This is a genomic window from Chryseobacterium sp. (assembly GCF_008014695.1).
Lineage (GTDB): Bacteria > Bacteroidota > Bacteroidia > Flavobacteriales > Weeksellaceae > Kaistella.
This window is the reverse complement of sequence record NZ_VOXE01000002.1, coordinates 1-115,343: the sequence shown is the minus strand read 5'-3', so window position 1 is coordinate 115,343 and position 115,343 is coordinate 1. Positions and strand designations below refer to the sequence as shown.

General features: G+C 40.6%; 112 protein-coding genes, 1 tRNA gene, 1 rRNA gene and 1 pseudogene (1 of these 115 running past the window's edge). 57 read left to right on the top strand and 58 right to left on the bottom strand.

Annotation, left to right across the window (positions count from 1 at the left end; genetic code table 11):
* Positions 1-899 carry the 5' portion of a formimidoylglutamase gene (gene hutG / locus FUA25_RS04930; RefSeq protein WP_147755813.1) on the bottom strand. It extends 31 nt beyond the left edge of the window, so the window shows 899 of its 930 coding nt (coding positions 1-899); it begins with the start codon at positions 897-899; the stop codon falls past the left edge of the window.
* Entirely contained in the window at positions 896-2,131 is a 1,236-nt protein-coding gene (gene hutI / locus FUA25_RS04925; RefSeq protein WP_147755812.1) for an imidazolonepropionase, read from the bottom strand. The genes hutG and hutI overlap by 4 nt, the downstream gene beginning before the upstream one ends.
* Positions 2,132-2,329: 198 nt before the next feature.
* Between hutI and ruvB the strand changes: the two genes are divergently transcribed.
* The 5 genes from ruvB to coaE are packed head-to-tail and all read left to right on the top strand — an operon-like array spanning position 2,330 to position 6,567.
* Positions 2,330-3,352: a Holliday junction branch migration DNA helicase RuvB gene (gene ruvB, locus FUA25_RS04920; protein ID WP_147755811.1), complete on the top strand. Its 1,023-nt coding sequence runs from the start codon at positions 2,330-2,332 to the stop codon at positions 3,350-3,352.
* Entirely contained in the window at positions 3,352-4,431 is a 1,080-nt protein-coding gene (locus tag FUA25_RS04915; protein WP_147755810.1) for a WG repeat-containing protein, read from the top strand. The genes ruvB and FUA25_RS04915 overlap by 1 nt, the downstream gene beginning before the upstream one ends.
* Positions 4,432-4,433: 2 nt before the next feature.
* Positions 4,434-5,039, top strand: a complete 606-nt coding sequence (locus FUA25_RS04910; protein WP_147755809.1) for an FMN-binding negative transcriptional regulator — start codon at positions 4,434-4,436, stop codon at positions 5,037-5,039.
* Between the two features lie 15 nt (positions 5,040-5,054).
* Positions 5,055-5,921, top strand: coding sequence for an MBL fold metallo-hydrolase (locus FUA25_RS04905; RefSeq protein WP_147755808.1), 867 nt, complete (start codon positions 5,055-5,057; stop codon positions 5,919-5,921).
* Positions 5,905-6,567 (top strand): dephospho-CoA kinase, encoded by a 663-nt coding sequence (coaE, locus tag FUA25_RS04900; protein ID WP_147755807.1) that lies wholly within the window; start codon positions 5,905-5,907, stop codon positions 6,565-6,567. Before FUA25_RS04905 ends, coaE begins: the two co-directional genes overlap by 17 nt.
* A gap of 69 nt (positions 6,568-6,636) precedes the next feature.
* On the opposite strand, the gene FUA25_RS04895 is transcribed toward coaE, so the two are convergent.
* Positions 6,637-8,607, bottom strand: a complete 1,971-nt coding sequence (locus FUA25_RS04895) for a M43 family zinc metalloprotease (protein ID WP_185146659.1) — start codon at positions 8,605-8,607, stop codon at positions 6,637-6,639.
* Between the two features lie 168 nt (positions 8,608-8,775).
* Between FUA25_RS04895 and FUA25_RS04890 the strand changes: the two genes are divergently transcribed.
* Positions 8,776-9,237: a hypothetical protein gene (locus tag FUA25_RS04890; protein ID WP_147755805.1), complete on the top strand. Its 462-nt coding sequence runs from the start codon at positions 8,776-8,778 to the stop codon at positions 9,235-9,237.
* A gap of 7 nt (positions 9,238-9,244) precedes the next feature.
* On the opposite strand, the gene FUA25_RS04885 is transcribed toward FUA25_RS04890, so the two are convergent.
* The 11 genes from FUA25_RS04885 to lpxB form a co-directional block, all read right to left on the bottom strand.
* Positions 9,245-9,901, bottom strand: coding sequence for a DUF6048 family protein (locus tag FUA25_RS04885; protein WP_147755804.1), 657 nt, complete (start codon positions 9,899-9,901; stop codon positions 9,245-9,247).
* Positions 9,867-10,346, bottom strand: a complete 480-nt coding sequence (locus tag FUA25_RS04880; RefSeq protein ID WP_147755803.1) for a hypothetical protein — start codon at positions 10,344-10,346, stop codon at positions 9,867-9,869. Before FUA25_RS04880 ends, FUA25_RS04885 begins: the two co-directional genes overlap by 35 nt.
* Before the next feature lie 29 nt (positions 10,347-10,375).
* On the bottom strand, positions 10,376-11,788 hold the full coding sequence (gene rlmD / locus FUA25_RS04875; RefSeq protein ID WP_147755802.1) for a 23S rRNA (uracil(1939)-C(5))-methyltransferase RlmD: 1,413 nt from the start codon (positions 11,786-11,788) through the stop codon (positions 10,376-10,378).
* A gap of 468 nt (positions 11,789-12,256) precedes the next feature.
* Positions 12,257-12,562 (bottom strand): GldL-related protein, encoded by a 306-nt coding sequence (locus FUA25_RS04870; protein ID WP_147755801.1) that lies wholly within the window; start codon positions 12,560-12,562, stop codon positions 12,257-12,259.
* Entirely contained in the window at positions 12,559-12,885 is a 327-nt protein-coding gene (locus FUA25_RS04865) for a hypothetical protein (RefSeq protein WP_147755800.1), read from the bottom strand. Before FUA25_RS04865 ends, FUA25_RS04870 begins: the two co-directional genes overlap by 4 nt.
* A 70-nt stretch (positions 12,886-12,955) precedes the next feature.
* Positions 12,956-14,479, bottom strand: a complete 1,524-nt coding sequence (locus FUA25_RS04860) for a TlpA family protein disulfide reductase (RefSeq protein ID WP_147755799.1) — start codon at positions 14,477-14,479, stop codon at positions 12,956-12,958.
* 178 nt (positions 14,480-14,657) lie between these two features.
* Positions 14,658-15,425, bottom strand: a complete 768-nt coding sequence (locus FUA25_RS04855; RefSeq protein ID WP_147755798.1) for a succinate dehydrogenase/fumarate reductase iron-sulfur subunit — start codon at positions 15,423-15,425, stop codon at positions 14,658-14,660.
* Between the two features lie 21 nt (positions 15,426-15,446).
* On the bottom strand, positions 15,447-17,459 hold the full coding sequence (locus FUA25_RS04850) for a fumarate reductase/succinate dehydrogenase flavoprotein subunit (RefSeq protein ID WP_147755797.1): 2,013 nt from the start codon (positions 17,457-17,459) through the stop codon (positions 15,447-15,449).
* A 98-nt stretch (positions 17,460-17,557) separates the two neighbouring features.
* Positions 17,558-18,220, bottom strand: a complete 663-nt coding sequence (locus FUA25_RS04845) for a succinate dehydrogenase cytochrome b subunit (RefSeq protein ID WP_147755796.1) — start codon at positions 18,218-18,220, stop codon at positions 17,558-17,560.
* A 130-nt stretch (positions 18,221-18,350) separates the two neighbouring features.
* Complete coding sequence (locus FUA25_RS04840; protein WP_185146658.1) at positions 18,351-20,078, bottom strand: ComEC/Rec2 family competence protein; 1,728 nt, start codon at positions 20,076-20,078, stop codon at positions 18,351-18,353.
* 131 nt (positions 20,079-20,209) lie between these two features.
* Positions 20,210-21,313 (bottom strand): lipid-A-disaccharide synthase, encoded by a 1,104-nt coding sequence (lpxB, locus tag FUA25_RS04835; protein WP_147756323.1) that lies wholly within the window; start codon positions 21,311-21,313, stop codon positions 20,210-20,212.
* A gap of 42 nt (positions 21,314-21,355) precedes the next feature.
* On the opposite strand from lpxB, the gene FUA25_RS04830 reads away from it, so the two are divergent.
* Together FUA25_RS04830 and FUA25_RS04825 are read left to right on the top strand one after the other, a co-directional pair.
* On the top strand, positions 21,356-21,865 hold the full coding sequence (locus FUA25_RS04830; protein ID WP_147755794.1) for a DUF2480 family protein: 510 nt from the start codon (positions 21,356-21,358) through the stop codon (positions 21,863-21,865).
* Positions 21,866-21,940: 75 nt separating this feature from the next.
* Positions 21,941-22,603: a DUF937 domain-containing protein gene (locus FUA25_RS04825; protein ID WP_147755793.1), complete on the top strand. Its 663-nt coding sequence runs from the start codon at positions 21,941-21,943 to the stop codon at positions 22,601-22,603.
* A 198-nt stretch (positions 22,604-22,801) separates the two neighbouring features.
* Here the strand turns inward: FUA25_RS04825 and FUA25_RS13325 are convergent.
* Positions 22,802-22,880 (bottom strand): annotated as a pseudogene (locus tag FUA25_RS13325) (30S ribosomal protein THX); the annotation flags it as partial.
* Between the two features lie 447 nt (positions 22,881-23,327).
* Here FUA25_RS13325 and FUA25_RS13225 point away from each other — a divergent pair.
* The 4 genes from FUA25_RS13225 (at position 23,328) to FUA25_RS04800 (ending at position 27,586) form a co-directional block, all read left to right on the top strand.
* Positions 23,328-23,666 (top strand): DUF2975 domain-containing protein, encoded by a 339-nt coding sequence (locus FUA25_RS13225; protein ID WP_185146657.1) that lies wholly within the window; start codon positions 23,328-23,330, stop codon positions 23,664-23,666.
* Between the two features lies 1 nt (position 23,667).
* Positions 23,668-23,874 (top strand): helix-turn-helix domain-containing protein, encoded by a 207-nt coding sequence (locus FUA25_RS04810; RefSeq protein ID WP_147755790.1) that lies wholly within the window; start codon positions 23,668-23,670, stop codon positions 23,872-23,874.
* A 112-nt stretch (positions 23,875-23,986) separates the two neighbouring features.
* Complete coding sequence (gene aspS, locus FUA25_RS04805) at positions 23,987-25,741, top strand: aspartate--tRNA ligase (RefSeq protein WP_147755789.1); 1,755 nt, start codon at positions 23,987-23,989, stop codon at positions 25,739-25,741.
* 156 nt (positions 25,742-25,897) lie between these two features.
* Positions 25,898-27,586 (top strand): putative transporter, encoded by a 1,689-nt coding sequence (locus FUA25_RS04800; RefSeq protein WP_147755788.1) that lies wholly within the window; start codon positions 25,898-25,900, stop codon positions 27,584-27,586.
* Positions 27,587-27,660: 74 nt separating this feature from the next.
* Here FUA25_RS04800 and yajC read toward each other — a convergent pair whose 3' ends face one another.
* The 3 genes from yajC to nusB are packed head-to-tail and all read right to left on the bottom strand — an operon-like array spanning position 27,661 to position 29,419.
* Positions 27,661-27,990, bottom strand: coding sequence for a preprotein translocase subunit YajC (gene yajC, locus FUA25_RS04795; protein ID WP_147755787.1), 330 nt, complete (start codon positions 27,988-27,990; stop codon positions 27,661-27,663).
* A gap of 17 nt (positions 27,991-28,007) precedes the next feature.
* Positions 28,008-28,502 carry a DUF1573 domain-containing protein gene (locus tag FUA25_RS04790; RefSeq protein ID WP_147755786.1) on the bottom strand — a complete coding sequence of 165 codons (495 nt, stop codon included), beginning with the start codon at positions 28,500-28,502 and terminating at the stop codon, positions 28,008-28,010.
* Positions 28,503-28,516: 14 nt separating this feature from the next.
* Complete coding sequence (gene nusB / locus FUA25_RS04785) at positions 28,517-29,419, bottom strand: transcription antitermination factor NusB (protein WP_147755785.1); 903 nt, start codon at positions 29,417-29,419, stop codon at positions 28,517-28,519.
* A gap of 177 nt (positions 29,420-29,596) precedes the next feature.
* Here nusB and FUA25_RS04780 point away from each other — a divergent pair, with 177 nt between their 5' ends.
* Both FUA25_RS04780 and FUA25_RS04775 read left to right on the top strand, forming a co-directional pair.
* Positions 29,597-31,258 (top strand): ABC transporter ATP-binding protein, encoded by a 1,662-nt coding sequence (locus FUA25_RS04780; protein WP_147755784.1) that lies wholly within the window; start codon positions 29,597-29,599, stop codon positions 31,256-31,258.
* Positions 31,259-31,372: 114 nt separating this feature from the next.
* Positions 31,373-31,708 (top strand): DUF3276 family protein, encoded by a 336-nt coding sequence (locus FUA25_RS04775; RefSeq protein ID WP_147755783.1) that lies wholly within the window; start codon positions 31,373-31,375, stop codon positions 31,706-31,708.
* A gap of 123 nt (positions 31,709-31,831) precedes the next feature.
* On the opposite strand, the gene FUA25_RS04770 is transcribed toward FUA25_RS04775, so the two are convergent.
* From FUA25_RS04770 to FUA25_RS04700, 14 genes are all read right to left on the bottom strand, one after another.
* Positions 31,832-31,907 (bottom strand) — tRNA-His (locus FUA25_RS04770).
* 34 nt (positions 31,908-31,941) lie between these two features.
* Complete coding sequence (gene bshB1, locus FUA25_RS04765; RefSeq protein ID WP_147755782.1) at positions 31,942-32,661, bottom strand: bacillithiol biosynthesis deacetylase BshB1; 720 nt, start codon at positions 32,659-32,661, stop codon at positions 31,942-31,944.
* Positions 32,662-32,726: 65 nt separating this feature from the next.
* A complete protein-coding gene (locus FUA25_RS04760) occupies positions 32,727-34,376 on the bottom strand; it encodes a tetratricopeptide repeat protein (protein WP_147756322.1) in 1,650 nt (549 codons plus the stop codon).
* A gap of 76 nt (positions 34,377-34,452) precedes the next feature.
* The gene (locus FUA25_RS04755; protein ID WP_147755781.1) at positions 34,453-35,322 is read right to left on the bottom strand and encodes a PstS family phosphate ABC transporter substrate-binding protein; all 870 of its coding nucleotides are present in this window, start codon (positions 35,320-35,322) and stop codon (positions 34,453-34,455) included.
* A 258-nt stretch (positions 35,323-35,580) separates the two neighbouring features.
* Positions 35,581-36,414 carry an energy transducer TonB gene (locus FUA25_RS04745; protein WP_147755780.1) on the bottom strand — a complete coding sequence of 278 codons (834 nt, stop codon included), beginning with the start codon at positions 36,412-36,414 and terminating at the stop codon, positions 35,581-35,583.
* A gap of 23 nt (positions 36,415-36,437) precedes the next feature.
* Positions 36,438-37,004 (bottom strand): ExbD/TolR family protein, encoded by a 567-nt coding sequence (locus tag FUA25_RS04740; protein ID WP_147755779.1) that lies wholly within the window; start codon positions 37,002-37,004, stop codon positions 36,438-36,440.
* 7 nt (positions 37,005-37,011) lie between these two features.
* Positions 37,012-37,617, bottom strand: a complete 606-nt coding sequence (locus FUA25_RS04735) for an ExbD/TolR family protein (protein ID WP_147755778.1) — start codon at positions 37,615-37,617, stop codon at positions 37,012-37,014.
* 90 nt (positions 37,618-37,707) lie between these two features.
* Positions 37,708-38,577 (bottom strand): MotA/TolQ/ExbB proton channel family protein, encoded by an 870-nt coding sequence (locus FUA25_RS04730; RefSeq protein WP_147755777.1) that lies wholly within the window; start codon positions 38,575-38,577, stop codon positions 37,708-37,710.
* A gap of 257 nt (positions 38,578-38,834) precedes the next feature.
* Positions 38,835-41,648 carry a leucine--tRNA ligase gene (gene leuS, locus FUA25_RS04725; RefSeq protein WP_147755776.1) on the bottom strand — a complete coding sequence of 938 codons (2,814 nt, stop codon included), beginning with the start codon at positions 41,646-41,648 and terminating at the stop codon, positions 38,835-38,837.
* A 122-nt stretch (positions 41,649-41,770) separates the two neighbouring features.
* Positions 41,771-42,217, bottom strand: a complete 447-nt coding sequence (locus FUA25_RS04720; RefSeq protein WP_185146656.1) for a lipocalin family protein — start codon at positions 42,215-42,217, stop codon at positions 41,771-41,773.
* Between the two features lie 135 nt (positions 42,218-42,352).
* Positions 42,353-43,600, bottom strand: a complete 1,248-nt coding sequence (locus FUA25_RS04715; protein ID WP_147755774.1) for a 3-deoxy-D-manno-octulosonic acid transferase — start codon at positions 43,598-43,600, stop codon at positions 42,353-42,355.
* A gap of 9 nt (positions 43,601-43,609) precedes the next feature.
* Positions 43,610-44,071, bottom strand: coding sequence for a DUF1648 domain-containing protein (locus FUA25_RS04710; protein ID WP_147755773.1), 462 nt, complete (start codon positions 44,069-44,071; stop codon positions 43,610-43,612).
* The gene (locus FUA25_RS04705) at positions 44,068-44,784 is read right to left on the bottom strand and encodes a C40 family peptidase (RefSeq protein ID WP_147755772.1); all 717 of its coding nucleotides are present in this window, start codon (positions 44,782-44,784) and stop codon (positions 44,068-44,070) included. The genes FUA25_RS04710 and FUA25_RS04705 overlap by 4 nt, the downstream gene beginning before the upstream one ends.
* Positions 44,785-44,796: 12 nt before the next feature.
* Positions 44,797-45,444 (bottom strand): O-methyltransferase, encoded by a 648-nt coding sequence (locus tag FUA25_RS04700; RefSeq protein WP_147755771.1) that lies wholly within the window; start codon positions 45,442-45,444, stop codon positions 44,797-44,799.
* Positions 45,445-45,499: 55 nt separating this feature from the next.
* Here FUA25_RS04700 and tilS point away from each other — a divergent pair, with 55 nt between their 5' ends.
* From tilS to FUA25_RS04680, 4 genes are all read left to right on the top strand, one after another.
* On the top strand, positions 45,500-46,846 hold the full coding sequence (tilS, locus tag FUA25_RS04695; RefSeq protein WP_147755770.1) for a tRNA lysidine(34) synthetase TilS: 1,347 nt from the start codon (positions 45,500-45,502) through the stop codon (positions 46,844-46,846).
* A 9-nt stretch (positions 46,847-46,855) separates the two neighbouring features.
* Positions 46,856-48,928 (top strand): protein-disulfide reductase DsbD family protein, encoded by a 2,073-nt coding sequence (locus FUA25_RS04690; RefSeq protein WP_147755769.1) that lies wholly within the window; start codon positions 46,856-46,858, stop codon positions 48,926-48,928.
* Between the two features lie 194 nt (positions 48,929-49,122).
* The gene (locus FUA25_RS04685; protein WP_147755768.1) at positions 49,123-49,638 is read left to right on the top strand and encodes an ExbD/TolR family protein; all 516 of its coding nucleotides are present in this window, start codon (positions 49,123-49,125) and stop codon (positions 49,636-49,638) included.
* A gap of 87 nt (positions 49,639-49,725) precedes the next feature.
* Complete coding sequence (locus FUA25_RS04680; RefSeq protein ID WP_147755767.1) at positions 49,726-50,508, top strand: alpha/beta fold hydrolase; 783 nt, start codon at positions 49,726-49,728, stop codon at positions 50,506-50,508.
* Between the two features lie 95 nt (positions 50,509-50,603).
* On the opposite strand, the gene FUA25_RS04675 is transcribed toward FUA25_RS04680, so the two are convergent.
* Positions 50,604-51,611: a DHH family phosphoesterase gene (locus FUA25_RS04675; RefSeq protein WP_147755766.1), complete on the bottom strand. Its 1,008-nt coding sequence runs from the start codon at positions 51,609-51,611 to the stop codon at positions 50,604-50,606.
* Positions 51,612-51,896: 285 nt separating this feature from the next.
* Between FUA25_RS04675 and rpmH the strand changes: the two genes are divergently transcribed.
* Both rpmH and FUA25_RS04665 read left to right on the top strand, forming a co-directional pair.
* Positions 51,897-52,055, top strand: a complete 159-nt coding sequence (gene rpmH / locus FUA25_RS04670; protein ID WP_147755765.1) for a 50S ribosomal protein L34 — start codon at positions 51,897-51,899, stop codon at positions 52,053-52,055.
* A 168-nt stretch (positions 52,056-52,223) separates the two neighbouring features.
* A complete protein-coding gene (locus tag FUA25_RS04665; RefSeq protein WP_147755764.1) occupies positions 52,224-52,934 on the top strand; it encodes a cell division ATP-binding protein FtsE in 711 nt (236 codons plus the stop codon).
* A gap of 3 nt (positions 52,935-52,937) precedes the next feature.
* Here FUA25_RS04665 and FUA25_RS04660 read toward each other — a convergent pair whose 3' ends face one another.
* The 3 genes from FUA25_RS04660 to FUA25_RS04650 are packed head-to-tail and all read right to left on the bottom strand — an operon-like array spanning position 52,938 to position 55,673.
* Positions 52,938-53,633, bottom strand: coding sequence for a tRNA1(Val) (adenine(37)-N6)-methyltransferase (locus tag FUA25_RS04660; protein ID WP_147755763.1), 696 nt, complete (start codon positions 53,631-53,633; stop codon positions 52,938-52,940).
* Positions 53,633-55,087, bottom strand: a complete 1,455-nt coding sequence (locus FUA25_RS04655; RefSeq protein WP_147755762.1) for a HAMP domain-containing sensor histidine kinase — start codon at positions 55,085-55,087, stop codon at positions 53,633-53,635. The genes FUA25_RS04660 and FUA25_RS04655 overlap by 1 nt, the downstream gene beginning before the upstream one ends.
* Positions 55,068-55,673: a riboflavin synthase gene (locus FUA25_RS04650; RefSeq protein ID WP_147755761.1), complete on the bottom strand. Its 606-nt coding sequence runs from the start codon at positions 55,671-55,673 to the stop codon at positions 55,068-55,070. Before FUA25_RS04650 ends, FUA25_RS04655 begins: the two co-directional genes overlap by 20 nt.
* Before the next feature lie 52 nt (positions 55,674-55,725).
* Between FUA25_RS04650 and pdxA the strand changes: the two genes are divergently transcribed.
* The 11 genes from pdxA (at position 55,726) to FUA25_RS04595 (ending at position 64,280) form a co-directional block, all read left to right on the top strand.
* Positions 55,726-56,817: a 4-hydroxythreonine-4-phosphate dehydrogenase PdxA gene (gene pdxA / locus FUA25_RS04645; RefSeq protein WP_147755760.1), complete on the top strand. Its 1,092-nt coding sequence runs from the start codon at positions 55,726-55,728 to the stop codon at positions 56,815-56,817.
* 71 nt (positions 56,818-56,888) lie between these two features.
* Entirely contained in the window at positions 56,889-57,410 is a 522-nt protein-coding gene (locus tag FUA25_RS04640; RefSeq protein WP_147755759.1) for a YceD family protein, read from the top strand.
* 65 nt (positions 57,411-57,475) lie between these two features.
* Positions 57,476-57,679 (top strand): 50S ribosomal protein L32, encoded by a 204-nt coding sequence (gene rpmF / locus FUA25_RS04635; RefSeq protein WP_147755758.1) that lies wholly within the window; start codon positions 57,476-57,478, stop codon positions 57,677-57,679.
* A gap of 125 nt (positions 57,680-57,804) precedes the next feature.
* The gene (gene accB, locus FUA25_RS04630; protein ID WP_147755757.1) at positions 57,805-58,287 is read left to right on the top strand and encodes an acetyl-CoA carboxylase biotin carboxyl carrier protein; all 483 of its coding nucleotides are present in this window, start codon (positions 57,805-57,807) and stop codon (positions 58,285-58,287) included.
* A gap of 90 nt (positions 58,288-58,377) precedes the next feature.
* Positions 58,378-59,730, top strand: a complete 1,353-nt coding sequence (gene accC, locus FUA25_RS04625) for an acetyl-CoA carboxylase biotin carboxylase subunit (RefSeq protein WP_147755756.1) — start codon at positions 58,378-58,380, stop codon at positions 59,728-59,730.
* Positions 59,731-59,923: 193 nt separating this feature from the next.
* A complete protein-coding gene (locus FUA25_RS04620; RefSeq protein ID WP_147755755.1) occupies positions 59,924-60,403 on the top strand; it encodes a hypothetical protein in 480 nt (159 codons plus the stop codon).
* 21 nt (positions 60,404-60,424) lie between these two features.
* Positions 60,425-60,925 (top strand): hypothetical protein, encoded by a 501-nt coding sequence (locus FUA25_RS04615; RefSeq protein ID WP_147755754.1) that lies wholly within the window; start codon positions 60,425-60,427, stop codon positions 60,923-60,925.
* 22 nt (positions 60,926-60,947) lie between these two features.
* Entirely contained in the window at positions 60,948-61,466 is a 519-nt protein-coding gene (locus FUA25_RS04610) for a hypothetical protein (protein WP_147755753.1), read from the top strand.
* Between the two features lie 64 nt (positions 61,467-61,530).
* Positions 61,531-62,772, top strand: coding sequence for an ornithine--oxo-acid transaminase (rocD, locus tag FUA25_RS04605; protein WP_147755752.1), 1,242 nt, complete (start codon positions 61,531-61,533; stop codon positions 62,770-62,772).
* Positions 62,773-63,525: a glycosyltransferase family 2 protein gene (locus FUA25_RS04600; RefSeq protein ID WP_147755751.1), complete on the top strand. Its 753-nt coding sequence runs from the start codon at positions 62,773-62,775 to the stop codon at positions 63,523-63,525.
* Positions 63,522-64,280 carry a polysaccharide deacetylase family protein gene (locus FUA25_RS04595; protein ID WP_147755750.1) on the top strand — a complete coding sequence of 253 codons (759 nt, stop codon included), beginning with the start codon at positions 63,522-63,524 and terminating at the stop codon, positions 64,278-64,280. Before FUA25_RS04600 ends, FUA25_RS04595 begins: the two co-directional genes overlap by 4 nt.
* On the opposite strand, the gene FUA25_RS04590 is transcribed toward FUA25_RS04595, so the two are convergent.
* The gene (locus tag FUA25_RS04590) at positions 64,272-65,351 is read right to left on the bottom strand and encodes a glycosyltransferase family 4 protein (protein ID WP_147755749.1); all 1,080 of its coding nucleotides are present in this window, start codon (positions 65,349-65,351) and stop codon (positions 64,272-64,274) included. The genes FUA25_RS04595 and FUA25_RS04590 overlap by 9 nt on opposite strands.
* Before the next feature lie 59 nt (positions 65,352-65,410).
* Between FUA25_RS04590 and FUA25_RS04585 the strand changes: the two genes are divergently transcribed.
* Genes FUA25_RS04585 through FUA25_RS04565 form a run of 5 tightly spaced genes read left to right on the top strand, consistent with a single transcriptional unit; the run spans position 65,411 to position 70,002 of the window.
* A complete protein-coding gene (locus FUA25_RS04585) occupies positions 65,411-66,376 on the top strand; it encodes a hypothetical protein (protein ID WP_147755748.1) in 966 nt (321 codons plus the stop codon).
* The gene (locus FUA25_RS04580; RefSeq protein ID WP_147755747.1) at positions 66,373-67,287 is read left to right on the top strand and encodes a glycosyltransferase family 2 protein; all 915 of its coding nucleotides are present in this window, start codon (positions 66,373-66,375) and stop codon (positions 67,285-67,287) included. The genes FUA25_RS04585 and FUA25_RS04580 overlap by 4 nt, the downstream gene beginning before the upstream one ends.
* Complete coding sequence (locus FUA25_RS04575; protein ID WP_147755746.1) at positions 67,284-68,285, top strand: hypothetical protein; 1,002 nt, start codon at positions 67,284-67,286, stop codon at positions 68,283-68,285. Before FUA25_RS04580 ends, FUA25_RS04575 begins: the two co-directional genes overlap by 4 nt.
* Positions 68,282-69,127 carry a glycosyltransferase family 2 protein gene (locus tag FUA25_RS04570; RefSeq protein ID WP_147755745.1) on the top strand — a complete coding sequence of 282 codons (846 nt, stop codon included), beginning with the start codon at positions 68,282-68,284 and terminating at the stop codon, positions 69,125-69,127. Before FUA25_RS04575 ends, FUA25_RS04570 begins: the two co-directional genes overlap by 4 nt.
* Positions 69,124-70,002, top strand: coding sequence for a glycosyltransferase family 2 protein (locus FUA25_RS04565; protein WP_147755744.1), 879 nt, complete (start codon positions 69,124-69,126; stop codon positions 70,000-70,002). Before FUA25_RS04570 ends, FUA25_RS04565 begins: the two co-directional genes overlap by 4 nt.
* Before the next feature lie 22 nt (positions 70,003-70,024).
* On the opposite strand, the gene FUA25_RS04560 is transcribed toward FUA25_RS04565, so the two are convergent.
* Positions 70,025-70,372 carry a phosphomannose isomerase type II C-terminal cupin domain gene (locus FUA25_RS04560; protein ID WP_147755743.1) on the bottom strand — a complete coding sequence of 116 codons (348 nt, stop codon included), beginning with the start codon at positions 70,370-70,372 and terminating at the stop codon, positions 70,025-70,027.
* Between the two features lie 96 nt (positions 70,373-70,468).
* On the opposite strand from FUA25_RS04560, the gene gltX reads away from it, so the two are divergent.
* Both gltX and FUA25_RS04550 read left to right on the top strand, forming a co-directional pair.
* Entirely contained in the window at positions 70,469-71,983 is a 1,515-nt protein-coding gene (gene gltX / locus FUA25_RS04555; protein WP_147755742.1) for a glutamate--tRNA ligase, read from the top strand.
* Between the two features lie 48 nt (positions 71,984-72,031).
* On the top strand, positions 72,032-72,988 hold the full coding sequence (locus FUA25_RS04550; protein WP_147755741.1) for an acetyl-CoA carboxylase carboxyltransferase subunit alpha: 957 nt from the start codon (positions 72,032-72,034) through the stop codon (positions 72,986-72,988).
* 33 nt (positions 72,989-73,021) lie between these two features.
* On the opposite strand, the gene FUA25_RS04545 is transcribed toward FUA25_RS04550, so the two are convergent.
* On the bottom strand, positions 73,022-73,618 hold the full coding sequence (locus tag FUA25_RS04545; RefSeq protein ID WP_147755740.1) for a DUF6759 domain-containing protein: 597 nt from the start codon (positions 73,616-73,618) through the stop codon (positions 73,022-73,024).
* Between the two features lie 137 nt (positions 73,619-73,755).
* Here FUA25_RS04545 and tsf point away from each other — a divergent pair, with 137 nt between their 5' ends.
* From tsf to FUA25_RS04505, 8 genes are all read left to right on the top strand, one after another.
* On the top strand, positions 73,756-74,577 hold the full coding sequence (gene tsf, locus FUA25_RS04540; protein WP_147755739.1) for a translation elongation factor Ts: 822 nt from the start codon (positions 73,756-73,758) through the stop codon (positions 74,575-74,577).
* 106 nt (positions 74,578-74,683) lie between these two features.
* Positions 74,684-78,793: a T9SS type B sorting domain-containing protein gene (locus FUA25_RS04535; RefSeq protein WP_147755738.1), complete on the top strand. Its 4,110-nt coding sequence runs from the start codon at positions 74,684-74,686 to the stop codon at positions 78,791-78,793.
* A gap of 214 nt (positions 78,794-79,007) precedes the next feature.
* Entirely contained in the window at positions 79,008-81,872 is a 2,865-nt protein-coding gene (locus FUA25_RS04530; protein WP_147755737.1) for a T9SS type B sorting domain-containing protein, read from the top strand.
* Between the two features lie 120 nt (positions 81,873-81,992).
* Entirely contained in the window at positions 81,993-85,394 is a 3,402-nt protein-coding gene (locus tag FUA25_RS04525) for a T9SS type B sorting domain-containing protein (protein ID WP_147755736.1), read from the top strand.
* Positions 85,395-85,556: 162 nt separating this feature from the next.
* Entirely contained in the window at positions 85,557-86,348 is a 792-nt protein-coding gene (locus tag FUA25_RS04520) for a hypothetical protein (protein ID WP_147755735.1), read from the top strand.
* 95 nt (positions 86,349-86,443) lie between these two features.
* Entirely contained in the window at positions 86,444-87,256 is an 813-nt protein-coding gene (locus FUA25_RS04515) for a DUF6759 domain-containing protein (RefSeq protein WP_147755734.1), read from the top strand.
* Positions 87,257-87,328: 72 nt separating this feature from the next.
* Positions 87,329-88,009, top strand: coding sequence for a tRNA (guanosine(46)-N7)-methyltransferase TrmB (trmB, locus tag FUA25_RS04510; RefSeq protein ID WP_147755733.1), 681 nt, complete (start codon positions 87,329-87,331; stop codon positions 88,007-88,009).
* Complete coding sequence (locus FUA25_RS04505; RefSeq protein WP_147755732.1) at positions 88,006-88,611, top strand: DUF6759 domain-containing protein; 606 nt, start codon at positions 88,006-88,008, stop codon at positions 88,609-88,611. The genes trmB and FUA25_RS04505 overlap by 4 nt, the downstream gene beginning before the upstream one ends.
* Before the next feature lie 70 nt (positions 88,612-88,681).
* Here the strand turns inward: FUA25_RS04505 and rpsB are convergent, their stop codons facing one another.
* The 4 genes from rpsB to FUA25_RS04485 form a co-directional block, all read right to left on the bottom strand.
* Entirely contained in the window at positions 88,682-89,449 is a 768-nt protein-coding gene (gene rpsB / locus FUA25_RS04500; protein ID WP_147755731.1) for a 30S ribosomal protein S2, read from the bottom strand.
* 198 nt (positions 89,450-89,647) lie between these two features.
* On the bottom strand, positions 89,648-90,034 hold the full coding sequence (gene rpsI / locus FUA25_RS04495) for a 30S ribosomal protein S9 (protein ID WP_147755730.1): 387 nt from the start codon (positions 90,032-90,034) through the stop codon (positions 89,648-89,650).
* Positions 90,035-90,039: 5 nt separating this feature from the next.
* Positions 90,040-90,495 (bottom strand): 50S ribosomal protein L13, encoded by a 456-nt coding sequence (gene rplM / locus FUA25_RS04490; protein WP_147755729.1) that lies wholly within the window; start codon positions 90,493-90,495, stop codon positions 90,040-90,042.
* 172 nt (positions 90,496-90,667) lie between these two features.
* Positions 90,668-91,000, bottom strand: coding sequence for a hypothetical protein (locus FUA25_RS04485; protein ID WP_147755728.1), 333 nt, complete (start codon positions 90,998-91,000; stop codon positions 90,668-90,670).
* 72 nt (positions 91,001-91,072) lie between these two features.
* Here FUA25_RS04485 and FUA25_RS04480 point away from each other — a divergent pair, with 72 nt between their 5' ends.
* The 3 genes from FUA25_RS04480 to FUA25_RS04470 all read left to right on the top strand — a co-directional run bounded on the left by FUA25_RS04480 (position 91,073) and on the right by FUA25_RS04470 (position 96,039).
* Positions 91,073-91,462 (top strand): hypothetical protein, encoded by a 390-nt coding sequence (locus tag FUA25_RS04480; RefSeq protein WP_147755727.1) that lies wholly within the window; start codon positions 91,073-91,075, stop codon positions 91,460-91,462.
* A gap of 88 nt (positions 91,463-91,550) precedes the next feature.
* Positions 91,551-94,913: a methylmalonyl-CoA mutase family protein gene (locus FUA25_RS04475; RefSeq protein WP_147755726.1), complete on the top strand. Its 3,363-nt coding sequence runs from the start codon at positions 91,551-91,553 to the stop codon at positions 94,911-94,913.
* Between the two features lie 100 nt (positions 94,914-95,013).
* The gene (locus FUA25_RS04470; RefSeq protein ID WP_147755725.1) at positions 95,014-96,039 is read left to right on the top strand and encodes a hypothetical protein; all 1,026 of its coding nucleotides are present in this window, start codon (positions 95,014-95,016) and stop codon (positions 96,037-96,039) included.
* A 12-nt stretch (positions 96,040-96,051) separates the two neighbouring features.
* On the opposite strand, the gene FUA25_RS04465 is transcribed toward FUA25_RS04470, so the two are convergent.
* From FUA25_RS04465 to FUA25_RS04440, 6 genes are read right to left on the bottom strand one after another with little or no spacing between them, the layout of a single operon-like run.
* Positions 96,052-96,978 carry an MBL fold metallo-hydrolase gene (locus FUA25_RS04465; RefSeq protein ID WP_147755724.1) on the bottom strand — a complete coding sequence of 309 codons (927 nt, stop codon included), beginning with the start codon at positions 96,976-96,978 and terminating at the stop codon, positions 96,052-96,054.
* A gap of 33 nt (positions 96,979-97,011) precedes the next feature.
* Positions 97,012-97,737 (bottom strand): hypothetical protein, encoded by a 726-nt coding sequence (locus FUA25_RS04460; RefSeq protein ID WP_147755723.1) that lies wholly within the window; start codon positions 97,735-97,737, stop codon positions 97,012-97,014.
* The gene (locus tag FUA25_RS04455) at positions 97,734-98,447 is read right to left on the bottom strand and encodes a hypothetical protein (RefSeq protein WP_147755722.1); all 714 of its coding nucleotides are present in this window, start codon (positions 98,445-98,447) and stop codon (positions 97,734-97,736) included. Before FUA25_RS04455 ends, FUA25_RS04460 begins: the two co-directional genes overlap by 4 nt.
* Positions 98,447-99,157, bottom strand: coding sequence for a hypothetical protein (locus FUA25_RS04450; RefSeq protein ID WP_147755721.1), 711 nt, complete (start codon positions 99,155-99,157; stop codon positions 98,447-98,449). The genes FUA25_RS04455 and FUA25_RS04450 overlap by 1 nt, the downstream gene beginning before the upstream one ends.
* Positions 99,154-99,786, bottom strand: coding sequence for a hypothetical protein (locus FUA25_RS04445; protein ID WP_147755720.1), 633 nt, complete (start codon positions 99,784-99,786; stop codon positions 99,154-99,156). The genes FUA25_RS04450 and FUA25_RS04445 overlap by 4 nt, the downstream gene beginning before the upstream one ends.
* Positions 99,783-100,112, bottom strand: a complete 330-nt coding sequence (locus tag FUA25_RS04440; RefSeq protein ID WP_410493466.1) for a PadR family transcriptional regulator — start codon at positions 100,110-100,112, stop codon at positions 99,783-99,785. The genes FUA25_RS04445 and FUA25_RS04440 overlap by 4 nt, the downstream gene beginning before the upstream one ends.
* 87 nt (positions 100,113-100,199) lie before the next feature.
* Here FUA25_RS04440 and ruvC point away from each other — a divergent pair, with 87 nt between their 5' ends.
* Both ruvC and FUA25_RS04430 read left to right on the top strand, forming a co-directional pair.
* Positions 100,200-100,754: a crossover junction endodeoxyribonuclease RuvC gene (gene ruvC, locus FUA25_RS04435; protein ID WP_147755718.1), complete on the top strand. Its 555-nt coding sequence runs from the start codon at positions 100,200-100,202 to the stop codon at positions 100,752-100,754.
* 124 nt (positions 100,755-100,878) lie between these two features.
* Positions 100,879-101,955 (top strand): DUF4407 domain-containing protein, encoded by a 1,077-nt coding sequence (locus FUA25_RS04430; RefSeq protein WP_147755717.1) that lies wholly within the window; start codon positions 100,879-100,881, stop codon positions 101,953-101,955.
* Between the two features lie 30 nt (positions 101,956-101,985).
* On the opposite strand, the gene FUA25_RS04425 is transcribed toward FUA25_RS04430, so the two are convergent.
* From FUA25_RS04425 to FUA25_RS04390, 8 genes are all read right to left on the bottom strand, one after another.
* Complete coding sequence (locus FUA25_RS04425) at positions 101,986-102,423, bottom strand: DUF6759 domain-containing protein (RefSeq protein WP_147755716.1); 438 nt, start codon at positions 102,421-102,423, stop codon at positions 101,986-101,988.
* Between the two features lie 71 nt (positions 102,424-102,494).
* Entirely contained in the window at positions 102,495-103,955 is a 1,461-nt protein-coding gene (gene guaB / locus FUA25_RS04420) for an IMP dehydrogenase (RefSeq protein WP_147755715.1), read from the bottom strand.
* A gap of 131 nt (positions 103,956-104,086) precedes the next feature.
* Positions 104,087-104,611, bottom strand: coding sequence for a DUF4252 domain-containing protein (locus tag FUA25_RS04415; RefSeq protein WP_147755714.1), 525 nt, complete (start codon positions 104,609-104,611; stop codon positions 104,087-104,089).
* A gap of 4 nt (positions 104,612-104,615) precedes the next feature.
* The gene (locus FUA25_RS13220) at positions 104,616-105,875 is read right to left on the bottom strand and encodes a DUF4252 domain-containing protein (RefSeq protein ID WP_185146655.1); all 1,260 of its coding nucleotides are present in this window, start codon (positions 105,873-105,875) and stop codon (positions 104,616-104,618) included.
* Between the two features lie 11 nt (positions 105,876-105,886).
* On the bottom strand, positions 105,887-106,552 hold the full coding sequence (locus FUA25_RS04405) for a hypothetical protein (protein ID WP_147755713.1): 666 nt from the start codon (positions 106,550-106,552) through the stop codon (positions 105,887-105,889).
* A 10-nt stretch (positions 106,553-106,562) separates the two neighbouring features.
* Positions 106,563-107,075, bottom strand: coding sequence for an RNA polymerase sigma factor (locus tag FUA25_RS04400; protein ID WP_147755712.1), 513 nt, complete (start codon positions 107,073-107,075; stop codon positions 106,563-106,565).
* 132 nt (positions 107,076-107,207) lie between these two features.
* Positions 107,208-108,368 carry a GlmU family protein gene (locus tag FUA25_RS04395; RefSeq protein WP_147755711.1) on the bottom strand — a complete coding sequence of 387 codons (1,161 nt, stop codon included), beginning with the start codon at positions 108,366-108,368 and terminating at the stop codon, positions 107,208-107,210.
* Between the two features lie 98 nt (positions 108,369-108,466).
* Complete coding sequence (locus FUA25_RS04390; protein WP_147755710.1) at positions 108,467-108,718, bottom strand: type B 50S ribosomal protein L31; 252 nt, start codon at positions 108,716-108,718, stop codon at positions 108,467-108,469.
* Between the two features lie 178 nt (positions 108,719-108,896).
* Between FUA25_RS04390 and FUA25_RS04385 the strand changes: the two genes are divergently transcribed.
* The 6 genes from FUA25_RS04385 (at position 108,897) to FUA25_RS04360 (ending at position 115,085) form a co-directional block, all read left to right on the top strand.
* On the top strand, positions 108,897-110,297 hold the full coding sequence (locus FUA25_RS04385; protein WP_147755709.1) for a hypothetical protein: 1,401 nt from the start codon (positions 108,897-108,899) through the stop codon (positions 110,295-110,297).
* A gap of 12 nt (positions 110,298-110,309) precedes the next feature.
* Positions 110,310-110,636, top strand: coding sequence for a nucleotide pyrophosphohydrolase (locus tag FUA25_RS04380; RefSeq protein ID WP_147755708.1), 327 nt, complete (start codon positions 110,310-110,312; stop codon positions 110,634-110,636).
* Positions 110,637-110,650: 14 nt separating this feature from the next.
* Entirely contained in the window at positions 110,651-111,874 is a 1,224-nt protein-coding gene (locus tag FUA25_RS04375) for a 3-phosphoshikimate 1-carboxyvinyltransferase (protein ID WP_147755707.1), read from the top strand.
* 7 nt (positions 111,875-111,881) lie between these two features.
* Positions 111,882-112,673 (top strand): SDR family oxidoreductase, encoded by a 792-nt coding sequence (locus FUA25_RS04370; protein WP_147755706.1) that lies wholly within the window; start codon positions 111,882-111,884, stop codon positions 112,671-112,673.
* A 41-nt stretch (positions 112,674-112,714) separates the two neighbouring features.
* Complete coding sequence (locus FUA25_RS04365) at positions 112,715-114,307, top strand: hypothetical protein (protein ID WP_228411649.1); 1,593 nt, start codon at positions 112,715-112,717, stop codon at positions 114,305-114,307.
* A 160-nt stretch (positions 114,308-114,467) separates the two neighbouring features.
* Positions 114,468-115,085, top strand: coding sequence for a DUF922 domain-containing protein (locus FUA25_RS04360; protein ID WP_147755704.1), 618 nt, complete (start codon positions 114,468-114,470; stop codon positions 115,083-115,085).
* A gap of 175 nt (positions 115,086-115,260) precedes the next feature.
* On the opposite strand, the gene rrf is transcribed toward FUA25_RS04360, so the two are convergent.
* A 5S ribosomal RNA gene (gene rrf, locus FUA25_RS04355) occupies positions 115,261-115,343 on the bottom strand; the annotation flags it as partial.

Below are 115,343 nucleotides of genomic sequence, written 5' to 3'. Positions count from 1 at the left end.
GCGGCCAGCCTTGCGGTACGGTCCTGAATATCAAAGACAGGATTCACTTCCGCAATATCCATCGCCTTGAGTTTGTCATTTTTTAAAATATGCCGGAAGAAATGCATAAACGCAGCATCAGCACAAATCCCATTATAGGCCGAAGCAGAAACTCCCGGCGCGATGGAAGCGTTGAAAACATCCATGCAGACCGTGAGATATAAAACATCTATATCTTCGAAAAAAACATCTATTTTCTGATAGATACTCGGCAGGTTTTCAAAAAACAGTTCATCATTTAAAATGTATTTCATGCCATACTGATGCGCAGTATCAAACAGTTTTAGGGTGTTGGAATTCCTCTGGATTCCGATATGCAGCGAATGGATTTCTCCTTCCTGGGCAATCTGCCAAAATCCCGTTCCGGAACTTGCACCGGTTCCGATCTCAGGTTCACGGTTGTCAAAATGCGCGTCAATGTTGATGATGCCGATTTTCTTTCCGGGAAAAGCATTTCTGAGACCTGAATAATGACCAAATGTCACTTCATGACCACCGCCGAAAACTACGGATTTGCCTCCTCTCTGAAAAATTTTTGAAGTTTTCTCAGCGAGTTCAAACTGAGCCGTTTCTAAATTGCCTCCGTGGCATGTAATATTTCCAAAATCTTTCAGCAAAAAATCCGGGCTGATGACCGGAAAATTGGCGATATTTTTACGGATAACTTCCGGCGCATCTTTCGCTCCTGCCCTGCCTTTATTTCTGGTCACGCCTTCGTCTACGGCAAATCCGTGTAAAACGAAATCGTTCGGTGAAATAGTCATGTAATCATCTTCCAAAGAAACCCTTTGAAAAATCCTGTGCTGTAAAGGGTCTGTTCCGTCAAGACGGCCCGTCCAAATCTTCAAATCGTCATTCATAATTTCTTTTCTGTTTTATTGCCGTTTATATAGACGTTTTCCGCCCTCATACTGCCCTGCTGATAAAGTATATTCTGAAAATTATCTGTTATGAAGGTTACAAAATCAGCTTTTTTTCCCTTTTCCAGTTTTCCGCGGTCTTCCAGATTCAAAGCAAAAGCAGAACGGAACGTAATTGCGGCCAGAACTTCTGCGGTAGTCAGTTTTTCAAAAGTCGCCAAAATACTGGCCTGAGTAATGAGATTTCCCATCGGTGCAGAACCGGGATTCCAGTCACTTGCGATGGCAAGAATCCCATCATGATCCAGGATTTTCCGTGCGGGTGTGAACTTCTCACCTAATCCAAGACTGGCGCCGGGAAGTGCTACAGCTACGGTTTCTGAATTTGCCAAAAACTGAATATCTTCATCAATAGTCGCTTCCAGATGATCCGCTGACTTCGCGCCAACTTCAACCGCAATTCTCGAACTTCCGGGGGTGAACTGGTCAGCATGAACCGTTATCTGAAAACCTAATGCCTTCGCTTTTAACAGGAACTTTTTGCTTTCTTCGGGCTGAAAAGCAGATTTTTCAATGAAAATATCCACCCGTTCTGAAAGTTTTTCTTTCTTTACCTGCGGTAGAATTTCATCGACAATATAATTGAGATATTCTTCAGAACTTCCTTCAAAATCTCTCGGTTTCAGGTGTGCGGAAAGACAGGTCGGAACAAGAGTAGCTTCCGTTATTGCCTGTGCTTTTTTTATCACACGAAGCATTTTGAGTTCATTTTCCAGATCCAGACCGTAGCCGGATTTTATTTCAATCGTGGTTATTCCCAAAGAGATCAGGGAATTGATCCGTTCTAAAGTGGTTTTTAACAATTCTTCCTCCGAAGCATTTCTGGTATGCTGCACCGAACTCCAGATTCCGCCGCCGCTTTCGGCAATTTCCAAATAGGTTTTGCCTGCGTTGCGCATCGCAAAATCGTTGGCGCGGTTCCCACCGAAACAGATATGCGTGTGCGAATCCGTAAAAGCAGGCAAACAGATCTGCTCCTCGTCAATCAATTCGATCTGAGAATGCTTTCCTTCTTCCTTTAAGAAATCAAAGTTTCCGATTTCAATGATTTTTCCATCGTCCACTAAAATCCCGCCGTTTGCGATGATCTCGAGCTGGTCATCCGATAGCTTTCCGCGCAGCGGAAGATTCACAAGTGTAACAATTTGCTTAAAGGGACCAATTAATTTCATATTGGTAAAAATAAGAATTTAAAACACAATTTTATGCGATTTCATCAGCGAATCTGTCATAAATGAGAGTTATTCAGAACGTCAATCGTGCGCGCCGGTTTAATTTGTACTGAATCAATTCTTTTGTATTCAGCATCCAAAAATTCCCGGATTCCCTGAAAAATTTCTTACTTTTGATGATATACAAATCCCCACAAAATGTCCGATTTTTTGCACGCCGATAAAGAGAATTTTTCTGATGACGAACTGCTGCAGGAAGAAAAAATCCGGCCGCAGAGTTTTCAGGATTTTGCAGGACAGCGGAAAACCCTCGACAATCTGGAGATTTTCGTGGCCGCCGCAAAAAATCGTGGCGGTGCACTCGACCATGTTTTACTTCACGGTCCGCCAGGTTTGGGGAAGACTACTTTGGCCCATATCATTGCAAATGAATTGGGAGTGGGCTGCAAAATAACTTCCGGTCCGGTTCTGGACAAACCCGGAAGTCTAGCCGGACTGCTCACGAATCTTGAAGAAAACGATGTGCTTTTTATTGATGAAATTCACCGGCTTTCCCCGATTGTGGAAGAATACCTGTATTCGGCAATGGAAGATTATAAAATCGATATTATGCTGGAGTCCGGTCCGAATGCACGAAGCGTACAGATCGGGCTGAACCCTTTCACATTGGTAGGCGCCACAACCAGAAGCGGAATGCTGACGAAACCCATGCTCGCTAGATTCGGGATCCAGTCGCGGCTCGAATATTACACGATTGAACTGCTCGGAATGATTATCGAAAGAAGTGCGCGTGTTTTAGGCGTAAAAATCTATGAAGATGCGGCTTTGGAAATTGCAAGAAGAAGCCGCGGAACACCCAGAATCGCTAATGCACTTTTAAGGAGAGTACGTGATTTTGCGGAAATTAAAGGAAACGGAGAAATTGAAATCGGTATTACCAAATTTGCGTTAAATTCTCTGAATGTGGACGAATTCGGCCTCGATGATATGGACAATAAGATTATGCGAGTCATGATTGAAAATTTCCGCGGAAAACCGGTGGGAATTTCTGCATTGGCCACTTCAATCGGTGAAAACCCTGAAACGCTTGAAGAAGTGTATGAACCATTCCTGATTCAGGAGGGTTTTATTATCAGAACGCCGCGAGGACGTGAGGTGACGGAAAAAGCGTATAAACATTTGAATATTTCAATACCGAAAAGGCCTGATCAGCTGTTTTAATGAAAAATCTGAATTTATTTTTTTTTATTTTGGTTTCTGCTTTTTGTTTTGGACAAAAAGATACCAACTGGTATGCCTTCTATAATGAGGATTCCACGAAAATCGGATTTAAAGATATAGTGGGAAATATTAAAATTGAGCCAATGTATGAACAAGCAATGATGAGTAGTGATGTTTTTAAAAACGTTATCGCAGTTTGGGATTATGCAGAAAATTATAGCGGCGAGCAATATTATCTCAATAAAAATGGGAGGAAATTCGGAAAAGACAGTTTGTATGTTTTTGATTTTATGTTTGCGGAGGAATATGAAGAGAAAATAAAATTTAGAGATGAGAAAACAGATAAAGTCGGGTTTTTCGATAAAAATGGGAAAGTTGTAATTCCTGCAGTTTATAATGATGCAGGAGATTTTCATAACGGAATTGCGATCGTAATAAAAGATGCTGAAAAAAAATGTTGGAAAGAAAGCAACGGAAAGCAACGAAAATATCCAGATTGTGAACATTGGTCTTGGGAAGGAAAAACAATGGTAATTAATACTGAGAATAAAGAGCTTTTTGAAATTGAGGAACCGGATTTTATCAGAAATATTGATTACAATGATATTTACAAAAATTTTAAATTAAATAAAAATGTAGATCCCGATTTTTATATTTCTTATAAAGGAAACGATGGAAATACCTATTCTTTTTATATTCCGGAAAAGGATTTCATCAAATGGTTTCAAACAAAATTTTTGCCCGATTATAAAATACAAGGAAAAATTTCTGAAAAATACTACAACAAAACAATTCTCTTACAGAGGAAAGAAAAATCAGAATTTATCAATAAAGCAATTTTTATTGATAAATACAGTGGAAAAGTAAATTCTCTTTTCAAAAAATATTTGCAAAATAAATATAATATTGATTTTTTTGATGAAAATATGTTTCAGGAAGAAAATAAAAGTCTTGCAATTGATTTACGTTTAAGTCCTAAATCTGAAAATGGTAATTCAAAAAACATACTGGGTTTCCGTCAAGAAAGCATAGTTTTTACCAAAACTGGCGATTCTTTTTACATCACATCTGCTCCATAAAAATGTACATCCCCAAAATCTATAAAAGCGAAGACCTAACATTGATGAAAGAAATCATCAGTGAAAACGGTTTTGCGCTGTTGATTTCAAATGAAGAAAAACTTGCGGCGACACATTCGATGTTTTTACTGAATGAAACAGCGGATGGATTTTATCTGGAAACCCACATTTCGAAAGCCAATTTTCAGGCAAAATTCCTGAAAGACGGCGACAATGTACTGTGTGATTTCCTTGGTGCCCATTCTTATATTTCTTCTTCCTGGTATGATCATAAAAATGTGTCTACGTGGAATTATGAAGCGGTACAGATCCGCGGGAAAGTGAGGCTGATGAATGATGGTGAGCTTTATCGGCATCTTGAAAAACTCACTTCAAAATATGAAAAAATTCAGAAATGTCCGATGCTTGTTGCAAACATGGGCACAGAATATGTGAGAGAACAGATGCAGGGCGCTTTCGGAATTAATATCATTCCGGAGGAAGTGCACATTGTCTCGAAGCTCTCCCAAAACCGGGATGAGAAAAATAAGGAAAGTATCATTTCGAACCTGAAAGAAACCGGCAATCCTCATTCCATCAAAATTGCAGAGAAAATGCAGAATATTTAATTAAAATGATCAGTTATGAAACTATATCCCATACAGTGCGGAAAATTTAAATTAGACGGTGGCGCGATGTTTGGCGTCGTCCCGAAAACCATCTGGGAAAAGACCAATCCTGCAGACGAACGCAATTTAATTGAGTTAGGCACCCGCTCACTTCTGATTGAAGACGGCAAAAAACTCATTTTGATCGACTGCGGACTCGGCAACAAACAGAATGAGAAATTCTTCGGTCATTACTCCCTTTATGGCGATGATTCTTTGGATAAAAACCTAAAAAAATACGGTTTCGTTCGTGAAGACATCACCGATGTTTTCCTGACCCACCTTCATTTCGACCACTGCGGCGGTGCGATTGAATGGAATGATGACAGAACGAGATATCGTCCGGCATTCAAAAATGCGCAGTTCTGGACCAACGAAGAGCACTGGAAATGGGCAACGGAACCCAATCCGAGAGAAAAAGCGAGTTTTTTGAAGGAAAACATCCTGCCCATGCAGGAAAGCGGTCAGCTGAACTTCCTCCCAACTCCCCAAAACGGCAATTATGGCTTCGCGCCGGATCTGAAAATGGACGTTATTTTTGTGGATGGTCATACCGAAAAACAGATGCTTCCGGTAATCCGTTACCAAGATAAAACCATTGTATTTGCAGCAGATCTGATTCCTACGGTGGGACATATTCCGCAGGTGTATGTGATGGGTTACGATACGCGCCCGCTCTTAACAATGGACGAAAAAGCAAAATTTCTGAAACAGTGTATTGATAATGAATATCTTCTTTTCTTCGAACACGATGCACACAACGAATTGGCTAGCCTGAAAATGACGGAAAAAGGCGTCCGTTTGAATGAAACTTATACCATGAACGATGTTTTCGGATATTAAACAGAATGGCGAAACCGCCGAAGGACTGCAGGAGGAATCTGGTGAGAAAAATAGCCAACCTGAACCGAAAATCATTGGGTTAACCGGTGGAATTGGTTCCGGAAAGACGACTGTCGCCAAATTTATTGAAGAAATGGGGTTTCCTGTGTATTATTCTGACGTGCGGGCAAAAGAAATCGTAAATGATGATGACGATTTAAAACAGAAAATTAAAGAGTTGTTAGGTGAAGGAGCGTATGATGAAAACAGTCTTTATGACCGGAAATTTGTTTCTGAAATTGTCTTCAATGATGAAGACCTGCTGCTGAAGTTAAATGCTTTGATTCATCCCGCTGTAAAAACTGATTTTGAAAACTGGGTAAAAAGACAGAACGCAGAATTCATTTTCAAGGAAACAGCACTGCTTTTTGAGCTTAAATTACACGAAGATTGCTACAAATCTGTCCTGGTTACAGCAGATGACAACGTCAGGATTAAACGCGTAATGGACCGCGACGGCAAAACCTACCGGGAAGTCGAAAATGTGATGGAAAATCAAATGCCGGAGAAGGATAAGATAAGACTTGCGGATTTTGTGCTTTACAACAATGACGGACTTGAAGAACTGCAGCAGCATACCAAAAAACTCTTGGAGAACTTCAATTAAAATATTTCTTTTTCTAAAACAAAAAATCCCCGAAATTCTCGGGGATTTTGTTATTCTAAGAATCCGTCTTTATTTTTTGATGAATTTATGAGAAATCGTTTTGCCTTCATAATTCAGCGTTATGATGTAAACGCCTTTCGTCAGTCGGTCTACAGAGACTTTATTGTTCTTAACATTTCCTCTTGAAACGATTTGCCCTACGGTATTGTGAATGGTATAGGTTGCCTTATCACTTACCTTTGTAATGTTCAGGATATCGGTAGCAGGGTTTGGATAGATATTTACATCTGTTAACAAAGCTTCAGAAGCAGCCAGTAAATTAGATCCAAAGGATTTGCTTGCAGAAGCACCAAAATTAGTAGCTTCAAATACAGTCGTTAAACCATCTTGTGATTTAATTCTCACATATCCATTTCCACCGCCACAGCAGATACCATCCTGATAATCATCATAAATGGTAAATGTATAACAGGTATTATTTGCCAAATTCCAGGTTTGAGTAATAAGCGGTGGCAAAGTTGATCCGGAAGCATTCGCATAAGGACCGCCCTGAGTTACAATTGTTCCAGCGCTGTTTTTGAGTTCCCAACGCGTTTCTGAACCATACAAGTCTCTCTGTAAAGTAAAGACAACTGTGCTGAAAGCATAACTCGCCGGTAACGGTGAAGAAACATAACTGCCGGTAGCCGTGTTATTCGTAATCCGCTGATCTGCAGTTCCATTAACCGTTGTAATTGCTGCAGTTACAGTTCCTGATGCTACTGCGGATGAAACAGGAACAAAGAACGTACTGAATTTATCCTGAGCCAACGAGCCGGTCCAGTTATAAATCTGTGGTGTACCTCCATTTACCGTATAAGTAATAACAGCAGAAGTAAGCAATGAGGTACCTCTGTTGTATAAAGTCAGTTTAAAGCCAGAGCTGCAGTTTTCAACCTGGCAGGATCTTTCCACTTTAATTTCTGCATCATTGGCAAAAAGAGGAATTGCGATGTCTTTGGTAGAAGTTTTGAGTGTTGCTCTGCGCGGGGAGTTATTCATAACCGCTGTGATTCGTGCTTTTTGATCAACCGTAAACAGATTCATACATGCATCATCGGTGTAATCCATGTAGTTTTCCACCATTTCAAACAGTCCTGCCGTGCAGCTTGCAACGCTTGGACAACCGTAGTTTTCCTCATGTGCTGGAGTGGTATCGTTACAATAGTCAGTGGCACAAACTGCAGCACTTCCATCATCGCCCCAGATGTGTCTCAACCCGAGGAAATGCCCAACTTCATGCGTCATCGTTCTACCCTTGTCATAAGGAGTGTTTAGAAAAAATGTGTTATTAATATTATAATCGATGCTGCCAAATGTTGAATAATTGGCCACTACACCATCTGTGTTAGCGGGCCCTCCGTTTGTTGAAAGTCCGGGTAGACTTGAATTGGATGGAAACTGAGCATAGCCAAGAAGGTCAGACGCCGAAAATCTTACACTCCACATATTCATATATTGAGTAGGATCCCATATTGTTGCAGGTTTAAGGGTACTGTCTATTGTTTCGTTATTACTCTGGTCATCATTAGACCATGAATATTTACACATATTCACCCTATCAATTCCATTTGTTGGATTCCCATTAGGGTCAACCTTAGCCAGTGCAAACTGTATCATCGTATCGGCTCCTACAGGATTGCTATTAAATCCTGGAGTTAATGCCATCCTACGGAAGTCTTCGTTCATTACGGTTATTTGCGAAATGACCTGTTCATCTGTAATATTGGGTGCAACACCTAAAGCTTCGCCGTTATGGATAACGTGAACAACCACAGGAATTGTGATAATTCCCCCACTTTGGGATTTATTGTTCTTTGCTTCTTCAATTAAAGGCTTGATCCAGGCCTCAAACTGCGAATCATTCATTCTGTTTGGATACTTGCCCTGCAAATACGTTTCATATTCTGTAGTGGCACAACGAATAAACCCCTTTGATTTTGATAAATCAGCCTGGGTATAAGTTTTTCCGAATACTTTGATTTCTTTTGATTTCTTCACTTGTGCATTCAAGCTGAAAAAGCTTAAAAGAGCAAAAGCTAATATTATATTTTTAGTAAAAAAATTTATTTTCATTCTATAGTAATTTGGTACAAATATAATATATCCAATATAATTTTCCTGTGCTTAATTAGAATAATTTAAATTTACGGTTCAGAAATTTAAAATATGAAAAAAATAAATCTTTATTTGGTTATTATGATTGGGATAAGCAGTTTAAACTGTAACGCCAAACCAGAAACTCCAACAATGGACAATACAAATTACACTTCAAAACAATCATCTATCCAGGAGGTGTATCTGGAAGAAAAAACACGCGGAACGAACAGAGCAATTACATTTGCCCCTAATGAGAAAACGGTTACACTGAATGGAGTGACCACAAAAACCAAAGTTTTGCCGGGCGAATGGGATGCAATTGTGAAAACAGTGGGGAAACTGAACCTCAGCAATCTTCCGAAATTTGAAGCACCAACGAACAAAAGATATTCTGACGGGGCTTTAATCTCCATTTTGAAGATTACAAGTAACGGAAAGACTTATTCTTCTGCAGATTTTGATTCCGGAAACCCACCTGCAGAACTTAAAGATCTATACAATTCCATCGCGCCGGGCTTCCGGAAGAAGTAAATGTTCTCTAAAACATATACGCTACATTCCAGGAAAAGCCTACACCGAATTTAGTGGAACTGCGCCCGAAACCTGGAACAATCATCGGCTGAATTTCTTCCTGCTTCGTGGAATACAGCAAATAATGCGGCTGAACATTCACATCGATATAAAAGTTCGAGTCAAAAAGTTTGACTCTTCCGCCGACTACCCCTTCCAGCCAATAAGACGACTGAGCTGATTCCGGAAAAGCTACCGATGTAGCACTCTCGCCGAAACCGCGGACCGGAACCGCGCGGTATTCCTGTTTATAGAAAGAACCCGCCACTTTTCCGCCGCCATAAAAGCCGTTGAATTCATTTTCCGGGTCTTTGCTCAGCATATAAAAGGCACCCAGTTTAATAAAAGGTCCCGAAACGTCAGCATCATACCCGTTTTTCTGATACCTGTTTTTCTCGAAACCGGCGTCAACTACAGCGTGAATATTATTTTTAATCTTCGAGGAAATAAAACCCTGAAACACTTTCCGGTCGGTAAAGAAACTCATTCCGCCATTCAGCAGGTCGAATCCTACAAGAAAATTCGGCTCATATCTGAACTTTACTTTTACCGAATCCTGCTTTTGGGCAGCATTCAGGATAAAAAGAAGACTAAAAAAGAAGAAAAATATGCGTTTTGTTTTCATCTGTAATTTGGGTTTGTTGCTGATCCAATCCAAGAACCGGCGTTGGAACGGTAAGGGCGGAAGTCACATTTTCATAGATCTTTTTAATGCCGCAGGCGGGCGAAACATATTCGGATTTCGTTACATAACTCACCCGGATCTTCGATTTTGCTCCGGCTTTGCTGAGCCCGACATACACATCGGTAAAAGGCTGTTCATCCACCCTTAGCGGAACAAAAACCGAATCGGTTGCCATTTTTCTTTCCTCTACCGGGATCATTCCATTGCCGTAATCAACATATACGAATACAGAGTCCAGGGTTTTGGCTTTACCGGTGCTCTGGGTCTTGAATTTGAGCTTCATCCTTGGGGTGGCTTCGCCGCTTGTGCAGATGTCATCATCACTTCCGCAGGACAGAAGCGAAAGGATCATGACGAGGGAAAAGACGGTCTTTAATAATTTCATGGATCGCATTTGACATTAAAATTAAGCTATTATATTTTAACAAGCAGGGCAATATTCTCTACATGATGCGTCTGCGGGAACATATCCACCGGCAGGATCTTCACAAGGCGGTAGGCATCTTTCATCAAAGCGATATCCCTGGCCTGTGTAGCCGAGTTGCAGCTTACGTAAACAATCTTCTCCGGCGCCAGTTTCAGGATCTGCTCTACCACCTTCTGGTGCATGCCGTCTCTTGGCGGATCGGTAATCAGAACATCCGCTTTCGGGTGACTGGCGAGAAAACCATCGTTGAAGATGTCCTTCATGTCGCCGCAGTAAAACGTACAGTTGTCGAGACCGTTGATTTCAGCATGCTCTTTCGCTGCGTTGATGGCTTCCTGAACCGACTCAATACCGATCACCTGTTTCGCATTCCGTGCAACATACTGGGCGATGGTTCCCGTGCCGGTGTATAAATCATATACCACCTCGTGTCCCTGCAGATCTGCAAATTCCAATGTTTTGCGGTAGAGCTGCAATGCCTGCCGGTAATTGGTCTGGAAAAATGATTTGGGTCCTATTTTGAAAAACAGGCCGTCCATTTCTTCCATCAGATAGCCGTCTCCGAAATACGTCTCTATATCCTGGTCATAAATCGAGTCATTCTGTTTGGCATTGATGGTATACACTAAGGTCTTGATCTGAGGAAATTCCTTCAGCAGATATTCAAAAAGCTGCTCGCGGTTCTCTTTCTCTTCGCGGAAGAGCTGGAAGAGTACCATCCATTCCCCTTTCGAAGTCTGGCGAAGCATAAGCGTCCTGAGGAAACCCTGCTGATTCTTTACATCAAAAAACTCCAGTCCGTTCTGTACAGCGTAGTTCTTCACCGCAAGTCTTATGGCGTTCGAAGGATCTTCCTGAAGCCAGCATTCCTTCAGGTCCAGGATCTTGCTCCACTGGCCCGGGATATGGAAACCGAGGGCATCTCGGTTGCCGAAATTCTCTTCGGAACTGATCTCATAATGCGTGAGCCAGCGCGAGTTGGAAAAAGAGAACTCCATTTTGTTGCGGTAGAAATACTGCTCTTCGCTGCCAATGATGGGCATGGTTTCAAAATCCTCGAAACCGCCGATTCTTTTAATATGGTTGTACACCTCATCCTGCTTGATGTCGAGCTGCTTTTCATAAGACAGGTTCTGCCATTTGCAGCCGCCGCATACGCCGAAATGGATGCATTTTGGCTCCACACGGTAAGGCGAACGCACGATAATATCAATTGCTTCGCCTTCAAAGTAATTCGATTTTGCTTTTTTCACCCGCACATTCACGGTATCTCCCGGAACTGCTCCGGAGACCAGCACGGTCTTGCCTTCTTCGGTCCGGCCTACTGCTACGCCTTTGGAACCGGCAGAGGTGAGTTTGATATTCTCAAGAACAAGATTTTTCTTTTTGTGTTTTGCCATGGTGCAAAAGTAAGGTTTTGAAAATAATATCCATAAACTTCAGGGGCTGACTTTGCAATTGCCCGCACACACACGATCATGAAGAAAAAAAGAGGGAGAAAAATGCGGAAAATAAATAGCATAAGCGTAAGAACCAATGCAATCAATTTTCACAACATTGAAGCGCTGAAACCCTTTCGAAAGACAGTTTTTCAGGGCTGATGCTGAAGTGTTGCAAGTGCTTAGCAGAGGGGTGTAAAAATGACCCGCATCGTTTACACAAATGACCCGCATCGTTTGGATAAATGACCCGTATCTTTTTGTGAAAAGACCCGCATCTTTTGTGTAAAAGATACGGGTCTTTTGTAGGCCGCATGAATACAGGGTGCGCAGCCGGCATAAATTATCCAAAAAAATCGCTTCATCCCTCCTTAAAAAATTAAGGAAAAAAGGTTCTCATCTCGCGGAATATCTGAAGAAAATGAGGGTTTAACGCCGCGTCACCAGTTCATCGCGCTGGAGAAGATAGACAATGCATCCTAGATTCCCGAAGAAGATTATGCCAATGAGCCAAAGTAAAGAATTCCGGAAGGAATGTTTCAGAATATCATAAATGACCAGTGCCCAGACAAAAAATCCGGGAACAAGACCAACGGCCAACAGATAGTTGCCGGTAATGGGTCCTATGCTGAAATGGGTAATCTTCAGTAGGGCACCAATAAGTATAATGGCAAGACTTAGAAAAGCCAGCCCCAGTAAAGTGCGGCGGTCGATCAACATTGGAGAAACATTCATGGCAAATGATTTAAATTAATGTTGCTTTTAGCAAGAAACCTTTTCCGGTTATAGAGATAGTACAGGACTCCGATTCCGCCAAAGATGACGAAAGTCACGAGCCAAAGGGCTCTGTTCTTCACCTGATTGCGGAAAACATCGGCGGCGGACACAAGGATCGCCATAAGGGTGCAGAATGACCCTACAAAAAGGAAGAAGTTTGCCGGGATATTCAATCCCAGCACCGCGGCATCCAGTGTTACGGTAATGATGGTAAATACGGCTCCGAGAAGCGCAATTCCATAGAGCAGCGGTGCGGAAATAAGGAGTTTCTGTTCTTTCATAAAGCAATTTTCACTAAAATTAAAAAAACCTTGTCGAATGACAAGGTTTCATATAAAATATTATTTAGATCTACTTGGTTGCAGGAGCCTGCTGCTGTGCCGACTCTTGCTGCGGGATCAGTTGATTCTGAAGCTGAACCTCGGGCTGCACCGACGGCGCCTTAAGACCGGTTTCACGGTCCAGAACGGTTACCATTTCAGGATCTCCAAGGTTGAAGAACGCTCTGCTGGCCACTTTCCCCGTTTTATCCAGTACTACAAAACTTGGAAGTTTGAAACCGTAAATACCGTATTTTTTAGCAAGATCAGACTTCAATCCGCCTTCTGCATATACATTGGTTCCGGGTAAGCCCTTCATCAAAGCATTGCTTGTTTTAATAAACTGATCTTTGGTATCATCAAGATTTACATATACAAAATTCATTTTCGATTTGTAGAAGTTGGTCACTTCTGTAAGCACAGGGATTACACTTTCTGAAATGTATGGGTTCCATGAAGCATAAAACACCATCATAGTAGGTTTTCCGTTGTTCTCAGAAATCTTGAAGGCTTTACCGTCCTGTTTGATCAGGGCAGCATCGGGAGCAGCTTCACCTACCTTAAGGCCGGAAACCACGAACTGGATTTTTTTAAGATCAGCTTTCACGCCGGCATCTTTGATGTCGTTTTCAATAATCTTCGCTATTTTGTCCTGAGTCTCTTTTGGGGTAGTTGGCTGAATATCCGACTGTGCCATTACATAGGCCAAAAGGTAATCTTTGGTCACCTGAGAAACGTCTTTCTGAGTTTTAAGATAATTGTTGAACAGTTCCGTCATGGAAAGTTTATTGTCTTTATTGTTGGCTTCCCCATATTTCTGGAAGTCTGCTGTCATTTTGGACAGGAGATAATTCCGGTATGATGGAATTTCCTTTACCATTTTATCTTTATCCGGCTGAAGTTTATTCTCGAAATCCACGAAATTCTTTCCTGACTTGTATGCAGGATTACCTGATGCCATGGCTTTTGTAGTTTCGTACTGTGCCATAATAGACAGTATGGTGCTTGCAAGATCATGTTTCTTCCACTCCACCACATCATTGTCGGCTTTGGTTTTCTTGGCGTTCTCTTCAATGTTTTTCACGAGGTCATCATGAATTTTCTGAATCCCTTTCAGAAAAGAAGCTTCGTCGCGCTGCATCATTTCCTGCATGTTTACTTTGCCTGCATAGCCTGCAAGGAATTTCTGCGAGTTCTGAAGGAAATCGTTGTTACCTTTTGCATCGCCATTAATCACATATTCTGTAGGGAAAGTAGCTGCATTTCCGGAGATGTTAACAGTTTGTCCGCCTTTCAGGTAGATGAGGTTCTGTTTTCCGGCATAGGAAATTACATACATTCCGTTTTTAGGTGCTTCGAAATCTCCTTTGAAGTTTCCGTTCGCGTCCACTCCAATATTTGTAAGAGGCAAAGTCGCCACTCCTGAAGCCTCAATAAATTCCACTCTTTCCAAAGGAGAAGCGGTACCATTGATCTTTCCGTTGATCTCCACTTTCTTGGAACATGAAACGGCAAAAAGCGCAATGAAGAACAATAACAGATACGTTTTAGTCATTAGTTGTATTTTTTTTATTTTAAATTTTTCGGTACCAAAGGTCATGATGATTAAATTTTCACAAAAATAAGTTATTCCCCGAGTTATTTAAAATATAAATTGAATTTTTGTGAAAGTTTTAACAGCAAAAAACCGCTTTCATTCAGAAAACGGTTTTTATATAGATATTTGATAAATGCTAACCTCTGTCCAAGTGTGCTGACATGTATTCTCGGTTCATTCTGGCGATGTTTTCAAGAGAAATTCCTTTCGGACATTCCACTTCACACGCGCCGGTGTTGGAACAGTTTCCAAAGCCTTCTTCATCCATTGCCTTCACCATATTCAACACTCTTCGCTTCGCTTCAACACGTCCCTGCGGCAATAATGCGAACTGGGAAACCTTTGCTCCTACGAAAAGCATGGCCGATCCATTTTTACAGCTTGCCACACATGCACCACATGCGATGCATGCAGCTGCATCCATGGCTTTGTCGGCATCTTCCTTCGGCACCGGAATGGCGTTGGCATCAAGCGTATTTCCGGAAGTGTTCACAGAAATAAATCCACCAGCAGCCATTACCCTGTCGAAAGAACTCCGGTCTACTACTAAATCCTTGATCACAGGAAAAGCAACGCTTCTCCAAGGCTCAATATGAATCGTTTCACCGTCTTTGAACATTCTCATGTGCAGCTGACAAGTCGTGATTCCGGTATCGGGACCGTGCGCCCTGCCGTTGATATACAGCGAACACATTCCGCAGATTCCTTCGCGGCAGTCGTGGTCGAAAGCAATCGGTTCTTTTCCGTCATTGATCAAATTCTCATTGAGCATGTCCAACATTTCCAGGAAAGATGAAGCGGTAGGGACATCGGAGATTTTATAGGTCTCAAACTGTCCTTTTGATTTATTGTTTTTCTGTCTCCAAATTTTCAGAGTCAGATTAAGTCCTTTTTTTGCACTCATTGTATTCTGTTTTAATGGAGGTTATTTGTAACTTCTGGTTTTTACTTCGATGTTTTCGTAAATCAGATCTTCTTTGTGCATAACCTCCTTGTTGATATCAATTCCCTGATACTCCCATGCTGCAACATATTTAAAGTTTTCATCATCCCGCTCCGCTTCACCTTCCGGCGTTGCATGATCCCAACGGAAATGTCCACCGCATGATTCTTCTCTTTTCAGCGCATCAATCGCCATTAAATGACCCAGTTCAAGGAAATCTGCCACTCTGAAGGCTTTTTCAAGTTCAGGGTTCATTTCTTCGTTTGTGCCCGGAACTTTTACATCTCTCCAGAATTCTGCTCTAACTTCTTCAATTTCTTTGATCGCTTCCTGAAGGCCTTCCGGCGTTCTTCCCATCCCCACTTTATTCCACATGATGTGTCCTAATTTTTTATGGAAATGATCTACAGTGTGCGTACCGTTATTATTGATGAAGAAATTGATCTTGTCTTTAATCTCTTTCTCGGCCGTTGCAAAATCCGGCGAATCTGTCGGAATGGCACCGGTTCTGATATCTGCTGAAAGATAGTCAGCAATGGTGTAAGGAAGCACGAAATATCCGTCTGCCAAGCCCTGCATCAGTGCAGAAGCACCGAGTCTGTTTGCGCCGTGGTCGGAGAAATTCGCTTCACCAATCACAAAACATCCCGGAATCGTGGACTGTAAATTATAATCTACCCAAACACCACCCATCGTATAATGAACCGCAGGATAAATCTTCATTGGAGTCACGTACGGATTATCCGCCGTGATTTTTTCATACATCACAAAAAGGTTTCCGTATTTTTCTTCGATCCAGGCTTTCCCTAAATCGTAGATCTGCTGCGGAGTAGGATTGTGAATATTTTTTTCCAAGGCTGACTCTGTTCCTTTTTTAATGATTTCTGTAGAGAAATCCAGGTAAACGCCTTCTTTCGTATCATTGTTTTCGATCCCGTAGCCGGCATCGCATCTTTCTTTTGCTGCTCTCGAAGCCACATCCCGCGGAACGAGATTTCCAAATGCAGGATATCTTCTTTCCAGATAATAATCGCGGTTTTCCTCAGGAATGCTTTCGGCTCTTAACCTTCCTTCGCGGATGGCTACGGCGTCTTCAATATTTTTAGGCACCCAGATTCTTCCTGAGTTTCTTAAAGATTCTGACATTAACGTCAGTTTAGACTGCTGCGTTCCATGAACCGGGATACAGGTCGGGTGAATCTGAACATAGCAAGGATTTGCGAAATACGCTCCTTTTTTATGGATTTTCCAGGCTGCGGAAACGTTCGATCCCATTGCATTGGTGGAAAGAAAATACACATTTCCGTAACCTCCGGAAGCAATTACAACAGCGTGTGCAGAATGTCTTTCGATTTCACCGGTTACGAGGTTTCTTGCGATAATCCCCCTGGCTTTTCCGTCAACGATCACCAGTTCCATCATTTCGTGACGGTTATACATTTTAATCCGGCCTTTTCCGATTTGGCGGCTCATGGCGGAATATGCTCCCAATAGAAGCTGCTGTCCGGTCTGGCCTTTTGCGTAAAAAGTTCTTTTCACCTGTACTCCACCAAAGGAACGGTTGTCAAGTTGGCCGCCGTATTCCCTTCCGAAAGGAACGCCCTGTGAAACGCACTGGTCAATAATATCAGCAGAAACTTCTGCAAGACGGTATACATTGGCTTCGCGCGAGCGGTAATCTCCTCCTTTTATCGTGTCATAGAACAAACGGTAGGTTGAATCACCGTCGCCCTGATAATTTTTTGCTGCGTTGATTCCGCCCTGAGCTGCAATAGAGTGCGCTCTTCTTGGTGAATCCTGATAACAGAAGGCCTTTACATTATATCCCTGTTCTGCCAAAGTTGCTGCTGCAGAACCTCCTGCCAACCCGGTTCCAACAACAATAATATCAATTTTGTCGCGATTGTTGGGCGCAACAAGGTTCATGTGGTCTTTATGGTTTTTCCATTTGTCGGCTAAAGGGCCGGCTGGAATTTTAGAATCTAATTTGCTCATTTTTAGAAATTTTAAATTTTAATCAATCCACGATACGGAGATTTCCATTTGAGTTCGTGAATACTTTTATTTTAAATTTTAACAAAAAACTTAAAATTTTACTGAGTTAAATAATGATAAACTGCAATGAAGATAAAACCTGCCGGAATCAGGATCGAATACCAGGTGCCCAATGCCTTAATCACAGGAGTGTATTTGGGATGTCTTGCACCAACCGACTGAAATGAGGACTGAAAACCGTGCGCCAAATGAAGACCCAACAGAATGAAAGACACTACATAAAATATTACCCTTAAAGGATCTGCAAATTTCTCGTGAAGTTCCGGCCAGAATCTTTCAGCATCCGGTGTATTTACATCCACATATTTGAAACTGATCTCATGCCACCAGAAATCGTAAAAATGAAGTCCCAAAAATGCCAGAACCACAAGACCGGAAATAATCATATTTCTCGACATCCATGTTGAGTTGGCAGAACCGTGGTTAACCGCATAACGTACAGGTCGTGCACTGCGGTTTTTGAGCTCCAGAACAAATCCCATAATAAAGTGGAAAATCACTGCAAATGCGAGAACAGGCTGCATCAGAAACTGTATGAATGGATTGTAACCCATAAAATCTGAAGCTGTATTAAAAGCGCCCGGACTGAAAACGGAAATGATGTTGACCGAAAGGTGCATGATAAGGAAAATGAGCAAAAACATTGCAGACAATGCCATTGCATACTTTCTACCGATAGTAGAATTCGTTAATCCCGCCATAATTATTGTTTAAATTGAAATTTTCACAAAGTTAAAAAATTGTTAAGGTAATTGAAGGTGAGAAAAGTCAGAAATTTACAGTTTGTAACATTTCTAAATAAGACGAAAAGAGTGATAACTACGATCGGATTCATCTCCTATACTTCAGCGGATAAAGTTTTCCGTTGATTTCTATCGCCTTTGCCTCTTTACGCAGAAATTTGATCTCATAATCATCTGTCCGCCTCGAAGTCAAATAAGGGTCAATTACAAATTTTCTGATTTTATTGAGATCAGCATTCTCCTTTACCCAGAAAATGACCTTCTTCCGTTCTTTTACAGAAACAATGGTCTGGTTAAAATATTCATGAATTAAAATCTCATTGTTCCGGTCATAATACAGCCCTAAGGCGGTCTTCAGCATGAAATAAAGCAGAACGATTGCCAGAAAACGAAAAATAGCCTTCATACTGAACTTTAAAATCAGAAATCTTAAAAAATAGACTCCCACAAATAAGACCGCAGCTTCCGGAAGGCTCATCGGAATGTTTTTAATAAAAGCGGCTTCTGTATTTCCGAAAAAGTGAATTACCATCAGCAAACCATTCACAAAAGATTCATAAATAAAGTTCAGTCCCGAAAACTGCAGCGAAATAGCCAGCAAAACGGTCATCAGCAAAGAAAAAATAATGATGATTTCTGAAAACGGAATCACCACCAGATTTGCCGGAAGTGAAATGAATGAATACTGATGGAAATAAAAAATTACGATCGGAAAAGTGGCAATCTGTGCCGCCAAACTGATTGACGGGACATTCACCAGAAAATTCTGAAAATTGTTTTTCGGTTTCGGAAGGTACTTCAAAATGGGCCGATTCAGCCATAAAATCCCGAAAACAGCCGCATAACTCAACTGAAAACCGACCTCAAAAAGCTGGTTGCTGTCTAAAATTAAAATGATAAATGCCGATAAAGCCATGGCATGGGGCAAATCGGGTTTCCGCTGAAGCAAAACATAAATGTAATACACCGAAATCATAATGCAGGAGCGGACTACAGAACTTCCGTAATCAATAAAAACAGCAAAAGCCCAGATTAAAAACAAAGCGATAATGATCTGGAAATGGCGAAATTTTGTTGGGAAAACCGGTTTCAAAAAGAGGAGAATGAGCCAGAAAATAATCGCCATATGCGAGCCGGAAATTGCCAGAATATGCACCAGACCTGATTTGCTGAAATCCTGCACCGTCTGTTCATCCATCTCCGTCCGGTCGGCCAGGATAATTCCTTTCGTAAATTCTTTCGTTTTGGGCGAAAGCTGTGAAGAATCAATTTTATGTAAGGTTTCCAGCCTTTTCTGACGGATTTTTTCCGAAAGACTCAGGTCATTTCTAAATGCAGCACGATAAGAGTTGGGAAGATAACTCTGAAAATAGATGTTTCTTCTGGCTAAATATTTCTGATAATCAAAGTTGAAATCATATGCAGGCGGCTGAACGCGGTTGACATAAGCTTCCGCTTTATAATAATGCTGAAAGTCTAGTTCCGGTTCTGATCTGGGAACGGAAAGTACCGAATTAATCGGGAAAAAGGTTTTGTCTCTGTAGTTTTCGCAGTCTACAATTGCAACCTCATACCGCCGGTTTTTCTCGTTGGAATTGAGTTTTCTCTGCATTTTAAAGACAATGCTTTCTTTGGTGTTGAATTGAGGCAGTCGAGGCGGTTGGTTCCTTAAAAAATGGGCAAAAAGTCCGAGTGAAAAGAAGAAAGATCCAAGAAAACAGAACTTGAATTTCTGTACATAAAAATTCCCTGATAACAAGAGGAATAGCGTCAGAAAACTGAAAATGAGAATAAAAACAATGTATTTTTCAGTCAAAATAAATTTTTCCTGAAAGAAAATTCCCAGAATAAAACAAACGCACAGAATAAGTAATGGCTGTTTATACAAGAAAAAATATTTACTATAAAAGTAATATATTTTTATCTAATACGTTGACCTTAAATATTTTACCGGACAATAATTTCAGCAGCATGATCGCTCGCGCCTTTCCCACCGAGTTTTTTACGCAGTAAGTCGAATTCATTAAGCATTTTTTGACGCGGCTCTCCAGTTAATATCAGTTTCAGTTCTCTAACCAAATTCTCAGTTTTCAGATCTTTTTGAATCAGTTCGGTTACAATTTCCCGATCCATGATTAAATTCACAAGAGAAATGTATTTGATGTTTCTAACGACGCGCTTTCCGATTTCATAAGAAATTCTACTGCTTCGGTAACACACCACTTCAGGAATGTTCAGCAGAGCCGTTTCTAAAGTAGCAGTGCCAGAAGTGACGAGTGCTGCTTTGGAAGACCGCAGTAAATCATATGTTCTGTTCGAAATAAAATGAACGTTTTCATCAACAAATTTTTCGTAAAATTCTTTCGGCAAGCCGGGAGCACCGGCAATCACGAACTGATAATCCTGAAACTGCGGACGAACGGAAAGCATAAGTTCCAGCATCTTGGTCACTTCCTGTTCACGGGAACCGGGCAAAAGAGCGATTATTTCCTTTTCGTTCAGTCCGTTTTCCGATTTAAACTGTTCAATATCGATCGGTTTTAGATCCGAGACTGCATCTAAAAGAGGGTGACCGACAAAATGGGCATCCACTCCATGTTTTTGATAGAATTCTTTTTCGAAAGGCAGGATGACGAGCATTTCATCCACAAAATTCTTTATTTTTTCAACCCTTCCTTCCTTCCAGGCCCAAAGTTGGGGCGAAATATAGTAAACTACTTTAATTCCGAGATTTTTAGCAAATTGGGCTATCCTTAAATTGAATCCTGGATAATCTACCAAAACCAACACATCGGGTTTATAACTTCGGATATCTTCTTTGCAGAATCTGATATTTTTAAAAATCGTTCCGATGTTTTTTGCCACTTCCAGAAATCCCATAAAGGCCAGATCTTTGTAGTGCTTTACCGGAGAAAATCCAGCCACTTCTGTCATTAAATCACCACCCCAGAACCGGAATTCGGCTTCAGGATCTTTTTTCAGAATCGATTTCATTAAATTGGATGCATGCAGATCTCCTGAAGCTTCTCCTGCAATGATATAGTATTTCACTTCGTAATAAAATTGTAATTTTGCCAAAGATAAAGATAAAAAATGTCAGAAGATTTTGAAATAAAGAATAAGGTTGCAGACAGCGGTCTGGTGAATCTTGATATTTCCGCGCTCGTCCCAAAAGGGAAACGAATTGGAATTGATTTGAAGGATTTTCTTTTTGAAGGACTGATTTTAAAGGAAAAAGATTTTCGGGAAAAAGTCGCAGCACTTAACGGCGAAAACTACAGAGACTGTTACGTTTATATTTACAATTCCGCCGATGCAATTGTGCCGCTTTGGGCCTATTTTCTTCTCACCGCAAAAATCACCGATTCAGCGTCCAAAGTTGTTTTTGGCAACCGTGAGGATTTGGAAGTCCTGCTCATGCACAATGCCATTCAAACCTATGATTTTACCGACATGACCGGTAAAAGAATTTTGGTGAAAGGCTGTTCCGACGAAAATATACCTGAAAACGCTTACATCGAGCTTGTTGAGCAGCTTAAACCAATAGCCAAATCACTGATGTTTGGTGAGGCCTGTTCGAATGTTCCGATTTTTAAGAATTAATCTTCCATCCAACCGCAATTTTGCGGAATGTTTTTTGATGAAGGTGAGTTCAACTCTTAACATTAAAGAACAACCATGAATTTAATTGATTTAATTACCGGCAGTGCCGGAAACCAGGTCGCTGAAAAGGCTGAAAATAAATTCGGAATCTCTAAAAACCAGATTATTGCCTTGCTTGCTGTTGCTGCACCGTTGGTGATTTCCTATCTGAGAAAAAAATCTCAGGAAAACCCCAACGAAGCTGATGCGCTGAATAATGCACTTGAAAAAGATCATGACGGAAGTATTCTGAACGATCCGTCACAGGCCGAAACCAGACAGCAGGAAGGAGGTTCGATTCTGGATCACATTTTTGGAGGACAAAAAGGGCAGGTTGAAAACCAACTTTCCCAGAACACCGGAATTTCCATGGATAAAATAGGACCGGTTTTGGCAATGCTTGCACCACTGATTATGGGATTCATCGGAAAAGAAAAACAGGCAAGCGGCGTAAATTCCGGCGGCGGACTGGGCGATCTCTTAGGCGGAATTTTAGGCGGTGCGCAAAATCAGGCGCAGGCTGAACCTTCAAATCCCATCAATGATATTCTGGGACAGGTTTTGGGCGGTGGCTCACAGCAGTCATCCGGAAATCCATTAAACGATATTTTGGGAGGCGTCCTCGGCAGAGAAACTTCTTCTGAAAAGCAAGACGGTTTAGGTGGCCTTCTTGGAAGCATTTTGGGAGGCAGAAAATAACATTTCCTCTGAAAAAATAAAAAACCGAAGATTATTCTTCGGTTTTTTTCTTTCTTGGGGTTTTGGGTTTCGGTTCAGCAGCTACTTCAGCATTTTCTGATTTGTCAGTTGGGTATCCTACTTCTTTTCTCACTTTGGTTTTAGGGGCTTTTTTTTCTTCCTCATCCAAAACGGTTACAGGAATATTTTTTACCGATGTTGATTTGCGTGGTCTTGTTTTACCATAGCTTCCTGCATTGATTTTTCCGCGTTTTGATTTTTTGTCACCTTTTCCCATAATTAATAATGTTTTTTAGTTATTGATGTACCCAAAGTTAAAGAAAAAACACAAAGGCGGATCGTAAAAATTCATAAAATTTTAAACTTCTTTTTTAAGTCCTTCCATCTGTTGCATGATTAAATTCTGAAAAAAATAATAAATTAATCGCGATTTTTTATTGTTTTACAATAATTAATTATATATTCACAATAACTTTAATAACTAATTATGAACATCACTGGTAAAAAATCTGTTGCAACGCTCGTAAAATGGGCATTTTTTGTATGTTTTCTTTTCTTTGCATTTCATCTGTTCTATTTTTTCATTGGCTACGGGATTGCCTCGTATAAATTGTCCAGCAATAGTGAAATTTTTGGGAATAGCATAACTTTAGGAGTTAATGCTTTTGGTTTGAACTCTCTGAATTCATTCCAAATAAACTATCCATTCACTGACCAAAATTTTATGTTCGGAGAATTCTCTTGGGAAACATTCCTGATGAACGGATTGGGTTTTGGTGCACTAACATTCTATTTTTATACGTTGTATCGTATATTTGATAATTTAAGTAAAGTTCCCATTTTCAGCAATTCCATTCTGATATGGCTCAAGGTTTTTGTGTGGACGAACTTTTCTGTTGCAACGGTTTACTTTATATTCTGGAATTTCATTTATGAGACAAAAACTTTAAAGGTTATTTTTACCGCATTTCCTTTCGTACTTATCGGTATGATCTGTTTGTTTGCCTATGACTTCTTCAAAAAAGGTTATCAACTTCAATCTGAAAATGACTTAACAATCTAATATGGCCATCATAATCAACGTCGACGTAATGCTTGCTAAACGCAAAATGCAAAGCCAGGAACTCGCCGAAAAAATTGGAATTACGCAAGCCAATCTTTCTATTTTAAAAACAGGAAAAGCTAAGGCTATTAAACTTTCGACGCTCGAAGCTATCTGTAAAGCATTAGACTGTCAGCCAGGAGAATTAATCGAATACCGGCCGGATTAATTACTCATCCGCAGGCTGAAACTTCGCGATCAACTGCCTCATTTCATCCAAAAATCCTATCTTTGCAACTATAAAATTTTCAAGAACAATCATCCCAAAATCCATTCTTACGATGTTCCGCACGCACACCAACGGAGAACTTTCTCTGACCAATCTTAATGAAAATGTTATCCTTTCCGGCTGGGTTCAGACCATCCGCGACAAAGGATTTATGATATGGATCGATCTGCGCGACCGTTATGGAATTACCCAGCTCGTTTTTGATGCTGACCGTTCATCTGCCGAACTTTTGGAAAACGCCAAAAAACTCGGACGCGAATTTGTCATTCAAATCGAAGGGAAAGTCATCGAAAGAGTGAGCAAAAACCCGAAAATTCCAACCGGTGACATTGAAATTCTGGTGGAAAACTTAAAGATATTAAACGAATCTCAGCTTCCGCCCTTCACAATTGAAGACGAAACCGACGGTGGTGAGGAACTCCGTATGAAATACCGCTACCTCGATATCCGCAGAAATCCGGTGAAAGACAAACTGATTTTCCGACATAAAATGGCGCAGAAAGTCAGAAATTATCTGTCGGACAAAAATTTCATCGAAGTGGAAACGCCTGTTCTCATCAAATCAACTCCCGAAGGTGCACGAGACTTCGTTGTGCCGAGCCGCATGAATCCGGGGCAATTTTATGCATTGCCGCAATCGCCGCAAACTTTTAAACAGTTATTGATGATTGGCGGAATGGACCGCTACTTCCAGATTGTAAAATGTTTCAGGGATGAAGATCTGAGAGCCGACAGACAGCCGGAATTTACCCAGATCGACTGCGAAATGGCTTTCGTAGAGCAGGAAGATGTTCTGGAAATCTTTGAAGGAATGACGGCAACTTTACTGAAAGACATTACCGGAAACGAATTCGGAAAATTCCCGAGAATGACTTTTGATGAAGCCATGAAAACCTATGGAAACGACAAACCGGACATCAGATTCGGGATGGAGTTCGTGGAAGTGAATGACCTGGTAAAAGGAAAAGATTTCAAGATTTTTGATGATGCAGAACTCGTGGTCGGAATTAATGTAGAAGGTTGTGCAGATTACACGAGAAAACAGATCGACGAACTGATTGATTGGGTAAAACGCCCTCAAATCGGCGCTTCCGGTATGATCTGGATTAAATTCCAAAATGACGGAATTGTTACTTCTTCGGTAAATAAATTCTACAACGAGGAAGATTTAAAGAAAATAACAGCAAAATTCGGCGCAAAAGAAGGCGATCTGATTTTCTTAATGTCCGGAAACGAAAATAAGGTAAGAACCCAGCTTTCCGCATTAAGAATGGAACTTGGGAACCGTTTGGGTTTAAGAAATCCAAAAGAATTCGCACCGCTTTGGGTCATTGATTTTCCGCTTTTGGAATGGGACGAAGAAACAGGGCGTTATCATGCAATGCACCACCCTTTTACTTCACCAAAACCTGAAGATATTCATTTGCTGCAGACTGATCCCGGAAAAGCAAGAGCCAACGCTTACGATTTGGTTCTGAACGGAAACGAAATCGGCGGCGGTTCGGTAAGGATTTTCGACAAAGATTTACAGTCCAGAATGTTTGATCTGCTTGGATTCACGAAAGAAGATGCCGACGCGCAGTTCGGCTTCCTTATGAACGCGTTTAAATTCGGAGCGCCGCCGCACGCTGGTCTGGCTTTCGGATTCGACCGTTTGGTGGCAATTTTAGACGGAAATGAAGTCATCAGGGATTATATCGCTTTCCCGAAAAACAATTCAGGCAGAGATGTGATGATTGATGCACCTTCAAAAATTGCAGATGAACAGCTGGATGAGCTTTACTTAAAGCTGGAAACTAAAGAATAAATTTTATGGGAAGTTGTACTTCCCTTTTTTTGTCTCAATAACTGAATACAGGTACATTTTCCACGAGCATTTTTTTCCTTTATTGATAAATTTCACTTCATATTTAAAAGCGATCCTCTCTCAAAGCAGTAACTTTACGTAGTTAAAAAAATAAAAATGCTGGACTGGCTGGAAACGTTACTCTTCCCCTTAGAAAATCCAAATGTCACCCAATCTTTAATTTCCATTATGCTTGCGATTGGAATGGGCATTTTTTTGGGAAGACTGAAATTCGGAAAAGTATCTTTTGGGGTTTCTGCCGTCATGTTTACAGGATTGCTTCTGGGTCAATTGGGTTATCGTATTGAAGCCGGAATTCTGGACTTTATACGGGACTTCGGATTAATTCTTTTCGTGTACGGAATTGGTCTTCAGGTAGGTCCTTCTTTTTTTTCCTCTTTTAAAAACGAAGGTCTGAAATTCAATATCCTCGCAGTTTCCTGTGTTTTACTTGGTGGAATCATCACTTTTATTCTTTTTAAAATCACCGGAATTCAGATTGAAAATTTAGTCGGAATGATGAGCGGCGCCGTCACAAACACTCCGGGTTTGGGAGCTGCGAAAAATACGATCGAAGAACTAAAGATCCAATTCCCGGGCAAAACATTCGCCGATCCCGCCATTGGATATGCGATTACTTATCCGCTCGGTGTCTTCGGTATTATCGGAACTGTTATTTTATCGAAGATTTTACTGAAAATACATCCGGAAACTGAAATGCGGAAGTTCCGTATGCTCAAAACAAAAACCGAGATTCCTTTGATCCACAAAAAAATGCGTGTTACGAACCCTGCATTTTTCGGGAAAACCCTTCAGCACAGCATCAAAGAAGTGGGCGCCAATATTTTGGTTTCGAGAATCAAACACAGCGGCAGCGAAGCCGTGGCCTCGCCCACTTTAGATACACGTCTGGAAGAAAGAGACGTTTTGATGCTCGTGGGAACGGAAAAAGAACTGGATCATTTTATTTCCTCTGTTGGACGTCCTTCCACCGATTTGTTCATTGAATCAGAATCAGACATCAGAACCAAAAACATTTTTGTGACAAAACCGTCTGCAGTACATAAAAAACTTTCCGAATTGGATCTGTACAATACGTATGACCTGAAAGTGACAAGGGTTTTCCGTGCCGGAAAAGAAATGATGGCGCGACCAAGCCTTGAACTTTTTTACGGTGATATCCTTCGAGTAATCGGTTCCCAAGAGGGCATCGCGGAAGCAGAAAAAATCATCGGAAATCAAGAAAAAAAATTGATGGAACCTGATTTTCTTTCGCTGTTTGGTGGGCTTCTGATCGGGATTATCGTAGGATCAGTTCCGTTAATGATTCCCGGACTGCCTATTCCGTTGAAACTTGGCTTTGCGGCCGGTCCTTTAATTGTGGCGCTGCTGATTTCAAGATATGGCGGAATTTCATTTATCCATTCCTACATCAACACTGGAGCGACTTATTTCATGAAAGATCTTGGAATCTGTCTGTTTTTCGCAGCAGTCGGAATTCATGCCGGTGACGGATTTTATGAGAATTTTATAAAATTCAACGGCTGGACATGGCTGCTGTACGGATCAGCGATTACCTTTATCCCGCTGATATTGATGGTCATTATCGGCCGGTTTTTTATGAAGATCAATTTTCTGCAGCTGGCCGGCATCATGAGCGGAAGTTATACTGATCCTGCTGCTTTGGCGTTCAGTACTAATTATCTGGATTCCGATGTTCCCATTCAAAGTTATGCACAGGTTTATCCTTTGGTGACGATATTCAGGATTTTTATGGCCAGTCTGCTCATCCTGCTGCTGAGTTGAAACCGAAAAATGTTTTAAACAAAAAAAATCCATCTCGCGATGGATTTTTTTGATCTTATCTGATCTTAAAAATTTTATTTGGTAACCTCTGGAGCATTGTCCGGAAATCTTTGCTGCGTAAACTCTCGGGAAATAGCAGCTTTTTCAAACTTTAGTTTTCCTGAAAGGGTTTCAATAACGACCCCGTCTTCCTGGATCTGAGCAATTCTTCCATGCATTCCGGAGGTGGTCACCACTCTGCTTCCCACTTTCAGGGTTTCCTGAAAAGATTTTTCCTGTTTTGATTTCTTCATTTGAGGGCGGATCATCAGAAAGTAAAATCCGACGAACATGGCTCCCATCATGAGGATGGTCGGCATCATAGAACCTTCCGGTGCAGCAGCCTGTAAAAATATTGTAAGCATTTTCTTCTGTTTATTGATTAGGGTTGAATATTTGCCGTGAAAGTAATGACAATCGGCGTTTTTTCAACGTTTGCATATACTTCAGCCTGTTTGTTCACCATTCCGTCGAAACTTGAAGAATCGAATTTCAATGTGATCTTTCCTTTTTGTCCAGGTAATATCGGATCTTTGGTATATTCAGGAGCTGTACAACCACAACCGGGTTTAACCTGAGAAATAATCAGCGGATTGGTTCCTGTGTTGGTTACTTCATAGATATGCTGAACTGTTTCTCCTTTCTTGATTTTTCCGAAATCAAACTGATTTTCAGATAAAGCCAATGTAGTAAGAGGCTTAGACTGTGCTTCCTTTACCATTTCTTCAGGAGTCGCAACTGCAGGTGCTGGTGCTGGTTCCGCCGGCATTTCGGTTGAAGTTTCATTTACGATAATCTGATCTGCCTTTTCGTTTTTTTTGCAGCCTGTTAAGGCCAATACCGCAACAACCGGTAATAATTTTACTAAATTTTTCATAACTTTTTAATTAATTATCTGTTTAAATCTTTGGTGTACTTATCTAAAATTCCATTAATGAAAATATTGGAACGGTCCGTTGAAAAAACTTTTGCAATCTCGATATATTCATTAATAATAACTCTCGAAGGAGTAAGCGGGAAATAATCCAGTTCTGAAAAAGCAGCTACCAGAATTATTTTATCCATTAAAGAAACGCGGTCTAGATCCCAGTTTTCCAAAAGCCCTTCCAGTTTCTTTTCGCCTTCTTCCCAATGGTTGAGGGCAGTTTTCAGCAGTTTTCTGGCAAAATCCCGGTCTTCTTCATCTTTAATCATCTTGATCAGCGTATGACTCGGTTCATTTTCCTTAAAGAAACCGATCGTTTTCTGAATCATGGAATTGGAGATATGAAAATCATCGGCCCAACTCATTTCCATGGCTTCGAGATGTTCGTGAAAATCCTCGTTTTCAGCGATATATCTTAAAAACAGTTTTCCAATGAACTTTTGGTCAGCATCAAACGAATACCCTTCTTCCTTCATGAAATCCTGATACCTTTTTCCGGCAGTCATTCTCTGGAATGTTTTTACAAGCAAGTCGTCGTAAAGATCCCATTTCAGATTAATGTGTTTGGAAGTGAAAGAAAGTCTTTCCGTATTTTCTTCCAGCATCAGCAATACCTGATTGTTAATGAACTTCTGGTTAGGATTGGTGTTGGCGTCGGTCTTGATATACTTATTCTTCCCGATTTCGATCTGCTTTTCAGCAAGATGCTTCAGGGCCACCAGAAAATTGAGCTGATAAATATACAGATGGTATATTTTATCGATCTCCGAAAACATATTTTTTTCCAGAATATCAAACTTCAGGGGATTCTGATAATAAGAATACAGGCTTTCTACAACTTTTTCACGGATTTGTCTTCTTCCTAACATTTTTCAAAGAGCTTTTATGCGTGCAAAGATAGTAAAATAGTCGGAAGTAGGCAGCAGGTGCTTCGAGGAATCGTTCTTCATACTTCAAAATTTAAAGCGAAATATCCTTTAGCCATGAGAGAAAATGAGGATATCAAATAACAGTCAATGTAATTTTGCTTATTTTTGCCCTGATTTATGAATGCACTTAAAACCTTAAATCCTTATTTCTTAAAGCACAAAAAACTTTTGTTTTGGGGGTTCCTCTTCATCATAGCGAGTAATTTTTTCAATATCTACAAAGTTCAGTTTGTGGGGAAATCGGTTGATGAAATCTCAAAAAACCTCCATAACGGCTTTAACAAACAGGTCCTGATTTTTGTAGCCATTATAGTTGCCTGTTCGCTCCTCACCGGATTTTTCACTTTTATGATGCGGCAAACCATTATTGTAGCCTCCCGAAGGATTGAATACGAACTGAAAAACAAAATTTACACCCACTACCAGGAACTTTCATTAACCGATTACAAGAAAACCACGATTGGTGATCTTATGAACCGGTTAAGTGAAGACGTTGTGGCGGTGAGAATGTATCTGGGTCCCGGTGTCATGTATGTCGTAAACTTACTGATTTTGCTCCTCATCACCAGTTTCTACATGCTGAAAACGGATGTATCGATGACGCTTTACACCCTTATTCCGCTGCCAATTTTATCTTTCGTGATTTACAAAGTGAGTTCGGTCATCAACCGGAAATCGAAAATTATGCAGAAAAGCCAGTCAGCGATCTCCACTTTTGTTCAGGACAGTTTTTCTGGCATCCGTGTCGTGAAATTCTTTGCCAAGGAAAAATATATTGAGAAGAATTACGGAATTAAAGTAAAAGACTATCAGGACAAAGCTTTGGATCTGGCCAAAACCGAAGCCTACTTTTTCACCATTATTCTTTTTGTCATCGGGCTGCTGAATGTTGTAATTCTTTTGATTGGTGGCCAAAAATACATGAACAATGAACTTTCGGTCGGAAAAATCGCTGATTTCTTTATGTACATCAACATCCTGATCTGGCCGTTTTCCATGGTTGGATGGGTGACTTCCATCAACCAGCGTGCGGAAGCTTCGATGTCGAGAATCAATGAATTTCTGGATATGAAGACCGATATCATCAATACCGTTAATGAAATTCATCCGATAAAAGGTGATATTGAATTCAGAAATGTTTCCTATGTGTATCCAAATACCGGGATCAAAGCACTGGACAATCTGAGTTTCAAGATCGAGGCCGGAAAATCACTCGCCATCATGGGCAAAACCGGAAGCGGAAAATCAACGATTGCTTTATTGCTCTGCAGGTTAATTGATCCAACGGAAGGCGAAATACTTGTAGACGGAAAAAACCTGAAAGATCTGAACCTCGAAAATTATAGAAAACATATCGGTTACATTCCGCAGGAAAGTTACCTTTTTTCTGATACCATTGAAAGCAATATCGGTTTTGCCATAGACAGTTCAACTCATGAAAAAGTTGTAGAATATGCAAAAAAAGCCGACGTCCACAAAAATATCATTGGTTTTAAAGACCAATATAAAACAATGGTGGGAGAACGCGGCGTAATGCTTTCCGGCGGCCAGAAGCAGAGGATATGCATTGCAAGAGCGCTGATTAAGGAGCCCAGCATTCTTATTTTCGATGATTCACTTTCGGCTTTGGATACTGAAACTGAAGAAAATATCCTTCAGAATATTGAAAAAGAACTGCAGAACCGAACTTCCATTATCATCACCCATCGGGAATCAAGCGCAAAAAGAGCAGATAAAATCCTGAATCTCACAGAAATAGACAATGCTGAAGCCGTTTAGAATGTAAAATCGTTATTGATAATCCACTTTTCTTAACAAAAACTGAAAATAAATTTTGCCATTCGCGGAAATATTTTATATTTGTTATTATAAGATTCAAAAAACTATTTACAAATGAGCGATTACAAGGAACGCCACGAAAACGAAATTTTTACCAAGGTGCTGAAAGCCGGAAGAAGAACTTATTTCTTTGATGTACGGGAGACCAAAGCTGGTGATTATTATCTTACGATTACTGAAAGTAAGAAGAATTTCGGTGAAAATGGTGAAGCTACTTTCGAGAAACACAAGATTTACCTGTACAAGGAAGATTTCAAAAGTTTCGAAGAAATGTTCAAAGAATCAACCGACTTTATCATCAGCCAGAAAGGCGAAGATGTGATTTCCGAAAAACATGACAAAGATTTCAAAAGCCGTTCGTTCACCATTGATTCAGACGAAGAGGTTTAAAAAAGCATAAGCATTCCAATTGGGATGCTTTTTTATTTGCTTGAGGTTTCAGTTTTTATTTTCATCTAAACCCGACGCAGTAAAAACCAAAAAACGCACTGAAAAATCAGTGCGTTTTTTTATGGGTGAATGAGGGGTCTCGAACCCCCGACCTCCGGAACCACAATCCGGCGCTCTAACCAACTGAGCTACAATCACCGTTTGAGGTTGCAAATATAAAGCTTTTCGATAAATTACAAAATTATTCCATCGAAATTTTTGAAAGCCAGCAGCTTTTCTGTAGTAAAACCTTCTGCGAACTCTACTCCGGAGAGTCGACCTAGATCCTGGGCCCTGTAAGTCAGGCTTTCCAGGAAATCCTTAGTTGCGATAGGGGTCATCGGTTCGTTAGATTTGGGATCGTAAAACTGCGTTTTATATGCCAGACAGGCCTCAATTTTCTTTTCCATAAACCCGGAAATATCTACAACAAAGTCCGGTTCTATATTTTTCCACTGAATATAGTGGAAAACATGCTTCGGGCGCCATGCTTCCTGCTGATGACCTTCCACTTTAGTTTCAATTTTCACCAAACCGGATAGAAAACAGGCATCGGAAACCAGTTTCGCTGCCTTTGCATGATCCGGGTGGCGGTCATCAGTGGCATTGGCAAAAATCAGTTCTGGTCGGTATTTACGGATCATTTTAACAATCTTCATTTGGTTTTCCTCTGTATTCAAAAGGAAACCGTCTTTCATCATTAAATTTTCGCGGGATGAAATCCCTAAGATTTCAGAAGCGTTGGCCGCCTCTTGTGCTCTTGTAATATTGGTACCGCGTGTTCCCAGTTCTCCTTGAGTGAGATCAACAACCACTACCTTTTTTCCGTCGGAAATCATTTTTGCCAAAGTCCCGCCGCAGCCCAGCTCTACATCGTCCGGATGGGCTCCGATTGCTAAAATTTCTGCTTTCATGGGTCAAATTTAATAAAAAAACTTCCCGATTCTCATCAGGAAGTTTCAAAATTGAGTATTTAGAATTATTTATTCAACTGTGTATTCAAGTTGATGGCATCCTGATAGGTAGGATCCATCTGAACTGATTTCGCAGCGTAATCTTTTGCTTTTGCAAGATCAGAATCTTTCACCATATAAGCAACCGCGAAATACGCGTAAGCTAATGTCTGTCTGTTGGTTTCCATATCAGCGGGTTTTACCGTATCGATAAACTTCTGATAAGACATTTTTGCCATATCATTATTACCGGCTTGTTGATATGCATAGCCTAAACTGTAATATGCTGGCGCCCAATCCGGCAACAACTGCGACATTTTTTGCCATGTTAAAATGGCACCGTTCCAGTTTTTAAGATTTTGGTATTCATTTGCCATTGCATACAGCGCATCGGTATCTTTAGGATTCGCAGCAATTTTAACTTTTAAAGCCTCGATCTGTGCATTTGTCGGACCTGAATTGACGGCTGCTGTTGAAATCGCTCCACCCCTGTTGATTTTGGCCAGCTCTTCGTCCCATTTCAGGGTTTCATCTTTAGCAGCTTTTGCAATAGCAATAAGCTTTTGAGATTGGAGCATTGCAGTAGATTTTTGAGTAGGATCTTTTTCATCCTTGGCAAGTGCGGCTATAATTAACCCCTGAAGTCCCTGATCTGCAGGCTGAATTCTGGTTTTATCTGCTTTTGAAAGAAAAACGTCATAATCCTGTTTTGCAGCTGCATAATTTCCTTCAGAATACATGATATATGATCTTAATTTATATTTGATTGGATCATCAACTTTATCAAAGACTTTATCCAACGTGGCTTTTGAATTCGCATAATCTTCATTGGTAAAGTATAGTTTTGAAATCTCCAATAAAGTATAAGGATCATCATCTGCATATCTGGTATAGTTAATCAAATCCTGAGTCGCTTTTGCATTCTCCTGATAAGTGATATCATAATTTGCCAGTGCTTTATAAGCAGGAGCATACGTTGGATCTACAGCTATAGCTTTGTCGATATTTTCTTTTGCCAGTTTCCACTGTTTGGCGGCCATCCACAGCGTTCCCATTCTCGTGAATACGGAAGCTTTATTTTTAGCGACCACAGATGCTTTATCATAAGCAGACATTGCGTCGCCAGGAAGTTTTTTCAAACGGTAGGCATCTCCTAAAGAATAGTAGTAAGGTGCAGGCACTCCGCCTCTTTCCGATCTTTCTACCGCCTTGTTAAGATAGTCAATCGCAATGTCGGGTGCATTGTTATTTTCGAACATTGTCAGGGCTTCTGCTGCACGATAAAGAATTTCCGGGTCCTTTTCTCTCGTATCTTTAACAACACTTTGAATTTCTGCGATGGCGGATTTGTCGCCTTTCCCCAATTTTATAGTGGCGAGACCAATTTTATTCAGATCACTTTTTTTATCGACAGCAAGGCCTTTATTAAAATTTTCCGCTGCTTTCTCGAAATTAGGTTCGAACTGGGTGAGGTAGGTATTGCCTAAATAGAAATAATTATCACCTTCTGAAGGCGCTTTAGAGATCATTTCATTATAAATCTGACGTGCTTTCGCAAATTTATGACTGTCTACATTTACAATTCCCTCCTGCACGGTCTGTGCGAAAGCGAAGTTCGTAAAAAAACCTACTGCTGCGGTATAAACAATTTTTTTTGTTAAATTCATTTCAAACATCATTTAAATTAATATATTACTTTTTATTGACAATTAGCAGACAACTTTCGTTCCAAAAGAAAAATTTTAGGACTTGTTAACGCATCTGTACTTCTCTTGCGTACAGATTAAAAGGCTGTAAACCCTCCTTGCTTACTATCATTTGTCCTAATTGGGTACATGAAAATCTCATGAATCCGTTTGCGATTCCAAATCCGGGTTCGTTCCTTAAAAAATACAGGATTCTTGTAAACGGATATTTCATATTCGCCAAATTAGCGGTACTCGGCTCGTAAAGTTTGCCTTTTTCATAAACTGAAAGAATTTTAAATTTATCTTTCAGTATCAAAGCATCTTTACCGTAAGGCCGGCTAAAAGTATTCAGACCTACAACCCCAATTTTCCCTGGAAAATCATTTAACCGATCAATAACGGTTTCATTACCGTTGAGAATAGAATACTGCAAATCTGAAGGCAGTTTTCCGAGTTTTTGAGCAACAAAGTTGAGGTTGCTGGAGTTAGTGCCGTCAAAAATGAACTGTTTTTTTTGAGACTGCAGCCCTTCTTTTATTTCATCCATTGAAATAGATGTTCTTTCATCATCTTTAGGTACAATAAAAACAACAGCATCTGCGGCAAATCTGGCCGGTTCATAATTCAGTTTCGTCTGTGTTTTATACGCGGTAATTTCTTTCTCGGAAAGCTCTCTGGACATTACAATGAGTTTCAATTTGCCTTTAAGCAAATCCAGAAATGCCAAATCTTCTTTCTGTACCTGAACGCCGATTTTGGTATCGGGATAACTGATCATGTAACCATCGGTAAGTGCCTCGACAACACTTTTGAAAGATCCATCGGTAACTACGGTAAGTGTACCTTTGTTATAATCATTAACAACGGTTTTCTTTTTGGAGCAGCTCAGTAAAAAAAGGGCACAGATCAGTAGATATAAAGTTTTAAATTTCATCTTTTCTTCTTGCTTGTTTAATCTTATCTACCGCCCTGAAAATACGGAAGAGGCCGTACAAAATAAGCAAAGCACCTAACGGGTAGGCAATATTGGGTTCCAAAGTAATGATGAAGAACTTGTAGACTATGACCACAACGCCTAAGACCATGTAAAAAAATCCGGTAACTAATGATAACCAATTGAACATCATAAAAACAAAAATACAAAAAAAGAGAAGCGTAAAGCTTCTCTTTTTCAATTTTAAGATAAATTAACTTATTCGAAATTCATGGTTACAGGAAATCTGTAACGTGAACGAACTGCCTGACCGTTGACTTTTGCAGGTACCCATTTATTTCTAATAGATTTAACCGCGCGGATGGCTTCGGAATTAAAATCTGAATTGGAACCATTAACTTTAATATCGGTTATACTTCCATCTCTCTCTACGACAAAATTAATTTCACCTTTGATATTACCTTCGCCTCCATCCATGGCTGAGGTATCAAAATTATCCTGAAATTTCTGTCTGAAAGCGTTTAGTCCACCAGGAAACTGAGAAGACTGATCTACCTTATCATAAACCTCTGTCGTACTTACTTTCACTTCCGCTGTTGTCGCTTTTGTACCTGTAGATGGCGGTGGCGGCGGCGGCGTGTAAGCCGGAGTCTTCACTCCTTCCTGATTCTGAAGACCAGTTGTTGTTTCAAGCTGTTTTGAAATCGGCGGCGGCGGTGTTTCCACTTTCGGTGCTTTTTTCGGCTCAGGAACAACATTCTGAATCACTTCCTGCTTTGGCTCCTCTTTTGGAGGTGGAGGTGGCGGTGGCGGTGCTTCTTCAGGCTGTTCAATGATCACATCCTGATCTATAATTTCAATCAAATTTGCATCAACTTCCTGCTTGTCCTTTGCATTCATCTGCTTGATTTTCAAAATGATAAATGGAGTTAAAGCCATTATCAAAAAAAGCAAGGTTCCAAGAAGGAAAGATCTGGTTAATATTTTCGGATAACGGCTTCTTAAATCATAAGCACCATATTCCTTATTTCTATTTTCAAATACAATCTCGTCTAAGGTTAGATTCTGACCATAATTTGTATCATCTGCCATTTTATGTCTTTTTTATGGTTAGATTAATTTGCTGGAGCCGGTGCAGTGCTGCCTCCGACTTTTCTTTCGTAAATGGCCTGTTCCCAAGGCTTAACGTCCGTTACCCCGTACCTTTCACTGTTGGTAATGGTCATTTCATCAAGAATATCAACAAAATTCTTATATACTGCATCATCCGTAGGCTTAATTATCACCGTGAATAACGATTGATCAGCCGCTCTGGCTTTTGCCTGCTCAATTACTTTCCTGATTCCTTCTCTGTCGAAATTGGTCTCGTTCAGGGTTGCATCGGTGAGGCTCGTATTGTCCTGCTGATGCCAAAAAAGCCTGTTATCTTTACCAATCAAAAGAGAGATGGAATTTGAAAGTTTTATTTCTGTATCAGGTGGTTTCGGCTGATCCTTCTTAGGTTTCGCCGGAAGTCCGAGATCCATTACATTCGGTTTATTGAAGGTGGTTACCAACATGAAGAATGTAATCAAAAGGAACGCCAAATCCACCATTGGGGTCAAATCTACGTGTGGTACCTGCTTTTTCGAGCGTACTTTTCCACCTTTCCCGCTGTTGTCTTTTACTTGTACTTCTGCCATTGTTCAATTATTGATTTGCGCCTTCTTGACTTGTTATCAACCAGAATTTCAAGAAATCGATATCTCGTAATCCTTCGAATAAAGCTTTCACTTTAGGGTACTTGGTCTGTGTATCCCCCTTGATTGCCAATTTGTAATCAGGGTTTACAGCCAAACTCTGCTGAACCCAATCGATGAGCTGCGCATCTGTACTGTCCATCGGGATTCCGGTTTTGCTTTTAAAAGCTTTTTGGTCAGCATCCGAAAGATTAAGATAGCCTTTCAGCTGGCTCATCGGTACACCGATTGACTGCACTTTTGTGAAAGCAACCTTTTCCTGGTTGGTAAATTTCATTCCATACTTCTTTCCCATATTATCCAACAGTGCCATTCTTTCGGTACCGTTTTCAACAGGTGTAAAATAGAATCTTCCGTCGGTTGTGCTTAAAACTGTCATTAAACTGGCATCCGGAAGAAGCTTTTCAGATATAGAAGATGGCGTGGTTATCGTCTCGACATCAGGTTTTGCAAACTGAGCCGTGAGGATAAAAAACGTAAGGAGTAGAAATGATACATCGGTCATGGCCGTCATATCTACCCTTATATTATGTCTTTTTGGTTTGACTCTCGCCATTATATTTTATTTTTTTATTAAACTTCACGTTTTTAGACAATCTTAGAACATTGAAGTTAAAAAACTGCCTGCAATTCATTACAAAATTTCTTAGTGAAATTCTGCGAATGACTGCTGGATTGACATTGCGATTTCGTCAATTTTAAACGTTAATCCGTCAATCTTGGAAGTAAAATAGTTATAAAGGATAATCGCAACCGCTGATGTACCAATACCTAAAGCAGTATTTACAAGTGCCTCAGAAATACCGATTGAAAGTGCTGCTGAATCCGGTGTTCCTCCACCTGAACCCAATGCGCTAAATGCCTTGATCATCCCGATTACTGTTCCCAATAGGGCAACCAATGTTGCAACTGTTCCCAGTGTTGAAAGAATCATCATATTTTTCTCTAACATTGGCATTTCAAGTGTTGTAGCTTCTTCAATTGACTTGTTCAATGCTACCATTTTCTGCTCTTTGTTCAGCGTTGTATCATGGGAAAGCGCTTTGTACGTCGTAAGACCTTCTTTAACCACATTTCCTACAGATCCTTCCTGTCTGTCGCATTCTTCGATAGCTTCATCAATTTTGTTTTGGTTAAGCAATCTTCGTACATTCAGTACAAAATTGTCAACATTTCCTTGACCAGATGCTTTTCTTAAAACCAAAGCACGCTCAATTGAGAATACAATTACGATGATCATGAAAGAAATAAGGATAGGTACAATTGGTCCTCCCATATAAATAACGCCCATAAATCCATCACCAGGGTGAAGTTCTTTGGTCTCTAATCCTGAGAACGCTACAGATGACAAACCGTCAAGCCGTGGATCAGCTTTGAAATTTCCGGGATTCCCCAAAACAAATAAATAAATTGCAATACCTATTACAATAAGAATAGGGATTATTAATGCTGGGTTTAACCCGCCTTGTTTTTTAGCAACTACGTGCTCCTCGTTGTTTGAAACATTCATTTCCATACTAAACTAAATTATAATTGTTATTTTTTTAATTTTTCGAGTGTAAAATAAAGTCAAAATATTCAATAATGCAAGGGCTTGGCCTAAAGTTGGCAATAATGCCTCCTATGTTATGAGATTTTAACATTGCATTATCATTAAATTAATTTTTATATTCTGATGATAATTTTCACTTTCAATTAGAGTGTTGAAAAATCACAAAAAAAGAACCTCTTTTTTTGTGACAGAGCATCACCTAAACTTATTTTTAATTTTTATTAATACACAATATTAATAATTTTTTTCGGCACTATAATGACTTTTTTGGGTTTATTCTCACCCAACTGTTGTTGAACACGTGCATCGTTCATCGCCTTTTCTTCAATCTGCGCAGCCGATAAATCTGCCGGTAAAGCAAGCTTAAACTTCATTTTACCGTTAAAACTTACGGGATACTCGATTTCGTCTTCTACAAGATATTTTTCTTCAAATTCCGGGAATTTTTGAAACTCGACAGAATCATTGTATCCTAAATGATGCCAAAGTTCCTCCGCAAGGTGCGGCGCGTACGGAGAAATCACTATTGCAATGGGTTCCAGTATCTTTCTTTTGTTGGTTTTCAGTTTCTGAAATTCGTTTACGGCAATCATAAACGAGGAAACTGAGGTATTGAACGAGAAATGGTCAATATCCGATACCACTTTTTTAATCAGTGTATGCAGCACTTTGTATTCTTCTTTCGTCGGTTCTTCTTCCGAAACCTCGAAAACCTCTCCATTATAATAGAGGTTGTACAGTTTTTTGAGAAATCCGTACACGCCGCTTAATCCCTGCGTGTTCCACGGTTTGCTCTGTTCCAAAGGTCCCAGGAACATTTCATACATCCTTAAACAGTCTGCGCCATATTCTTCGCAGATGTCATCCGGATTTACAACGTTGTATTTGGATTTGGACATTTTCTCCACTTCCCTTTCGCAAATATATTTACCGTCTTCCAGAATAAATTCAGCATTTGCAAATTCTGAACGCCAGTTTTTGAATTTTTCTACATCCAGTTCATCAGAAGTTCCTTTTAATAGAGAAACATCGATATGGATTTTCTGAGTTGTATATTTTTCAGTTAAATTCTTAGATACAAACTCATTTTTACCCTCTATTCTGTAAGCAAACGCACTCACCCCCAGAATCATTCCCTGATTAATGAGTTTTTTGAACGGTTCATCATGACTGATGTAGCCCCTGTCCTTCAGAAACATATTCCAGAAACGGGAATAAAGCAAATGTCCGGTCGCATGTTCGCTGCCGCCGATGTATAAATCGACCTGTCCCCAATAATCCGAAAGATTTTTATCGGTAAACACCTCTTCGTTTGTCGGATCCATGTATCGTAGAAAATACCATGAACTTCCGGCCCAACCCGGCATTGTTGACAATTCCAAAGGGAAAATGTTGATGTGATCGATCAATTCTGTTGCCACGACTTTCTCCTTCATTTCGTCCCACGCAAAATTCTTTGCATTTCCGAGTGGCGGATCGCCGTCTTCGGTTGGTAAATATTTATCCACCTCAGGCAGTTCCAGAGGAAGTGCCGAAACCGGCAGCGCGTAAGGCATTCCGACTTTATAATATACCGGAACGGGCTCTCCCCAATATCGCTGACGCGAAAAAATCGCATCACGCTGTTTGTAATTCGTCGTTCCGTGGCCGATGCCACGGTTGGTAATTTCGTCAATGATTTTTATCTTGGCTTCTTTGTACTTCAATCCGTTCAGGAAATCGGAATTCACGCAGACGCTGTCTTTGGAATCGAAAGATTTTTCCTGAATATCTTCTTCGGTTTGTACGACTTTCACGATATTCAGTCCGAATTTTTTCGCAAAACGGTGGTCGCGCTCGTCATGAGCCGGAACCGCCATTACAGCACCTGTTCCGTAACCCATCAGGACATAATCTGAAATATAGACCGGCATTTTTTCATCGGTAAACGGATTCAAAGCATAGCTCCCCGTAAAAGCACCGCTGACGTTTTTAACATCAGTCATCCGGTCTCTTTCGGTTTTTTTGGAAGTTTCCTCGATGTACTGATTTACTTCTGTCTTCTGCTCTTCAGTAGTCAGTTTTTCAACCAAAGGATTTTCGGGTGCGAGCACCATAAAAGTTGCTCCGTAAATCGTATCAGGGCGTGTTGTGAAAACCGAAATTTTCTCTTCAGCATTATCAACATCAAAGGTGACCTGTGCACCCTGCGATTTCCCGATCCAGTATTCCTGGGAATCTTTCAGCGGCTGCGGCCAGTCCAAAGTTTTTAAACCCTGCAGCAGTCTTTCGGAATACGCAGTGATCCGCATGCTCCACTGCATCATTTTTTTCTGAAAAACAGGGAATCCGCCACGCTCCGATTTCCCATCCTTCACCTCATCGTTCGCAAGCACAGTTCCTAAACCAGGACACCAGTTTACAGTGGTTTCGGCACGGTAAGCCAGGCGGTAATTCAACAGAATATCCTGTTGATCAAGTTCAGAGGCATTTTTCCATTCCTCCGCAGTGAAATTCAGTTCATCATTCTGAACCGCAGATAAATTCGCAGAACCAAATTCTTCAAAATGGTGAATCAAAGCTTTTATGGATTCCGCTTTATCTGTACGTTTGCTGTACCACGACTGAAAAAGCTGAATAAAAATCCACTGCGTCCATTTATAATAGGAAGCATCGGAAGTTCTCAGTTCACGGCTCCAGTCAAAAGAAAAACCGATTTTTCTCAGCTGCTCTTCGTATCTTGTAATATTCTGTTCGGTGGTAATTGCGGGATGAGTCCCGGTCTGTATCGCATACTGTTCCGCCGGAAGTCCAAAGCTGTCGTAACCCACGGGATGCAAAACATTAAAGCCCTGATGTCTTTTATACCGTGCGTAAATATCTGATGCGATATATCCCAACGGATGTCCCACGTGCAAACCTGCTCCGGAAGGATAGGGAAACATATCCAAAACATAAAATTTAGGTTTGTCGGCGGTATTTTCGGTTTTAAAGGTTTGATTTTCTTCCCAGAATTTCTGCCACTTTTTTTCGATCGTTTGATGGTCGTAAAACATTGTCTATTTTTGAGTAAGATGCAAATTTAAGTTTTTTAAAAGAAAAAATCCTCACTTCGAAAAGGAGGATTCTTACCAATGGCAAGGTCTTATTAACAATGCCAGTTCCGGAAAGCCGGATCTTAATTTATTTTCTTGAAAGTATAGGTATCCGAAGAGTAAACATTTGCAACCGTTTTTTCAATGATAATATTCATATTTTCATTATCCAGAGAAATTACTCTACCATATTCAATCACCCCCTGAAAGCTCATCTGAAGTTTTGTAGAATTTTTGTCATATGCATAGGTGAAGTTCTTATCGCTTGTGGTGGCACAAATGGTTCCAACCTCATCATGAGTAGTCTGCTTACCACTGCTGTCTTCATTAAAAACCCATCTTGATTCTTTCTGACAGTCGGTATAAATATAAGTTTCTGAAACAGGAGTGCTGTTGGTTACCCTTGTTTCAACCCTTTTTACAGGCTGCCAGTTCCCGACAATGGAATAAGTAGGTTGATCCTCGGTATTATTACATCCGGTAATGACCAAAAGTAAGATTGCAGCAAATATTAAAGCTAATTTTTTCATATGTAATTTTTCTGGCATAAAAATATAATTTTTTTTAAAATTTACGTGATATAATTTTCTTTTTCTTCTATTATTGACATTATTAGCTCAAGAGGACATAGAATTTGACCTGAAAATCATTTTGTTTAATCAAAATCAGAAATCCAGTAACTCTTTCAGTTTCTTTTCAATCGCTTCAGTTGCATCAGGCTGGACATTGATGAATTCGGCAGCATTCGCTCCCATCTGCTTCCTCAAACCGTCATCATTCATTAAACCCAGAATATAAGGTGCTGCAAAAAACTCGTCTTCAAAAGCCTTTCCGCCGTTTAAAGAAAGAATTTCATCCGCTTCAGGATTTTTGGTATAATGGTTTCCGAAAATTACAGGAATTCCAAAAGTTGCTGCTTCCAGAATATTATGAAGCCCTTTTGTATGAAAACCACCGCCAACAACTGCCAGATCTCCGTAAGAATACAGTTTTGAAAGCAAACCTATACAGTCGATAATCAAAATTTGTCCATTGGAATTTTGGAGTGAAGGGTTCTCACTAAGCTGAGAATATAAAAGTGCGTTCGGGAAAATCTGCTGTAAATGCGGTACCCTTTTCAAGTCGTGGGGTGCAATGATGAGTTTTAACTGGTGATTTGCGGAAGCAACAATTTCCGCAATTCGTTCTTCAGATTCCCAGGAACTTCCAAAAACTACTGTTTTTTTATTCTGTTTAAAACCTTCTATAAATGCTACAGAATTGTCGCGGTCGCGAAGTTTTTTCACCCTGTCGAAACGCGTATCTCCAGCTGTTGATGAATTTTTAAGGCCAATTCCTTTGGCCAACGCAGTCGAATGTCGGGTCTGGTGAAAAAACCAGTCTACATTTTCTTTCAGCTGTTCTTTAAACCAGGTACCGTAGAATTTAAAGAAAATCTGTGTTTCATAAAAAAGAGCAGAAATCACAAAAACCTTTGTTTCCTGATTTTTCAGTTCCTCCAGAAGGTGATACCAGAAATCGTATTTTACCGTGAAAAAAATATCGGTTTTGAAGTGGGACGTAAATTCTTTCACCCATTTTTCAGTATCGAAAGGCAGAAAACACACGGCATCTGCAATATTATTTTTTTTAATGACATTGTCATAACCCGAGGGAGAAAAAAAAGTGATCAGGATTTTATGATCCGGGAACTTCTCCTTCAATTTTTCGAGAACCGGAAGCCCCTGCTCATACTCACCTAAACTTGCGGCATGCATCCAGATGACTTTGTCGGTGGGCCGAATTTTCGACTGCACAATTTCACAGCTCTGCCTCCTTCCGGCGAGACCTTTTTTCAGTTTATAGTTGAAAAGTGCACCAACCTTCATTGAGGAAATGAGCAAATGAACGAATATGTTGTAAAAAAACCTCAAAATAAATGTTTAAACAGTTTTAGTTTTCTTTTTTGAAAGCAGCATTCCGAACATACAGACAAACATTGCTCCCAAAATATAAAGGGTCCGGTTGGAAATTTCATCAGTACCCTGATTGGTTACCTGAATAGTCTCATGAATCAGACTTGCAAAAGTCAGGACGAGAAAAAACTGCATCACGGTGACAAAAAATTCAGCACCTTTTTTATCGTCCCGCATCGAATCGGGAATATTCAACAGCGGAGAATGCGGGTTTTTTGAAAGATAATTCAAAGCTAAAAAAAGCACGGTAGAGATAACCGGAAGCATCCAAAGCGAATTCCTGGAACCATAAGCATCAGCTTTGCCGTTAAATCCAAAATGGGTAGGAATGATATCCGGTAATGAAAAAAAATTGAAGACCGTAAACCCCCAAATAAAAATAAGGATCAGGTAATTTAATATTTTTATGATGATTAGAAGTAGCTTCATTCCAGTAAATTTCTGACAAATCTCAACTTATGCGTATGTCTGTTCAATGCCTGATTAAAAATTCCCGAGGAGTCCAGCGTATCAATACGCACCTTCCCGTAGGCATGCATGATTTTCTGCTCTTCGAGCATCATTCCGACATGAACAATCTGCCCTTCTTCGTTCTCAAAAAATGCCAGATCTCCCGGACAACTTTCTTCCACAAAATCCAGAACCCTGCCTTTTTCGGCCTGCTGAGAAGCTTCGCGCGGAATGCAAATCTCATGAATCTTATAAACCAACTGCACAAAACCACTGCAGTCGATCCCGAAAAAACTTCGTCCGCTCCATAAATAAGGCACATTCAGAAAAAGCTGGGCAGTTGCAGAAATGTGTTCCGGTGAAGCAGTTCTCGACACTTTTGATGTTTGAGCAGGAATTTCACTACCCATCGAAAGAAGTGTTTTCCCTTCTGGCAGGTCATAAGTTCCAAAAGGTTCGGTTAAAATTTCAGTCTTGCGGTTCTGGAAATCCTCTTCAGAAATAATAGAAATCTGTTTGGTGTCTACCCAGCCTTGATATTGGTCAAAATCCATTGCAATTTTTGAAAAACCACCCTTAACCTCTAGAATATTAAGGCTTTCTCCGTACAGGATTTGGGAAACCATTTCCGACTGATGTGAATCTTCAGCCCGAAGCGGTGCCACCGAAACATTACAAATTCCTTTTTCCATAAATCCTGCAGATTAATTCTTTCTCATTAAATTTACTCCGTCCCGCAAAGGTAAAATAAGATTTTCAAAATCTTCATCGTGTGCCACCAAATCGTTGAGTTCTTTAATATTCTGCGTGGATTTCTGTTTCGGGTTTTCTTCCAGAACTTTCCCGTACCAGAGCACATTATCGAACAGTACAACAGAGCCCGATATGAGTTTTGGTTTGATTAAATGGAAATATTCCACATAATTTTCTTTGTCGGCATCAATAAAAACAAGATCGAAAACCTCCTCGGTTTCCTTCAGAAAAACTTTTGCGTCCTGGATTCTGAAATCGATCTGCGCGGCGAATGCGCTTTCATAAAAATATTTTCTAGGCAGGTACGCCAGTTCTTCATTCACATCCAGTGTCGTTATTTTTCCGTCCTGATCCAGACCTTCAGCCAGACAAAGCGTTGCATAGCCCGTGAAGGTTCCGATTTCCAGAATATTTTTCGGCTGAATCATTTTTGATATCACCGTAAGCAGCCTTCCCTGCTGATATCCGGAAATCATATGTGGCTGTGTGGTTTTCTGAAAAGTTTCTTTTCTTAACCTCTTGAGAATATCGGGCTCGACTGAGGCGTGATCTTCCAGATAGCGGTCCATTTCGGGACAGTTTTCTTCAAAAAAACTCATAATTTTAAAAAAGTTTAGCCAAAATTAGGGAATTGATTTTTAATATCTTTGCCGGATGTTGACTACCGAGAATTTTCTGCAGCAAATGGAGGAAATCTGCCCGCATTTTTCGGACGGGAATTTTCTTTTGGCGGTGAGCGGCGGCGCAGATTCCATGGTCCTTCTTCATCTTTTTCAAACCTCAGGTCTGAATTTTCAGGTAGCTCACCTGAACTATAAATTGCGTGCAAAAAATTCGGATCTGGATCAGAAGACCGTTGAAGATTTCTGCAAAATAAACCATATTCCATTTCATCTTTATCAGCTTTCAGAAAAAGACAAAAAACCCAAGAATTCCATCCAGAATTGGGCCCGTGATCTTCGCTACGGATTTTTCAGAAAAATTCAGGAGAAAGAAAATCTGGAATTTCTGGTTACAGCACATCACCTCAACGATCAGCTCGAAACTTTTATCATCAATCTTTCAAAAGCCTCTGGAATACGAGGTTTAACCGGAATTCCGGCAAACGAAAACCAGATTCTGCGTCCGCTTTTGTCTTTTTCCAAAGATGAAATCTATGCTTTTGCTGAAGCGCATGATATTGAATTCCGCGAAGACCTGTCAAACCAAAAAAGCGATTATCTGAGAAATAAAATACGCAACGAAATCACCCCAAAACTGCTCGAAACCAACGCTCATTTCCTTCAGAACTTTTCAAAAAGTATCGGTTATCTGAAATTGGTTAAGGATTTTACGGATAAACAAGCTCAGGAAGCCGCAAATAAATTTATTGCAGAAAACGGGAACGGGATTTTTATTGATAAAGCGAAATTCCTCAATCAGCATTATTTTGTGCAGTTCGAAATCCTCCGAAGATTCGGGTTCGACAAAGAAAAAGAAATCAGAAAAATCCTCGACGCAGAGAATGGGAAAACCTTTCATTCGGGAACGCATACGCTGTTTGCAGACCGTGATCATTTTATTCTGAAAAATTCAACTGAAATAAATTCCATCAATTCAAATGAAGAAATTTTTCTGGAAGTTGAAGAAAATACAGTGATCATCCCGCAAAATTACGCTACAACAAAAAATCCAAGTTCTTTCGAATGGTTTTTCGATGCAGAAAAACTCACATTTCCTTTAAAATTAAGAAAGAAAAGGGCGGGCGATACGTTTTATCCTATCGGGATGATAGGGAAAAAGAAAATTTCGAAGTTCTGTAAGGATGAAAAATTGTCTATTTTTGCGCATGAAATCTGGCTTTTATGCGACGCGAACGATGATGTTTTGGGCGTTGTTCCGTTCCGGCAGGACCGCAGATTTTCATCAGAGGAAAACACAAAAAAGATATTACAAGTAAAAATCCAGGCGTTGACTTTTCCGATTGGGGAAGCCGTCCTTCCAGATTTTTACAAAAAATAAAAAATTCAGATGAAATTTAAAAATTGGTTACTCTTCAGCCTTCTCTTTATTTATCAGGCATTTTCGGCGCAGATCAAAGATCCGGTTAAGTTCAAATACAACATCAATTCCCTTCAGAATAACGAGTACGAAGCGGTTTTGACGGCAACCATCGAAAAAGACTGGCATGTTTATTCCAAAGACCTGCCGCCCGATTCCGGAATTCCGACAGAAATGAAACTCTCCTCTAAAGACGGCATTCAACTGATCGGAAAAGTGACGGAAGTAGGAAAGAAACACGACGAGTTCTCAGAAGCCTTCGGTGCACAGATCGTGTATTACTCTGATCTTGTACAGTTCAAACAGAAATTTAAACTTAAAAACGGTGCAAAACCAGCCAATATTACGGCGGAAATCACTTATCAGACCTGTAACGACCGGGTTTGTCTGGCTCCCAACACGCTGGAATTCGAACAGAAAATAACGCCGGTTTCAAGCGGAAGCGCGGTGATTTCAGAAGCGGAAACCGCTGAAGAATCTGCGAAAGATTCTTTAACACAGACCGCCGTTCCCGGTAAAGCAGGAACTAAAATTGTGACGGTTTCCCCAATTCAAACGGAACAGAAAGGCCTGAAAGTCAATTCCATTGATTTTAAAAATCCTTTAACCGACTGTGGGATGGAAAAACAGGAAAATAATGAGAACTTTTGGACTTATCTGCTTCTTGGTTTTTTCGGCGGACTCATTGCATTGCTTACGCCGTGCGTGTTTCCGATGATTCCCTTAACCGTATCGTTCTTTACAAAAGGTTCCAAAAACCCTGCAAAAGGAAAACGCGATGCCTTTGTTTACGGATTTTTCATTCTGCTGATTTTTGTGCTGCTGAGTGTGCCTTTCCATATTATTGACGGAATTGCGGGCAATATCTTTAACCAGATTTCGACAAGCATCTGGCTGAACATCGCTTTCTTCATTATTTTCATCTTTTTTGCGGGGAGTTTCTTCGGTTACTACGACATTACACTGCCGAGTTCCATCGCGAATAAATCTTCAAAAGCGGAGGACGCGGGCGGAATTATCGGCATATTTTTCATGGCGTTAACATTGGTGATCGTTTCTTTTTCGTGCACCGGTCCTATTCTGGGCAGTCTCCTCGGAAGTGCGGTCACCGGTTCTGCAAATGTTCCGATGCTGCTGACTTTCGCATTGGGAGGATTCGGGTTGAGCTGGGCGATTGTTTTCGGTCTTCTGGCATTGTTTCCGCAGGCGCTGCAAAGTCTTCCAAAATCAGGCGGGTGGATGAATACCGTAAAAGTGTTTTTAGGATTTATAGAATTGGGTCTCGCTCTAAAATTTCTGTCGAAAGCGGATTTGGTTTCCAAAACATTTTTACTAAAACGCGAACTTTTCATCATTCTGTGGATATTGATTACGATTGCTTTGGTGCTTTACCTCTTCGGGAAAATCAGATTTCCACACGATGATAAAAAACAAAAAATTTCACTGACGAGAAAAATCGTCGGTTTCCTGGGCATCGGTTTTATTATTTATCTGATTCAGGGACTGATTCCGGGTGAGCGGCCAAAGCTGCAGTTGCTTTCAGGGATTTTGCCGCCAATCAACGTCAGTTATCTACATGATGAAAAAGATGGAATTCTCGGTATGCATCCGCAGCACGATTATTTCAAGGCAATTGAACTGGCGAAAAAGGAAAACAAACCCGTTCTCATCGACTTTACCGGCTATGGGTGTGAAAACTGCAGGAAAATGGAAGAATTTGTTTGGAGTGAACCGGATATTCTTCCTATCCTTCAGAACGATGTGATTCTTGCGTCGCTTTATGTGGATGACAAAGAGGAACTCCCTGAAAATGAGCAGAGCAAAATCGACATGGGCAACGGTCAGATGAAAAAAATCAAAACCATTGGGGACAAATGGTCGCTGTTCCAGCAGATCAATTTCAACAACAATTCCCAGCCGCACTATGTGCTGGTTTCCCCGGAGGGTAAAGTGCTCAATTATCCGGTTTCAGGTTATATGAAAAAGGAAGATTTCAAAAATTTCCTGAACTGCGGAATCGGATACTTTAAAAAACAGAAATAAAAGGTCAGAAACGTACGCTCAAATATCAACCCCTGAAAGTTTGAACTTTCAGGGGTTTTTATCTGTTGCATATCAATTATTGATTAATATTCAATAATTTTCCTTAAAAGGTATAAATATTGTATCTGAAAATTATAATCACCGTCCATTCTATATCAGTTTTTCGATTTCATTTAATTTTAAATAATTCAATCATGGAAAATATTACACCAAGCCAAAGCAAAAACGGAAAAAAATCGCTTGCCGAGAAATCCATACAAATCGACATGACTCCAATGGTGGATCTGGGTTTTCTGCTCATTACCTTTTTCATCCTGGCCACCAATTTTCTACGGCCGAATGTCATGGATCTGGGCCTTCCTGCAAATGGTCATATCGAAAATGAAATCAAGGACAAAAATCAGGTGACTTTTATCCTCGGAGAAAATAACGAGGTGTATTACCATCAAAGCAATGCAAATGATTTGCAGTCTGAAGGCCTGCTGAAAACCTATTTTGAGCATTTAAACATTTCAAAAATAATCGCTGAAGCCAAAAAGAATGCGCCGGATCCGGAAATATTCACTGTTATCATCAAACCGACAGATGAGTCGAATTATAAAAATTTTGTCGATATTCTGGACGACATTGCAATAACCCACACCGAACGATATGGTCTTGCAGATCTCAAAACCTGGGAGGAAAAAGTATATGAACAGCAAATACGGTAAATAAATACTAAATTTTGAGCGTCTTGGATGCTCATTTTCACTTTCCTGGTTTAGAGTTTACTATATTTGAATATCAAAAATAGAAAAATGCTGAACTACGAAATATCCGGAAAAGGAAAAGAAAACCTTGTCTTACTTCATGGTTTTATGGAAAACCTGATGATCTGGGAAGACATGGAAATGCACTTGTCTGATGATTTTACTTTAATTAAAATCGATTTGCCGGGACACGGTTTGTCTAAAATATACGGCGAAGTTCACACGATGGAATTCATGGCTGAAGAAGTTAAAAAAGTGAAAGATAAACTGAAACTGAAAGATTTTCATTTGCTTGGGCATTCAATGGGCGGTTATACTGCTCTGGCTTTCGCAGAAAAATTTCCTGAAAAACTGAAAACGCTGACCCTCTTTTTTTCCTCCTATTTAGCCGATGATGCGGAAAAGAAAGCACTGCGGAAAAAAAGTTTCAGGATCATCAAAGAAGCGTATCCGAATTACGTGAATGCTGGAATTCCGAATCTTTTTAATGAAAATGAAAAAGATGTTCTGGAAGGAAAGATAGAACTGGCGAAAGAAATTGCCCTTTCAACACCAACTGACGGGGTTCTGGCCGCCGTAAAAGGCATGATCGATAGAACCGACAAAACTTCCTGCATGGAAAACTTTGAAGGAAAAATCCTCGTGATCGCAGGAAAACATGACAATGCGGTAAAAACCGACGAAATGCTCAAAAACCTTCCCGACAGCACCAACATCAAATCCTATCTTCTCGACTGCGGACACAATGGGCACTGGGAAAAACCGGAAATCTGTGCCTCGATTCTCAACACCGAGTTACTGCATAATCTTCCCAAAAATTTTGTTTTTTGATTCTTTACCATCAAATGTTGACTTCAACTTGGGGTTGAATGCATAAAAAAGACTGTCAGTTTTTCCCTGACAGTCTTTATGTTTTATCTATAAATCTAAAAGTCTTCTTTCTCGATTTTTTCTTTAAAATCTTCTATGGTTTCTTCTATCGATTTCATATATTTTCCGCCGGCCGCGTTGATGTGGCCACCGCCATTGAAATGGTTTCTGGAAAACTGGTTCACATCCACATCTTCTTTGGAACGGAAGGAAATCTTAATGAAATCTTCATACAGATCTTCCATAAAAAAGGCAGAAACCTGAGTTCCCATTATGCTTAAACCATAATTCACAAAACCTTCGGTATCGCCCTTCTGGAAACCGAATTCCTTCAGTTCGTCGCGTTTCAGCCACAGAATAGCCACTTTTCCGTCTTTCACCACTTCAATTCTGCCCAGAACCAAAGCCAGCAAATGAAGCCTCGAAACGGTGTTTGTATCCCAGGTGTTGGAAGTGATCATTGCAGGATCTGCGCCCTTTTCAATTAAATTGGCAACAATCCGGTGTGTTGTGGCACTTGTGGACCGGAAGCGGAACCCGCCGGTGTCGGTCATAATTCCGGTGTAAAGACATTCAGCAATTTCACGGTTTACTATATCCTCTTCTTCCAGCGCCTGAATAAAGTGATAGATCATTTGCGAAGTTGCAGGAACGGTGACGTCCGAATATACAAAATCGAAATCCTCCGGCTGCTGATGATGGTCGATCAGGATTTTTTTTGCCCGCGCTTTTTCAATCCACGGTCCGACTAAATTTCCGCTTCGGTGCGATGCGTTGAAATCGAGGATAAAAATAACATCGGCATTGTAAATGGCTTCACCTGCCACTTTGCGTTTATAATCTGCAATGATTATTTTTTTGGATTCAGGCATCCATTTCAGAAATTTCGGAAAATCATTGGGAACAATTACATCGGCTTCCAGACCTTTCTGTTTCAGAAAATGTTTCAGTCCCAAACTCGATCCAACAGCGTCGCCGTCGGGATTGTGGTGGGTGATGATGACAATTTTTTTATCGGGAGTCAGGAGTTTTTTTATTTCTGATATTTCTGAAGGCGTAAACATATTTCTTCTTTTTTTAAGTCGACAAAGATAAGTTTTTATGGCAAAGCGGAAGAATGATGGTTTGGCAAACCACAAACATCCAAACTCCACTTCGGGAGCGCAACTTTCACCGAAAAACTGCCTAAAACTTTCGGGGAATCAGGAAAGGATGCAATTTGTCTTCAGTCACGTTTATATAAAAACCAGTTTCCCCGAAATTAATCCAAATATATTTGCAGAAAATAAAAACTTTCCTATCTTTGCAGTCTGAAAAATAAGATAGAGTTATAACTAAAAATATAAGCAATGCCAAAAAGAACATTTCAACCATCCGAAAGAAAGAAAAGAAACAAACACGGTTTCAGAGAAAGAATGTCTACACCAAACGGTAGAAGAGTTTTGGCGGCCCGAAGAGCAAAAGGCAGAAAGAGTTTAAGCATTAGTTCCGCAAGAGCTAAGAGATAATCTCGTAACGATCATATACAGGATATGCTTGAAAAGTAAATTTTCAGGCATTTTTTGTTGTTAAAATTTCCCAAAAATGGAGCGAGGAATGAAACTTTTCTTTATTTTTGATTTCCTTTAAAACACCGTTCCGCTTTTAAATCCCTATCAATCATCAATTAAATACAAATGCCACACAGAAACGACCCAGGCGAAAATATCATCAATCTGACCAATGCCAAAATTGCGCAGAAGAATTTCACTGTTTTGAGCAATGTTGATCTACACATTCAAAAGGGCAGGTTCTGCTACCTCATCGGGAAGACCGGTTCAGGAAAAAGTTCTCTGTTGAAAACCCTTTACGGGCACATTCCGCTTACTGCGGGTGAAGGAAGCGTTGCCGGTTTTGACCTTTCCAAACTCAGCACCTCGGAAATCCCTAATCTGCGAAGAAAACTCGGAATTGTATTCCAGGATTTTCAGCTTCTGTCCGACAGAACAGTTGAAAAAAATCTGAAATTCGTTCTGGAAGCCACCGGCTGGAATGACCGCGCTAAAATTGATGAGCGGATTAATGAAGTTCTGGAAAGCGTGGGAATGAAATCGAAAAAACACAAGATGCCTCACGAACTTTCGGGCGGCGAGCAGCAGCGTGTAGCGATTGCCAGAGCGCTTCTGAACCATCCGGAACTGATTCTTGCCGATGAACCTACCGGAAATCTGGATCCTGAAACTTCAAATGATATTATGACGCTGCTGAAACAGGTGGCTTTGGAAAACCACTGTGCAGTAATGATGGCGACCCACGATTACCATATGATTCAAAACTTCCCTGGTGAAGCAATCAGATGTGAAGACGGAAAAGTAACGGTTTTGGACACCGCAGAACTTTTCGAATAATACTTATTTTTTAAAAACATGAAACTCCTTGGTGAGTTCAAGATATTGGTCCGAGTATTTTCTCGGACTTTTTTCTATTGTAAAATGCCCCTCCACCAAAGGCTTTTCCGTAAAACAAAACTCCATAACCAAACGTTTGGGTTTGGAACCTGCAATTCCCGAAATGTTGATTTTCTTAATTAAATGAAGTTGATTTTCACGAGTTAATTCCTCAAAAACATTTCCGGATTCAAAAGGAATAATGACTGAAAAAATTCCTGAAGGCGATAGCAGCAATGTTGAACGGATGATTAAAGACCTGAAATCAAGTTCGGTCTGCTGTCTTGCAAGAACATGCTTTACAGACGGATTTTCCTCAAAATATGGCGGATTGCAAAGAATCAGATCAAATTTTTCTTCAGACTCAAAGTTTTTAAAATCAGCCTGAAGACATTCCATTCTTTCATGAAAAGGCGAATTTTTAAAATTTTGGGCCGCCAATTCAGCCGCATCCGGATTGATATCGATTGCAGTAATGAACGCTTGAACGTTTCGCTGCGCCGCCATCAGTGAAATAAGACCGCTTCCGGTTCCAATTTCAAGAATTCGTTGCCCGGCTCCAACAGAAGACATTGCACCAAGCAAAACACCGTCTGTTCCGATTTTAAACACTTCTTCCTGCTGAAGTACCGAAAAGTTTTTAAACTGAAAAGCCTTCACTATAGATTGGTCGGCAAAAGAATGGTAAACTTTGTGCCTTTTCCTAACGTAGATTTTACGGTAATTTCACCTTTATAGTCCTCAATCATTTTGCGGATCATCGTAAGACCGAGTCCCATTCCGCCACTTTTTGAAGTAAAATTGGGTTCGAAAATGCGGTCGCGAATCTCTTCGGGAATTCCTGTCCCGTTATCTTCCACCGAAATCACTACGCGTTTGTTATACTGTTCAAGATCGACATTTATGATCGGCGGCCGGTCATCATGAACCGCCTGTTTGGCATTCGTAATTAGATTTGTAATAATCCGGTTGAGGTAAATCTTATCCATATGGATCATGATATTGTCTTTATTTGAATGCACAAATATCTCGTCATCACTGAAAACCCCAATAATATGCAAGATTTCGCTGTTCAGATTGAAAGTTTCATTGTATTTTTCGGGAAGTTGGGCAAACTGCGAGAAGGCACTGGCAACTGTGGCAATCAGATCAATCTGGTCCACCATCGTATCACTCATGTGTTTCACCTTTTCTTTAATCTGTGGATCATTCGCATCAAATTTCCTCACAAAATTCTGAATGGTAAGTTTCATTGGAGTCAGCGGATTTTTTACTTCATGAGCAACCTGTTTCGCCATTTCGCGCCAGGCGCTTTCTTTTTCTTTAAAACTAAGCCTTTCCTTCTGGTCCTGAATCTGCAGGATCATTTTGTTATAAGCCTTTACCAGGGCACTTAACTCATCGTTTTTATAATATTTTATCGGCTGAAAATCATTCTCAAAAAGAGTAATTCTCGTGATCATTTCCGAAAATCTTGTGAGCGCTTTTGTAAGGTTGTTCGAAATGATCCAGCTGAACCAAATACTGAATACAATGATCAACAGGTTAACAATAATGATGTATTTCACATATTTGTTTAAAACCTCCATATACGCCGATTCATTATGGTAATAGGGGAAATAAACAATAGCTACTGGATCCAGCATATTGTTTTTTAGGAGAAGATATGATGATGTCAGATGCGTCTGTGTTTTTTCATCATAGGTTTGAATGTCCACCCTTTTGTCAGTTGCCAGAATTTTGTTAACGATGGAAAGGGGAATTGTTTTCTGCGGAATAAGGTTCAGATCTTTATTGGAAAGGAGAAAATCACCTTTTAAATTGTAAATCACCACATCATGTTTATTGATATCGGCAATTTCATATACTTTATTACGTAAAATATCGGGAAGATCATCGGTTTGAACCTGAGTATGACTCACCGCATAATCCAGGTAAGCCATTAATGCTTCCGTTTTGTTCTGCATATCGGTCCGGCTCTGCTCTATGGCATTATTTCTTAAGATGAAATACGACAGTACCGACGTTCCTACAATACTTAATAAACAGATGACGAGAAATCCCCAGAAAATCTTGTTCCTTAAGCTGTAGCCTTTATATTTGTTGAATGACATTTTGGTTTGTTAGTAGTTTCGAAACATATTTTCCTATAATATCAAATTCCAGATTTACCAAATCGCCATTTTTTATGTTTTTCATGTTCGTAAATTCCCATGTGTATGGAATAATCGCCACTGAAAACTGAAAATTTTCACTTTTTGCTACTGTGAGCGATATTCCGTTCACTGTAACTGAACCTTGCGGAACGGTAATGAAATTTCCTGCTGAATTGTACCGGATGGTGATAAGGTAACTTCCTTCTTTATTTTCTATAGCAACAACTTCGCCAGTTTTGTCAACATGACCCTGCACAATATGTCCGTCGAGTCTTCCATCCAGTTTCATACACCGTTCAAGATTGATAACTGAACCCACTTTCCAGGCAGAAAGATTTGTTTTCTCCAAGGTTTCATCAATTGCCGTTACCGTATATTGATTTCCGGAAACTGAGGTTACAGTAAGACAACAGCCATTGTGAGCAAGGCTTTGATCGATTTTTAATTCTTGGGAAAACGGGCAACTCAGTGTAAAATTGATGTTACTTTCCGTCTTTTCGATTTCCTCCACGATTCCAACTGCCTCAATAATTCCTGTGAACATATAATTATTTTGCTAAATTTGTAAAATTCTAATAATCTTCAAAGATAATAAAATGAGCCCCAAAAATCATAAAGTAAGAGTAGGAATATCCATCGGCGATTTCAACGGAATTGGTCCGGAAATCATCATGAAATCGCTGAAAGACAAAAGTATTACCGACTTTTTTACTCCGGTTATTTTTGGCTCAGGGAAACTGTTTACTTTCCAGAAAAATATTTTTAAACTTCAGCTCACCTTTAACTACATTAACGAAGCTTCCGAGGCACAAAACGGAAAACTGAACCTTGTAAATGTGTGGCAGGACAACGTGAATGTGGAGTTGGGAAAACCGACAGAAGAATCTACCAAAATGGCCATTGATTCACTCGAAGCGGCTACAAACGCATTAATGAACGGGGATATTGATGTTTTGGTGACTGCCCCGATCAATAAAGACGAAATGATGAAACAGGGTTTTGCCCATGCAGGACACACCGGCTATCTTGAGGAAAAATTCGGTAAAAAAGGATTGATGTTTCTTGTGACGGAGGATTTAAAAGTCGCGGTCTCTACACACCATATTCCGCTTGCCAATGTTGCCGAAAACATTTCGAAAGAAAAAATAAAAAAACAGATCAGGGTTCTGAACCAGTGTCTAATTGAAGACTTTCAGGTTCAGACGCCAAAAATTGCAGTTCTCGGCCTCAATCCACATTCCGGCGACGGCGGGGTAATCGGCTCCGAAGAAATTGAAATTATTTCCCCGGCCATAAAAGAACTGTTCGATAACGGGATTTTTACTTTCGGTCCATTTCCCGCAGACAGTTTTTTCCAGCCTAACAAATACAGAAATTTCGATGCGGTTCTGGCGATGTATCACGATCAGGGATTGGCGCCATTCAAAACCTTGGCTTACGAAGAAGGGGTAAATTATACCGCGGGATTGCCCTACATCCGCACTTCACCCGATCATGGCGTCGCCTACGATATTGCAGGTCAGAATATTGCAGATGAACAGAGTTTTACCGAAGCGATCTTTATGGCCATCAAGATTTTCAAAAACAGGCAGGAATACAACGATTTAATGGCGAACCGCCTTCCGACCAGAAGAGTTGGCGCAGGTCACGGAGTGGACGAGGATCTGCCCGAAGAAAACGGCCACTAAAGGCAAAACGTAATTTGTTTAAAATTTATTTGTAATATTAAAAAAAATGCATATTTTTGCACACTCATTTTATGGACAGGCTTAGAAACTACGACATCGTGTTTTCTGGACTTAAAAACGGCAAACACACGTTCAGATTTGAGATAGATAAAGAGTTCTTTATACTTTTCGATACTGAACAGGAATTTACAGAACCCAGAATTACTGCTGATGTGACAATGGAAAAACACACCACTTTTCTGGAATTCTGGATCAAAACCTCAGGAACCGTCAATTTGGTTTGTGATATCACAAACGATCATTTTGACCATCCTGTTGAAAATGAGATGAAAGTTCTCGTAAAATTCGGGGAAGAATATGATGACAGCGACGAAGATGTCATTACTATTCCTTCGAAAGACCACGCTTTCAACGTTGCGCAGCTGATTTATGAAGAAGTGATGCTGGCGATACCGATGAAAAAAATATCTCCGGATATTTCAGATGAAGATTTAGCGATCCTCGAGCAGTTCAGTCCGAAAGAAGAAATTGAAGAAGAACCGAAAGTTGACCCAAGATGGGAAGCTTTAAAAAAATTAAAAGATAAAAATTAAATAGTTTAAAATGATGGGAATTGAGCAATCAAACCTCATCGCTCATCAAATTAAAATTTTACACAATGGCACATCCAAAAAGAAGACAATCGTCCACAAGAAGAGATAAAAGAAGAACACACTACAAAGCTGTAGTTCCTCAATTGGCAAAAGATGCAACTTCAGGTGAAATGCACTTATACCACAGAGCACACTGGCATGAAGGAAAAATGTACTACAGAGGTAAAGTAGTAATGGAGAAAACAGTAGAAACCATCGAAGAAAACTAAGAGAAAAACCTTAGAAAAACTTCATTTTCATACAAAAACCACTCAATTTTTACAATTTTGAGTGGTTTTTTGTTGTTTTTTATTGAATTTTAGTATCTTTGGCATATAATATAAATACCACATATATGGACATTAAAGACATACAGAATCTGATCAAATTTGTGTCTAAAGCAGAAGTTTCTGAAGTAAAATACAAAACGAAGGATTTCGAAATTACCATTAAAACTCCGCTTGCAGGCAGTGAAATGAATTATATGCAGCAGCCCGCTGTTTACCATTCCGCTCCCCAGCAGTCTTCGGCTCCGGCTCCGCAACAATCTGCTGCTCCGGCTCCTACTGCATCAGAACCGGTTTCCGATGACAGCAAATTCATCACCATCAAATCGCCGATGATCGGGACTTTCTACAGAAAACCGTCACCGGATAAAGACGTTTTCATTAATGTAGGAGACGAAGTTGCCGTAGGAAAGGTAGTTTGTGTAATTGAAGCCATGAAACTCTTCAATCAGATCGAGTCTGAAATTTCCGGAAAAATTGTAAAAATTCTGGTGGATGATGCAACCCCTGTTGAATACGACCAACCATTGTTCCTGGTAGACCCATCTTAAGCGATTTTAAATTATAGATGATAATTTTAGATGACCATCATTTAAAATAATTTAAAATTCAAAATTTAAAATTTAAAATTTCTCCAGAAGATGTTCAAAAAAATATTAATAGCCAACAGAGGCGAAATTGCAATGCGTATCCTACGTACCTGCAAGGAAATGGGAATCAAGACCGTAGCTGTTTATTCTACAGCCGATAAAGACAGCCTTCACGTGAGATTTGCTGATGAAGCGGTATGTATCGGTCCGCCAATGAGCAAAGATTCTTATCTTAAAATTTCAAATATCATCGCTGCGGCGGAAATCACCAATGCCGACGCGATTCACCCCGGTTATGGATTTCTTTCAGAAAATTCCAATTTTTCCAGAATCTGTCAGCAGAACGGCATCAAATTTATCGGTGCGACTCCTGAACAGATCGACAGAATGGGTGATAAAGCCAATGCAAAAGCGACGATGAAGGAAGCCGGCGTTCCATGCGTTCCCGGTTCTGAAGGCCTTATTGAAAACTACGAAACGGCGTTAAAATTAGCAGAGGAAGTAGGTTATCCTGTCATGATCAAAGCAACCGCAGGCGGCGGCGGAAAAGGAATGAGAGCCGTTTGGAAAGCCGAAGATTTACAGGAACACTGGGAATCAGCAGTTCAGGAAGCTACAGCAGCTTTTGGAAACGGTGGAATGTACATGGAAAAACTGATTGTTGAACCAAGGCATATCGAAATTCAGGTTGCAGGCGACCAGTACGGAAAAGCCTGTCATCTGTCTGAAAGAGACTGTTCTGTACAGAGAAGAAACCAGAAACTGACGGAAGAAACACCTTCACCGTTTATGACGGACGAGCTTCGTGAAAAAATGGGCAATGCCGCTGTGAAAGCCGCTGAATACATTGGTTACGAAGGCGTTGGAACCATTGAATTCCTGGTAGATAAGGACCGGAATTTTTATTTCATGGAAATGAATACCAGAATCCAGGTAGAGCATCCGATTACAGAGCAGGTAGTAGATTATGACCTGATCAGAGAGCAGATTCTTTTGGCTTCAGGAACTCCGATTTCCGGAATCAATTATTATCCGAAACTTCATTCCATCGAATGCAGAATCAATGCTGAAGATCCTTTCAACGATTTCAGACCTTCGCCAGGAAAAATTACTGAACTGAATATTCCGGGCGGACACGGAATCCGTGTAGATACCCATGTTTATTCGGGTTATACCATTCCATCCAACTACGATTCAATGATCGCAAAGCTCATCACAACGGCTCAGACCCGTGAAGAAGCCATTGCAAAAATGAAACGTGCTCTGGAAGAATTTTATATCGAAGGCGTTAAAACCACCATTCCTTTCCACAGACAGCTGATGGAGAATGAGGATTATCTTGCAGGAAACTATACGACCAAGTTCATGGAAGATTTTGTGATGGACAGAAATTTTGATAATTAAATGTAATTCAATCATATTTTAAAGGTCGGTATTTTTACCGGCCTTTTTCATTGCTAGTTTTAAAGAAACGAATAACAAATCCATATTATTAACAATAGATTGTTAATGACATTATCATTTAAAAACATAAATATTTGCCGATATATCACCCCAAACAGTTTTTTATCATATATTTGATAAATAAAATTAAACCATGAAAAACTTACTTCTTTTATTATTTTGTTTTCAGGCATCCCTGTTTTTTGGTCAGACAAAATTCAGTAACGAAAAACTGTCGCTCGTAAATGATATCGTTCATAAAACGACAAGGCAAACCGTCAGTTCATTTATGAAAGATAAAGGCTTCGGGGATGCTGAAGTTGATGAAGGCACAAGTGAATACGGCGATTTACTTTATTTTGAAAAAACGTACAATGAAGTTGAAGTAGAATATACAACTGACGGTAAAATCGATAACGTTGTACTGACATATGGTGGCGCTCCCAATAACACCTTTATAGAAATGGAATTGAGAGACATGGGATTTATACCGGAAACAAGTACCGGCGAATGGACTGATGGCAAGATGAAGGAAAGAAAAGAATGGACTAAAGCAGGTTCAAAATACAGCTTTATTACGGTCACCATTGAAGAGGAGAAAATAGGCATACTGGGATACGGCACTAAAGAATAGCATCAAGAGTCAGAACAAAATATGGTAAGAAATTGTTTTTTATTCCTGTTTTTTCTTTGTTTGGGAATCAGTACTTCAGCGCAGGAAAAAGCCCTGCTCAAAATACTGAACCGTGAACTGAAAAAAGAAGTGAAACATCAACTCAAGTCTCCGAATTTCAACGGTGACACCATTACCATTGTTGAACCGTTTACCATCAGCAACGAAAAAGTACTGTCGTTTAAAATCACAAAGACCAGTCCATATTTCACTGGCGTTCAAATTATCAAACAGGAAGTTGCTTTAAGCGCAGTGAAAAATATCGGTAAGGATATCAATATTATCTTCGAAACACCGCGGGACAGCGTCACTGTTACCACTACCACCATTATCAACGGAAAAACAGAAGAAGAAACCATGAAATACTATCTCTTTTTTCCGTATCTCTCCAACGAGAAAAACAATGAAAATTTGGGAACAGAAATCCAGAATGCTTTTAAAAAGGCCGGTTTTATAGTGACGAAAGATTACTGGTACGACTGATTCATAAATTAACTTCAAATAAATGAAACTCAAGGGCGCTGAAAAGCACTTTTGGTGGCTTTTTGCCGGAATTAAAGACTCCAAACAGATTCCTAATGAAATTCCGGGCTTCACAAGTATCGATTCGATGGTTGACGACGAATACATCGCTATACTTTTCGACAGGGTTAACATTGCACATTCCATTTATCTGAAACAGACCGAGATTAGCGACGAAGCCGTAAAATCTATTTCGAAAGTTAAGAAACTTACCAGTTTAACGCTGATGAAACATCCGAAGATCACCAGAAAAAGCCTGCCCTATCTCAACCAGCTCACTGATTTGGAATATCTGGATATCTGGAGAACTGGTGTTATTCTGGAAGATCTTCATGAACTCAATCAGCTGAAAAATCTGAAGGAACTGTATGTATCGGCAACCCGACAAGCCGAAGACGGCTCCTTTCCGGAAATGGAAAAAGACCTTATTTTAGAAAAAGTCATTGAACTTGAGGTGATTTTTCCCGGTTGCGCCATTTATGTAGATTTTGACCGCTATTGATGATCTGCGCCGTTTCTACTCTCACTTGAAAATAAATCATTATTTTTGTCTCAAATACAGAATAATGCAAACCATCAACAGATCCTCCTATTTCATAGAACTTGAAGAAAAACACGGCGCTCACAACTATCATCCGCTTCCGGTGGTTTTGGAACGTGGCGAAGGCGTTTTTGTCTGGGATGTTGAAGGCAAAAAATACTACGATTTTCTTTCGGCTTATTCTGCTGTAAATCAAGGACATTCACATCCGAAAATCGTTGAAGCGCTGGTCAGTCAGGCTTCAAAACTGGCTTTGACTTCTCGTGCTTTTCACAATTCAAAATTGGGCGAATACGAGAAAAAAATCACGGAACTTTTTGGTTTTGATAAAGTTCTACCGATGAATTCGGGTGCAGAAGCGGTGGAAACCGCTGTAAAATTAGCCCGAAAATGGAGTTATGAGGTAAAAGGAATTCCGGAAAATGCAGCGAAAATAGTTGTCTGCGAAAATAATTTCCATGGGAGAACGACTACGATTGTTTCCTTCTCTAACGATCCGGATGCGAGCAACAATTACGGGCCCTTCACGCCGGGTTTTGTTAAAATTCCGTACAATGATTTGGAAGCTTTGGAAAAAATTCTGGAAAGCGATGCCAAAAATATCGCTGCTTTTCTAGTGGAACCTATTCAGGGCGAAGCCGGAGTTTATGTTCCGGATGCTGGCTATTTGAAATCGGCTTCTGAACTGTGTAAAAAACACCACGTTCTTTTTATTGCCGACGAAGTACAGACCGGCATCGCAAGAACCGGAAAACTGATTGCGTGTCATCATGAAAATATACAGCCTGATATTTTAATTTTAGGAAAAGCACTTTCCGGTGGAATGTATCCTGTTTCGGCAGTATTGGCAAACAACGACATCATGAACGTCATTCATCCGGGACAGCACGGTTCCACTTTTGGCGGAAATCCTCTGGCCTGTGCCGTTGCAATGGCCGCTCTGGACGTAGTGGAAGAAGAAAATCTTTCGGAAAGAGCCGAAGAACTCGGACAGCTTTTCAGAAACGAAATCGAAAAAATTATCGAAAAAACTGATCTCATCACCGGTGTCCGCGGAAAAGGCCTGCTGAACGCCATCCTGATCAATGACACTCCGGAAAGTTCTACCGCCTGGAATCTCTGTTTAAAACTGAAGGAAAACGGTCTGCTTGCCAAACCAACTCACGGCAACATCATCCGTCTAGCACCACCTTTGGTGATTACGCAAGAACAGATTCTGGACTGCGCGAGAATCATCGAGGAAACCATTACCGATTTTAAAAAATAAATGAGCCTCTCCGTTGCTGTCATCACCTTCAATGAAGATAGAATCATTGAAAAAATGCTGAATTCAGTGAAGGATTTGGCCGATGAAATTGTGATTGTGGACTCTTTCAGCACGGACAGAACTGAAGAAATCTGCAGAAAATTCAGCAATGTAAAGTTTTTACAGAAAAAATTTGAAGGTTACGGAAGTCAGAAAAACTTCGCCCTTCAGCAATGTTCAGGAAACTGGATTCTGTTTCTCGACGCCGATGAAATACCTGATGCAGGCGCGCTAAAGTCCATAGAAGAAATTATTGGAAATGAAGAGAGTGATTTCAAAGTTTATAATATTGAATTTTCCAACCATTTTCTGGGAAAGGAACTGAGACATGGCGGTTGGGGAAAGGTGTTCCGCGAGCGCTTTTTTATGAAAAACCACGGAAAATATTCTGATGATGTTGTTCACGAAACGTTCATCACTTCCGATGCAATAGGTACCTTACAAGGGAAACTCCATCATTATACCTACGAAAATATCTTTCATCATCTGGAGAAATCCAACCGGTACACCTCAATGATGGCGGAAAAAATGAAAAGCAAAGGAAAAAAAGCCAGTGTTTTGAAGATCCTGTTGGCCCCTTTTTTTCAGTTCCTTAAGACCTATTTTTTCAGACTGGGCTTTCTCGACGGACTTGCAGGATTTTATATTGCTATTACCGCTTCCTTTTACACCTTTCTGAAATACATGAAACTGTACGAAATCAGTAAAAAATGAGTATTCTGCTATGGCTGTTTTTGGCCGTTCTTCTTTTTCTCGTCATCAACTATAAACTTTACCTTTTTCTGAAGCCGGAAAAACGGCTGCCCATTTTAATGTATCACCATGTTTTGCCTGTCGCGGAAAATGAACTGACGGTAACGGTGGAAAAGCTCGACAGGCAGTTTGCTATGCTAAAAGAAAACGGTTATAAAACTTTGTTTTTCAGCCAACTGAACAATTTAAAAGATTGTAAAAAAAAGATCATCATTACTTTTGATGACGGGTATCTGAATAACAAAAAATACCTGCTTCCGTTGCTGGAAAAGTATGGTTTTAAAGCCACCATCTTTATTCCGACTCAGTTGATCGGAAAAAACCGGGACGGAATTTTCATGACTTTCGATGAAATCAGAAATCTGGATAAAAATTTAGTTGAAATAGGTCTACACAGTCATTCCCACCGGAATTATGAGCAGCTGACGCATGAAGAAATTGATACCGATCTTAAGAAAAATATTGAAGTTTTAGAAAAACATCAAATTCCATTTACAAAAGTCCTGGCGTATCCTTACGGCAGATTCCCTCATACAAAGGATTTTTTTAAAATACTGAAAGAAAATAAAATAGAGTTCGCATTGCGAATCGGCAATAAAATCAATGCTTTCCCGCGAAAAAATCCTTACTCATTGAACAGGATTGACATTAAAAACTCCACTACCCTTTCCGAGTTTAAACGAAAACTTATTCTGGGGAAACTGAAGCTATTTTAACAATTTTTGATATACGTTCAGATAGTTTTCGGCCATATGGAGATAGGAGAATCCCAATGCTCTTTCCCGGTATTTTCTTTCTAGATTCTCTCGGTTTTTATTAAAATTCTCCATGTCATCTGAATATGTTGCAACCATATTTTCAGCGGAAAAATCATCAAAATAAAAAGCCAGATCGCCACCAATTTCCGGCAGACTCGTGAGTCTGCTCAGGAACACCGGTTTCCCGAAATAGAACGCTTCAATTGGGGGAATACCAAATCCTTCTGCCAATGATGGATGAACATACGCTTCGCAGTTCTGGAGCAGAAAAAACTTATCCTTTTCTTCTACATTCTCAAAAATATGAACTCGTTTTTCGAGTTTGAGTTCCTTTATTTTGTCTAAAAAAAGGTTTTTATAATCCGGTTTCGAAGAAGAGGCAACCAGTACGAGATCAAGATCCGTTTTGGCCAGAAAATCAAGTAACACCAACTGATTTTTCTTCGGAAATAATACTCCGACCGACAAAAGATATTTTTTAGATTTCAAAAATCCATAAGTTTCTGACTGGAAGATCCTTAATTCTGGGAAAACCAGCCCGTTATGCACTACTTCTACCGAAATATTTTCTTTGAGCTTAAAAAGACGGGCTTGAGCCAGAAAATCCTTTTTTGCAAATTCGGAAATACAGACAATGGCATCGGCATTGCCGATATTCTGCTGTACTTTTCTGATGTATTTTTTCCGTTTCGAAGATTTGGAAACATCATGCAGAAAGTTGAGATCGTGAAGCGTAACCACCTTTTTCTGGTTTCGACTGATTTTATGGAAGTATTTCGACAACTGATGGGTTACGTGAATCAGCGCATAATCAGAAGTTTTTGGAGGTAAAAACCGGTGTAATGGTTTGGTATCAAGGATCCGGTGAGTAGAATTTATTTTTTTCAATTCATCTTCCGGGCCGTAAAAAGTAATATCAAAGTCCGATTTCAACTCTTCAATTCCATTCACCAAAGATCTGCATACATTGGCAATGCCAGAATTCGGGTACTTCATTCGTTCGCAATCTACGAGCACAGATTTATTCATCACCAATTATTCTTTTTCAAAAATATAAAAATTAGATTCAAATAATTACTTTTGTTCTCATGAAAATTTGCCTGATCAGTTTTGATTTCTGGAATTACGACCAGCATATCGTAGAAACGCTGCGGAAAAAAGGCATCGAGGCTCACCATATTAATATTGGGGCATACAAACACCGAAATTCAGGCGCGCGCGTGAAAAATGCTATGTCTAAAATTTTCCTCAAAAAAAATCTGAAAAACATCAACCGGCAGGAACTCATCCTCGAAAAACTGAAAAAATTAGGCAAACAGGATAAAATTCTCGTCATTAACCCTGAAGCGATTGGAAGGAAATACCATCTGGAAATCAGGAAATTTACCGATGAATACATCGCGTATCTGTACGACAGCACTTTGAGAAACCCAGTTGATAAAGTGATTGATCTTTTTGATTCCGTATTCTCCTTCGACAAGAAAGACATTGAAAAATACGGTTTTAAGGAAACCAGCAACTACAATTATCTGGCGCAGAAACATCCTGATCCGCAGCACATCAAATATGACCTTTTCTACCTCGGTTCTTATGATGAAAGGATTAATCTGCTTTACGACATCAGCAAAAAAATGGACGCTTTTGGCCTGAAAAGCCGTTTTGTCATCGTCGGAAAAAAAACCTGGAAGAAAAACCTTCCTTTTAATGAAGAGAACAGCAACTTTGTTTTTACTTCGAAAAGAATTCCGCATTCTGAAATTCCGAAATACTACGAAACGTCCAAAGTCATTCTGGATCTGGTGCGGGAACATCAGTCGGGTCTAAGTTTCCGGATCTTTGAAGCGATGGCTCTGAACCGAAAAATCATTACTGCGAACCAATACGTTAAGCACTATGATTTTTATAATCCCAACAATATTTTGGTGCTGAATGAAGATTTAAGTAATTTAGAAAAAACTTTTTTTGAAACGGATTACGAAACCATTCCGGAAGAAATTTACAGAAAATACACTTTGGAAAATTGGGTCAACACCGTTTTCCGGTTATCTTTATGAAAACATCAGTCGCCCTCTGCACCTATAACGGAGAAAAATATCTCGGCATCCAGCTCGATTCGATTCTCAGTCAAACTCTGGCTGTTGATGAAATTGTGGTGTGCGATGACGGATCTACCGATGCAACTATATCGATATTAAATTCATATAAAGAAAAAAATCCTTCAGTTTTCAGAATTTATCAGAATGAAAAAAATCTCCGGAGCGTAAAAAATTTCGAGAAAGCCATTTCGCTTTGTGAAAATGACATCATTTTTCTTTCGGATCAGGATGATGAATGGCTGCCCGAAAAAGTGGAAAAAATGGTTGCTCTTTTTCAATCAGCTCGGCAGACAGAAGTGATTGCTACAAATGCAGAAATAATCAGCGAAAAAAATTCATATACTCAGTTTTCAGTTTGGGACATTCCTTCCAAGTCAGTTGCCAGTATAAAGGAAATACTGTTTTTTTATCAGAATTTCTGCACCGGCGCTACAATGGCATTCCGAAAAGAATTTATGAGAGAAATAGTCCCTTTTCCGCCGGAAGAGCTCTTTCATCATGATGAATGGATTGCTCTGAATGCTGTGAGTAAAAATAAATTACACTTTTTAGACGAAAAACTCATTAGGTACAGAATTCACGACAGTCAACAGGTTGGTTCCGTAAGTCTCTCCGAAGATGAACTGAGCAGAAGCTTAGAGAAGATCAATCTGCCGCCGGAAAAAATGAATTCAGATCTTATTTTCTCAGTTTTAAAAAAAATAAAGAGGAAGTTAATTCATATCGAACACTTCAGGCCCGAAGAACATAAGTCATTTTTCAATTATTACGTAAAGGCAATCAATGACAAAAGCCAAAAACTCACTGATATTGCCAGAAACAAGTTTTTTTTAATGTATTCCTTCTATAAAATATCCGGTAAGATTTGAAAACTACAAAACCTTTGCTGCTGGTCATGCATAATTTTGTGGGTCTTGGAGAAATGATGGTGAAAAACCTCCAATATCTTCAGGTGGACGCTGATGTTTTATTTTACGGTGATGCAACACCATTCAGATATGCAAATTTGGGCCAGAAAGTTAAAAGTTTTGTACTGAAGAAATTTTTTAATAACAAAAATTACAAGAGAAATTTGCAGGAACAGCACCGTACCGAATCGCTGATGCTTTCTCTCAGCAAATTGGGTACTTATGAAAACATCCTGGTCATTAACGCCGAGTATTTCGAAACGCATTTTATTGCTGAACTGTCTAAACATACCGAAAACCTAACCGGTTATCATTGGGACGGGCTGAAAAGAAATCCTGAAATTGCAGAGAAAATAGCTCTGTTTAGCCGTTTTTTCGTTTTCGATAAAGCTGATGCAGATGAAGAAAAAAACATCTTTTTCTTACCCAATTTTTATTTTGATTACCCGGAAGATTATAAAAAAAACCATGTAAACTATGATGTTTTATACATCGGAACCTATATGCAGGAAAGATTTTCTAAATTGCTGGCAATAAGAGATTCGCTGCGCAAAATACACCTTAAATCGAAGATTCTGCTTATTTCATTTGATAAAAAAATAAGCAAACAGCACTCCTCCGAAGGAATAGAATTTTCCTCGCAAATTATAGATTATCCTGAAAATTTAGAATTGGTGAAGCAAAGCAAAACACTGCTCGATCTTAAACTAAAAGACCATAATGGTCTTTCGTTCAGGTTTTTCGAAGCTTTGAAATATGAAAAGAAAATCATCACGGATAACGAATCGGTAATGAATTACCCTTTTTATCGTCCTGAAAACATTTTTATTCTGGGATTAGATCCGTCTTCTGAACTTGAGCGATTCATCAGTTCGCCTTATGAACCCATCAGTGAAAGCATCAGGAAAGAATATTCTTTCAGCAACTGGTATTATACCATAACATCTGCATCCCTATGAACGACTTAGTTTCTGTAATCATTCCTTATTATCACTGCGAAAATTATATTTCGGAAACCCTGGAATGCATTAAAAATCAGACCTATCATAAAACCGAAATCATTATTGTGAACGATGGTTCAAATCCTGATTTTTTAGATAAAATAAGGGAAACGTCAGGACTGAGAAATCTGAAAATCATTCATCAGCAAAACCTTGGGCAATCTGAAGCCCGAAATAATGGGGTCAGAAATTCTACCGGAAATTACCTCCTTTTTTTAGACTGTGATGACAAAATTCTGCCGGATTTTATAGAGCGTACTTTAAAAATTCTTCAGTCAGATAAAGAGATCAGGATCGTCTATTCAAAAGGCAGATATTTTGAAGCAAGAGAAGGAGAATGGGTGCTTCCGGAATTTGAAAAAAGATCGTTTCTTATGGAAAACTGCATTCCAATTACTGCGCTGATTTACCGGGAAGATTTTGAAAAAGCAGGAGGCTTCGATAAAAATTTAACTTTTTTTGAAGACTGGGATCTCTGGATTTCAATCATTGAAAATGGAGGCAAAGTGCATAGAATTGATGATTTCCTTTTTTTATACCGTATTCAGAATGCGCAAAAATCCCTGTCCGACCGTTTCAAAAATGATGCAGAACTGCTAGGAGACAATTATTTTAAAATCTACAGCAAACACTACAATTTTTACAAAGAAAACGGTATTGGATTTCAGCGGCTGTTTGCAGCGCTGCGCGAAAATCACAAATACAGGTCAAAATACTACAGCGTTTGGTACAGAAAATTGATTTACAAATGCTTCAAACCTAAAAAATATCAGTCAATATATCCAAATCTGAAACAATGATTTCAATTGTTACCGCATATTATAACCGAAAGAAGCTTTTTATAAAAACCCTGGAAAGCATTCAAAAGCAAATTCTTGCGCACGATATTACTGCAGAAGTGATTGCTGTGGATGATGGAAGCAATGAAGATGAAAGACTTGAAGATCTTTGTTCAGATTTTCCTTTTCTGAAGGTAGTGCGGCTCGAGAAAAAGAACAAATGGTACAAAAATTCTTGCATCCCTTTTAACATTGGCTTTTTACAAGCTACCGGCGATACGATCATCATACAGAATCCGGAATGTTTACATTTCGGAAATATTTTAAAGTACGTTGAGGACCATATTAAAGAAAATCTATATTTAAGTTTTGCCTGTTATTCCCTGGATCGTGAACCGACTGACCGAATTGATCATTATCTCGAAAATCCAGAGAAAATAAAACAGATCATTGCTGAGAATAACGGACCAAATATAAAGGACGGCACCAACAGCTGGTATAATCATTCAGTAATACGACCTGTTGCCTATCATTTCTGCACAGCCATTTCACGGGTAGATCTTTATGATTTGGGAGGTTTTGATGAAAAATATGCCCACGGCGTAGGCTACGATGATAATGAATTTCTGTTTCGTATTAAACTTAAAAAAATGCAGATTAGGTTCGTTGATGATGAACTGGTGCTGCATCTGAATCATTACAATCAATTGTCATCTTTCAATAATGAAATTCTGCTTTCGGAAAAAGAAAAGGAGAAAAGAATCAAGCTGGTCCTTAAAAATCAGCATATTTTTGAAAATGATACCCTGAAGAGAACTGACTGGCGTACAAACGGGCTTAAAAGTCATCGTAAACGCGGTCTCTATTCGTTTTTAAACAGACTGTTGAAGTTCTGATATTTAAAAGACGTGAAGATGATTATTCATCTCTTTTATAATCATCCTGAATCCTCACAATATCATCCTCGCCGAAATACGTACCGGTCTGTACTTCCACAAAAACCAAAAGTTCCGATGTCCTGTTTTCAATCCTGTGTTTGGCGCCAAGCGGAATAAAAATGCTTTCGCCGTATTTAATGATATGCTCCACTTCATCAAGAACCACAACTGCTTCACCTTCAACAACCGTCCAGAATTCCTGACGGTGATGGTGATATTGGTAAGAAAGTCTCTGTCCCGGATTTACCTCAATTCTTTTTAATTTATAATGCGGTTCATCCTCCAGAACATAATATTTCCCCCACGGTCGTTCTCCAATCTCTAACATTTTTCTGCCTAATTTCATACAAAACTAAATAAAATATCTCAAATTCAGTATAAACTCAATTTTTCCCTAAATTTGCAGCTTAAATTTTTTGGAAGAATGAGTAAAGTAAGAGTGCGTTTTGCGCCGAGTCCGACAGGTCCGTTACATTTAGGTGGGGTAAGAACCGCTTTGTATGATTATCTTTTTGCTAAAAATCAGGGAGGCGATTTCGTCCTCAGAATTGAAGATACCGATACTGCGCGATATGTGGAAGGAGCTGAAGACTATATTATGGAGGCACTCGAATGGTGTGGTATTATTCCTGATGAAAGCCCGAAACATGGTGGAAAATACGCGCCGTACCGCCAGTCTGAAAGACGTGATATTTACGACCGGCATCTCGCTGAATTCCTGAAAACCGATTTTGCTTATCTCGCTTTCGATACCGCCGAAGAACTGGACGAAATCCGCAAAGAATTCGACCAGAACGGGGAGGTTTTCGCTTACAACTACATCACGCGAAACCGCTTAAAAAATTCCCTTACTCTTTCTGATGAAGAAGTTCAGCAACTACTCGATGATAAAGTTCCTTATGTGGTTCGTTTCAAAATGCCGGTAGACCGAACTTTAAATCTGGAAGATATTATCCGCGGGAAATTTTCTGTGAACACCAATACTTTAGATGATAAAGTGCTTGTGAAAAACGACGGAATGCCGACTTATCATTTCGCCAATATTGTTGATGACCACGAAATGGAAATTTCCCACGTCATCCGCGGCGAAGAATGGCTGCCGTCACTCGGCCTTCATTATCTGCTGTACGAAGTAATGGGTTGGGAAAAACCGGAATTTGCGCATCTGTCATTGATTCTGAAGCCGGAAGGAAAAGGAAAACTGAGCAAACGAGACGGCGACAAGTTCGGATTCCCGGTTTTCCCTTTGAATTTTAAAGATCCTGAAACCGGAAACATCTCAAAAGGCTACCGCGAAGAAGGTTATCTCCCGGAAGCATTCATCAACATGGTCGCCCTGCTCGGCTGGAGTCCCGCGAACGACCGCGAAATCCTCAGTCTCGATGAGATGGTTCATGAATTCGATCTGCATAAAGTTCACAAGGCTGGAGCAAGATTCAGCAAAGAAAAAGCGGAATGGTTCAATCATGAATATCTGAAATTCAAGACTGATGAAGAGATTTTATCATTACTGAAAACTACAGATGCTATCAACCTCAACGGTGCTGCTGATGACCAGCTGCTTAAAATCGTGTCTTTGGTAAGAGAAAGAGCCACTTTTGTGAAAGACATTTACCGCGACGGCCATTTTTTCTTTGAGACACCAAATTTTTACGATGAAAAAGCGGTAAAGAAAGCCTGGAATGAAGATACTCCGTCTGTTTTAAACGATTTCGCCGGTATTTTAACCGAAGCTGAGACTTTTGATTCCGAAAATCTCAAGAAAATCATTCATGATTTTGCCGAAGCGAAAGGTTTGGGTATGGGAAAGGTCATGATGCCTTTAAGACTGAGTCTGGTAGGCGAACTGAAAGGACCGGATGTTCCGGACATTCTGCAAATCCTTGGAAAAGAAGAAAGTACAGCACGGATAAGAAATGCAGTGAATAATATTCAGTAATTTTCTATTATTTTTACTAAATTTGAAAGATAAATTCTCTACATACAAATGGAATATTTAAGTTTTGAGCAGCCGATAAAAGAACTGATGGATCAGTACCAGACCTGTTCATTGGTCGGTGAAGAAAGCGGTGTCGACGTAAAGTTGGCCTGCTCCCAAATCGAAGATAAAATTGTTGAAAAAAAGAAAGAGATCTACGGAAATCTTACACCTTGGCAAAGGGTTCAGCTTTCACGTCATCCCGACCGCCCCTATACTTTGGATGTCATTAAAGGAATTACCGATAAAGGGAGTTTTCTGGAACTTCACGGAGACCGAAATTTCGCAGATGATCCGGCCATGATCGGCGGATTGGCTACTATTGACGGGCAACGGGTAATGATCATTGGAACCCAGAAAGGCCGTACGACAAAAGAAAGACAGCACCGGAGATTCGGAATGAGCAATCCAGAAGGTTACAGAAAAGCTTTAAGACTGATGAAACTTGCAGAAAAATTCAGCATTCCTGTTATTTCATTGATCGATACACCCGGAGCATATCCTGGTCTGGAAGCAGAAGAACGTGGACAGGGAGAAGCGATTGCAAGAAATATTTTCGAAATGACGATGCTCAAAACGCCGATTTTTGTATATATCATTGGTGAAGGAGCAAGTGGAGGCGCTTTGGGAATTGGTGTCGGAAACAAAGTCTACATGCTGGAAAATACCTGGTACACCGTGATCGCACCCGAAAGCTGTTCTTCGATCCTCTGGAGAAACTGGGATCATAAAGAAGATGCAGCCAATGCTCTGAAACTCACACCGCAGGATGCTCTGAAAGAAAAATTCATCGACGGGATCATTGAAGAACCGCTTGGTGGAGCTCATTATGAGCCGCAGGTTGCGTATGACCATCTTAAAACGTCTATTTTGCAGAACATCAAGGCGTTCTCAACATTTACAGGAAAAGAACTCGAAACCCAAAGGCAGGAGAAATTCATTGCGATGGGTCAGTTTAAAGGATAAATAAAAAGCTTAAGAATTTCTTAAGCTTTTTTATTACAGCTCACTTGTATTTAGTGATATCACGATATCTTTACTGATATTTTTTGAAGAGGTATATTTCGCATCGCACACACTTGTAGTTAAAACATATTTTCCTTTTTCGATCAGAATGAAATTTTGATTTTTAGCCGGAACATCCAGGTTATAATATCTTTTTCCGGAAAATTTAACCACGAGGTTGCATTTTGACTTGTTGACGATATTTACATATGCCTCACTTTTGTTGCCATCGTTATTGAAAAGATGGTTGAGTACCGCAGCCGTTTTTTTATTTTTATCATTAACCCCATCCTTAGAAATGTCTTTTTTAATGGCTGTTTTAAGGCCGGCCTTCGTCAGCGGTTTTATGGTTGGTTTCGCAGCCGTATTGTTTCCGGCGGTAATGAGGGTGACAATTTTACTCTTCAGATAGGCAACCTTCGGATGGGTCGGATTTGCTTTCAAAAAACCCGCGATGACTTGGGGATCATTGCTCTGTTCGGCCTGCTCAGCGGTAATCTGCGTGACTTTTGTTGTTTTTGGCTTTCCTTTTGTCTGCGAACAGGCAAAAGAAAACATCAGTATAAAGAAGAAATAAAATATTTTTTTCATTGATTGTGAAGTAGGTGTTGGAATAGTGAAGTTCTAAAATAACGCAAAAACGCTGTTTTTAGTTTGCATTAAATTTATTATCTTTGCAAGGCTCAAAAACAGAGCCAAACATAATATAAAATTATAAAAATAATAATATGTATACACCAGTTGCTGCAGATGTAGCTAAACTAAGAAACACGACAGGTGCAGGGATGATGGACTGCAAAAAAGCTTTGGTTGAGGCAGAAGGAGACTTCGAAAAAGCAATTGAAATCCTTAGGAAAAAAGGACAGAAAGTTGCAGCAAACAGAGCTGACAGAGAATCTTCTGAAGGTGCAGTGATTGCTAAAGTTAACGGAGACAATACTCATGGTGTGATCATCGCTTTGAACTGTGAAACTGACTTTGTTGCAAAAAATGACGATTTCGTTAAATTGGCGCACGATTTGGCTGAAACCGCTCTTGGTAAATCAAAAGAAGAATTTCTTGCTGCTGATTTCCAGGGATCTACTGTTGCTGAAAAACTGATTGAACAGACCGGTGTAATTGGTGAGAAAATTGAAATCGGATCTTTCGAAAAAATTGAAGGGCCATTTTTAGGAGCATACATTCACGCAGGAAACAAAATTGCTGCCATCACTTCACTTTCTGCTAACGTAAGCGGTGCCGAAGAAGCGGCAAAAGCAGTTTCAATGCAGGTAGCTGCAATGAATCCCATTGCTTTGGATGAAACAATGGTTTCTCAGGAAACAATCGACAGAGAATTGGAAATTGAAAGAGACATCCTTACGAAAGAAGGTAAGCCTGCCAATATCATCGACAATATTCTGAAAGGTAAAATGCAGAAGTTCTATAAAGACAATACTTTGGTTCACCAGGCGTTTATTAAAGACGGAAGTGTATCTGTTGCAGATTATGTAAAATCAGTAAATGCAGATCTTAAAGTAATGGGCTTTGTAAGAGTAAGCCTAACCTAAGCAGAATTCGCTTTAAAATATGGTCTCCGTGAAAAATTTTCACGGAGATTTTTTTTGTATAATATTGGTAATTAATGATTAAATTTGTCACCCTTTCTTTTTTATTATGAAAAAAATCATTACTATAATTTTATCATTTTTCTGGGTTTTTGGTTATACACAGCTGGATACAGACCACTGGTTTGCTCCGATGTCGGCCAGCGCCGGCACCAGTAATCTTGAGAGTAATCTATATCTTTCAACGAACGAAACAGTTCCTTTTACAGTCGATATCTTTAACAATAATGTACTTTTTAATTCCGTACAGATCAGTAAAGGCAGCCCGGCAGAAGTGAGTATTCCCGGAAATTTTATGATGGCTGTTTCGCAGTCGGAACTCTTTACTCCTGTTGCCAAAGGGATTAATGTAAAAGGACCGAAGAAATTTTTTGCCAATTACCGTTTTGCCATCACTAACCATGCTGAAATCATTACTTCAAAAGGTCTGGCAGGTTTGGGTAAAACTTTTTACGCAGCAATGGCGGCCAATACCGGTGCCGCCGACTATGTAAATGCAACCATCGGCATCACCGCAACAGAGGACAATACCACCGTTACAATTTCTGGATACAATCCGGCCGTGGTTTTTTCTGACGGCACTTCTTCACCCACAAAAACAACGATACTTAACAAAGGTCAATCCTATATTATTGATGCCATCAGTGTGGATTCTTCTGCTAACATGGACGGGCTAATTGGTGCTAAAATAGTAGCCGACAAGCAGATTTCTGTAACGAACGGTAATTTCAACGGCATTTATACCAATTTCAATTTTACAAATAATGATATTCTGATGGACCAGTCGGTACCGGTTGAAAGACTGGGGAGCGATTTTGTTGTGGTAAAAGGCAACGGTCCAATAACTTCAGGAATGGAAACTGTACTTATTGTTGCCACTCAAAACAACACCCAAATTACAGTGAATGGCGTTCCGACGGGAATCACTTTAAATACCGGAGAATACACTTACATTCCGGGATCCAGTTATGTTAATCAGGGAAACGGCCATTATAATGTAAGCATCCATACCTCGCAAAACGCTTACGTCTATCAGCTCCTTGCCGGAACTTCATCCGGAAACGTATATCCTTCGGGAGGCTTCAATTACATTCCGCCCTTAAGCTGTTTTCTTCCCAATAAGATTGATGAAATTGGTTTCATCAACCAACTGGGCGGAACAACTTACAACACAAAACTGAATATCATTACACAAACAGGGGCTGCTGTTACGGTAAACGGGGCCGCTATTCCAGCGGCAAACGGACCATATCCTGTTACCGGAAATCCGTCCTGGGTGACCTACTCCGTTCCGAATATTACGGGAAACATTACCGTGAATTCTACAAAATCGGTTACGGCAGGTATTGCAGCAGGAAGTGGAGCCGTGGGTTACGGCGGTTATTTTGCGGGATTTTCTTCAGTTCCCGTCATTGTGAAAACAGGGGACTGTTATGCAGGAGTGCTTCTTCAAGTAGATAACAGTTATGATACCTACCAGTGGAATTTAAACGGGAGTCCAATTCCGGGAGCGACAACCTACTTTATTAATCCGGAACTGTACGGAGCGGGCGCTTATACCTGTTTAATTACCAAACTTAACTGCGAATCGAAATTGACCGACCCCTTTATTTATAACCTTTGCCCACCAATTACAACCACGGTTTACAATATCGGTTCATGTAATACCAAAGTTATTACGCCTGCTTTTACCAATTCTACTCAAACAATCGTTCCTGCAAGTACTGCCATTATTTTGCAGCCTCTAAACGGAACGGCAACCGTAAACAATACAACAGGACAAATCACTTACACTCCAAATCCGGGTCTTACAGCTGACGCGACGGATACTTTCATTTATTACATTGAAGGAAACGGAAATCCTGCCTCATTTGAATATTTTAGAATTAATTTGAATATTGATGTGGTTCAGGTACTAACTGCCGCTCTCACCTCTTGCGCCAATGCTGACGGGGGAGGGTCTTTTGATCTTACTTCGGCAAGTGTTTCGCCCGATGCCGGAATTAACGCTACCTATTATACTGATGCTGCATTAACAAATCAAATTTCCCCTCCTGGTTCTTACACGGCAGTTGCGGGAACTGTTTATGTAAAGGTTACCTCTTCATTCGGCTGTTCAAAGACCACTACTATTCAGCTGAGTGTTAATCCATCTCCGAACATCAATACTGCAAATTATAACGCTTCCATCTGTGATGAAAATCTGGACGGGATTATTCCTGTAGATTTTTCTCTCATTACTCCGGCCATTGTTAATAATGCAGCAAGTTTTACGGTCCGTTATTACCTTAATCAGGCAGATGCAAATGCCGGAAACAACAATACGCTCCCTAACAACTGGAGCTACAGTGCAAACACCATTGTTTATGTACGGGTGGACACTATTACAGGGAACTGTCCTTCCGTCTTTGGTCAGATCAACTTTCAGATTGCTCCTAAAACACCGCTCTTGACAGTTGAAACAATCACATCTGTCTGCGACAATAATCTTGATGGTTCAGAAACTGTTGACCTTAACAATTACAAACCTTTCTTCACTGCAGATCCTGCCGTTTCGTTAACATTTTACAATACACTGGCTAACGCGCAGAATGCAACCGCTCCGGTTTCTGCAACACAAACTATTACGGCAGCCGGCGGCGTTTTTTATATCAGATTTCAGAGTGCAACTGCCTGTTCTGATGTTGCAAAACTTACGGTGAATTTAAAATCACCAAAAAAGTCGCTGGTTTTAAATGACCAGACCATCTGTTCCACCTCCACTACAGTTTTGGATGCGGGAACCGGATTCGACGGTTATTTATGGAGTACAGGTGCAACGACTCAAACCATTACCGTGGGTCCCGGAAATTATTTTGTTGACCTTACTTTCAACGGATGTGTTTATCATCAGCTGGTTACTGTAACCGGTGTGGCAGCGCCAAATCTTACGGTTTCAAACTTCAACAGCAGCCTTTGTGATGATAACTTCGACGGGATTATTCTGGTGAATTTCTCTAACATTACTCCGCAGATTGTTACCAATTCTGCAAATTTCAATGTAAGATATTACCTTAATGCGGCTGATGCTGCCGCCGGCAATAACAATACCCTACCGAATAACTGGAGTTACACTGCGCCTACAACAGTTTATGTAAGGGTTGACGCTTTAACAGGGAACTGTCCGCCCGCGACAGGCCAGATTAATTTTACGCTCGGTAACAAGATCCCGTTAATAACAGCCAATGCTACAGCAGAGGTTTGTGATGCAGATTTAAACGGTTCTGAAGCGGTTAACTTAAACAGTTATAAAAATCTGTTTACCGCCGATCCAAATGTAACCCTCACTTTTTACACTACCTTGGCCAATGCACAGTCCGGAACCGGCGCTGTCGCAGCTAATCAGACAATTACGACTTCCGGAATATTTTATGTCAGATTTCAGAGTCCGACCAGCTGTCCGAATACCGCCAAACTCACCATTACTGTGAAGTCGCCGAAAGCATCTACTACGCTTACAGACCAAACGATCTGCTCAAACGAACAAACGGTTCTGGATGCAGGCCCCGGCTTTTCAAGTTATCTTTGGAACAATGGTGCTACAACTCAATCTATAACGGTTGGTGTAGGAAGCTATTGGGTAGATTTAGGTTTTAACGGATGTGTTTACCGGCAGTTTGTGAATGTACTGGCAGCACCTTTACCTGTCATTACGAGTATCGACCTTAACGGATTAACAGCGACCATCAACGTTTCCGGAGGAACTCCCCCATATCAGTATTCTTTGGATGGAGTTACGTACCAGCTGTCCAACGTATTTACCGGTTTATCGATGGGTACTCATACTGTTTTTGTTATAGCTGCGGAAAACTGTGCACCTGTTAAAAAAGATTTCCTGGTCTTCAACATCATTAATGCTATTACTCCAAACGGAGACGGGATCAATGATGTTCTTGATTATTCGGATCTAAGGATTAAAAATGATGTAACCATTCAGATCTATGACCGTTATGGAGCACCAATCTACGTTTCGAAAAAAGGAATCTATGAATGGGACGGAAAAATCGGAGGCCGCCCGCTGAATACCGGAACCTATTGGTATCTTCTGAAATGGACCGAACCAGACACTAAACTTCCGGTATCCTACTCCGGCTGGATTCTTGTCAAGAACAGAGAATAAGTAATTTATATAAACCGGGAGTATTACTTCCGGTTTTTTAATTGATGTACAAAAAATCTCGAACTACTGGGTTTATACATTAGTATTAATGAAAATTAAGCAATTAAAGCCCTTTTAAAATGTAAAAAATGAACACAATATGAGAATTCGTAATTTTTTTGAACAGTGATTAAGAAATTTTATTAAATTTGTAGAAATGTAAAGCTGATTATTTATGAAAAAATTTTTACTCTTACTCACTATTTTCTTTTTGTCCATTGGAAATTTATCCGCACAAAGAGATACAGAACATTGGATAGCGCCCTTCTATGAATCAACATCACTGACAGGAAGATCGGTATATTTATCTACCGATTCCGTCACTTCATTTCCGGTTACCATCTACGGTTACACTGTTGATCCGGTCAATCCAGTCAATCCCCCAATTCAAGTTGTTCTTGGTACTGTTAACATCAGCAAAGGAAGTCCTCAAACTTTCATCATTCCTGTGGCGAATATTTCTATTAATAATGCAGGACTGAATTTTACAAAGACTACCCGGGGAGTATATTTGAACGCCACCAAACCATTTTACTGTACCCTAAGAATAGCAAGCAGCACTACGCATGCAGAAATTCTTACCAGTAAGGGTAAAGCGGGAATAGGCAAAGAATTTTTTGTGGCCAACACCCCTTCTACTGCTGTTATAAGCGGAAACAACTTTACTGCCGGAGTTTTGGCAACCGAAAACAATACTGTTGTAACCGCCACATGGAATCCGGGTGTGACATTTCTTGGCGGCAATGTTCCTGCCGGTACTACCACCCATACTTTTACGTTGAATAGAGGCGAATCTTTTATTTTTGCCGGTTCTGCAGGAGGCGCTGCCCCATTTATGGGAGCTAAAATAGTTGCTGACAAGCCTATTACGCTCACTAACGGAAATATTAACGGTAATTTTGGAGCAAATACTTCGGCCGGGTCAGATGAGATTTTAGATCAATCGGTACCTGTAGAAAGACTGGGAAGTACTTTTGCAATGGTAAGAACCAGATCAGCCACAGCAGATGACCTGGAAGGTGGAATCGTAATTGCTACTGAAGATAATACCCAGGTATTTCTGAATGGAGCTGGAACAGCGGTTGCAACCTTAAATCAGGGTCAGTGGTACAGAATTTCAGGAAGCAATTATATTACACAAGGATCAGGACATGAAAACATGTTCATCAGTACATCAAAGAATGTTTATTTATACCAACTGGTTTCAGTTAACAACAGCAGTGCAACCTGCGGTTTCAACTATATCCCACCATTAAACTGCTTTTTACCACGAAGGATCGACGAGATTGGCAAGGTAAACGAAATGCCAACAGGTGGCGGTGGAGCGAGTGTTAAACCATCGGGTATACAAGTAAAATTAAATATTCTAACAGAAGCGGGCGCTGTTGTGACTGTAAATGGAGTACCTCCTACTGCTGCTGAGGGGCCATTTTTACTTACTGGAAATACAACTTGGGTAACGTATAGCCTTATCATCCCAACGGTTACCGATAATTTAACCATTGTTTCCAGTAAAGCCGTAACTGCTGGTATTAACGGAGGATTCAGTACATCCGGATATGGGGGTTACTTTGCAGGATTTTCCTCGATTCCTGTGATTTCAAAACAAACCGGCAACTGTATTCCGGGGATTATTCTTGAAGTAGATGATGGTTACGACAGTTACCAATGGAACCTGAATGGAGTTGCCATTCCCGGCGCTACACAAAATACCTATACTCCAACTGTCGCTGGCGATTATACCTGTACAGTTACAGTAGGAGGCTGTCCACCGGCAACAACCCCAATTTATAAAGTCTTTACATGTTTGGTGCAAACAACTACAAATTTAGCGGCTTGTGCGGCCATTACCATTACACCAACATTTACCTCTTCAACACAGACACCGGTTCCTTCAACAGTAACCATCGTAACACCGCCAACACACGGTACTGCAGTAATTAACCCTACAACTGGAGTAATAACATATACTCCGACTTCGGGATATGTTGGACCGGATACTTTGGTTTACCAGTTCTGCGGAAATGCGCCTGAGTTTATTGACTGCCAACAGGTGACTGTCAATTTTACTGCAGTTCCATATCCAGTAGTACAGGATGCGGCTTTAAGCACATGTTTCCTCGAAACAAACAATGCAACTGGACAGTTTGACCTTTCAACAGCTGTTGTAACTTTGCAGTCTCCGGTAACCAAAGAATATTTCCCTTCTTTTGCCGATGCGACCAACGGAACGAATCAAATCATGGGTTTCTTGACTTATATTGCTCCAAGTTCAGAAGTGTTTGTTAGGGTATATAATTCTGGCGGATGTTTCAGAATTGCTAAAATAACTTTAACAGTAAAACCTCCGAAAAAATCAGCAATCCTTGTAGATCAATATATCTGTGCTGAAGATACTACTACATTGGATGCAGGTCCTGGATTCCAGTCTTACCTCTGGAGTACCGGTGCTACAACCCAGTCGATCAGCAATGTTTCAGTTGGAGTATATACTGTAACCCTATTTACTGATGGTTGTCCTACCGTGCAGACGGTTACTGTACACGCTGTTACGAGACCTATTGTAACCAATATTGACATTGTAAACAATGCAGTAACGCTTACCGTAACAGGAGGAACACCACCATACAAATACTCGGTAGATAATGTGGTTTGGCAGGATTCAAATACTTTCAGCAATCTTCCGAGAGGTCAGAACACCTTCTATGTGAAAGACACTTACGACTGTGAGCCAGTTATTGTAGAAGTAACTGTACCAAACTTAGTTAATGCAATTACACCGAATGGTGACGGTTCAAACGACTATGTAGATTACAGTGCCCTTGCCTATAAAACAGATCTTAAATTCTCCATCTATGACCGCTACGGAAACTTGGTACATATTGGTGATAAAACCAACAATTACAGATGGGACGGCAAATTTTCCGACAGAAAAGTGCATACCGGAACATATTGGTATCATATTAACTGGACTGAGCCTACTCCTGCAAAAACGCCTGTGAAATTCACTGGTTGGATTTTGGTTAAGAACAGAGAATAATTTTTTTCAATTTTTATTTTAAAAGCACGGTTTTTAAGCCGTGCTTTCTTTTTTGTTAATAAATCTTTATTGCTTAATCATTTTAATTATTAAATTTGTAATGAAGTCTGTACTGTGTCCATGAGAAAAATTCTATCCTTTTTTCTGATTTTGCTGTCCTTATCTACTCTTTTTGCGCAGCTGGACAGGCAACATTGGTTTGCTCCCATGGTAGACCGGACAGGTAATCCGAACCAATTTCAGAGCCTATATCTTTCCACTAACAGAATCACGCCGTTTCCGGTAAATATCTACAACAATAATGTGCTTATCGGTACGGTAAATATCAGCAAAGGGAATCCTCAAAAATTTGATGTTCTCAGGCAGTATATCATCACCACTCAACAGGCAGATCTTTTCACTCCGACCACGAAAGGACTGTATCTGGAAGCAGAATTTCCTTTTTACGCGAACCTCAGATTCTCAGTATTCAATCACGGCGAGATCATCACCTCAAAGGGAATTTCATCCACCGGAACCAAATTTTATGCGGGAATGGCTCCAATAACTGTGAGCAACGGCATTCTGAATTTTATGACCTCTGTGCTGGCAACTCAGGACAATACAACCGTTACCATATCCGGTTACAGCCCGCTCGTGCAGTTCTCAAACGGAACTACCGGTACGACAAATCCCACAATGACCTTTACCCTGAACAAAGGTCAGTCATATATCGTTGATGGCTCAGGACTTACCAATACCGACGGTTTTATCGGAGCAAAAATAGAATCCAACAAACCCGTCAATATTACAAACGGAAATTTCAATGGTCAGTATGCCGGAAATTTCCCTACGAGTTCAGATATTATGATGGACCAGTCAATTCCGGTACCGTTACTGGGAACCAATTTTGCTTTGGTGAAAGGCAACGGAACTATCGGCACCAATATGGAAGGTGCTGTGGTTATTGCCACCGAGAATAACACCCAAATCTTTGTAAACAACGAAGTCCAGCCCATAGCTACTATTAATGAGGGCAAATATTTCGTCATTCCTGATACGAAATACCAGCTTCAGGGAAATAACCACTACAATCTCTTAATAGGGACTTCAAAAAACGCGTATGTATATCAGATTCTGGCTGGGGAACCTGTACTGGGTGTAGCAACCGGTGGTTTTAATTTTATTCCTGCGCTCAATTGCTACCTGCCGAAACAGATAGACGAACTTGGGATGATTGATGAGAATTTTGTTTTTTCAAATGGAAATCCGACAGGAATTCTTCATATTCCCACAAAGCTCAATTTGATTACGGAAACCGGCGCTGTCGTTACGGTGAACGGTGTAGTTCCTCCCGCATCTTCGGGGCCTTTCCCTATGACGGGAACGCTGAACTGGGTTACCTATGGAATTCCTAATGTCACCGGAAACATCACAGTGGTTTCAGATAAAGCCATTACCGCAGGAATTACTGCCGGCAGCGATGCGGTAGGATATGGCGGTTTTTTTGCCGGATTCCCCACGACCCCGGCCATTGTAACTTCCGGCGGAACCTGTGTTCCCGGTATTGTGCTTACCGTGGATCCTATTATTTATAACGCTTACCAGTGGTACATCAATGGGACACTGATTCCCGGTGCAACCTCAGCTTCCTATACCCCGACCGGCCCTGGAAATTACACCGCCGCCGTCACCATGGGCAGCTGCGCACCCCTGTTTACCGCCGCATATAAAGTCTTGAACTGCGTAAAACAGTCTGCTTCAACGGTTGATGTATGCGTTACACAAACCATTACACCTGCTTTTACCACTTCTACCCAGGCTCCGGTTCCGGCTACCGTTTCCATCGTGACACCTCCAACTGCAGGTACAGCAACAGTAAATCCAACAACCGGAATAATCACCTACACTGTTACGAATCCAGGAACTGCAGGAACAGATACCTTCGTTTATACCTTTTGTGGGAATAATCCTGATTTCCCGGATTGCGAGACGGTTACCGTGACAGTGAACATTCTGGATCTTCCGGTTACGAATACCACATTGAATGCCTGTAACGTAAACGGCCAAGGAACCTACAATCTGACAACTGCCGTGGTGACAGCTCAGTCGCCCGTTGTTATAAAATACTACCCGACACTTGCTGATGCTCAGACTCAGAATGCCGCAGCAGAGATCGTGATTCCAACGGCGTATGTTTCAACCGCGGGAACTGTGGTGTATGCGCTCGTAAAAACGCCTCTCGGCTGTAGCAATATTGCGCAGATCACACTGGGCTATTTCCCTCTTGCCGTAGTTTCGGATTATAACGGAGTCTTCTGCGATGAAAATGTTGACGGAAGCATAACAATTGACCTCAGCACCATTACTCCATTGGTTTTGACCAACGCTTCATATTTTACAGTGAAGTATTATGCAACGCTGAATGATGCCACTGCCGGAAACACATCAACATTACCCAACAGCTGGTCTTATACCACCAACACCACCATTTACATCCGCGTGGAATCGCCAGACGGATGTTCACCGGTGATCAAAGCTCTTAATTTCAGTTTTGGAGCTAAAATTCCCCTCTTGCTTTCCACATCCAGCCAATCGGTTTGTGATGATAACTTAGACGGAACTAGACCGGTGGATATTTCCGCTTATTTCAGCAATTACACCAACGACCCTGCGGTGAGCGCCACTTACCACGCTACTCTTACCTCAGCACAGAACAACACCGGCGCCCTCACAAATCCGGTGACTGTTACAGGAACCCAGACTTTTTATATCCGCTTTGAGAAAGCCGGAATCTGCCCGAATATCGCTCCAATAACCATAACGGTGAAAACTCCAAAAAAATCAGATGTCCTGACTGACCAGACGGTTTGTGCAGGAAATTTGACCACTCTGGATGCAGGACCGGGTTTCACCGCCTATCTCTGGAGTACCGGTGCTACTAGCTCTTCCATTACGGGTGTGGGAACGGGAACTTACTGGGTAGACCTCACCTTCAACGGATGTGTTTACCGCCAGTCAGTAAACATTACGAATGCCGAACTCCCAACAATCACCGCAATCGACATTAAGGGAACTACAGTTACTGTTACCGCAACCGGTGGGACTCCCCCATATGAATATTCTTTGGACGGTCTTGCGTGGCAGACTACAAATGTCTTCTACAATGTTTCAAGAGGAACTCACACCATATATGTTCGGGATGCAAAAGCCTGTTCTGTTGTGAAAAAAGATTTCTCCATCATCAATCTCATCAATACGATTACACCGAACGGAGATGGCATTAATGACGTTATCAATTATTCGGAATTGTTGATGAAATCGGAACCCCTATTCAGAATATTTGACCGTTACGGTGCGGAAGTTTTCCGCGGCACGGCTTCAAACCGGTTTATCTGGGATGGCACCATCAGCGGACGGCCCGTTCCTACCGCCACCTACTGGTATTTGTTGCAGTGGAAAGAATTCGGCACCCAAACTCAGGTGAATTACACAAGCTGGCTTTTGGTAAAGAACAGGAACGATACATATTTTAAAGACTGATGCGATTTAACACAATCCATTTCTTTAACACAATTTATCTAAAACTCCTCCACTCTAACGCTTCTTAACATTTCGGGACGAAAATTTAACCAAACTTTAACCGCAGCACCTTCTGTAACCTGTACCAGCAAGAGAATTTAGCATTAATTTTGCCGGCAACAGATGAAAAAAATATTTACATTTTTGATATTGCTTTCCTTAGTGAATATCAATGCCCAGATCTTCAAAGGACAGGTATTCCTCAGGGACAACTCGATCCTGTACCTCAACCAGATTTTCGTTACGAATCTTAACACCCAGAAGACCGTGCTCAGCGATTACAACGGAGAATTCCGCATTGCTGCAAACGAGGGGGATCGCATCCGTTTCACCTCCATTGTTACCGAAAGGAAGGACGTTAGTCTTAACAAAACACTGCTTGAGAATTCCAACAATCTCGTTGAACTGAAAATTGCTTATCATGAGATTCAGGAAGTGGTACTTAGCCGCTTTAAGCCGTCCGGGAATCTAAGAAAGGACGTGGCTTCCCTTAAATCCTCAGAAAAAGCACTGGAAATACAGAAAATGCTCGGCCTGCCGGAACCGAAAGGCGACGGAAACCCGCCGCAACTCCCTGTAGCAGGGTTTTCCGGAGGTGGCCTCACCTTCAGTATTGATACCATTTATGACATTCTTTCAGGAGAAAAAAAGAAAAAGGAGCGTTATTATGCCTACGAAAAAATGAACATTTCTGTTCAGAAAATGAAGAATTACTACGGCACCGAATATTTTACGAACATGAAGATTCCGGAATATCTGATCGAAAACTTCCTGCAGTTCGTCTACACCTCAGACCGTCTGTCTGCTTTTATTGATGCCGGAAATTATGAGGCAGCAGCAATCTCTATCGAGAAATACCTGCCTATTTACTTAAAAAGACTCGACAATTCGAGCCTGAGAAGTCTTGTAAAATAAATGAAAGTTTGACTGGAATTTTATATCAATAATTCAGGAAAAGACGTTAATTTAGTTGGGTGTATCTAAAGTTCTACGCTAATTTCTTTTTTTTTATGAGAAAAATTATTCTTTTTTTTAGCTTGTTTATGTTCTTCAATCTTTCTGCGCAGAAGAAGATGAAGGATTATTCGGAGATTATGCGCAGCAAAAGCATCTACGAAATCAATGCGTTTTTACGCGATGCCCATCCTGATGATCCGAGAAGGTCTGTCCTGAAGCCGAGAATAATGGAGATGATAAGAGACTACATCAAAACGGCGCATCCTGCAGATCCGCGTGTAAAATCATTGCAGGAAATGCTCGCAACACTGAAAAGACGGCCTTCCACAAAAATCAGTTTTGATGAAATGAATGCCATCATCAAACAGAAGCAGATCGCAAAATACAAAGAGGCACTTGCGAAAAACCTGAATCCGGCCACGATGGCTCCGGTTACAATAACAGCAGAACCTGTCACTGCAGCTGTTCCTGGACAAAGAGCTAGCTCTGCTGCACCAAGCACGCCCACTTTTGTCGCCATGCCCAGTGCAGAAGAAGACGAATTTAAAATGCTCATCAACGAATCGCCCGAAGCCCACAAACAGAAAACGGTACAGCTGCTGAACAAACTTTTCGACAGCGACCCAAGCAGCCGCGAAAGCATCATTCTGATCCAGAACAAGTCAGACTGCAACATCATCGTCAGGATAGAAGGTGCAGGAAACACAAAGTACCGTTTGGCCGTGGCGGCACATAATGAAAATTCAATCGTAGTGACTAAAGGGGATTACCTTTTTACAAGCATCGTGTGTGGAGCCCAGTATGCCTCCCAAAAAACAGTTCAGAAAGCCATTATGGTTGGCCTGAGCAATCCCGGCTCCAAATAATTTAAATGCATTAACCGGCCTTATACTTCCTTTTGTCTTTATTTAATATTATTTTTGCCCTAAGAAATTGATATGGGAAAAAATAAACTGGCACGTTTCGAGGAAAACAGAATTCTTCCGAACGTTTTTCAGCCGACGAGAGCGGAAGCGCAGGACAATTTTCATTTAAAAGGGAAATGGAGAGACGAGGTTTTTAAAAACCAGAATCCCATCGTTCTGGAACTGGGCTGCGGAAAAGGAGAATATTCGGTTGGACTGGCCAAAGCATTTCCTGAAAAAAACTTTATCGGAATCGATATTAAAGGGGCGCGATTTTGGTTCGGTGCCAAAGAAGCGGTAGAGAAAAACCTGAACAATGTTGCTTTTCTGAGAACACAAATCGAACTCGTAGACTGTTTTTTCGACAAAGACGAAATCGACGAGATCTGGATTACTTTTCCGGATCCTCAGATCAAATACCGCCGGACAAAACACCGGATGACCCATCCTGAGTTTCTGGAACGTTACAAAAAAATCCTGAAAAAAGACGGCGTCATGCATCTTAAGACCGATTCTGAATTCCTGCACGGTTACACTTTAGGTTTGCTTCAGGGACAGGGTCACGAAATCATTGCAGCGAATCACGATATTTACGGAGCGCCCGAATTCGATCCCGGAACGCCACTTTTAAGGGAAATAAAAACCTATTACGAAGGACTTTTCTCAGCGAAAGGGAAAACCATCACCTATATAAAATTCAGAATAAACGGATGAAAAACACCATGCTGACCTGGTCACTATTACTGCTTTTAGGATCCTGCAAAACAGAATCTGCGGCTAAGTTCAGCATTATGGACAGCAGAGACGAAAAAAAGGTCGAGCAGTACATCCGTAATCATCCGGGAGATAAAAATCTGCCTTTTTTGAAGCAGAAACTTCAGGCGCTGAAAAACGCCAAGAAGCCAAAAAAGAGACCAGGTGAACTTCCGAAGCCCATCGTATTTAAAACGATTACGGAACGTGAAGCAAAGGAATATGCTCAGATTTTGGAGGAAAGCAAGGCACTTCATTCCAAGAATACCGTAAAGGTGCTTAACCAGCTTTTCAACAGCGACCAGAGCAATACCGATGCGATTCTGCTTGTTCAGAACAACTCCGACTGCAATATGATCCTGAGGATTCAGGGCAGCAAGTACTATAACCTCGCGGTGCCTTCTCACGGAGAAAACTCCATCGTTATTCCGCAGGGTGATTATATGCTTTCCACCAACTTATGTGATTTGAGCTATGTCTCAAACAAAAAAATTACGAAAAATGTGGTCGTGGCGCTGAAGCCCAATGTTCCAACAGGTTATCCAAAGGCCGAGAGCAATTAACAGTTCATTTAAAAGCATAAAAAAAGGTTCAGAAAATATTCTGAACCTTTTTTTATTATTGAGATAGCTATTATTCCGCAGCAGCGTCGAAATCAGCATCAGCATCAGCCGTTACTTTTTCCCCTTCTTCTTTGGATTTTTCTTTATCTGCTTTTCTTTGAGACAAACCGTCTTTGATAGAGCTTGAAACAACGCTCAAAATCATATCAATTGATTTGGATGCATCATCATTTCCAGGAATCACATATTCTACTTTTCTTGGATCTGAATTCGTATCAACGATTGCAAAAATTGGAATTCCCAATTTTTTAGCCTCAGTAACAGCGATGTGTTCTTTCATAATATCAACAACAAAAAGTGCTGATGGAAGACGCACCATGTCGGAAATGGAACCTAAGTTTTTCTCAAGGTTAGCTCTTTGACGGTCAACCTGAAGTCTTTCTTTCTTAGATAAAGTTTCGAAAGTACCATCTTTCTTCATTTTATCGATCTGGTTCATTTTCTTAACAGCTTTACGGATCGTAACAAAGTTTGTTAACATTCCGCCCGGCCATCTTTCAGTGATATAAGGCATATTAAGTTCAGCTGCATATTTCGCTACAACTTCTTTCGCCTGCTTTTTAGTAGCTACGAAAAGAACTTTTTTACCTGCAGAAGTGATTTTTTCCAAAGCTGTACAGGCTTCGTCCAGTTTCACTGCTGTTTTATGTAAGTCTACGATGTGAATACCGTTTTTCTCCATAAAAATGTATGGAGCCATATTTGGATTCCACTTTCTGGTCATGTGACCAAAGTGTACTCCTGCCTCTAAAAGGTCTTTAACATTTGCTTTTGCCATGTCGCTTTTTTGTTTTTAGTTTACGTGCCGCTTTTTCGCAATCAACTTTTCTTTAGATGGGAGAATAGTTTGGGTGCTAAACTAAAGGGGGCATTTAGGTGCTTTAAGCTTTAAGCGATACGCCTTAAGCTTTCAAGCGAATTAATAATTTGTTTGAGTATAAGCCTAATGCATATTGCATACAGCTCATAGCAATTCTTAACGTTTTGAGAACTGGAATCTCTTTCTCGCTTTTTTCTGACCTGGTTTCTTTCTTTCCACCATTCTTGCATCTCTTGTAAGCAATCCGTGTGGTTTAAGCAATAATCTGAACTCTTCGTTGATTTCACACAATGCTCTTGAAAGACCTAGTCTGATGGCTTCAGCCTGACCAGTAATTCCGCCTCCAAAAACATTCACTGTAACGTCATACTGACCCACAGTTTCTGTTAACAAAAACGGCTGATTCAATTTGTAAACCAAAACGTCAGTACCGAAGTAGTCTTTAGAATCCTTTTTGTTGATCGTAATGATTCCTGAACCAGGTTTCATGTAGATTCTTGCAACAGCAGTTTTTCTTCTTCCGATTTTATGAACTATTGACATATTAATTATTTGAATTCGTTAATATTAATGACTTTTGGCTGCTGAGCTTCATGTTTGTGCTCCGTTCCTTCATATAAATAAAGGTTCGTAAACAGTTGGGATCCCAGTTTGGTTTTAGGAAGCATTCCTTTTACGGATTTTTCCAAAACTTTTAAAGAATCTTTTTTCTGAAGTTCAAGCGCAGTCATCGACTTTTGACCACCTGGATAACCAGTATGCCAAATGTAAGTCTTGTCAGCCCACTTGTTCCCGGAAAGGGTTACTTTCCCAGCATTCAAAACGATTACGTTATCTCCACAATCTGCGTGGGGCGTAAAATTCGTTTTGTGCTTACCTCTCAAAATCTTTGCAACCTTGGAAGCGATTCTTCCTAACGGTTGTCCTTCAGCGTCTACCACAACCCATTCTTTATTAGCGGTAGCTTTGTTAGCTGAAACGGTTTTGTAACTTAATGTATTCACACTTTTTCGTTTAACGATTAAACATTATTTTCCCCAAATAGGGTGTGCAAAGGTAAATATTTTTTTCGGAACTGGAAATGTTTTCGTAAAGATTATGCTAAGGATTTGAATATGTTGATTTTATTCCACATTCAGGGAGCGTTTTTCGAGGCTGGTTGGGTCCGCAAATTTCCTAATTTCTTAACGATTTGGAGCTGCGGAAACTGGCAATAAGATAATAAGCCACAAAAACCATTGAAAATTTAATGACAGACGGCACCGCTTTCTCAAGATCAAACAAAAGTACTCCAATTACAATCAGAAGCCCCATTCCGAGAAAGGAAATCCCGAGTTTCTGAGGCAGCGTAAATCTTATATCATCCAGAAAATAAGCCATTCCCCAAGCCGATCCAAAGGCAAAACCGTAGTAAAGATCGAGTTCCCATCCCTGACTTCCCAAAAGAAAATAATTCAGAAGAAAACTCACGATGGTTCCGGCTAGAGAATAAATGATGGCGCGCTGCATAAAATAGGTTTCCGCAAAAATAATTATTTTAAAATGAAATTCCTTTTTTATTATATTTGAAAAAATGATCCGATGAAAATTAAAAACCTTTTTTTCCTGTTGGCATTGGTTCCGCTCATTTCCTGTGAACAGGTCATGGACAATTATTGGGACCGGAAAGCAGAAGAAAATTACATTTCGCCTTACAAAGGAACTTATCTTGGCAGTTTTGCAGGCAACGACAGTGGATCGCTGAAGATAGAAGTTTCAAAAAGCGACAACGTCACCATTACGAAACACTCGAGCATCAGTAACTCTGATGAAATGTATTACGACGGTCTTATTGGAGCCTCATTCAACGGCAGTCCCTCGCCTGCTACCGGGTTCAAGCTTCTCGGAAATCTTAATTCTTCCAACAATACTTACTCGGGAAATTGGACGCAAGGAAACGCTTCCGGCACCTGGACGCTTACCAAACAATAGCTTTCTGCGACCCTTTCACAACCAGAAAGGGTTTTCTTTTCCCGAAATTCCAAATTTTCCTATCTTTGGGGACATCGAAAATTCATCTATGGAAACCCAAAAATATTCTCCAAAAAACAAAATCAGAATCGTTACTGCCGCTGCGCTCTTCGACGGACATGATGCTGCCATCAATATCATGCGCCGGGTAATTCAGGCAACCGGTGTTGAAGTCATTCACCTCGGCCACGACAAATCTGCGGAAGAAGTCGTAAACTGTGCCGTTCAGGAAGATGCAAATGCCATCGCGCTGACTTCTTACCAGGGCGGTCACAACGAATATTTCAAATACATCTGCGATTTATTAAAGGAAAAAAACGCTTCCCATATCAAGATTTTTGGCGGCGGTGGCGGCGTAATTCTGCCGGAAGAAATCAAAGATCTGATGGATTATGGCGTAACGAGAATTTATTCGCCGGATGACGGCCGCGAACTTGGATTGCAGGGCATGATCGACGATCTGGTACAGAAATCCGATTATCCCACAGGAAGAGATATTCAGGTGGAAGATCTGGATAAAATCAGTTTCGAAGATTCAAAATCCCTTGCTGAAGTGATTTCTGCTGTAGAAAATTTTTCTGAAGAGAAAGCCGATCTGGTAAAAGCCATCCAGGAACGCGCAAAAGATTCCACGATTCCGATTATCGGGATTACCGGAACCGGCGGTGCGGGAAAATCTTCTCTTACTGATGAGTTAGTAAGAAGATTCCTGCGTTCAAACCCTGAAAAAAAGATCGCGATCATTTCCATCGACCCTTCCAAAAAGAAAACGGGCGGTGCGCTTTTGGGCGACCGGATCCGGATGAACTCGATCAACGATCCTCGCGTGTATATGCGTTCGATGGCGACTCGTGAGAACAATGTTTCGGTTTCGCCGCACATTCATTCCGCTTTGAATATTTTAAAAATTGCCAAACCTGATGTCATCGTTCTGGAAACTTCCGGAATCGGACAGTCGGGCTCGGAAATTACCGATATCGCTGATGTTTCGATGTATGTCATGACTCCTGAGTACGGCGCTTCCACGCAGCTGGAAAAAATTGACATGCTGGATTATGCAGATCTGGTAGCTTTAAACAAGTCGGACAAAAGAGGCGCACTGGATGCACTTCAGGCCGTAAAAAAACAGTTCCAGAGAAATCATGTGCTTTTCGAAAAAAGTTTAGACGAAATGCCGGTGTACTCCACAAAAGCGAGCCAGTTTAACGACTGGGGAACTACAGAATTATATAATGAACTCATTAAAAAAGTCAATTCTAAATTTGAAGGGTTAAATCTGAGTGAATACGAAGAACAGAACGTTTCCGAGGAAACCACAATCATTCCGCCGAAAAGGGTTCGTTACCTTTCTGAAATTGTCGAAATCAACCGTTCTTACGACAAACATGTCGTGGAACAGGCTTTGGTTGCAAGAAAAATGTACCAGCTCGACGGTGCCAAATTTGCCCTTGAAGGCGATGAGCACTGTCAGGAAAAGATCGAAAAGGTCTTTCAGAAAACAAAAAAAGAACTTTCTCAGGAAAATACGTATTTCCTGAACGGATGGCACGACTTCAAACTGAAGCACGATGCAGATATTTATACCTATCTCGTTCGTGGAAAAGAGATTAAGGTAGAGACCAAATCCGAAACCCTGTCCCATTTGAAAATCCCGAAAATCGCTTTGCCGAAATTTCAGGACTGGGGCGACCTCATCCGCTGGAAAGGCCAGGAAAACGTTCCGGGCGCATTTCCTTTTACTGCGGGAATTTATCCGTTCAAAAGAACCGGGGAAGACCCAACGAGGATGTTTGCAGGCGAAGGCGGCCCCGAAAGAACCAACCGCAGATTTCATTATGTTTCGGCAGACATGGATGCGAAAAGACTTTCCACGGCTTTCGATTCCGTAACGCTTTACGGCCAGGATCCTGCTTTTCCGCCCGATATTTTCGGTAAAATCGGGAATGCGGGGGTTTCCATCGCGACTTTGGATGATGCGAAAAAACTGTATTCAGGTTTCGATCTTGTGAATGCCATGACTTCCGTTTCCATGACGATTAATGGTCCTGCTCCGATGCTGCTCGCATTTTTCATGAATGCAGCCATTGACCAGAACTGCGAGAAATTTATTGAAGAAAACAATCTTTGGGATAAAGTAGAAGCTGCTTTAAAACAAAAATTTGATGATCAGGGACTGAAACGCCCGACTTACAGCGGCGACCTTCCTCCATCCAATAACGGTTTGGGACTGAAGTTACTCGGATTAACGGGTGATGAAGTTTTGGACGCAGCCGCGTATGAAAAAATTAAAATGGAAACCATTGCGACCGTGCGCGGAACCGTACAGGCCGATATTTTAAAAGAAGATCAGGCGCAGAACACCTGTATTTTCTCCACTGAATTTGCCTTGAGACTCATGGGCGATGTGCAGCAGTATTTCATCGATCAGAAAGTAAGAAATTTCTATTCGGTATCCATTTCAGGATACCATATTGCCGAAGCCGGCGCAAACCCGATCTCCCAACTGGCGTTTACTCTCGCAAACGGGTTTACGTATGTGGAATATTACCTTTCCAGAGGAATGGACATCAATGAGTTTGCTCCAAACCTTTCCTTCTTTTTCTCCAACGGCATCGATCCGGAATATGCGGTGATCGGTCGTGTGGCACGAAGAATATGGGCAAAAGCCATGCGTGAAAAATACCAGGCCAACGAAAGAAGCCAGATGCTGAAATATCACATCCAGACTTCCGGACGTTCGCTTCACGCACAGGAAATCGATTTTAACGACATTAGAACAACCCTTCAGGCACTGTATGCGATTTACGACAACTGTAACTCGCTTCACACCAATGCTTATGACGAAGCCATTACAACACCGACTGAAGAATCGGTAAGACGTGCGATGGCGATTCAGCTCATCATCAATAAAGAACTCGGTCTGGCTAAAAATGAAAATCCGCTGCAGGGTTCATTCATCATCGAAGAACTCACTGATTTGGTGGAACAGGCCGTTTATACGGAATTCGACCGAATTACGGAAAGAGGCGGCGTTCTCGGAGCAATGGAAACGATGTATCAGCGTTCTAAAATTCAGGAAGAATCCATGCATTATGAATGGCTGAAACACACGGGAGAATATCCGATCATCGGCGTGAACACTTTCCTTGGGAAAGACGGTTCACCAACAGTCTTGCCCGGAGAAGTCATCCGCTCTACGGAAGAGGAAAAGCAGCTACAGATCAAAAATCTTGAAAATTACCAGAGTGCAAATGCCTCAAATACGCAGAAAGCACTCGAAGATCTTCAGCACGGCGCGATCAATCAGGCCAACCTTTTTGAACTGATGATGGATGCGGTGAAATACTGTTCGCTTGGGCAGATTACCAACGCATTATTTGAAGTGGGCGGAATGTACAGAAGGAATATGTAATTTAAAAACGATTAATCTTAAATACAAACCGTGTCAGAATCTCATTCCGACACGGTTTTTTATTAGTCGGAAATTATATATCTTTAAAAAAACAACAGCGATGAAAAAAACAACCCTCCTTTTTAGTTTATTTTCCTTCTCCATTCTCTTTTCCCAGGCGAGGACTGAAGATTTCCAGATAACAATGCCGGAAAAAAAAGCGGTGAAAAGTCTATATAAAACCATAAAAGTGGTAGATGCAAGGGTGGATACCACCAATCTTGGAATTGTGCAGAAAGGTGCTTTCAATACAAAGGCGAGGGTTGTTCCTACCGTTCCGATCAACACTCAGCTTCAGAATCTACTCAATTCCTTAAATGCTTCAGGATCCGGCGATGGTGAAATGCTCATTTATCTGAAACAGCTTTCTTTTGCAGAGGTAACGGGAGCTGTTAGTGAAAAAGGCTACTGCTATTTCCAGGCTTTTCTTTTCTCAAAAGACGGCGATGGCAATTACCAGCTTCTTAACAAAATAGATTCAGTTATTGTACATTCCTCCATGGACGTTACCAAAGCCACGATGCGGAAAGGAAGTGAAATGATTGCAGACTTCATCTCCAGAAACATCGGCCGACAGAATACTGCACCCGAAGCATACACCTATAGCGAAGTCTTAAACTATGACCTCATCGAAAAAAACAAATATCCGCTGTACTCAGCCGCTCAGTTAACGGATGGGCTGTACAGTGATTTCAAAAAATTCAGAGGGCAAACGCCTTTGGAAATACCCATTACGAATGTAAAAGCTGCTGCTGATCCTTTTAAATTATTAAAAATATACTCCGATATCAACGGTAAGGAAAAGGAGCTTAAAAAATCAGATTATTATGCGTTGGTGTATCAGGGTGCGCCATATCTTTATTCCGACCTTGACCATGGGTTTGTAAAGGCAACAAAGAGAGCCGACGGTGATTATTACCTTAACGCAAAAGCCAAAACTACCGCAAAAACCGGGGACGTAATGCTTGCAAGTGCATTTTTTGGAATTATCGGCGGCCTGATTGCCTCCGATGCCAATGCAGTTTTCGAAATGAAACTGGACTATATGAACGGCGGCTTAGTTCCGGTAAAAGAAATTAAAAGGTAATTTTCGATAAAGTTATCCCAGAAGTGTCTTTCTCAGTTCATCCAGAAATCCCGCAAACCGTTCCGGCGTGTTGCGGTTTTCGAAACCGGGGATAAAAGCATTTTCTTTCACCAGTTGCTCCGTTGATTTTCCTTCGCTGATGGCTTTCAACATAAAATCATTTGAGGCTTCCAGAAAACCGGCCATTTCTTTCAGATTGGCTCTGTTTCCGGTCGTCAGTTCCGGCTTGTCCGCATGACCGAAGATAAAAACGGTGTCATCATCAAATTTCGCCTGAGCTTTTTCCAGCACTTTAATCCAGCTTCGGGAATCAGATCCGTCTGCGGTGCGGTACACGGGAATCATATTGTTGAACATCAGATCGCCCATGTGAACCACATTGTCGTTCTCGAAATGGTACATCACATCTCCAAAAGTGTGTCCGTTTCCGAAATGATAACCGGTCACTTTTTCATTTCCGAGATCAATTCTGTATTCCTTTTCAAAAAGAACCGTTGCATAACGCTGTTCAGCGAGTTTTTTGCTTTTTTCCGCGGCCATCCGCTGCAGTTCTGGCACGCGCTGGTGAGCGACAACTTTCGTATTCTGATCTTTAAAGGCGATATTTCCTGAAGTATGGTCGCCATGGTGATGGGTATTGCATAGATAAAGAACCGGTTTTCCTTTTGAAGAAATTCCGTCCAGCACGGGCTGAATGGAATCGGCAAATTGCGAATCGATGATGAGAAACCCGTCTTTGGCTTCAAAAACTCCTACCGTTCCACCCTTATTCGTGTAGCGGGAGACATTTCCGCGGATTTTTCGCAGATCTCCTGCACGTAGAGTCAAAGGATCAAACATGCTCCGTTTCATTGGAGTAACACAGCTCAATAAGCTTGGCACCAATGCCAGACCCAAACCGGCTGAAAAAGTGGTGGCGAGAAATTCTTTGCGGTCCATCTGATAAATTTTTACTAAAAATAAGTAAAAATTTTAAGATGAAGGGGTAAGGTATCTCAGAAAAGGTTTTACTTTATGGATTTGTCGTAGATAATTTCTCTGGTTTACATAAATCACCACATTTCCAAAAATCAAAAAGAAAAACACACTCCAGAAAAGAAACGGCGAGAAACCCTGAACCGGTGAAAAACTAAACCGGAAAACGTTATATACCGCCTCGGAATGATCATAAATCTCAAAAATATTCGGCAGTAAGACCGCGAATGAACTGACGAAAATGGCCTCAGGTTGCTGGTAATAAGTCAGGACATAATTTTCGTATTTTTTTGCCAGTTTAAAATCTTGTTGGTGCACCAGATAATTGATCAAAGGGAAAAACGTAAGGGCTACGACTGCCAATGTCAGCACATACTTAAAAACGAATACACCGGTAAACTGTGCCAAAATCAATAACAGGAATATAATGCATACACCAATTTTTATCGTTTCCTTCAGAATTCCCAGATTGATCTGCCGGTACATTTTCTTTGTGAATCTACTTTTATCGTTTAAATCCAAGCTGCCATCCCAATAGAGTTTAAGATCATTCTGCCAGCTGTTTTTCACTTTTTCAAATGTATCCTCAAAACTCAGATTCTCCTCTTTCTCCAGATCAGAAATCTGAGAAACAAAATGATCCTGAACTTCCATTAAAATATCGATCGGAAGTTTTTTATCCAGAAGGTAGTTACGGATTTCGGTGAGTTGCATTTCATTCATGACATTTTCAGATATTTGAGAAAAGGTTTTACTTTTTCTATCTGTCTGAGATATTGTTTTTGTGACAAAAGTGAATAAAAAACTCCAAAAAGGACAATCAATAAACTGATTACTACGAAAAAGAGTTCTCCAAAACCATCTGAAAAAGAGAGAATCTTCTGATATTTTTCAGGCGATTTTTCCAGGGTTCCTAAAATATTAATAACCGGTGAAAACAGCACCAAGAAAATAAAAACAGAATGCTGGTGCAAAGTTAATACATAAGGTGCGTATTTCTTTGCAAGCCTGAATTGACGAAAGTCTCTTACATAATTCACCAATGCATATCCAATTGTTCCCAAAAGAAGAACAATGGTAAATATCATAAAGAAATGAGGGCCTGAGAAATTTGCTGCCAACAAAATTAAGATCAATGGAACTGACGAATACTTAAGCGCGGTCCAAAAGTTTTCGGTCTCAATCTGTCTTTTCATTTTCCTCATAAAGTCTGAAACATCTTCCAAATTTAGTTCTCCCTTCCAGTAAGGTTTTAATTCATTGTCCCAACTCCTTTTAGTTCTTGAAAACGCCTCCACAAAACTCAGATTCTCATCTTTCTCCAGATCAGAAATCTGGGAAACAAAATGATCCTGAACTTCCATTAAAATATCGATCGGAAGTTTTTTATCCAGTAGGTAGTTACGGATTTGGGTGAGATGGGTTTCGTTCATTATGTTTTGAGATATTTCAGAAAAGGTCTTATTCTTTCGACGCGTTTCAGGTATTCCTGTTGCGAGACGAGTGCAAAGAAACTAATGCTAATGATGGAAAAGTAAACAACAACAGCCAGTAGATCAGAATCGAACGCAAAACTGGTGAAAAACTCCATAAATCGCGCAGCTCCCTGTCGGTAACCGGAAATTACCTGATAAAAAGAGTATGCAAATACAAAATTTATGAAATTAAAGGATTGGTAAAGGGTCAGGACATAATCATCATATTTTTTCGGAAGCATAAACGTTTTCCATCTTAGGAACAGATTTACAATGGGCCAAAGCACTATTCCCAGTATCGCGATAAGAAAGAATCCGGTAAAATACTGCAGTGTTAATACTTTAGAGACAAGAGCGAGAATTACAATTGCCACTAAGGAATGTTGGAAACTTCTTTTGAGGGAAGTCCAGATCAACAGCCTTTCGAATTTACGCGCCAGGTCGTTTCTATCGAACAGATCCCAACCACCATTCCAGTAAGGCTTCAACTCCTTCTGCCAGCTTTTTTTTACTTTTTCAAATGCCTCCTCAAAACTCAGATTCCCATCTCTCTCCAGATCAGAAATCTGGGAAACAAAATGGTCCTGAACTTCCATTAAAATATCAATCGGAAGTTTTTTCTCCAAAAGGTAGGTGCGGATTTGGGTGAGATGGGTTTCTGTAATCATGACAGCAAAGCATTAATTTTTTTCTGGTGAAGGTAAAGTAACTGAATCTGTATAGCCAAATTGTAAACAAGTACACCAGCCTGGATAATACTCTTTAAATTACGCTGTGATGTAAAAAGAATTTCAGCAATCAGTCCTGAAAAAAAAAGTAACAGAATGCTCACAATAATATTTCTGAGTATTAGGGGATGGAAGTTAAGGTGAATAAAATGAGAAAGTTTCAGTTTCTTTTCAATAAGTAAAAACAACGCTAAACCAACGAAAACCGTTAACATTGCGACTGAAATAAACACCTGGAAAGGCTGATAAATCATCATAAAAAGTATGGAAACCATCGCTGCTAAACCGGATAATCTGATTAAACTTCTAAATCTGCTTCCGATGATTTCCGCCTCAATTCTTGCCACTTTTTTAAAGGAAAGAATATCCGTGCGTACCATCTGAAGTTCTCCGTGCCATTTTAATTTCGACCTTAAGAACGCATCCTGAAACACGGCACCTTTCTGCATCTTTTCAGTAACTTCCGAAACAAAATGATCTAAAATTTCACAAAATAATGACTTAGAAAGCTTTTTCGTCAGCAGATACTTTCTAATTTCCAGTTCATGCTCTGTTTTAAACACGCTCATATATTAAAAATTGCATTTAAATTAAAAAGATAAGATTTCATTTCCTCTTCCTGCGTCACCTGCTGTCTTTTTCCTTTTTCGGTGAGCAGGTAATATTTACGGTCGCGTCCGTTTACATTTTGGATCTCGGACCGGATGATTCCATCATTTTCCAGTTTATGAAGAAGCGGATAAAGCGCACCTTCGGTCATTTCCAGCTCTCCCTTCGTGAGCTCCTTCGCCCGTTGCGTGAGCTGGTAACCGTACATCTTCACTTCTGTCGTCAGCAGTTTGAGGATGATGTTCTGAAGGGTTCCTTTGTATAAAGCGTTCTTTTTCATATGCATAACAAAGTTATACATAATTTTCTTATGCATAAAAATAAATCTGATATTTTTTAACTTTTCAGTCGCTTAATCTTTAAATTTGCTCCAATGCAAACCGAAAAAATTATTTTAGGCATCGATCCTGGCACCACGATCATGGGTTTCGGCATTATTTCTGTGGAAAAAGGAAAAATGAAAATGATTTCCATTCATGAACTGATTCTTAAAAAATATCCGAACCACGAAACGAAGCTGAAGATTATTTTCGACAAAACCCTTGCGTTGATTGATGAATATCATCCGGATGAAGTTGCTCTTGAAGCGCCTTTTTTTGGAAAAAATGTTCAAAGTATGCTGAAACTGGGGCGTGCACAAGGCGTGGCGATGGCGGCTTCTCTTCACCGTGATATTCCGATTACCGAATATTCGCCGAAAAAAATAAAAATGGCGATCACCGGAAACGGAAACGCAAGCAAGGAACAGGTTGCCGGAATGCTGCAGAGTCTGCTCGGTTTAAAGGAATTTCCTACGAAATATCTCGATGCATCTGACGGTTTGGCGGTTGCGGTTTGCCACCATTTCAACTCCGGAAATGTGGTCGCAGACAAAAATTACACCGGCTGGGACAGTTTCCTGAAGCAGAATCCGGACCGTTTAAAATAACTTAAATCCCTAATTTACAGATGTTTATTTTGTAAAATAAATTTACAGAAAATACACAAAACATTTACTTGGTTAAACCTAATACTATCTGTAACATTGTTACGTTTTAAAATACCAATTGAATATGAAAGCGCAAAACATTAGTACAAATCCCGTTAACCATAAAATGAACTGGTTTCAGCATTTTCTCCTGATCTGCTCCGGCGGGAATATTCATATTTTAAGAAAAACACCGTCTGAATGGAACAAATTTGCAGGGATCGGCGGAATTGTTCTGTTTACCGCTATTTTCGCGACACTTTCTGCAGGCTATGCGATGTTTACAGTGTTTGATGACGTTTGGATTTCAACAGCATTTGCCGTTTTGTGGGGCTTAATGATCTTTAATCTGGACCGCTACATCGTTTCCTCCATCAAAAAAACAGGAACCTGGTGGAATCAGGTTTTAATGGCCGTCCCTAGACTTATTTTAGCTACATTTCTCGGAATCATTATTTCCAAACCCCTGGAACTGAAAATCTTCGAAAAGGAAGTCAACAAACAGCTGAATACCATCATACAAAGAAACAAGACCCAGCTGCAGGCCGAAATGAACGGCAGGATCCTGCAGCAGTCGGGACCTTTTGAAACCGAAAAAAAAGAAATTCAAACCAAAATCGCTGATTATCAGAAATCTTACGACTCAGCCTCGGTGGAACTGGAGAAAGAAATTCTTGGAAAACAAAGCGGTTTAACCAGTGGAAAAGTGGGTTTCGGCTCTAACGCAAAACGGAAATCTGAACTTAAGGAACAGCGCCGCCAGGATCTGGAAAACTATCAGAAAACAGTGACTCCACGTCTTGATTATCTGGACAAGGAAATCTCGAAAGTCTATACCAACATCGAAACTGAAAGAAATAAAACAGAAACCTTTGAAGACCGTTTCAACGGTTTTGCGGCGCGGCTTCAGGCTTTGGACGAACTGGGGAAAAACTCCGCCATCATTGGTTTGGCTGCAACATTTATTATGGGACTTTTCATTTGTCTGGAAATTTCGCCGGTTTTGGTGAAGCTCATTTCATCCGTAGGACCGTATGATTATCTGCTTGAAAAAACCGAGAATGATTTCCGCCTCTATTCCAAAGAAAAAATTGAGAAAGGCAACGCCGGAACTGATTACCGTATCGATGACTTCAAGGAAAATCTCAGGAAAAAAAGCTAAAATTAAAGCCTTTCAAAATCATGAAAGGCTTTAATTTTCTGACAGTTTAAGAATCAGCGGTTCCACAATCTGTTTTTGGGAATAGTATTGAGCGCTGCACATCTTCGCTTTCAGCGTATAGTTGCCTTTTCTGATTTTCAGATAATTTTTGCCTCCTTTTGAAATGGGCAGATTGTAGATTTCGTTTCCGTTTATTTCCACGATTCTTACAATGATATCGCAGTTCGAAAAATTGTCAATAACAACAGCAGTAAAAGGGTCTTCCACATCATCATCGCCCAAAAGATAAGTCAGGACTTCCGCTGTTCGCAGGTTCTTCCCTTTTTTTTCAAGTTCCGTCAATTCATAAAATTCTCTGGCTTCACTATTTTCTGAAACGGTTGCACTCTTACCTGCAGGAAACTGCGTTTCTACAGTTTTGCAGCTGGTAAGAAAGACCACAAAAAAAAGTACCAGAAATTTATTCATGTAACGAATTTAAAAAAAACCTGCCATAGTGGAGACCCTGGCAAGTTTTTTAAATGTTATATCTTGAGTTTTTAAACCGAATAATTCGGCGCTTCCTGCGTGATGATCACATCGTGCGGATGCGATTCTTTCAGTCCGCTTCCGGTAATCATGACCATTTTGCCGTCCTTCTGTAAAGTGTCGATGTCTTTCGTGCCGCAGTAACCCATTCCGGCTCTGATGCCTCCAGTCAACTGAAATACGACTTCTTCGAGTTTTCCTTTGTGTGGAACGCGGCCTTCAATTCCTTCCGGAACAAATTTTTTGGCTTCGCTCTGGAAATAACGTTCTTTCCCGCCACGTCTCATGGCTGAAAGCGATCCCATTCCCTGATATGCTTTGAATTTCCTTCCCTGGAAGATGATTTCTTCGCCCGGCGCTTCATCCGTTCCAGCCAGAAGTGAACCCAACATTACCGCGTTTGCTCCGGATGCCAAGGCTTTCACGATATCTCCGGAAAGTTTTACACCACCATCAGCAATTACTGCAACATTCTTGCTTTTTGCATATTCAAAAACATTATAAATTGCTGAAAGCTGCGGCACTCCTACCCCTGCCACAACTCTTGTTGTACAGATGGAACCCGGACCAACCCCAACTTTCAGAATGTTTGCGCCGGCCTTTATCAAATCTTTTGCCGCTTCGGCAGTAACAATATTTCCCCCAACGATATCCAGATCCGGGAAGTTTTTGCGGATTTCTGAAATTTTATCCAGCACGCCTTTCGAATGTCCGTGTGCAGAATCTACCGCGATAATGTCTACTCCGGCTTTTACGAGGGCCGAAACTCTTTCGATTGTATCCTCACCCACTCCAACTCCGGCGCCGACAATCAGTCTGCCGCTTTCATCTTTGTTGGCGTTTGGATATTCAAGTTGATTGTCGATATCTTTTATCGTAATCAAACCTACCAGTTTAAAATCTTTGTCAACGATCGGAAGTTTTTCTACACGGTTTTTTAAGAGGATATCTTTTGCCTCTTCGAGATTCGTGGCTTTATCGGAAGTGATGAGTTTGTCTTTTGTCATCAGTTCCTCCACCTTTGCACTGAGGTTTTCCTGATATTTTACGTCACGGTTCGTGATGATGCCGATGAGTTTGTTGTTTTCATCAACAACCGGAAGGCCGGAAATCTTGAAATTGGCCATCATTTCTTTGGCCTGCGCTAAAGTATGATCCTTTGACAAGGTAACCGGATCTGAAATCATTCCGTTTTCCGAACGTTTCACGCGGTACACCTGCGCTGCCTGTTCGGCGATGGGCATGTTTTTATGAATGAAACCAATTCCGCCGACTCTGGCGAGTGCGATCGACATTTCTGCTTCGGTTACCGTATCCATTGCTGCAGACACGATGGGAACATTAAGAGTAATTTTATCGGAAAGCCGTGATTTCAGGGAAACCTGATGTGGCAGAACTTCTGAATAAGAAGGGATAAGAAGAACGTCATCGAAAGTGATGGCAGTTTCTACGATTTTGCTGTGAATAGACATCTTTACTTTCTTTGCAAAATTAAGGTATTTTTTTTAAAAATAAAAATCGTTTGGATTTTGTTAATTAAAATTAATTTAGAGATCGTCTTTTCAAAAAAATAACCCCAGATTTTTCTGAAGTTATTTTTAATTTATTTGGAAACGAGCTTTCTGACGTCTTTTTTCTCGGAATAATTAATGAGCCTGGAGATATCATCGGCGGTGAATTTGCCGGAAACATCTACGAAAACCAGTTCGCTGCCCGAATGTACGGTAATCATCAGTTTTTTAATGACCTCGCCGGCCTGTTTCGCCTGAAACTTTATAGTCTCATTTTCTTTTTTAACCGTCATCCATTCTTCGAAACGGTTCGTGGTTAAATATTTGGCAAAATCCGCGAGCATTTTCGGATTTCCGTTTTCCACGGCCATCACCTTCACATCAGAAACTTTCCGGATGAGGTTGATGAGCTCCTCACTTTCGCCTTCTTCACGAAGCGTTCTCGCTACTATAGGCTTTGCAAGAAACATCGGAACATTGATGCTCGTAAACGTCGCGCCTTTGTAATCGTAATGCGGATTATCGAAGAAGCCCATATTCGGGTGATGCGATACCACGCAGGACTGCAAACTGAAAATAAATAAAAAGGCAGCAAGTAAGATTGAGAGTTTTTTCATGATTTTAGTTTAAAGATTTTACACTTCCGCCGCTGGTCGTTTTAATCACACCTGAAGTATTTGTAGGTTTCCCTTTATACCTGACCGATGCACCGGAAGTTGCTGTTGCATTAAGCGTCTGGGTCGCATGGATTTTCAGGTTGGCGCCGGAAGTTGCGGAAACCGTTGCATTTGCGGCAACCAGGTCCTGCGCATTACAGTTTGCCGCACTCGTCAGGTCAAAAACTGCACTTTCAGTTCTCCCTACCACCGTCGACATGGAACCGCTGGTTCCGGTGACGGTGATTTTTCCGGTATCCACATCCAGTTTGGCGTTGGCGCCGGAAGTGATTTCCATTTCCACCGCATTGGAACTGATATCCGCATTGAGGCTGGAACCGGAGTTGATATCGGCTTTAAAATAATCTTCTTTTACCGTATTTACCGTGGTAAGGAGAGATCCCGAACTTAAGGCAACCGAGGAAAGTCTTGGCGCTTCAATCGTTACAAGCAGTTTTCTGAATTTCAGGTTGCTTTTGTCCTTATTTTTAACTGAAATCACCAGAATTCCATTTTCCACTTCTGTGGAAACATATTGCTGAAGGTTGGGATCGGTCTCTACAACCACCGTTTGTTTATTTCCCTGAGTGAAATTAACTTTAATGCCGTTCGAAACTTTGATTCCGGTAAATTTTCCCACGTTCCGAACCTGTGTAACGCCTTGTGAACTGATGTTTTCGGTCACCAAAGAGGTTCTTGGGGAAGAATTCTCCGCTTCGTTCACGAGCCTGTTGACGTCATCCATCGAGATTTTTCCGTCGAGCATCATCAGCACCGTATTGTCTTCGGAATTGATGCTTAAAAGAAGATCATCCAGAACCCCGTTTACCGCATCCGACGAAAGAAATTTTATCTTATTGTCTTTGCTGTTTACGGTCATCAGTTCTTCATATTTCATATTTTTAATGGAATTTGAAATATCCGTCTGAAGGTTCTGAAAAATATGCTGCTGTCTCTGATCCTGGTTGGATGATGATTCCGGTTTTTCAACGATCAGGATGCGTAATCCGTTGATTTTGCTCAGCAGCGGTTTGATCTGATCGAGTTCTGAATCACCGATATTCAGCTTGTTGAGCATATTGAACATCGGTTTGGCGATTTTTATTGAAGTAACGCCTTCGGCTTCCTGGTATTTTTCAAAAAGAATATCCAGTTTCTCTTTCTGCGCATTTACACTGAAGAAATACGAAAAGGTAAGGGCAAATATGAAGAGTAATTTTTTCATTATTAAAATTTTTAGTAATCCATGTTTAAGTTGTTTAGGGCATCGGTTTGTGCCACTGTTTTTGACACATTTTCAGAAAGAATACGGAAGGAATACTTGGTGAGGTCAATCGCTTCCTGCTCACTTTCTATTTTCTGTCCGTTGATGATCACATAATCAGATTCATAATCGGAATTCGAAACATTACGGACTGGTGCTGATTTTAATGGAGCTGAATTCTGAACAAAATGAGGTCTCACTTGTTTTTTCAATCTTCCGCGTTTCGGCAGAATCTTATCCAAAACATCCTCATTATTTCCGCTGATTGCAGAATCAGAGACCAGACTGTCGGAAGCGACCGTTACGGAATCTTCGGTTTGAACGGCAGCGATGATGTTGCTGTTTTCAAAATCATTTTTCTGTTTTTTGATTTCGTTTTCCACCAAAAGGCTCTGTTCGCTGTGGGTTGGTCCGTTAAAAAATTTGAAGACCATTCCGAGGGAAACAAGCAGTACAAGACTTGCTGCCATCAGGAATATTTTCGGAAAAGAGGCGCCTTTCTTTCCTGAAACTTCAGGACTTTTAACATCGGTGTTTTCGGCTTTCGCTAAAAAATCCTCGAAATTCCAGTCCATTTTTTCTTCTTTCAGTCCGCGGAGGATTTCGTTGTATTTTTTCTGTGATTTATCGTTCTGCATGATGAGTCATTTATAAATTTTCAATGATTCTGTTTTCGAAGTCCATGAGTTTCTGAATCTGCTCCTTGATTTTCTGACGCGCGCGCATCAGATTCACCCGGACTGCATTTTCCTCCATTTCCAAAACTTCGGCTATCTCTTTCACTTCATATTCCTCTACATCTTTCAGGTGAATTACGGCTTTCTGTTTTTCCGGAAGCTCGCTGATGAACTGAAGAATCTGTTCCTTTAAATTGTTCGTATCCATCTGATATCTTTCGCTCCTGTACATCTGAAAATCTGCAAAACCCATTTTTACGTCGTGGTGCCTTAACCGGTTCAGGCATTCGTTTTTAACAGATTTCAGGGCATAGGATTTCAGGCTTCCAAAACTCGCGAGTTCTTCTTTTTTCTGCCAGAATTTCAGCATCAGATCCTGAACAACATCTTCCGCTTCGTCACTGCTCATCACGAATCTTTTCGCAAAACGGTACATTTCGTCCTTAAGGCAAAATACCGTATCTCTGAAAGTCTCGTGAGTCATAGTTTTGTTTCTGTAGGTAAGACAACTAATTTGTGAAATATATTACATCAAAATAAAAAAAACTTCAAAACGAATTTGAAGTCTGATGTTTTCTATCAAAATGTAACCAGGTAATATGTGAGTGAGTACCCATCAGTATTCCGCGTAAACATATTTAAAAATCTCTTTATCTTTATCTGTAAAAGCCATTTTCCTTCTTTCCATCACTCTGGCCGCAACTTCGTACGCTTTGTCCAGTCTGAATTTTTCATCTCCTTTCATTCCGCCCCAGCTGAAATTAGCGATATAATTTGGCGGGAAACCCGGTTTAAAAATATTTCCGGCCATACCGACAACCGTTCCGGTGTTGAATTGCGTGTTAATAGCGGCTTTCGAATGGTCTCCCATAATCAGTCCGCAAAACTGTAAACCGGTGTCCTCAAAATCCTTGAGCCTGTAATTCCATAATTTAACGGTGGAATAATTGTTTTTGAGGTTTGAAGAGTTCGTGTCTGCACCGAGATTGCACCATTCGCCAATTACAGAATTCCCAACAAATCCGTCATGACCTTTGTTTGAATATCCGAACATGACAATATTGTTCACTTCGCCGCCGACTTTTGAATGTGGACCAACGGTTGTAGCACCGTAAATTTTAGCACCCATATTGAATTTCGATTCTTCGCACAGCGCAATGGGACCGCGGAGATTGCAGCCTTCCATAACTTCGGCATTTTTCCCGATATAAATTTTGCCAGTTTTGGTATTTAAAGTGGAATATTCCACCGACGCGCCTTCTTCAATAAAAAGATCTTTTCTATCGCCCAAAAAACCGTTTGTTGATGACAGTTCCTGAGAAATCCGGCCTTTTGCAAGTAAATCGAAATCGAAATCGATGGCTTTTTGGTTATAGGAGAACAGATCGGTGGTTTTTTTGAAAAAAGTAAGCTCCTCATCAATGTCCGTCATCTTTTCGATATGGCTCAATGAAAAGTTCTGCATGTTGATTTTCACGGCCAGAAGTTCGTTTTCATAGACCAATGCTTCACCAAGTTTGAGATTTTTAATCTGATCCAGCACCTGAACAGAAGGCAGAAAGTTCGGAACGATGAAAAGGCTTTCTATGGGTTCCGGTTTTTTAAATTTGTGCTGAAGAAAATCTTCGGTGCTATAAGAAATATCGGAACTGTCCAGTAATTTCTGCCACCTTTCAGAAAAAGTCAGGACTCCGCAGCGCATTTCTGCAACAGGCCGGGTAAAAGTGAGCGGAAGGAAGTCTTCCCAATACTGCGCGTCCGAAAAAACAAGCTGCATATAAAATCTATTTTAAAGGTATATTTTCTTTTCAAATTTACAAATAAAAAAAGTCCTTCAAAAAATTGAAAGACTTTTTTATAAAATGCTGCAAAAAATTATTTTGCGAATTTCTTGTATTTGTTCATGAACTTGTCTACTCTACCAGCAGTATCTACCAATTTGGTTTTACCGGTGTAGAATGGGTGAGAAGTAGATGAGATCTCCATTTTGATCAAAGGAAAGCTTTCTCCTTCGTATTCGATGGTATCTTTCGTATCTGCTGTAGATTTGCAGATGAACATCTCGTCGTTACTCATATCTTTGAATACAACAAGTCTATAATTTTCTGGGTGGATTCCGTTTTTCATAACTGATTATTTAAATTTTAGAAAATTTGCTTTTGAAACAGTAATGGTATTCCTCTGCCAAATTTTAGACTGCAAAAATAGAACTTTTTTTTGAATACCCAAAGAAGAAACCTAAAATTTTTAAACGTATTTGTTTTCACTAATTTTCATTAAATTTGAAATCCTTAATTCTACTCTTATGAAACTTAAAATACTGAGCGCGTTTGGTTTTTGGGCACTGCTTATGGTTTTTTCCTGCAACCGCGACGATATTTCCTTTGATCCGCCGACTCAGGACCTGAGATTTTCTCGTGACACGGTATTCTGTGATACCGTTTACCATCAGGTACGGTCAGAAACCTATGCCGTGAAAGTTTATAATGATGAAGATAAAGATATTTTAATTCCAACCATTTCCCTTTTTGGCGGAGTAGAATCTCCTTACCGCATCAATGTCGATGGGAAATCGGGATTTGAATTCACTGATGTTCCTTTGAGAAAAAAAGACAGCCTTTATATTTTTGTGGAAATCGCACCGACAGCAAACGGCGTACAGGCGATTGCCGAAGACCAGATCATTTTTAAAAGTCCGGCTTCCACCCAGCATGTTACGCTGTTTTCAGTCGTTCAGGATGCTGAATTTTTTGTCAAAACAGGCTCAAACACGAATATTTTGACCGGAAATGTGACCTGGACCAATAACAAAGCCAAAATTATTTACGGCGATTTAACGGTAGGACCGGGATCTGTTCTCAACATTGAGCAGGGCACGAAAGTATATTTTCATAAAAACAGCGGAATGAAAATTTCTGCTGGTGCAATCATGAATGTAAACGGAGATCTGACCAGTGAAGTGATTTTCCGTGGCGACCGGAACGACACCAAATACGACACGGTCCCAAAAAACTGGAATTCCATCCGTTTCGAAACCGGATCACAGCTCAATATGAATTACGCGAGGGTTTTCGGTGGAACAAGAGGGCTGGATATGAAAGAAACCACGGCCAATATCAAAAACACCATTATCCACACTTTCCAGGAATATGGTATTTATGCAGTGAATTCAACTGTCAATGCTCAAAACCTGGTCATGAACAACTGCGGCAATGCTGCTTTCGGGATTTTCAAAGGTGGAACATACAATATCGATCATTCAACCGTCGCCAATTACTGGAATCTAAATATGACCACCGCCGCTTTCGGAATTTACGCAACTAACGAATGGGTGAATCCTGACGGGCAGACGGAAAACGGTGCTTTGACATTCAATCTGAAGAATTCAGTTGTTTATGGGAATATACCCAATGCGGTACAGTTCAAACCGATTTCAGGACAGACATTTAACTATCAGATTCAGAATTCCCTCCTGAAATACGACAGCAGTGCAGGATTCGTATTTGATGCCAATCCTAATATCATCTCTTCCATAAAAAATCAGGATCCGAAATTCATAAATTATTTTACGGAAATGATGAATTTACGCGTGGCTGCCGATTCACCCGCTAAAAACAAAGGAGATGTGGCTGTTGCGGCAACCGTTCCTTTTGACATTGTAAAAGTCGGAAGAACATCCAGCCCTACTGCAGGCGCTTACCAATAAATTTATTGAATTATGGAAATTACAAAACTCCAGCAGGAAGCAGATGAATGGATAAAAAAAGTTGGGGTCCGGTATTTCAACGAACTGACGAATATGGCGATGCTCACCGAGGAAGTGGGTGAAGTGGCGAGAATTATTGCGCGGCGTTATGGCGAACAGAGCGAAAAGGAAAGTGACCTTTCCAAAGATCTTGGGGAAGAACTCGCCGATGTTCTTTTTGTTGTTTTATGTCTGGCCAATCAAACAGGAACTGATCTTCAGGCCGCTTTTGACGCCAAGATGAAAAAGAAAACCGAAAGGGATGCCGACCGTCATCAAAATAACAAAAAACTACAATAACTGCTGTCTTCGATATGTTTTTAAAAAAGTCAAAATTGCTGGGAAATAAGACCATAGAAATCAGCGGTTCCAAAAGCATTTCGAACCGTCTGCTGATCCTGCACCAGCTTTTTGAAAACATCATTATAGAGAACATTTCCAATTCTCAGGACACGCAGCTTCTAAAAAAAGCGCTGGAAAGTGATGCACCGGTCATCGATATTCACCATGCCGGTACCGCGATGCGCTTTCTGACCTCTTATTTTGCGATTCAGGAAGGAAAAACGGTGATTTTAACCGGTTCTGAAAGAATGAAACAGAGGCCTATAAAACCGCTCGTAGATGCGCTGAATGAATTGGGCGCTGACATTACCTACACAGAAAATGAAGGGTTTCCACCTTTGAAAATCATCGGAAAAAGACTCACGAAAAACACCGTTCATATCCCTGCAGATATTTCGAGCCAGTTCATTTCGTCCTTAATGCTGATCGGACCAAAACTGGAAAACGGTCTCGAAATTCATCTGGAAGGCAAGGTCACGTCGCGGCCATATCTGGATATGACCCTTAAAATTCTCAGAAATCTCGGCATTCCGAATCACGGAGAAGGGAATCTTATTCAGATATCCCCAAACCTGGAAACTGAAAAAACCTCACAGCTGATTAAATTTGTGGTGGAAAGCGACTGGAGTTCCGCCTCCTATTTTTATTCGCTGGCCGCGATCGGGCGGCAGTGTATCAATCTAAAATATTTCCGGCCCTATTCACTTCAGGGCGATTCGGTGATCAAGGATCTTTACTGGAGTTTCTTTGGCGTTAATACCATTTCGGAAGGTTCGGACAGCAGAATTTCGCTTCTGCCGGAACAGCAGTTTAGTTATCCGCAGAAAATTATCGTGAATATGAACGACTGTCCGGATATTGCACAGACGCTTTGTGTTACCGCGACGGCGCTGAATATTCATTTTGAGATCACTGGATTGTCGACTTTAAAAGTAAAGGAAACCGACCGGCTTCAGGCTTTGAAGAACGAACTGTTTAAAATCGGCTGTATCTCTGATATTACTGAAGATTCCATTTTCTCTGTAAAGTTTTTTGAACCGAATGAAAACATTATCATCGAGACGTATAACGATCACCGCATGGCCATGAGCTTTGCGCCTTTCTGTCTCGTGAAAGAACTGAATATTGAAAGCACAGACGTCGTTGAAAAATCATATCCTGACTTTTGGCGGGATTTTGCTGAACTTATTGAATAATACATAAATGACAATCATCATCACAGGAACATCTTCGGGAATCGGTTTTGCTTTGGCAGAGTTTTTCGGGAAAAAAGGACATCATGTTTTCGGGCTGAGCAGAAAATTGGTGGAATCACCTTATTTTACAACCATTCCAACCGATATTACCGATAATGACCAGGTCGGGAATGCCATATCAGAAATTTTAAAGACAGAAACCCGTATCGATGTGCTGATCAACAATGCGGGAATGGGAATGGTGGGTGCCGTGGAAGATTCTTCAAAGGAAGACATCCTGAAGCTCTTCAACCTGAATCTGGTTGGTGCAGTACAGATGATGAGCGCCGTGTTACCTTCAATGCGCGGACAGAAAGCAGGAAAAATCATCAATGTTTCGAGCCTTGGTTCCGAAATGGGTCTGCCGTTCCGTGGATTTTATTCCGCCTCCAAATCAGCGCTGGATAAAGTGACTGAAGCCATCCGTTACGAAGTATATCCGTGGAATATCGAAGTCTGCACGCTACATTTAGGCGACATCAAAACAAAAATCGCCGAAAACCGGGTAAAAACAAAGGTTTCGGAACCGTATCAACAAACCTTCGATCATGTATATGCTTTGATGAATGCGCATGTTGATGAAGGCTCAGAACCCAACGAAGTGGCTGAGTATATTGAAAAGCTGCTGAATAAAAAGACAGCCTGGAAGGCCCATTATTACTTCGGGAAATTCGGTCAGAAAATCGGTGTGCCGCTTAAATGGATACTGCCACAGCTTTTTTATGAAAAACTCATGAAGAAATATAATAAACTCAGCTAATTAGAGTTGACATTAGATATCCCTTTCCGTTGAAAATTCATTTGCTTTCTCTGTTTTTTTTCTGCTGTGTCTTAGCGAACGCACAGCAAAAGGAGTTTTGGCTCATCGATGTGAAAACGGAGCAGAAAAAGCAGGTAAAAGACTCTCTCACGGCTGTGAAGTTCCTTGACTCGCTTTCACAGAACAGTTACTATCTCACGGAACTTAAAAACGTCGCGGTTAACGGAAACAAAACAGAAATCTTCTATGACAAAGGAAAGAACTTCAATGAAGCAACGGTCAAGGTTTCAGATTCCTTGGCCAGAACACTGAACACAAAACCTCAGTTCTTCACCAAAAACCTCGATTCTCTTAAGAGGGTCATCAACAGGAATTTTATCGATAAGGGTTACGCATTCAGCCGGATCAAAACACGCTTTCTGGGCATGAACAAAGGCGTTCCGGAAGTGGAAATCAATGTGAACAAAGGCAACCAGCGCAAGATCAACGCATTCGTCATCAAAGGGTATGAAAAGGTTCCGAAACGTTTTGTGAAGAATCTGGAAAAGGAGTTTCAGGGGAAAATCTACGATGACCGCAACCTGGTTCAGATCAATCAGTCGCTGCAGAACCATCCCTTTATCACTTTGGAAAGGCCTCCGCAGACGCTTTTCACGAAAGATTCCACCCAGGTCTTCCTCTTCCTTCAGAAAAAGAAATCCAACACTTTCGATGGGGTCATCGGTTTCGGGAACGACAAGACCGATAAGTTCACGTTTAACGGAAGCCTGAATGTGAACTTCCGGAACATGTTCAACGGGTTCGAAAGCATTAACATCTTCTGGCAGCGGAACCCCGATAAAGGCCATACTTTCGACCTGCAGAGCGACATCCCCTATCTTTTTAAGTCGAATCTGGGTACCAATATCAATGTGAATATTTACCGGCAGGATTCCACCTTCGCTACCGTAAAGTTTCTGCCGTCGGTGTATTATCATATAAATAACCGCCAGAAACTGGGGCTTCGAGGAACTTTTGAGTCCTCCACAGTCCTCGATTCCCTCTATGTACAGGGGTCTGATTTCACTAAAAAAGGAATTGGAGTATGGTACGATTTCAGCGAGCCTTCGGAAGTCGAACTGTTTATGTACCGGACGAAACTGCGCGCAGAATATGATGTGCTCTCGGTCCTGTATGCCGGTGAGGAAAGTTCTTCGGCCCAGTCACGGTATTATTTTTATGGGGAAAGGAACTTCCACATCAAAGGAAACAATTACCTGAACCTGAAGGCTGAAGGAGCGCTGCTGAACTCGAAGACGGAACTAACCTCCAATGAACTGCTGCGTTTCGGCGGCTGGAATTCGTTGCGGGGATTCAATGAGAATTCCCTTCTGGGGGATTACTATGCGCTGGGCGGCGCCGAGTATCGCTATCTGATCGGGAACCAGGCCTTTTTCGATGTCTTTGGGCAGTATGCGCAGCTCAACAACAAAACTCTGGCCCAGAAGCCCAAGCTCTACAGCTTTGGACTTGGCTTTAATTTCTTTCTCCCGATCGGTCTCATGAGTTTCCAGATTTCGAATGGGAATGAATTCGGTAACCCTGTGAAGTTCGGGGATACGAAGATCCACTGGGGAATTTTGACGAAGTTTTAATTATTATATGGTTATCTCTGGAAGTCCAGTTTTACATTATCCATTTGGTTCTTCACTTTGTACAGAATGATGCCGAAATTTGTGCAAAAATCGACAAATTGCTGCGCAGACTCCTAAAATAAGTAGAGAACTTTAATTTGCAACTCATAATTACGAACTAATGACTAAAAGCAAACCCTATCAGTATTGTTTAAAATTCAAATACTTTTCATCAGTGAAGTTCAGAACAATGGTGTTTTTCTTGGTGATGATTTCGGCGACTCTCTGTGCGCAGGAAATTAAAATCAATGGTATACAGCGGGATGGCAAACTACGCTGGGATGATTTCCCGGAAAAAGATGACCCCAATTTTTCTTTTGATGCTTATATAAAATACTATTACACATTCAATATACCACGTTTTAAATTAAAAAATAACGTTTTCGTTCCGGCCGAGGTTGTTGGTACATTGCAGTTCAACCAAAACGAATCCTGGGTACGTCCCGGAAAACAAAATGACGAACTTTTGACACATGAGCAAGGCCATTTTAATATAGGCATATTGACTATAAGAGAAATAATGAAAGAACTGAAATCGATGCGATTTCAACCACACGAAAAAAACCCAAAATCAATATTTGATGGAATTGTACAAAAAATAAAGAATAAATATAATGAGATGGAAAAAAATTATGATTTAGAAACCAACCATTCGCTGGATAAGGAAAATCAAGAAAAATGGAATTCTTTCTTTAGAAAACAACTTCCTGAATTATGCGACAAACCGCAGAAGGATTAGCTTCCAGCTTCTAACGGCTTTCGGCTTGATGCAGCTGGCAGTCAGCTTCCCGCAACCTTGACCCGCATTTATCACCTTGAGTCGGTAGTGTCCAACATCTGATATCTGAAGTCCTTACCTCTTGGTTCTTAACACAAAAAAAGCCCATCAAACTAAATTGATGAGCTTTAAAAAAAACTGGCGGCGACCTACTCTCCCGCTTTCGCAGTACCATCGGCGCTAGAGGGCTTAACTTCTGTGTTCGGAATGGGAACAGGT

Excerpts from the sequence above, each read along its gene's own strand:
- FUA25_RS04385 (WP_147755709.1), top strand. The coding sequence starts at position 108,897 with ATGAAACTTAAAATACTGAGCGCGTTTGGTTTTTGGGCACTGCTTATG.
- rlmD (WP_147755802.1), bottom strand. The coding sequence starts at position 11,788 with ATGGCAAAACACAAAAAGAAAAATCTTGTTCTTGAGAATATCAAACTC.
- pdxA (WP_147755760.1), top strand. The coding sequence starts at position 55,726 with ATGAGCCCCAAAAATCATAAAGTAAGAGTAGGAATATCCATCGGCGAT.
- FUA25_RS04520 (WP_147755735.1), top strand. The coding sequence starts at position 85,557 with ATGAAAAAAATATTTACATTTTTGATATTGCTTTCCTTAGTGAATATC.
- FUA25_RS04475 (WP_147755726.1), top strand. The coding sequence starts at position 91,551 with ATGGAAACCCAAAAATATTCTCCAAAAAACAAAATCAGAATCGTTACT.
- FUA25_RS04915 (WP_147755810.1), top strand. The coding sequence starts at position 3,352 with ATGAAAAATCTGAATTTATTTTTTTTTATTTTGGTTTCTGCTTTTTGT.
- FUA25_RS04530 (WP_147755737.1), top strand. The coding sequence starts at position 79,008 with ATGAAAAAATTTTTACTCTTACTCACTATTTTCTTTTTGTCCATTGGA.
- tsf (WP_147755739.1), top strand. The coding sequence starts at position 73,756 with ATGTATACACCAGTTGCTGCAGATGTAGCTAAACTAAGAAACACGACA.
- FUA25_RS04710 (WP_147755773.1), bottom strand. The coding sequence starts at position 44,071 with ATGAAGCTACTTCTAATCATCATAAAAATATTAAATTACCTGATCCTT.
- FUA25_RS04485 (WP_147755728.1), bottom strand. The coding sequence starts at position 91,000 with ATGCAGCGCGCCATCATTTATTCTCTAGCCGGAACCATCGTGAGTTTT.
- nusB (WP_147755785.1), bottom strand. The coding sequence starts at position 29,419 with ATGTTAGGAAGAAGACAAATCCGTGAAAAAGTTGTAGAAAGCCTGTAT.
- FUA25_RS04730 (WP_147755777.1), bottom strand. The coding sequence starts at position 38,577 with ATGGAAATGAATGTTTCAAACAACGAGGAGCACGTAGTTGCTAAAAAA.
- FUA25_RS04885 (WP_147755804.1), bottom strand. The coding sequence starts at position 9,901 with ATGAAAACAAAACGCATATTTTTCTTCTTTTTTAGTCTTCTTTTTATC.
- bshB1 (WP_147755782.1), bottom strand. The coding sequence starts at position 32,661 with ATGAAAGCAGAAATTTTAGCAATCGGAGCCCATCCGGACGATGTAGAG.
- FUA25_RS04830 (WP_147755794.1), top strand. The coding sequence starts at position 21,356 with ATGTCAGAAGATTTTGAAATAAAGAATAAGGTTGCAGACAGCGGTCTG.
- hutI (WP_147755812.1), bottom strand. The coding sequence starts at position 2,131 with ATGAAATTAATTGGTCCCTTTAAGCAAATTGTTACACTTGTGAATCTT.
- leuS (WP_147755776.1), bottom strand. The coding sequence starts at position 41,648 with ATGTTTTACGACCATCAAACGATCGAAAAAAAGTGGCAGAAATTCTGG.
- FUA25_RS04845 (WP_147755796.1), bottom strand. The coding sequence starts at position 18,220 with ATGGCGGGATTAACGAATTCTACTATCGGTAGAAAGTATGCAATGGCA.
- FUA25_RS04370 (WP_147755706.1), top strand. The coding sequence starts at position 111,882 with ATGACAATCATCATCACAGGAACATCTTCGGGAATCGGTTTTGCTTTG.
- FUA25_RS04450 (WP_147755721.1), bottom strand. The coding sequence starts at position 99,157 with ATGATTACAGAAACCCATCTCACCCAAATCCGCACCTACCTTTTGGAG.
- FUA25_RS04535 (WP_147755738.1), top strand. The coding sequence starts at position 74,684 with ATGAAAAAAATCATTACTATAATTTTATCATTTTTCTGGGTTTTTGGT.
- FUA25_RS04470 (WP_147755725.1), top strand. The coding sequence starts at position 95,014 with ATGAAAAAAACAACCCTCCTTTTTAGTTTATTTTCCTTCTCCATTCTC.
- FUA25_RS04465 (WP_147755724.1), bottom strand. The coding sequence starts at position 96,978 with ATGGACCGCAAAGAATTTCTCGCCACCACTTTTTCAGCCGGTTTGGGT.
- FUA25_RS04675 (WP_147755766.1), bottom strand. The coding sequence starts at position 51,611 with ATGTTTACGCCTTCAGAAATATCAGAAATAAAAAAACTCCTGACTCCC.
- FUA25_RS04505 (WP_147755732.1), top strand. The coding sequence starts at position 88,006 with ATGAAAAACACCATGCTGACCTGGTCACTATTACTGCTTTTAGGATCC.
- FUA25_RS04580 (WP_147755747.1), top strand. The coding sequence starts at position 66,373 with ATGAAAACATCAGTCGCCCTCTGCACCTATAACGGAGAAAAATATCTC.
- FUA25_RS04360 (WP_147755704.1), top strand. The coding sequence starts at position 114,468 with ATGACTAAAAGCAAACCCTATCAGTATTGTTTAAAATTCAAATACTTT.
- FUA25_RS04440 (WP_410493466.1), bottom strand. The coding sequence starts at position 100,112 with ATGCATATGAAAAAGAACGCTTTATACAAAGGAACCCTTCAGAACATC.
- FUA25_RS04480 (WP_147755727.1), top strand. The coding sequence starts at position 91,073 with ATGAAAATTAAAAACCTTTTTTTCCTGTTGGCATTGGTTCCGCTCATT.
- coaE (WP_147755807.1), top strand. The coding sequence starts at position 5,905 with ATGTTTTCGGATATTAAACAGAATGGCGAAACCGCCGAAGGACTGCAG.
- FUA25_RS04780 (WP_147755784.1), top strand. The coding sequence starts at position 29,597 with ATGAATGCACTTAAAACCTTAAATCCTTATTTCTTAAAGCACAAAAAA.
- FUA25_RS04460 (WP_147755723.1), bottom strand. The coding sequence starts at position 97,737 with ATGAATGAAATGCAACTCACCGAAATCCGTAACTACCTTCTGGATAAA.
- FUA25_RS04665 (WP_147755764.1), top strand. The coding sequence starts at position 52,224 with ATGCCACACAGAAACGACCCAGGCGAAAATATCATCAATCTGACCAAT.
- FUA25_RS04455 (WP_147755722.1), bottom strand. The coding sequence starts at position 98,447 with ATGAACGAAACCCATCTCACCCAAATCCGTAACTACCTACTGGATAAA.
- FUA25_RS04425 (WP_147755716.1), bottom strand. The coding sequence starts at position 102,423 with ATGAATAAATTTCTGGTACTTTTTTTTGTGGTCTTTCTTACCAGCTGC.
- FUA25_RS04705 (WP_147755772.1), bottom strand. The coding sequence starts at position 44,784 with ATGGAAAAAGGAATTTGTAATGTTTCGGTGGCACCGCTTCGGGCTGAA.
- FUA25_RS04445 (WP_147755720.1), bottom strand. The coding sequence starts at position 99,786 with ATGAGCGTGTTTAAAACAGAGCATGAACTGGAAATTAGAAAGTATCTG.
- FUA25_RS04850 (WP_147755797.1), bottom strand. The coding sequence starts at position 17,459 with ATGAGCAAATTAGATTCTAAAATTCCAGCCGGCCCTTTAGCCGACAAA.
- FUA25_RS04525 (WP_147755736.1), top strand. The coding sequence starts at position 81,993 with ATGAGAAAAATTCTATCCTTTTTTCTGATTTTGCTGTCCTTATCTACT.
- rpsI (WP_147755730.1), bottom strand. The coding sequence starts at position 90,034 with ATGTCAATAGTTCATAAAATCGGAAGAAGAAAAACTGCTGTTGCAAGA.
- FUA25_RS04405 (WP_147755713.1), bottom strand. The coding sequence starts at position 106,552 with ATGCAGAACGATAAATCACAGAAAAAATACAACGAAATCCTCCGCGGA.
- FUA25_RS04565 (WP_147755744.1), top strand. The coding sequence starts at position 69,124 with ATGATTTCAATTGTTACCGCATATTATAACCGAAAGAAGCTTTTTATA.
- gltX (WP_147755742.1), top strand. The coding sequence starts at position 70,469 with ATGAGTAAAGTAAGAGTGCGTTTTGCGCCGAGTCCGACAGGTCCGTTA.
- ruvB (WP_147755811.1), top strand. The coding sequence starts at position 2,330 with ATGTCCGATTTTTTGCACGCCGATAAAGAGAATTTTTCTGATGACGAA.
- FUA25_RS04640 (WP_147755759.1), top strand. The coding sequence starts at position 56,889 with ATGGACAGGCTTAGAAACTACGACATCGTGTTTTCTGGACTTAAAAAC.
- FUA25_RS04880 (WP_147755803.1), bottom strand. The coding sequence starts at position 10,346 with ATGAAATTATTAAAGACCGTCTTTTCCCTCGTCATGATCCTTTCGCTT.
- FUA25_RS04905 (WP_147755808.1), top strand. The coding sequence starts at position 5,055 with ATGAAACTATATCCCATACAGTGCGGAAAATTTAAATTAGACGGTGGC.
- FUA25_RS04595 (WP_147755750.1), top strand. The coding sequence starts at position 63,522 with ATGAGTATTCTGCTATGGCTGTTTTTGGCCGTTCTTCTTTTTCTCGTC.
- tilS (WP_147755770.1), top strand. The coding sequence starts at position 45,500 with ATGTTGACTACCGAGAATTTTCTGCAGCAAATGGAGGAAATCTGCCCG.
- FUA25_RS04570 (WP_147755745.1), top strand. The coding sequence starts at position 68,282 with ATGAACGACTTAGTTTCTGTAATCATTCCTTATTATCACTGCGAAAAT.
- FUA25_RS04720 (WP_185146656.1), bottom strand. The coding sequence starts at position 42,217 with ATGAAAAAATTAGCTTTAATATTTGCTGCAATCTTACTTTTGGTCATT.
- FUA25_RS04775 (WP_147755783.1), top strand. The coding sequence starts at position 31,373 with ATGAGCGATTACAAGGAACGCCACGAAAACGAAATTTTTACCAAGGTG.
- FUA25_RS04655 (WP_147755762.1), bottom strand. The coding sequence starts at position 55,087 with ATGTCATTCAACAAATATAAAGGCTACAGCTTAAGGAACAAGATTTTC.
- rocD (WP_147755752.1), top strand. The coding sequence starts at position 61,531 with ATGCAAACCATCAACAGATCCTCCTATTTCATAGAACTTGAAGAAAAA.
- FUA25_RS04755 (WP_147755781.1), bottom strand. The coding sequence starts at position 35,322 with ATGAAATTTAAAACTTTATATCTACTGATCTGTGCCCTTTTTTTACTG.
- FUA25_RS04860 (WP_147755799.1), bottom strand. The coding sequence starts at position 14,479 with ATGACTAAAACGTATCTGTTATTGTTCTTCATTGCGCTTTTTGCCGTT.
- FUA25_RS13220 (WP_185146655.1), bottom strand. The coding sequence starts at position 105,875 with ATGAAAAAATTACTCTTCATATTTGCCCTTACCTTTTCGTATTTCTTC.
- FUA25_RS04690 (WP_147755769.1), top strand. The coding sequence starts at position 46,856 with ATGAAATTTAAAAATTGGTTACTCTTCAGCCTTCTCTTTATTTATCAG.
- FUA25_RS04740 (WP_147755779.1), bottom strand. The coding sequence starts at position 37,004 with ATGGCAGAAGTACAAGTAAAAGACAACAGCGGGAAAGGTGGAAAAGTA.
- FUA25_RS04590 (WP_147755749.1), bottom strand. The coding sequence starts at position 65,351 with ATGAATAAATCTGTGCTCGTAGATTGCGAACGAATGAAGTACCCGAAT.
- FUA25_RS04600 (WP_147755751.1), top strand. The coding sequence starts at position 62,773 with ATGAGCCTCTCCGTTGCTGTCATCACCTTCAATGAAGATAGAATCATT.
- trmB (WP_147755733.1), top strand. The coding sequence starts at position 87,329 with ATGGGAAAAAATAAACTGGCACGTTTCGAGGAAAACAGAATTCTTCCG.
- FUA25_RS04620 (WP_147755755.1), top strand. The coding sequence starts at position 59,924 with ATGAAAAACTTACTTCTTTTATTATTTTGTTTTCAGGCATCCCTGTTT.
- FUA25_RS04545 (WP_147755740.1), bottom strand. The coding sequence starts at position 73,618 with ATGAAAAAAATATTTTATTTCTTCTTTATACTGATGTTTTCTTTTGCC.
- FUA25_RS04865 (WP_147755800.1), bottom strand. The coding sequence starts at position 12,885 with ATGAAAGAACAGAAACTCCTTATTTCCGCACCGCTGCTCTATGGAATT.
- ruvC (WP_147755718.1), top strand. The coding sequence starts at position 100,200 with ATGCAAACCGAAAAAATTATTTTAGGCATCGATCCTGGCACCACGATC.
- FUA25_RS04910 (WP_147755809.1), top strand. The coding sequence starts at position 4,434 with ATGTACATCCCCAAAATCTATAAAAGCGAAGACCTAACATTGATGAAA.
- FUA25_RS04870 (WP_147755801.1), bottom strand. The coding sequence starts at position 12,562 with ATGAATGTTTCTCCAATGTTGATCGACCGCCGCACTTTACTGGGGCTG.
- rpsB (WP_147755731.1), bottom strand. The coding sequence starts at position 89,449 with ATGGCAAAAGCAAATGTTAAAGACCTTTTAGAGGCAGGAGTACACTTT.
- FUA25_RS04515 (WP_147755734.1), top strand. The coding sequence starts at position 86,444 with ATGAGAAAAATTATTCTTTTTTTTAGCTTGTTTATGTTCTTCAATCTT.
- FUA25_RS04760 (WP_147756322.1), bottom strand. The coding sequence starts at position 34,376 with ATGTTTGAAATGAATTTAACAAAAAAAATTGTTTATACCGCAGCAGTA.
- yajC (WP_147755787.1), bottom strand. The coding sequence starts at position 27,990 with ATGCTTACAATATTTTTACAGGCTGCTGCACCGGAAGGTTCTATGATG.
- FUA25_RS04415 (WP_147755714.1), bottom strand. The coding sequence starts at position 104,611 with ATGAAAAAACTCTCAATCTTACTTGCTGCCTTTTTATTTATTTTCAGT.
- FUA25_RS04800 (WP_147755788.1), top strand. The coding sequence starts at position 25,898 with ATGCTGGACTGGCTGGAAACGTTACTCTTCCCCTTAGAAAATCCAAAT.
- FUA25_RS04890 (WP_147755805.1), top strand. The coding sequence starts at position 8,776 with ATGAAAAAAATAAATCTTTATTTGGTTATTATGATTGGGATAAGCAGT.
- FUA25_RS04700 (WP_147755771.1), bottom strand. The coding sequence starts at position 45,444 with ATGAGTTTTTTTGAAGAAAACTGTCCCGAAATGGACCGCTATCTGGAA.
- FUA25_RS04430 (WP_147755717.1), top strand. The coding sequence starts at position 100,879 with ATGAAAGCGCAAAACATTAGTACAAATCCCGTTAACCATAAAATGAAC.
- FUA25_RS13225 (WP_185146657.1), top strand. The coding sequence starts at position 23,328 with ATGTTCGGAGAATTCTCTTGGGAAACATTCCTGATGAACGGATTGGGT.
- FUA25_RS04395 (WP_147755711.1), bottom strand. The coding sequence starts at position 108,368 with ATGCAGCTTGTTTTTTCGGACGCGCAGTATTGGGAAGACTTCCTTCCG.
- FUA25_RS04825 (WP_147755793.1), top strand. The coding sequence starts at position 21,941 with ATGAATTTAATTGATTTAATTACCGGCAGTGCCGGAAACCAGGTCGCT.
- FUA25_RS04400 (WP_147755712.1), bottom strand. The coding sequence starts at position 107,075 with ATGACTCACGAGACTTTCAGAGATACGGTATTTTGCCTTAAGGACGAA.
- FUA25_RS04615 (WP_147755754.1), top strand. The coding sequence starts at position 60,425 with ATGGTAAGAAATTGTTTTTTATTCCTGTTTTTTCTTTGTTTGGGAATC.
- FUA25_RS04685 (WP_147755768.1), top strand. The coding sequence starts at position 49,123 with ATGGAAAATATTACACCAAGCCAAAGCAAAAACGGAAAAAAATCGCTT.
- guaB (WP_147755715.1), bottom strand. The coding sequence starts at position 103,955 with ATGTCTATTCACAGCAAAATCGTAGAAACTGCCATCACTTTCGATGAC.
- FUA25_RS04390 (WP_147755710.1), bottom strand. The coding sequence starts at position 108,718 with ATGAAAAACGGAATCCACCCAGAAAATTATAGACTTGTTGTATTCAAA.
- rpmH (WP_147755765.1), top strand. The coding sequence starts at position 51,897 with ATGCCAAAAAGAACATTTCAACCATCCGAAAGAAAGAAAAGAAACAAA.
- FUA25_RS04550 (WP_147755741.1), top strand. The coding sequence starts at position 72,032 with ATGGAATATTTAAGTTTTGAGCAGCCGATAAAAGAACTGATGGATCAG.
- FUA25_RS04810 (WP_147755790.1), top strand. The coding sequence starts at position 23,668 with ATGGCCATCATAATCAACGTCGACGTAATGCTTGCTAAACGCAAAATG.
- FUA25_RS04375 (WP_147755707.1), top strand. The coding sequence starts at position 110,651 with ATGTTTTTAAAAAAGTCAAAATTGCTGGGAAATAAGACCATAGAAATC.
- aspS (WP_147755789.1), top strand. The coding sequence starts at position 23,987 with ATGTTCCGCACGCACACCAACGGAGAACTTTCTCTGACCAATCTTAAT.
- FUA25_RS04855 (WP_147755798.1), bottom strand. The coding sequence starts at position 15,425 with ATGAGTGCAAAAAAAGGACTTAATCTGACTCTGAAAATTTGGAGACAG.
- FUA25_RS04560 (WP_147755743.1), bottom strand. The coding sequence starts at position 70,372 with ATGTTAGAGATTGGAGAACGACCGTGGGGGAAATATTATGTTCTGGAG.
- FUA25_RS04790 (WP_147755786.1), bottom strand. The coding sequence starts at position 28,502 with ATGAAAAATTTAGTAAAATTATTACCGGTTGTTGCGGTATTGGCCTTA.
- FUA25_RS04745 (WP_147755780.1), bottom strand. The coding sequence starts at position 36,414 with ATGGCAGATGATACAAATTATGGTCAGAATCTAACCTTAGACGAGATT.
- FUA25_RS04735 (WP_147755778.1), bottom strand. The coding sequence starts at position 37,617 with ATGGCGAGAGTCAAACCAAAAAGACATAATATAAGGGTAGATATGACG.
- accC (WP_147755756.1), top strand. The coding sequence starts at position 58,378 with ATGTTCAAAAAAATATTAATAGCCAACAGAGGCGAAATTGCAATGCGT.
- rpmF (WP_147755758.1), top strand. The coding sequence starts at position 57,476 with ATGGCACATCCAAAAAGAAGACAATCGTCCACAAGAAGAGATAAAAGA.
- FUA25_RS04680 (WP_147755767.1), top strand. The coding sequence starts at position 49,726 with ATGCTGAACTACGAAATATCCGGAAAAGGAAAAGAAAACCTTGTCTTA.
- FUA25_RS04585 (WP_147755748.1), top strand. The coding sequence starts at position 65,411 with ATGAAAATTTGCCTGATCAGTTTTGATTTCTGGAATTACGACCAGCAT.
- accB (WP_147755757.1), top strand. The coding sequence starts at position 57,805 with ATGGACATTAAAGACATACAGAATCTGATCAAATTTGTGTCTAAAGCA.
- FUA25_RS04650 (WP_147755761.1), bottom strand. The coding sequence starts at position 55,673 with ATGTTCACAGGAATTATTGAGGCAGTTGGAATCGTGGAGGAAATCGAA.
- FUA25_RS04380 (WP_147755708.1), top strand. The coding sequence starts at position 110,310 with ATGGAAATTACAAAACTCCAGCAGGAAGCAGATGAATGGATAAAAAAA.
- FUA25_RS04610 (WP_147755753.1), top strand. The coding sequence starts at position 60,948 with ATGAAACTCAAGGGCGCTGAAAAGCACTTTTGGTGGCTTTTTGCCGGA.